Source organism: Enterobacter sp. B79-1 (genome assembly GCF_057444735.1).
Map to the genome: position 1 here is coordinate 230,687 of NZ_JBYAZJ010000002.1, position 114,769 is coordinate 345,455.

At 54.1% G+C, this 114,769-nt stretch carries 105 protein-coding genes, 4 tRNA genes, 2 pseudogenes and 1 other annotated feature (2 of these 112 cut by a window edge); of the genes and pseudogenes, 65 read left to right on the forward strand and 46 right to left on the reverse strand.

All coding sequences use genetic code 11. The features are described from left to right. The 28 genes from gmd to ugd form a co-directional block, all read left to right on the forward strand. Positions 1-61, forward strand: partial view of a GDP-mannose 4,6-dehydratase gene (gene gmd, locus AC2T6E_RS08860; RefSeq protein ID WP_010431938.1) — the final stretch only. 1,061 nt of this gene lie to the left of the window's left edge; only the last 61 of its 1,122 coding nucleotides appear in the window; its start codon lies off the left edge, out of view; the stop codon is at positions 59-61. A 2-nt stretch (positions 62-63) separates the two neighbouring features. After that, positions 64-1,029, forward strand: a complete 966-nt coding sequence (fcl, locus tag AC2T6E_RS08865) for a GDP-L-fucose synthase (protein WP_212473540.1) — start codon at positions 64-66, stop codon at positions 1,027-1,029. A 2-nt stretch (positions 1,030-1,031) separates the two neighbouring features. Next, on the forward strand, positions 1,032-1,511 hold the full coding sequence (locus tag AC2T6E_RS08870) for a GDP-mannose mannosyl hydrolase (protein ID WP_100166191.1): 480 nt from the start codon (positions 1,032-1,034) through the stop codon (positions 1,509-1,511). Next, a complete protein-coding gene (wcaI, locus tag AC2T6E_RS08875; RefSeq protein WP_486691402.1) occupies positions 1,508-2,731 on the forward strand; it encodes a colanic acid biosynthesis fucosyltransferase WcaI in 1,224 nt (407 codons plus the stop codon). The genes AC2T6E_RS08870 and wcaI overlap by 4 nt, the downstream gene beginning before the upstream one ends. A gap of 3 nt (positions 2,732-2,734) precedes the next feature. Further along, positions 2,735-4,171 carry a mannose-1-phosphate guanyltransferase gene (gene cpsB, locus AC2T6E_RS08880; RefSeq protein WP_089598073.1) on the forward strand — a complete coding sequence of 479 codons (1,437 nt, stop codon included), beginning with the start codon at positions 2,735-2,737 and terminating at the stop codon, positions 4,169-4,171. A gap of 110 nt (positions 4,172-4,281) precedes the next feature. Then, entirely contained in the window at positions 4,282-5,652 is a 1,371-nt protein-coding gene (gene cpsG, locus AC2T6E_RS08885) for a phosphomannomutase/phosphoglucomutase (protein ID WP_212473542.1), read from the forward strand. A gap of 114 nt (positions 5,653-5,766) precedes the next feature. Then, positions 5,767-7,161, forward strand: coding sequence for an undecaprenyl-phosphate glucose phosphotransferase (wcaJ, locus tag AC2T6E_RS08890; RefSeq protein ID WP_108418179.1), 1,395 nt, complete (start codon positions 5,767-5,769; stop codon positions 7,159-7,161). 1 nt (position 7,162) lies between these two features. Further along, positions 7,163-8,641: a colanic acid undecaprenyl disphosphate flippase WzxC gene (wzxC, locus tag AC2T6E_RS08895; RefSeq protein ID WP_010431957.1), complete on the forward strand. Its 1,479-nt coding sequence runs from the start codon at positions 7,163-7,165 to the stop codon at positions 8,639-8,641. Positions 8,642-8,656: 15 nt separating this feature from the next. Continuing rightward, on the forward strand, positions 8,657-9,937 hold the full coding sequence (gene wcaK / locus AC2T6E_RS08900) for a colanic acid biosynthesis pyruvyl transferase WcaK (RefSeq protein ID WP_010431960.1): 1,281 nt from the start codon (positions 8,657-8,659) through the stop codon (positions 9,935-9,937). Next, entirely contained in the window at positions 9,934-11,154 is a 1,221-nt protein-coding gene (gene wcaL / locus AC2T6E_RS08905; RefSeq protein WP_010431964.1) for a colanic acid biosynthesis glycosyltransferase WcaL, read from the forward strand. Before wcaK ends, wcaL begins: the two co-directional genes overlap by 4 nt. Positions 11,155-11,166: 12 nt before the next feature. After that, positions 11,167-12,558, forward strand: coding sequence for a colanic acid biosynthesis protein WcaM (gene wcaM, locus AC2T6E_RS08910; RefSeq protein ID WP_148400024.1), 1,392 nt, complete (start codon positions 11,167-11,169; stop codon positions 12,556-12,558). 177 nt (positions 12,559-12,735) lie between these two features. After that, positions 12,736-13,632 carry a GalU regulator GalF gene (gene galF, locus AC2T6E_RS08915; RefSeq protein WP_320743558.1) on the forward strand — a complete coding sequence of 299 codons (897 nt, stop codon included), beginning with the start codon at positions 12,736-12,738 and terminating at the stop codon, positions 13,630-13,632. A gap of 374 nt (positions 13,633-14,006) precedes the next feature. Then, positions 14,007-15,005 (forward strand): UDP-N-acetylglucosamine 4,6-dehydratase (inverting), encoded by a 999-nt coding sequence (pseB, locus tag AC2T6E_RS08920; protein ID WP_047625690.1) that lies wholly within the window; start codon positions 14,007-14,009, stop codon positions 15,003-15,005. Further along, complete coding sequence (gene pseC / locus AC2T6E_RS08925; RefSeq protein WP_458592101.1) at positions 15,005-16,156, forward strand: UDP-4-amino-4,6-dideoxy-N-acetyl-beta-L-altrosamine transaminase; 1,152 nt, start codon at positions 15,005-15,007, stop codon at positions 16,154-16,156. Before pseB ends, pseC begins: the two co-directional genes overlap by 1 nt. Beyond that, on the forward strand, positions 16,157-16,861 hold the full coding sequence (gene pseF, locus AC2T6E_RS08930; RefSeq protein ID WP_458592102.1) for a pseudaminic acid cytidylyltransferase: 705 nt from the start codon (positions 16,157-16,159) through the stop codon (positions 16,859-16,861). Further along, positions 16,845-17,945, forward strand: a complete 1,101-nt coding sequence (gene pseG, locus AC2T6E_RS08935) for a UDP-2,4-diacetamido-2,4,6-trideoxy-beta-L-altropyranose hydrolase (protein ID WP_486691410.1) — start codon at positions 16,845-16,847, stop codon at positions 17,943-17,945. The genes pseF and pseG overlap by 17 nt, the downstream gene beginning before the upstream one ends. A gap of 9 nt (positions 17,946-17,954) precedes the next feature. Beyond that, positions 17,955-18,542 (forward strand): UDP-4-amino-4,6-dideoxy-N-acetyl-beta-L-altrosamine N-acetyltransferase, encoded by a 588-nt coding sequence (gene pseH / locus AC2T6E_RS08940; protein ID WP_486691412.1) that lies wholly within the window; start codon positions 17,955-17,957, stop codon positions 18,540-18,542. A gap of 33 nt (positions 18,543-18,575) precedes the next feature. Further along, complete coding sequence (gene pseI, locus AC2T6E_RS08945; protein WP_458592105.1) at positions 18,576-19,625, forward strand: pseudaminic acid synthase; 1,050 nt, start codon at positions 18,576-18,578, stop codon at positions 19,623-19,625. A gap of 69 nt (positions 19,626-19,694) precedes the next feature. Then, complete coding sequence (locus AC2T6E_RS08950) at positions 19,695-20,945, forward strand: lipopolysaccharide biosynthesis protein (protein ID WP_486691415.1); 1,251 nt, start codon at positions 19,695-19,697, stop codon at positions 20,943-20,945. Further along, positions 20,929-21,954, forward strand: coding sequence for a hypothetical protein (locus tag AC2T6E_RS08955; protein WP_486691417.1), 1,026 nt, complete (start codon positions 20,929-20,931; stop codon positions 21,952-21,954). Before AC2T6E_RS08950 ends, AC2T6E_RS08955 begins: the two co-directional genes overlap by 17 nt. Positions 21,955-21,958: 4 nt before the next feature. Continuing rightward, on the forward strand, positions 21,959-23,059 hold the full coding sequence (locus AC2T6E_RS08960; RefSeq protein ID WP_458592108.1) for an O-antigen ligase family protein: 1,101 nt from the start codon (positions 21,959-21,961) through the stop codon (positions 23,057-23,059). Beyond that, a complete protein-coding gene (locus AC2T6E_RS08965; protein ID WP_458592109.1) occupies positions 23,056-23,820 on the forward strand; it encodes a DUF4422 domain-containing protein in 765 nt (254 codons plus the stop codon). The genes AC2T6E_RS08960 and AC2T6E_RS08965 overlap by 4 nt, the downstream gene beginning before the upstream one ends. Beyond that, entirely contained in the window at positions 23,817-24,962 is a 1,146-nt protein-coding gene (glf, locus tag AC2T6E_RS08970; protein ID WP_458592110.1) for a UDP-galactopyranose mutase, read from the forward strand. The genes AC2T6E_RS08965 and glf overlap by 4 nt, the downstream gene beginning before the upstream one ends. A 14-nt stretch (positions 24,963-24,976) precedes the next feature. Further along, positions 24,977-26,413, forward strand: a complete 1,437-nt coding sequence (locus tag AC2T6E_RS08975; protein WP_458592111.1) for an undecaprenyl-phosphate galactose phosphotransferase — start codon at positions 24,977-24,979, stop codon at positions 26,411-26,413. Positions 26,414-26,563: 150 nt separating this feature from the next. Next, entirely contained in the window at positions 26,564-27,970 is a 1,407-nt protein-coding gene (gndA, locus tag AC2T6E_RS08980; protein ID WP_010432011.1) for an NADP-dependent phosphogluconate dehydrogenase, read from the forward strand. A gap of 94 nt (positions 27,971-28,064) precedes the next feature. Beyond that, entirely contained in the window at positions 28,065-29,153 is a 1,089-nt protein-coding gene (rfbB, locus tag AC2T6E_RS08985; RefSeq protein ID WP_089600464.1) for a dTDP-glucose 4,6-dehydratase, read from the forward strand. Beyond that, positions 29,150-30,031 carry a glucose-1-phosphate thymidylyltransferase RfbA gene (rfbA, locus tag AC2T6E_RS08990; protein ID WP_454539969.1) on the forward strand — a complete coding sequence of 294 codons (882 nt, stop codon included), beginning with the start codon at positions 29,150-29,152 and terminating at the stop codon, positions 30,029-30,031. Before rfbB ends, rfbA begins: the two co-directional genes overlap by 4 nt. 239 nt (positions 30,032-30,270) lie before the next feature. Next, positions 30,271-31,437, forward strand: a complete 1,167-nt coding sequence (gene ugd, locus AC2T6E_RS08995) for a UDP-glucose 6-dehydrogenase (protein WP_421510708.1) — start codon at positions 30,271-30,273, stop codon at positions 31,435-31,437. A 53-nt stretch (positions 31,438-31,490) separates the two neighbouring features. On the opposite strand, the gene AC2T6E_RS09000 is transcribed toward ugd, so the two are convergent. Continuing rightward, positions 31,491-32,495 (reverse strand): NAD-dependent epimerase, encoded by a 1,005-nt coding sequence (locus tag AC2T6E_RS09000; protein ID WP_237844327.1) that lies wholly within the window; start codon positions 32,493-32,495, stop codon positions 31,491-31,493. A 193-nt stretch (positions 32,496-32,688) separates the two neighbouring features. On the opposite strand from AC2T6E_RS09000, the gene wzzB reads away from it, so the two are divergent. Further along, the gene (gene wzzB / locus AC2T6E_RS09005) at positions 32,689-33,669 is read left to right on the forward strand and encodes an LPS O-antigen chain length determinant protein WzzB (protein ID WP_427353175.1); all 981 of its coding nucleotides are present in this window, start codon (positions 32,689-32,691) and stop codon (positions 33,667-33,669) included. Between the two features lie 39 nt (positions 33,670-33,708). Here the strand turns inward: wzzB and hisIE are convergent, their stop codons facing one another. From hisIE to hisL, 9 genes are all read right to left on the reverse strand, one after another. Further along, a complete protein-coding gene (gene hisIE / locus AC2T6E_RS09010; protein ID WP_042716020.1) occupies positions 33,709-34,320 on the reverse strand; it encodes a bifunctional phosphoribosyl-AMP cyclohydrolase/phosphoribosyl-ATP diphosphatase HisIE in 612 nt (203 codons plus the stop codon). Continuing rightward, positions 34,314-35,090, reverse strand: coding sequence for an imidazole glycerol phosphate synthase subunit HisF (gene hisF / locus AC2T6E_RS09015; RefSeq protein WP_447854611.1), 777 nt, complete (start codon positions 35,088-35,090; stop codon positions 34,314-34,316). The genes hisIE and hisF overlap by 7 nt, the downstream gene beginning before the upstream one ends. Further along, on the reverse strand, positions 35,072-35,809 hold the full coding sequence (gene hisA / locus AC2T6E_RS09020; RefSeq protein ID WP_148400017.1) for a 1-(5-phosphoribosyl)-5-[(5-phosphoribosylamino)methylideneamino]imidazole-4-carboxamide isomerase: 738 nt from the start codon (positions 35,807-35,809) through the stop codon (positions 35,072-35,074). Before hisA ends, hisF begins: the two co-directional genes overlap by 19 nt. After that, positions 35,809-36,399 (reverse strand): imidazole glycerol phosphate synthase subunit HisH, encoded by a 591-nt coding sequence (gene hisH / locus AC2T6E_RS09025; protein ID WP_221552518.1) that lies wholly within the window; start codon positions 36,397-36,399, stop codon positions 35,809-35,811. Before hisH ends, hisA begins: the two co-directional genes overlap by 1 nt. Continuing rightward, a complete protein-coding gene (gene hisB, locus AC2T6E_RS09030) occupies positions 36,399-37,466 on the reverse strand; it encodes a bifunctional histidinol-phosphatase/imidazoleglycerol-phosphate dehydratase HisB (RefSeq protein WP_042716027.1) in 1,068 nt (355 codons plus the stop codon). The genes hisH and hisB overlap by 1 nt, the downstream gene beginning before the upstream one ends. After that, positions 37,463-38,524, reverse strand: a complete 1,062-nt coding sequence (hisC, locus tag AC2T6E_RS09035; RefSeq protein WP_460212218.1) for a histidinol-phosphate transaminase — start codon at positions 38,522-38,524, stop codon at positions 37,463-37,465. The genes hisB and hisC overlap by 4 nt, the downstream gene beginning before the upstream one ends. Next, complete coding sequence (gene hisD, locus AC2T6E_RS09040) at positions 38,521-39,825, reverse strand: histidinol dehydrogenase (RefSeq protein ID WP_460212219.1); 1,305 nt, start codon at positions 39,823-39,825, stop codon at positions 38,521-38,523. The genes hisC and hisD overlap by 4 nt, the downstream gene beginning before the upstream one ends. 5 nt (positions 39,826-39,830) lie before the next feature. Beyond that, positions 39,831-40,730 (reverse strand): ATP phosphoribosyltransferase, encoded by a 900-nt coding sequence (gene hisG, locus AC2T6E_RS09045; RefSeq protein ID WP_028018500.1) that lies wholly within the window; start codon positions 40,728-40,730, stop codon positions 39,831-39,833. Between the two features lie 45 nt (positions 40,731-40,775). Then, positions 40,776-40,899: a sequence feature (His leader region), on the reverse strand. Further along, complete coding sequence (gene hisL / locus AC2T6E_RS09050) at positions 40,875-40,925, reverse strand: his operon leader peptide (RefSeq protein ID WP_099516347.1); 51 nt, start codon at positions 40,923-40,925, stop codon at positions 40,875-40,877. (Overlaps the previous feature by 25 nt.) A gap of 173 nt (positions 40,926-41,098) precedes the next feature. Here hisL and AC2T6E_RS09055 point away from each other — a divergent pair, with 173 nt between their 5' ends. The 4 genes from AC2T6E_RS09055 (at position 41,099) to AC2T6E_RS09070 (ending at position 44,524) form a co-directional block, all read left to right on the forward strand. After that, positions 41,099-41,923 (forward strand): SDR family oxidoreductase, encoded by an 825-nt coding sequence (locus AC2T6E_RS09055; RefSeq protein WP_460212220.1) that lies wholly within the window; start codon positions 41,099-41,101, stop codon positions 41,921-41,923. Positions 41,924-41,964: 41 nt separating this feature from the next. Further along, a complete protein-coding gene (locus AC2T6E_RS09060; protein WP_214605612.1) occupies positions 41,965-42,867 on the forward strand; it encodes a LysR substrate-binding domain-containing protein in 903 nt (300 codons plus the stop codon). A gap of 246 nt (positions 42,868-43,113) precedes the next feature. Beyond that, positions 43,114-43,176 (forward strand): membrane protein YoeI, encoded by a 63-nt coding sequence (gene yoeI / locus AC2T6E_RS09065; RefSeq protein ID WP_099458931.1) that lies wholly within the window; start codon positions 43,114-43,116, stop codon positions 43,174-43,176. Then, a complete protein-coding gene (locus AC2T6E_RS09070; RefSeq protein WP_010432055.1) occupies positions 43,166-44,524 on the forward strand; it encodes an APC family permease in 1,359 nt (452 codons plus the stop codon). The genes yoeI and AC2T6E_RS09070 overlap by 11 nt, the downstream gene beginning before the upstream one ends. Positions 44,525-44,632: 108 nt before the next feature. Here the strand turns inward: AC2T6E_RS09070 and sbcB are convergent, their stop codons facing one another. Then, a complete protein-coding gene (sbcB, locus tag AC2T6E_RS09075) occupies positions 44,633-46,069 on the reverse strand; it encodes an exodeoxyribonuclease I (protein ID WP_407043988.1) in 1,437 nt (478 codons plus the stop codon). 192 nt (positions 46,070-46,261) lie between these two features. Here sbcB and dacD point away from each other — a divergent pair, with 192 nt between their 5' ends. From dacD to AC2T6E_RS09095, 4 genes are all read left to right on the forward strand, one after another. Further along, positions 46,262-47,434 (forward strand): serine-type D-Ala-D-Ala carboxypeptidase DacD, encoded by a 1,173-nt coding sequence (gene dacD / locus AC2T6E_RS09080; protein WP_486691583.1) that lies wholly within the window; start codon positions 46,262-46,264, stop codon positions 47,432-47,434. Positions 47,435-47,552: 118 nt separating this feature from the next. Then, a complete protein-coding gene (sbmC, locus tag AC2T6E_RS09085; protein ID WP_120157880.1) occupies positions 47,553-48,026 on the forward strand; it encodes a DNA gyrase inhibitor SbmC in 474 nt (157 codons plus the stop codon). A gap of 91 nt (positions 48,027-48,117) precedes the next feature. Next, positions 48,118-49,176 carry an FUSC family protein gene (locus AC2T6E_RS09090; RefSeq protein ID WP_100165945.1) on the forward strand — a complete coding sequence of 353 codons (1,059 nt, stop codon included), beginning with the start codon at positions 48,118-48,120 and terminating at the stop codon, positions 49,174-49,176. Positions 49,177-49,323: 147 nt separating this feature from the next. Further along, positions 49,324-49,659 carry a DUF496 family protein gene (locus tag AC2T6E_RS09095; RefSeq protein WP_010432067.1) on the forward strand — a complete coding sequence of 112 codons (336 nt, stop codon included), beginning with the start codon at positions 49,324-49,326 and terminating at the stop codon, positions 49,657-49,659. A 49-nt stretch (positions 49,660-49,708) separates the two neighbouring features. Here AC2T6E_RS09095 and AC2T6E_RS09100 read toward each other — a convergent pair whose 3' ends face one another. Together AC2T6E_RS09100 and AC2T6E_RS09105 are read right to left on the reverse strand one after the other, a co-directional pair. Further along, a complete protein-coding gene (locus AC2T6E_RS09100) occupies positions 49,709-50,041 on the reverse strand; it encodes a gamma-glutamylcyclotransferase family protein (RefSeq protein WP_108418167.1) in 333 nt (110 codons plus the stop codon). Between the two features lie 53 nt (positions 50,042-50,094). Continuing rightward, positions 50,095-50,170 (reverse strand) — tRNA-Asn (locus tag AC2T6E_RS09105). A 161-nt stretch (positions 50,171-50,331) separates the two neighbouring features. Between AC2T6E_RS09105 and emmdR the strand changes: the two genes are divergently transcribed. After that, a complete protein-coding gene (emmdR, locus tag AC2T6E_RS09110) occupies positions 50,332-51,786 on the forward strand; it encodes a multidrug efflux MATE transporter EmmdR (RefSeq protein WP_120157882.1) in 1,455 nt (484 codons plus the stop codon). 103 nt (positions 51,787-51,889) lie between these two features. Continuing rightward, positions 51,890-51,965: transfer RNA gene (locus tag AC2T6E_RS09115), tRNA-Asn, on the forward strand. 142 nt (positions 51,966-52,107) lie between these two features. Here AC2T6E_RS09115 and AC2T6E_RS09120 read toward each other — a convergent pair. The 3 genes from AC2T6E_RS09120 to shiA form a co-directional block, all read right to left on the reverse strand. Then, complete coding sequence (locus AC2T6E_RS09120) at positions 52,108-53,874, reverse strand: aminopeptidase P family protein (RefSeq protein ID WP_120157883.1); 1,767 nt, start codon at positions 53,872-53,874, stop codon at positions 52,108-52,110. A gap of 15 nt (positions 53,875-53,889) precedes the next feature. After that, positions 53,890-55,344, reverse strand: coding sequence for an AMP nucleosidase (locus tag AC2T6E_RS09125; protein ID WP_010432073.1), 1,455 nt, complete (start codon positions 55,342-55,344; stop codon positions 53,890-53,892). A gap of 73 nt (positions 55,345-55,417) precedes the next feature. Continuing rightward, a complete protein-coding gene (gene shiA, locus AC2T6E_RS09130; protein WP_010432076.1) occupies positions 55,418-56,734 on the reverse strand; it encodes a shikimate transporter in 1,317 nt (438 codons plus the stop codon). A gap of 256 nt (positions 56,735-56,990) precedes the next feature. On the opposite strand from shiA, the gene pagP reads away from it, so the two are divergent. Then, positions 56,991-57,566 carry a lipid IV(A) palmitoyltransferase PagP gene (pagP, locus tag AC2T6E_RS09135; RefSeq protein ID WP_174339782.1) on the forward strand — a complete coding sequence of 192 codons (576 nt, stop codon included), beginning with the start codon at positions 56,991-56,993 and terminating at the stop codon, positions 57,564-57,566. Here the strand turns inward: pagP and AC2T6E_RS09140 are convergent. From AC2T6E_RS09140 to AC2T6E_RS09150, 3 genes are read right to left on the reverse strand one after another with little or no spacing between them, the layout of a single operon-like run. After that, the gene (locus tag AC2T6E_RS09140) at positions 57,563-58,528 is read right to left on the reverse strand and encodes an acyltransferase (protein ID WP_341494230.1); all 966 of its coding nucleotides are present in this window, start codon (positions 58,526-58,528) and stop codon (positions 57,563-57,565) included. The genes pagP and AC2T6E_RS09140 overlap by 4 nt on opposite strands. Beyond that, entirely contained in the window at positions 58,525-61,587 is a 3,063-nt protein-coding gene (locus AC2T6E_RS09145) for an efflux RND transporter permease subunit (RefSeq protein WP_486691434.1), read from the reverse strand. Before AC2T6E_RS09145 ends, AC2T6E_RS09140 begins: the two co-directional genes overlap by 4 nt. After that, positions 61,587-62,672, reverse strand: coding sequence for an efflux RND transporter periplasmic adaptor subunit (locus AC2T6E_RS09150; protein ID WP_214605607.1), 1,086 nt, complete (start codon positions 62,670-62,672; stop codon positions 61,587-61,589). Before AC2T6E_RS09150 ends, AC2T6E_RS09145 begins: the two co-directional genes overlap by 1 nt. A 397-nt stretch (positions 62,673-63,069) precedes the next feature. On the opposite strand from AC2T6E_RS09150, the gene AC2T6E_RS09155 reads away from it, so the two are divergent. The 3 genes from AC2T6E_RS09155 to ldtA all read left to right on the forward strand — a co-directional run bounded on the left by AC2T6E_RS09155 (position 63,070) and on the right by ldtA (position 67,200). Then, entirely contained in the window at positions 63,070-63,501 is a 432-nt protein-coding gene (locus AC2T6E_RS09155; RefSeq protein ID WP_010432094.1) for a universal stress protein, read from the forward strand. A 47-nt stretch (positions 63,502-63,548) separates the two neighbouring features. After that, the gene (locus tag AC2T6E_RS09160) at positions 63,549-66,242 is read left to right on the forward strand and encodes a cation-transporting P-type ATPase (RefSeq protein ID WP_108418196.1); all 2,694 of its coding nucleotides are present in this window, start codon (positions 63,549-63,551) and stop codon (positions 66,240-66,242) included. 61 nt (positions 66,243-66,303) lie between these two features. Beyond that, the gene (gene ldtA / locus AC2T6E_RS09165) at positions 66,304-67,200 is read left to right on the forward strand and encodes a L,D-transpeptidase (RefSeq protein WP_108418197.1); all 897 of its coding nucleotides are present in this window, start codon (positions 66,304-66,306) and stop codon (positions 67,198-67,200) included. A 134-nt stretch (positions 67,201-67,334) separates the two neighbouring features. Here ldtA and AC2T6E_RS09170 read toward each other — a convergent pair. Next, positions 67,335-67,410 (reverse strand) — tRNA-Asn (locus AC2T6E_RS09170). Between the two features lie 319 nt (positions 67,411-67,729). On the opposite strand from AC2T6E_RS09170, the gene nac reads away from it, so the two are divergent. From nac to AC2T6E_RS09200, 6 genes and pseudogenes are all read left to right on the forward strand, one after another. Then, positions 67,730-68,647 carry a nitrogen assimilation transcriptional regulator NAC gene (gene nac, locus AC2T6E_RS09175; protein WP_010432103.1) on the forward strand — a complete coding sequence of 306 codons (918 nt, stop codon included), beginning with the start codon at positions 67,730-67,732 and terminating at the stop codon, positions 68,645-68,647. A gap of 96 nt (positions 68,648-68,743) precedes the next feature. Continuing rightward, a complete protein-coding gene (gene cbl, locus AC2T6E_RS09180) occupies positions 68,744-69,694 on the forward strand; it encodes an HTH-type transcriptional regulator Cbl (protein ID WP_010432106.1) in 951 nt (316 codons plus the stop codon). A gap of 210 nt (positions 69,695-69,904) precedes the next feature. Continuing rightward, positions 69,905-70,003: pseudogene (locus AC2T6E_RS09185) on the forward strand (RidA family protein); the annotation flags it as partial. A 22-nt stretch (positions 70,004-70,025) separates the two neighbouring features. Then, the gene (locus AC2T6E_RS09190; protein WP_148399955.1) at positions 70,026-70,985 is read left to right on the forward strand and encodes a quinone oxidoreductase family protein; all 960 of its coding nucleotides are present in this window, start codon (positions 70,026-70,028) and stop codon (positions 70,983-70,985) included. 276 nt (positions 70,986-71,261) lie between these two features. After that, on the forward strand, positions 71,262-71,519 hold the full coding sequence (locus AC2T6E_RS09195) for an AbrB/MazE/SpoVT family DNA-binding domain-containing protein (RefSeq protein ID WP_045286302.1): 258 nt from the start codon (positions 71,262-71,264) through the stop codon (positions 71,517-71,519). Then, entirely contained in the window at positions 71,520-71,852 is a 333-nt protein-coding gene (locus AC2T6E_RS09200) for a type II toxin-antitoxin system PemK/MazF family toxin (RefSeq protein WP_089600503.1), read from the forward strand. It abuts the gene before it with no gap. Positions 71,853-71,906: 54 nt separating this feature from the next. Here the strand turns inward: AC2T6E_RS09200 and AC2T6E_RS09205 are convergent. The 6 genes from AC2T6E_RS09205 to AC2T6E_RS09230 all read right to left on the reverse strand — a co-directional run bounded on the left by AC2T6E_RS09205 (position 71,907) and on the right by AC2T6E_RS09230 (position 80,113). Continuing rightward, a tRNA-Asn gene (locus AC2T6E_RS09205) sits at positions 71,907-71,982 on the reverse strand. A gap of 164 nt (positions 71,983-72,146) precedes the next feature. Further along, positions 72,147-74,336, reverse strand: a complete 2,190-nt coding sequence (locus AC2T6E_RS09210) for a TonB-dependent siderophore receptor (RefSeq protein WP_010432111.1) — start codon at positions 74,334-74,336, stop codon at positions 72,147-72,149. Between the two features lie 26 nt (positions 74,337-74,362). Continuing rightward, entirely contained in the window at positions 74,363-75,688 is a 1,326-nt protein-coding gene (locus tag AC2T6E_RS09215; protein WP_348552660.1) for a lysine N(6)-hydroxylase/L-ornithine N(5)-oxygenase family protein, read from the reverse strand. Continuing rightward, positions 75,685-77,427, reverse strand: a complete 1,743-nt coding sequence (gene iucC, locus AC2T6E_RS09220; RefSeq protein ID WP_486691441.1) for an aerobactin synthase IucC — start codon at positions 77,425-77,427, stop codon at positions 75,685-75,687. Before iucC ends, AC2T6E_RS09215 begins: the two co-directional genes overlap by 4 nt. Next, positions 77,424-78,371, reverse strand: coding sequence for a GNAT family N-acetyltransferase (locus AC2T6E_RS09225; RefSeq protein ID WP_148399952.1), 948 nt, complete (start codon positions 78,369-78,371; stop codon positions 77,424-77,426). The genes iucC and AC2T6E_RS09225 overlap by 4 nt, the downstream gene beginning before the upstream one ends. Further along, a complete protein-coding gene (locus tag AC2T6E_RS09230; protein WP_454539962.1) occupies positions 78,371-80,113 on the reverse strand; it encodes an IucA/IucC family protein in 1,743 nt (580 codons plus the stop codon). Before AC2T6E_RS09230 ends, AC2T6E_RS09225 begins: the two co-directional genes overlap by 1 nt. A 138-nt stretch (positions 80,114-80,251) precedes the next feature. Between AC2T6E_RS09230 and AC2T6E_RS09235 the strand changes: the two genes are divergently transcribed. After that, positions 80,252-81,463: an MFS transporter gene (locus AC2T6E_RS09235; protein ID WP_454539961.1), complete on the forward strand. Its 1,212-nt coding sequence runs from the start codon at positions 80,252-80,254 to the stop codon at positions 81,461-81,463. Here the strand turns inward: AC2T6E_RS09235 and mtfA are convergent. Next, positions 81,460-82,257 carry a DgsA anti-repressor MtfA gene (gene mtfA, locus AC2T6E_RS09240; protein ID WP_214605598.1) on the reverse strand — a complete coding sequence of 266 codons (798 nt, stop codon included), beginning with the start codon at positions 82,255-82,257 and terminating at the stop codon, positions 81,460-81,462. The two genes, AC2T6E_RS09235 and mtfA, sit on opposite strands and share 4 nt — an antisense overlap. A 213-nt stretch (positions 82,258-82,470) precedes the next feature. On the opposite strand from mtfA, the gene AC2T6E_RS09245 reads away from it, so the two are divergent. The 4 genes from AC2T6E_RS09245 (at position 82,471) to psrA (ending at position 84,414) form a co-directional block, all read left to right on the forward strand. Continuing rightward, positions 82,471-82,617, forward strand: coding sequence for a DUF2256 domain-containing protein (locus AC2T6E_RS09245; RefSeq protein WP_074147234.1), 147 nt, complete (start codon positions 82,471-82,473; stop codon positions 82,615-82,617). Next, positions 82,614-82,877, forward strand: coding sequence for a cryptochrome/photolyase family protein (locus AC2T6E_RS09250; RefSeq protein WP_278435817.1), 264 nt, complete (start codon positions 82,614-82,616; stop codon positions 82,875-82,877). The genes AC2T6E_RS09245 and AC2T6E_RS09250 overlap by 4 nt, the downstream gene beginning before the upstream one ends. Continuing rightward, positions 82,832-83,422, forward strand: coding sequence for a cryptochrome/photolyase family protein (locus AC2T6E_RS09255; protein WP_278435816.1), 591 nt, complete (start codon positions 82,832-82,834; stop codon positions 83,420-83,422). Before AC2T6E_RS09250 ends, AC2T6E_RS09255 begins: the two co-directional genes overlap by 46 nt. A gap of 92 nt (positions 83,423-83,514) precedes the next feature. Then, a complete protein-coding gene (gene psrA, locus AC2T6E_RS09260; RefSeq protein WP_486691446.1) occupies positions 83,515-84,414 on the forward strand; it encodes an L-proline-binding transcription factor PsrA in 900 nt (299 codons plus the stop codon). Here the strand turns inward: psrA and AC2T6E_RS09265 are convergent. The 3 genes from AC2T6E_RS09265 to AC2T6E_RS09275 form a co-directional block, all read right to left on the reverse strand. Further along, positions 84,389-85,177, reverse strand: coding sequence for a substrate-binding domain-containing protein (locus AC2T6E_RS09265; protein WP_278435814.1), 789 nt, complete (start codon positions 85,175-85,177; stop codon positions 84,389-84,391). The genes psrA and AC2T6E_RS09265 overlap by 26 nt on opposite strands. Positions 85,178-85,192: 15 nt before the next feature. Continuing rightward, positions 85,193-86,488: an MFS transporter gene (gene tcuC, locus AC2T6E_RS09270; RefSeq protein WP_120157903.1), complete on the reverse strand. Its 1,296-nt coding sequence runs from the start codon at positions 86,486-86,488 to the stop codon at positions 85,193-85,195. A gap of 440 nt (positions 86,489-86,928) precedes the next feature. Then, the gene (locus tag AC2T6E_RS09275; RefSeq protein ID WP_447854700.1) at positions 86,929-88,227 is read right to left on the reverse strand and encodes a serine hydrolase domain-containing protein; all 1,299 of its coding nucleotides are present in this window, start codon (positions 88,225-88,227) and stop codon (positions 86,929-86,931) included. 116 nt (positions 88,228-88,343) lie between these two features. Here AC2T6E_RS09275 and AC2T6E_RS09280 point away from each other — a divergent pair, with 116 nt between their 5' ends. After that, a complete protein-coding gene (locus AC2T6E_RS09280) occupies positions 88,344-89,225 on the forward strand; it encodes a LysR family transcriptional regulator (RefSeq protein WP_100165974.1) in 882 nt (293 codons plus the stop codon). Here the strand turns inward: AC2T6E_RS09280 and fumA are convergent. Further along, positions 89,214-90,863, reverse strand: coding sequence for a class I fumarate hydratase FumA (fumA, locus tag AC2T6E_RS09285; RefSeq protein WP_447854699.1), 1,650 nt, complete (start codon positions 90,861-90,863; stop codon positions 89,214-89,216). The two genes, AC2T6E_RS09280 and fumA, sit on opposite strands and share 12 nt — an antisense overlap. A gap of 55 nt (positions 90,864-90,918) precedes the next feature. Beyond that, positions 90,919-92,427, reverse strand: a complete 1,509-nt coding sequence (locus AC2T6E_RS09290) for an anion permease (RefSeq protein WP_108417534.1) — start codon at positions 92,425-92,427, stop codon at positions 90,919-90,921. A gap of 608 nt (positions 92,428-93,035) precedes the next feature. Here AC2T6E_RS09290 and AC2T6E_RS09295 point away from each other — a divergent pair. Then, complete coding sequence (locus AC2T6E_RS09295) at positions 93,036-95,816, forward strand: flavocytochrome c (RefSeq protein WP_486691450.1); 2,781 nt, start codon at positions 93,036-93,038, stop codon at positions 95,814-95,816. A 94-nt stretch (positions 95,817-95,910) separates the two neighbouring features. Next, positions 95,911-96,873 (forward strand): FAD:protein FMN transferase, encoded by a 963-nt coding sequence (locus AC2T6E_RS09300; RefSeq protein ID WP_348552664.1) that lies wholly within the window; start codon positions 95,911-95,913, stop codon positions 96,871-96,873. Here the strand turns inward: AC2T6E_RS09300 and dcuR are convergent. After that, positions 96,854-97,573, reverse strand: coding sequence for a two-component system response regulator DcuR (dcuR, locus tag AC2T6E_RS09305; protein WP_010432304.1), 720 nt, complete (start codon positions 97,571-97,573; stop codon positions 96,854-96,856). The two genes, AC2T6E_RS09300 and dcuR, sit on opposite strands and share 20 nt — an antisense overlap. After that, positions 97,570-99,186 (reverse strand): sensor histidine kinase, encoded by a 1,617-nt coding sequence (locus AC2T6E_RS09310; protein WP_010432306.1) that lies wholly within the window; start codon positions 99,184-99,186, stop codon positions 97,570-97,572. Before AC2T6E_RS09310 ends, dcuR begins: the two co-directional genes overlap by 4 nt. 163 nt (positions 99,187-99,349) lie before the next feature. On the opposite strand from AC2T6E_RS09310, the gene AC2T6E_RS09315 reads away from it, so the two are divergent. Further along, positions 99,350-100,213, forward strand: coding sequence for an N-acetylmuramic acid 6-phosphate etherase (locus tag AC2T6E_RS09315; RefSeq protein WP_486691453.1), 864 nt, complete (start codon positions 99,350-99,352; stop codon positions 100,211-100,213). Positions 100,214-100,269: 56 nt separating this feature from the next. On the opposite strand, the gene ompC is transcribed toward AC2T6E_RS09315, so the two are convergent. Further along, entirely contained in the window at positions 100,270-101,457 is a 1,188-nt protein-coding gene (gene ompC, locus AC2T6E_RS09320) for a porin OmpC (RefSeq protein WP_108417538.1), read from the reverse strand. A 285-nt stretch (positions 101,458-101,742) separates the two neighbouring features. Here ompC and AC2T6E_RS09325 point away from each other — a divergent pair, with 285 nt between their 5' ends. The 3 genes from AC2T6E_RS09325 (at position 101,743) to AC2T6E_RS09335 (ending at position 104,384) form a co-directional block, all read left to right on the forward strand. After that, entirely contained in the window at positions 101,743-102,444 is a 702-nt protein-coding gene (locus AC2T6E_RS09325) for a phosphohydrolase (protein WP_348552791.1), read from the forward strand. A gap of 61 nt (positions 102,445-102,505) precedes the next feature. Continuing rightward, on the forward strand, positions 102,506-103,921 hold the full coding sequence (locus AC2T6E_RS09330) for a DNA cytosine methyltransferase (protein ID WP_427353216.1): 1,416 nt from the start codon (positions 102,506-102,508) through the stop codon (positions 103,919-103,921). Next, positions 103,902-104,384, forward strand: a complete 483-nt coding sequence (locus tag AC2T6E_RS09335; RefSeq protein WP_108417541.1) for a very short patch repair endonuclease — start codon at positions 103,902-103,904, stop codon at positions 104,382-104,384. Before AC2T6E_RS09330 ends, AC2T6E_RS09335 begins: the two co-directional genes overlap by 20 nt. On the opposite strand, the gene yedA is transcribed toward AC2T6E_RS09335, so the two are convergent. Beyond that, positions 104,356-105,270, reverse strand: a complete 915-nt coding sequence (gene yedA, locus AC2T6E_RS09340) for a drug/metabolite exporter YedA (protein WP_108417542.1) — start codon at positions 105,268-105,270, stop codon at positions 104,356-104,358. The genes AC2T6E_RS09335 and yedA overlap by 29 nt on opposite strands. A 178-nt stretch (positions 105,271-105,448) precedes the next feature. Here yedA and AC2T6E_RS09345 point away from each other — a divergent pair, with 178 nt between their 5' ends. The 3 genes from AC2T6E_RS09345 (at position 105,449) to dgcQ (ending at position 108,376) form a co-directional block, all read left to right on the forward strand. After that, the gene (locus tag AC2T6E_RS09345; protein ID WP_010432327.1) at positions 105,449-106,360 is read left to right on the forward strand and encodes a DUF808 domain-containing protein; all 912 of its coding nucleotides are present in this window, start codon (positions 105,449-105,451) and stop codon (positions 106,358-106,360) included. A 78-nt stretch (positions 106,361-106,438) separates the two neighbouring features. Next, positions 106,439-106,621 carry a YodC family protein gene (locus AC2T6E_RS09350; RefSeq protein WP_010432330.1) on the forward strand — a complete coding sequence of 61 codons (183 nt, stop codon included), beginning with the start codon at positions 106,439-106,441 and terminating at the stop codon, positions 106,619-106,621. A 54-nt stretch (positions 106,622-106,675) separates the two neighbouring features. After that, the gene (dgcQ, locus tag AC2T6E_RS09355) at positions 106,676-108,376 is read left to right on the forward strand and encodes a cellulose biosynthesis regulator diguanylate cyclase DgcQ (protein ID WP_108417543.1); all 1,701 of its coding nucleotides are present in this window, start codon (positions 106,676-106,678) and stop codon (positions 108,374-108,376) included. Here dgcQ and AC2T6E_RS09360 read toward each other — a convergent pair. Further along, a complete protein-coding gene (locus AC2T6E_RS09360; protein ID WP_108417544.1) occupies positions 108,361-109,161 on the reverse strand; it encodes a mannosyl-3-phosphoglycerate phosphatase-related protein in 801 nt (266 codons plus the stop codon). The two genes, dgcQ and AC2T6E_RS09360, sit on opposite strands and share 16 nt — an antisense overlap. A gap of 299 nt (positions 109,162-109,460) precedes the next feature. Next, positions 109,461-109,688, reverse strand: coding sequence for a YodD family peroxide/acid resistance protein (yodD, locus tag AC2T6E_RS09365; protein WP_120157917.1), 228 nt, complete (start codon positions 109,686-109,688; stop codon positions 109,461-109,463). Between the two features lie 128 nt (positions 109,689-109,816). Here yodD and dsrB point away from each other — a divergent pair, with 128 nt between their 5' ends. Continuing rightward, positions 109,817-110,005: a protein DsrB gene (dsrB, locus tag AC2T6E_RS09370; RefSeq protein ID WP_010432339.1), complete on the forward strand. Its 189-nt coding sequence runs from the start codon at positions 109,817-109,819 to the stop codon at positions 110,003-110,005. Between the two features lie 105 nt (positions 110,006-110,110). Here dsrB and rcsA read toward each other — a convergent pair whose 3' ends face one another. From rcsA to fliL, 8 genes and pseudogenes are all read right to left on the reverse strand, one after another. Next, the gene (gene rcsA, locus AC2T6E_RS09375; protein WP_010432341.1) at positions 110,111-110,734 is read right to left on the reverse strand and encodes a transcriptional regulator RcsA; all 624 of its coding nucleotides are present in this window, start codon (positions 110,732-110,734) and stop codon (positions 110,111-110,113) included. A gap of 290 nt (positions 110,735-111,024) precedes the next feature. Beyond that, a pseudogene (fliR, locus tag AC2T6E_RS09380) lies at positions 111,025-111,817 on the reverse strand (flagellar biosynthetic protein FliR); the annotation flags it as partial. A gap of 7 nt (positions 111,818-111,824) precedes the next feature. Beyond that, positions 111,825-112,094, reverse strand: a complete 270-nt coding sequence (fliQ, locus tag AC2T6E_RS09385; protein WP_003859587.1) for a flagellar biosynthesis protein FliQ — start codon at positions 112,092-112,094, stop codon at positions 111,825-111,827. 10 nt (positions 112,095-112,104) lie between these two features. After that, on the reverse strand, positions 112,105-112,842 hold the full coding sequence (gene fliP / locus AC2T6E_RS09390; protein WP_108417545.1) for a flagellar type III secretion system pore protein FliP: 738 nt from the start codon (positions 112,840-112,842) through the stop codon (positions 112,105-112,107). Continuing rightward, positions 112,842-113,216: a flagellar biosynthetic protein FliO gene (gene fliO / locus AC2T6E_RS09395; protein WP_029485119.1), complete on the reverse strand. Its 375-nt coding sequence runs from the start codon at positions 113,214-113,216 to the stop codon at positions 112,842-112,844. The genes fliP and fliO overlap by 1 nt, the downstream gene beginning before the upstream one ends. 2 nt (positions 113,217-113,218) lie before the next feature. After that, positions 113,219-113,632, reverse strand: coding sequence for a flagellar motor switch protein FliN (gene fliN, locus AC2T6E_RS09400; protein ID WP_486691460.1), 414 nt, complete (start codon positions 113,630-113,632; stop codon positions 113,219-113,221). Beyond that, positions 113,629-114,633, reverse strand: a complete 1,005-nt coding sequence (gene fliM, locus AC2T6E_RS09405) for a flagellar motor switch protein FliM (protein WP_010432363.1) — start codon at positions 114,631-114,633, stop codon at positions 113,629-113,631. Before fliM ends, fliN begins: the two co-directional genes overlap by 4 nt. Before the next feature lie 4 nt (positions 114,634-114,637). Continuing rightward, positions 114,638-114,769, reverse strand: partial view of a flagellar basal body-associated protein FliL gene (fliL, locus tag AC2T6E_RS09410; protein WP_010432366.1) — the 3' end only. 339 nt of this gene lie beyond the right edge of the window; 132 of the gene's 471 nt are visible here — the last part of the coding sequence; the start codon falls outside the window, past its right edge; it ends in the stop codon at positions 114,638-114,640.

Below are 114,769 nucleotides of genomic sequence, written 5' to 3' on the forward strand. Positions count from 1 at the left end.
GAAAAAACACTCCCTGCTCAAGTCTCATGGCTACGAGGTTGCCATCGCGCTGGAGTCCTGAGAATGACAAAACAACGTATTTTTGTCGCCGGTCATCGCGGAATGGTGGGTTCCGCGATTGTTCGCCAGCTGGAACAGCGCGGTGACGCAGAGGTGATTGTCCGCACGCGCGACGAGCTGAATCTGCTCGATAGCCGTGCGGTGCAGGATTTCTTTGCCAACGAACGTATTGACCAGGTGTATCTGGCGGCGGCGAAAGTGGGCGGCATTGTTGCCAACAACACCTACCCGGCAGATTTCATCTACGAAAACATGATGATTGAGAGCAACATCATTCACGCGGCGCACCTGCACAACGTGAATAAGCTGCTGTTCCTCGGTTCATCCTGTATTTACCCGAAAATGGCGAAGCAGCCGATCGCCGAAAGCGAGCTGCTGCAGGGCACGCTGGAAGCGACCAACGAGCCGTACGCGATTGCCAAAATTGCAGGGATCAAGCTGTGTGAGTCCTACAACCGTCAGTACAACCGCGACTATCGTTCGGTGATGCCGACCAACCTGTACGGACCGCACGACAACTTCCACCCGAGCAATTCGCACGTGATCCCGGCGCTGCTGCGCCGCTTCCACGAGGCGACCGCCGAGAACGCGCCGGACGTGGTGGTGTGGGGGAGCGGTACGCCAATGCGTGAGTTCCTGCACGTGGACGACATGGCTGCGGCCAGCATTCACGTCATGGAGCTGGATCGCGAAGTGTGGCAGGAGAACACCGAGCCGATGCTGTCGCACATCAACGTCGGTACCGGCGTTGACTGCACCATCCGCGAGCTGGCGCAGACTATCGCGCAGGTGGTGGGCTACAAAGGCCGCGTGGTGTTTGACGCCACCAAACCGGACGGCACGCCGCGCAAACTGCTGGACGTGACCCGCCTGCATCAGCTGGGCTGGTATCACGAGGTGTCACTGGAGCAGGGGCTGGCCAGCACCTACCAGTGGTTCCTGGAAAACCAGCACCGCTTCCGGGGGTAATGATGTTTTTAAGTCAGGAAGATTTTGCCACGGTGGTGCGTTCTACTCCGCTGATCTCAATCGATTTGATCGTGGAGAACGAACGCGGCGAGTTCTTGCTGGGGAAACGAACCAATCGTCCTGCACAGGGCTTTTGGTTCGTGCCCGGCGGGCGCGTGCAGAAGGATGAGACGCTGACCGATGCGTTTGAGCGTCTCACTCTGGCGGAGCTGGGCCTGCAGCTGCCGATGGCGGCAGGCCAGTTTTACGGGGTCTGGCAGCACTTCTATGACGATAACTTTTCAGGCACCGGGTTCTCCACGCACTACATCGTGCTGGGGTTCCGCCTGAAGGTGAGTGAGGCAGATCTGCATCTGCCTGATTCTCAGCATGACGACTACCGCTGGCAGACGCCAGAGGCGCTGCTGGCGAGCGATAACGTTCACGATAACAGTCGAGCGTACTTCCTCGCAGAACGTCAGTCCGGGGTGCCGGGTTTATGAAGATCCTTGTGTATGGCATTAACTATTCGCCGGAATTAACCGGCATCGGGAAATACACCGGCGAGATGGTCGAGTGGATGGCGAGCCAGGGACATGACGTGCGGGTCATTACCGCGCCGCCGTACTACCCGGAGTGGAAGGTGGGCGAGCGCTACTCAAGCTGGCGCTATCGCCGCGAAGAGGGCGCAGCGACCGTGTGGCGCTGCCCGCTCTACGTGCCAAAACAGCCTTCGACGCTGAAACGTTTAATTCATCTGGGCAGCTTTGCCCTGAGCAGTTTTTTCCCGCTGATGGCGCAGCGTCGCTGGAAGCCGGATCGCATTATCGGTGTGGTGCCGACGCTGTTTTGCACACCGGGCATGCGCCTGCTGGGCAAACTTTCCGGCGCGCGCACCCTGCTGCACATTCAGGATTATGAAGTGGACGCCATGCTCGGCCTGGGAATGGCGGGCAAGGGCAAGGGCGGCAAGGTGGCGAAGCTCGCCAGCGCCTTTGAGCGCAGCGGGCTGCACAACGTGGATTACGTCTCGACCATCTCGCGCTCGATGATGAACAAGGCGCAGGAGAAGGGCGTCCCGGCGGAGAGAGTCATTTTCTTCCCGAACTGGTCCGAAGTGGCGCGTTTCCGCGACGTGACAGAGCAAGACGCTCATGCGCTCCGCGCGCAGCTCGGATTGCCTGAAGATCAAAAAATCATTCTTTACTCGGGCAACATCGGCGAAAAGCAGGGGCTGGAGAGCGTCATTGAAGCGGCGCAGCAGCTTAGCGAACATCCGTGGACGTTTGTGATTGTCGGGCAGGGCGGTGGAAAAGCGCGGCTGGAAAAAATGGCCCTCGAACGCGGCCTGACCAACGTGAAATTTTTCCCGCTTCAGTCTTACGAGGCGCTGCCTGCCCTGCTGAAGATGGGCGACTGCCATCTGGTCGTGCAAAAGCGCGGCGCGGCGGACGCGGTGCTGCCGTCCAAACTGACCAACATTCTGGCGGTGGGCGGCAACGCGGTGATTACGGCAGAAGCCGAAACAGAATTAGGCCAGCTGTGTAACAGCTATACCGGCATTGCCGTTTGCGTGGAGCCAGAATCCGTTCCCGCGCTGGTAGCCGGTATTGAGCAGGCACTCGCCATGCCAAAAGAGAACACGGTGGCACGTGAATATGCCGAACGCACGCTCGAAAAAGAGAACGTGCTGAGCCAATTTATTGCAAATATACGGGGATAAATCATGAGTCAAACCACGTTGTATCCGGTTGTGATGGCAGGTGGCTCTGGTAGCCGGTTGTGGCCGCTGTCCCGCGTGCTCTATCCAAAACAGTTCCTCTGCCTGAAAGGGGACCTCACCATGCTGCAAACGACGGTCAACCGTCTGCACGGCGTGGAGTGTGAAAGTCCGGTCGTTATTTGTAACGAACAGCACCGTTTTATCGTTGCCGAGCAGCTGCGCCAGCTGAACAAACTCACAGAAAACATCATTCTGGAGCCTGCCGGTCGTAACACTGCCCCTGCTATCGCCCTGGCGGCGCTGGCGGCAAAACGCAGCAGCCCGAACTGCGACCCGCTGATGCTGGTACTGGCGGCTGACCACGTCATTCAGCAGGAAGAGGCGTTTCGCGACGCGGTCCGTGCGGCCATTCCTTACGCGGAAAGCGGCAAGCTGGTGACCTTCGGCATCGTGCCGGACCTGCCGGAAACCGGCTATGGCTACATCCGTCGCGGCAGCGTAACGCCGGGCGAAGGCGACAGCGTGGCGTTTGACGTGGCGCAGTTCGTCGAAAAACCGAATCTGGAAACCGCGCAGGCCTACGTGGCCAGCGGGGAATATTACTGGAACAGCGGCATGTTCCTGTTCCGCGCCGGACGCTACCTGGAAGAGCTGGAAAAATACCGTCCGGACATCCTGAGCGCCTGCGAGAAAGCGATGGCGGTGGTCGATCCTGACCTCGACTTTATTCGTGTGGATGAGCAATCTTTCCTCGCCTGCCCGGAGGAGTCCATTGACTACGCGGTCATGGAGCGCACGGCGGATGCCGTCGTGGTTCCGATGGACGCGGGCTGGAGCGATGTGGGGTCCTGGTCATCCCTGTGGGAGATCAGCGCGCATACCCCGGAGGGTAACGTCCATCACGGTGATGTGATTAGCCACAAAACGGAAAACAGCTACGTTTATGCCGAATCCGGCCTGGTGACCACGGTTGGGGTGAAGGACCTGGTGGTCGTGCAGACCAAAGATGCGGTGCTGATTGCCGACCGTAACGCCGTGCAGGACGTTAAAAAAGTGGTTGAACAAATCAAGGCCGATGGTCGTCACGAGCACCACATTCACCGCGAAGTCTACCGCCCGTGGGGCAAGTATGACTCCATCGACTCCGGCGACCGCTACCAGGTGAAGCGTATTACCGTGAAGCCGGGTGAAGGGCTGTCCGTACAGATGCACCACCATCGCGCCGAGCACTGGGTGGTGGTTGCGGGAACCGCAAAAGTCACCATCGACGGCGAAATCAAACTGCTGGGCGAAAACGAATCCATCTACATTCCGCTGGGGGCCACGCATTGTCTGGAGAACCCGGGGAAAATTCCGCTCGACTTAATTGAAGTGCGCTCCGGTTCGTATCTGGAGGAGGACGATATCGTTCGCTTCCAGGATCGTTACGGACGGGTGTAGCGCCTCTGCTTCCTGCCCGGTGGCGCTGCGCTAACCGGGCCTACGAATGAAAAAAAAGAATTTGGCCATTAATTGGTCAGGGCCAACTGTTGCCTGAAAAAGGGGTCATCATGGAAAAGTTAACCTGTTTTAAAGCCTACGATATTCGCGGCAAGCTGGGCGAAGAGCTGAATGAAGACATTGCGTGGCGCATTGGCCGCGCGTACGGCGAATATTTAAAGCCGCAAACTATCGTGCTGGGCGGCGACGTGCGCCTGACCAGCGAGTCCCTGAAGCTGGCCCTGGCGAAAGGGCTGCAGGATGCGGGCGTGGACGTGCTGGATATCGGCCTTTCCGGTACAGAAGAGATCTATTTTGCCACCTTCTACCTGGGCGTGGACGGCGGTATTGAAGTGACCGCCAGCCACAACCCGATGGACTACAACGGCATGAAGCTGGTGCGCAAGGGCGCGCGTCCGATCAGTGGCGATACCGGCCTGCGCGACGTGCAGCGTCTGGCCGAAGCCAACGACTTCCCGCCGGTGAATGACGCGAAGCGCGGCAGCTACAAGCAGATCAATTTGCAAAAAGAGTACATCGACCACCTGCTGGGCTACATCAACGTGGCAAACCTGAAGCCGCTGAAGCTGGTCATCAACTCCGGTAACGGCGCGGCCGGTCCGGTGGTGGATGCCCTGGAGGCCCGCTTTAAGGCGCTGAACGTGCCGGTCACCTTCATCAAAGTGCATAACACCCCGGACGGCAACTTCCCGAACGGTATTCCTAACCCGCTGTTGCCGGAGTGCCGCGACGACACCCGTAACGCGGTGATTGAGCACGGTGCCGATATGGGGATCGCCTTTGACGGTGACTTCGACCGCTGCTTCCTGTTCGACGAAAAAGGGCAGTTCATCGAGGGCTACTACATCGTCGGCCTGCTGGCGGAAGCCTTCCTCGAGAAAAACCCTGGGGCGAAGATCATTCACGATCCGCGCCTCTCCTGGAACACCGTCGATGTGGTCTCCGCGGCGGGCGGTACGCCGGTGATGTCCAAAACTGGGCACGCCTTTATCAAAGAGCGCATGCGTGAAGAAGACGCCATTTACGGCGGCGAGATGAGCGCTCACCACTACTTCCGTGATTTTGCCTACTGCGACAGCGGGATGATCCCGTGGCTGCTGGTGACCGAGCTGCTGTGCCTGAAAGGGCAGACCCTGGGCGAGCTGGTGCGCGACCGCATGGCGGCGTTCCCGGCGAGCGGGGAGATCAACAGCAAGCTGGCGCAGCCTGCCGACGCGATTGCCCGCGTGGAACAGCACTTTGCCATCCACGCGCTGGAAATTGACCGTACCGACGGCATCAGCATGGCGTTCCCGCAGTGGCGCTTCAACCTGCGCTCGTCCAATACCGAGCCGGTGGTGCGCCTGAACGTGGAATCCCGTGCCGACACGGCGCTGATGGAAGCACGAACGAAGGACATTCTGGCGCTGTTGAATCAGTAACAATTGCCCCTCACCCCAGCCCTCTCCCCACAGGGGAGAGGGTGTTCAAGTTCCCTCTCCCCTGTGGGGAGAGGGGTAGGGTGAGGGGTAAGGTTTTGAACTAAAGGAACAACGATGACGAATCTAAAAAAACGCGAACGAGCGAGAACGAATGCATCGTTAATCTCTATGGTGCAGCGTTTTTCTGATATCACCATCATGGTCGGCGGATTGTGGGCGGTGTGTCGGATTAGCGGGCAACCGTTCTTATATATGCATCTGCTGATGGCATTGATTGCGCTGGTCGTGTTTCAAATGATCGGCGGGATGACCGATTTTTACCGCTCGTGGCGTGGGGTGAAAATCACCACCGAGCTGATGTTGTTGCTGCAAAACTGGACCTTAAGCCTGATTTTCAGCGCCGGGCTGGTGGCATTCAGCCATGATTTTGATAACCGCCTCGTGACCTATCTCTGCTGGTACCTGTTGACCAGCGTGGGCATGGTGGTCTGCCGTTCGCTGATCCGCTTCGGTGCGGGCTGGCTGCGCAATCGGGGTTACAACAGACGCTATGTGGCCGTAGCAGGGGATTTGCCCGTCGGCCAGGTGCTGCTCGACAGCTTCCGCAAAGAGCCGTGGTTAGGTTTTGAAGTGGTGGGGATCTACCACGACGCGAAGCCGGGCGGCGTCCCGTCTGAGTGGGCTGGCAACTACGAGCAGCTTATTGACGACGCGAAAGCAGGGAAGATCCACAACGTCTATATCGCCATGCAGATGAAAGACGAATCCCGCATTAAGAAACTGATGCGCGAGCTGGCGGATACCACCTGCTCGGTGATCCTGATCCCGGATGTCTTTACCTTCAACATCCTCCATTCCCGCATTGAAGAAGTGAACGGCGTACCGGTTGTGCCGCTGTACGATACGCCGCTGTCCGGCATTAACCGCGTGCTCAAGCGCGTGGAAGATATTGTTCTCTCTTCGCTGATCCTGCTGCTGATTTCGCCTGTGCTGTGCTGCATTGCGCTGGCAGTGAAAATCAGTTCACCCGGGCCGATTATTTTCCGCCAGACACGCTACGGCATGGACGGCAAGCCGATCATGGTGTGGAAATTCCGCTCCATGAAGGTGATGGAAAACGACAAGGTGGTGACCCAGGCGACGCAAAACGATCCGCGCGTGACCCGCGTGGGGAACTTCCTGCGCCGGACCTCGCTGGACGAGCTGCCGCAGTTCATTAACGTCTTCACCGGCGGCATGTCGATTGTTGGCCCGCGTCCTCACGCGGTAGCCCATAACGAGCAGTACCGTTCACTGATTGAAGGCTACATGCTGCGCCACAAGGTGAAGCCAGGCATCACCGGCTGGGCGCAGATCAACGGCTGGCGCGGCGAGACCGACACGCTGGAAAAAATGGAAAAACGCATTGAGTTCGATCTGGAGTACATCCGTGAGTGGAGCCTCTGGTTCGATATCAAGATTGTTTTTCTGACCATCTTCAAAGGTTTCGTGAACAAAGCGGCGTACTAAGATGAGCTTACGTGAAAAAACCATCAGCGGCGCCAAGTGGTCGGCTATGGCCACCATCGTCATCATCGGCCTTGGGCTGGTGCAGATGACGGTGCTGGCGCGCATCATCGATAACCACCAGTTCGGCCTGCTGACCGTCTCGCTGGTGATTATCGCGCTGGCCGATACGCTGTCTGACTTCGGTATCGCCAACTCGATTATCCAGCGCAAAGAGATCAGCCATCTGGAGCTGACCACGCTCTACTGGCTGAACGTTGGGCTAGGGATCTTCGTGTTCGTACTGGTGTTCCTGCTGAGCGACACCATCGCCCGCGTGCTGCACAACCCGGATCTGGCTCCGCTGATGCGCACGCTGTCGTTTGCTTTTGTGGTGATCCCACACGGGCAGCAGTTCCGCGCGCTGATGCAAAAAGAGCTGGAGTTCAACAAGATCGGCATGATCGAGACCAGCGCCGTGCTGGCGGGCTTTACCTTCACCGTGGTGAGCGCCCATTTCTGGCCGCTGGCGATGACCGCCATCCTCGGATACCTGGTTAACTCTGCCGTGCGTACGCTGCTGTTCGGCTACTTTGGCCGCAAGATTTATCGTCCGGGGCTGCATTTCTCTCTCGCTTCCGTCTCGTCCAACCTGCGCTTTGGCGCGTGGCTGACGGCGGACAGCATTATCAACTACGTCAATACCAACCTCTCGACGCTGGTGCTGGCGCGCATTCTGGGCGCGAGCGTGGCGGGGGGCTACAACCTGGCCTACAACGTCGCGGTCGTACCGCCGATGAAGCTGAACCCGATTATCACCCGCGTGCTGTTCCCGGCGTTTGCCAAGATTCAGGACGACACCGAAAAGCTGCGCGTTAACTTCTACAAGCTGCTTTCCGTAGTGGGGATTATTAACTTCCCGGTGCTGCTGGGGCTGATGGTGGTCTCCAGCAACTTCGTGCCGCTGGTGTTTGGTGAGAAGTGGAACGGCATCATCCCGATCCTGCAGCTGCTGTGCGTGGTAGGGCTGCTGCGCTCCGTGGGGAATCCGATTGGTTCCCTGCTGATGGCAAAAGCGCGTGTGGACATCAGCTTTAAGTTCAACGTATTCAAAACCTTCCTGTTTATTCCGGCAATTATCGTGGGTGGACACATGGCGGGCGCTATCGGCGTTACGCTCGGGTTCCTGCTGGTGCAAATTATCAACACCGTGCTGAGCTACTTCGTGATGATCAAGCCGGTGCTGGGCTCCAGCTACCGTCAGTACATCCTGAGCCTGTGGCTGCCGTTTTATCTCTCCTTACCCACGCTTGCGGTCAGCTATGGCCTGGGCGTGGTGCTCAGCGGTCATCTGCCGCTGGCGGCGCTGCTGGCGGTTCAGGTCGCCGCGGGCGCGCTGGCGTTCGGCGTGATGATTGTGCTGTCGCGCAACGCGCTGGTGGTGGAGATGAAGCGCCAGTTTTGCCGTAACGAAAAAATGAAAACGCTGCTTCGCGCAGGCTAATTTTAAGAGGCCATTATGAAATTACTTATTCTTGGCAACCATACCTGCGGCAACCGTGGCGACAGCGCCATCCTGCGCGGTTTATTGGATGCAATTAACACCCTTGAGCCTGAGACAGAAGTGGATGTGATGAGCCGTTATCCGGTCAGCTCATCCTGGTTACTGAACCGCCCGGTAATGGGCGACCCGCTCTACAGCCAGATGAAACAGCACAACAACGCCGCGGGCGTGATGGGGCGCGTGAAGAAAGTCCTGCGCCGTCGCTACCAGCATCAGGTGCTGCTTTCCCGCGTGACCGATACCGGCAAGCTGCGCAATATCGCCATTGCCCAGGGCTTTACGGATTTTGTCCGTCTGCTCTCCGGCTATGACGCCATTATTCAGGTCGGCGGTTCGTTCTTCGTCGATCTTTACGGTGTGCCGCAGTTTGAGCATGCGCTCTGCACCTTTATGGCGAAAAAGCCGCTGTTTATGATCGGCCACAGCGTCGGGCCATTCCAGGATCCGCAGTTTAACCAGCTGGCGAACTACGTGTTTGGTCATTGCGACGCGCTGATCCTGCGCGAGTCCGTGAGCCTGGACCTGATGAAGCGTAGCGAGATCGACACGTCAAAAGTTGAGCACGGCGTGGACACCGCCTGGCTGGTGGATCACCAGGTCGACAATTTCCAGCCGAGCTACGCGGTACAGCACTGGCTCGACGTAGCGGCGAAACAGAAAACCGTCGCCATCACCCTGCGCGAGCTCGCGCCATTTGATAAACGTCTTGGCACCACGCAGGCGGCGTATGAGAAAGCCTTCGCCGACGTGGTGAACCGCGTGCTGGACAGCGGATACCAGGTGCTGGCGCTCTCCACCTGTACCGGTATCGACAGCTACAACAAAGATGACCGCATGGTGGCACTTAACCTGAGTCACCTGGTGAACGATCCTTCGCGCTACCACGTGGTGATGGACGAGCTGAATGACCTGGAGATGGGCAAACTGCTCTCCGCCTGCGACCTCACCGTTGGCACGCGCCTGCACTCGGCCATTATCTCCATGAACTTCGGCACGCCAGCGATTGCCATTAACTACGAGCACAAATCAGCGGGCATTATGCAGCAGCTTGGCATGCCGGAAATGGCGGTCGATATTCGTCATCTTCTCGACGGTTCGCTGGGTGCTATGGTCGGCGACACGCTGGGACAGCTGCCTGCGATTAACGAACGCCTGGCCGTGGCGGTGAAAGCCGAGCGCGAAAAAGGGATCGGCATGGTGAAATCGGTGCTCGACCGCGTCGGGGAGGAGAAATGAAGGTTGGTTTCTTCTTACTGAAATTTCCGCTGTCGTCTGAGACCTTTGTACTGAACCAAATCACCGCGTTTATCGATATGGGATATGACGTGGAGATTATCGCCCTGCAAAAGGGGGATACGCAAAACACCCATGCGGCGTACACCCAGTATGGGCTGGAAGCCAAAACCCGCTGGCTGCAGGATGAGCCAGGTGGGCGGCTGAACAAACTGCGCTACCGCGCCAGCCAGACGCTGCGCGGGCTGCACCGTCCCTCGACGTGGCGAGCGCTGAACGTGTCACGCTACGGGGCGGAATCCCGCAATCTGATCCTCTCCGCCATTTGCGGGCAAACGGCGCAGCCGTATCGTGCGGATGTGTTTATCGCCCACTTCGGCCCGGCGGGCGTGACCGCCGCGAAGCTCCGCGAGCTGGGGGTCATTGACGGCAAAATCGCGACCATTTTCCACGGTATCGATATCTCCAGCCGGGAAGTGCTGAACCACTATACCCCGGAGTATCAGCAGCTTTTCCGCCGCGGTGACATGATGCTGCCCATCAGCGAACTGTGGGCCGGTCGGCTGAAAAAGATGGGCTGCCCGAGCGAAAAAATCACCGTTTCGCGGATGGGCGTCGATATGGAGCGCTTCACCCAGCGCCCGGTGAAGGTGCCGGGGAAACCGCTGCAGATTATCTCGGTCGCGCGTTTAACCGAGAAGAAAGGGCTGCACGTCGCGATTGAAGCCTGTCGTCAGCTAAAAGCGCGTGGGGTGGATTTCCACTATCGCATTTTAGGTATCGGCCCCTGGGAGCGCCGACTGCGCACGCTGATTGAACAGTACCAGCTGGAAGGCTGCGTGGAGATGCCGGGCTTCAAGCCAAGCCATGAGGTGAAGGCGATGCTCGACGAGGCGGACGTTTTCCTGCTGCCCTCCGTGACCGGTGCGGACGGTGATATGGAAGGTATTCCGGTCGCGCTGATGGAGGCCATGGCCGTGGGGATTCCTGTCGTGTCGACGCTGCACAGCGGGATCCCGGAACTGATCAGATCGGAGTATTCCGGCTGGCTGGTGCCTGAAAATAATGCTTTCGCCCTGGCCGATCGCTTAGCGGCCTTCAGCGACATCGACCAGCAGGAGCTGGTACCGGTGCTGCAAAATGCCCGACAAAAAGTCGAAACAGAATTTAATCAGCAGGTGATTAATCGCCAGTTAGCGAGCCTGCTGCAAACGCTGTAACGCCGAGGTTGTATGCTGAAAAAGATTACCCGACGCCATTTTGTCTCTTCCTTATCCGTCCTGGCGGCAATGCCGCTGCTGTCGCCGCGCGCCGCGCGGGCAGCCACCGGGAGGACAGTCTCTGTGGAACAGTACAACAACAGCGACTGGATCGCCGCCTTTAAGCAGGCGTTCTCCGAGGCCGACACCGTTGTGGTACCCGCCGATCTCGTCTGCGATAACATCAATACCGGGATTTTTATCCCCGACGGTAAAACGCTCCTGATACGGGGTGGGCTCAAAGGCAACGGGCGCGGGCGCTTTGTACTTCAGGAAGGCAGTAAAGTCATCGGTGAGGGAGAAGGGCGCACGCACAACATCACGCTGGATGTCCGCGGCTCCGATTGCGTCATCAAAGGTCTGGCGATGAGCGGCTTTGGCCCCGTCACGCAGATCTACATCGGCGGCAAAAAGCCGAGGGTGATGCGCAACCTCCTCATCGACAATATCAACGTGAGCCAGGCCAACTACGCCATTTTGCGACAGGGCTTCCATAATCAGGTGGACGGTGCGCGCATTACCAACAGTCGATTTAGCCACCTGCAGGGTGACGCGATTGAGTGGAACGTGGCGATCAACGACCGTAACATTCTGATCTCTGACCATGTGATCGACAACATCAACTGCACCAACGGCAAAATCAACTGGGGGATTGGCATCGGGCTTGCGGGCAGTACCTACGACAATGACTACCCTGAAAAGCAGACCGTGAAGAACTTCGTGGTGGCCAATATAACGGGCAGCAACTGTCGTCAGTTAGTCCATGTCGAAAACGGTAAGCACTTTGTTATTCGCAATATTAAGGCTAAAAACATTACCCCCGACTTCAGCAAAAAAGCGGGAATAGATAACGCCACGGTAGCGATTTACGGCTGTGATAATTTCGTTATTGATAATGTCGACATGGTCAATAGTGCTGGAATGTTAATCGGTTACGGCGTAATTAAAGGCAACTACCTGTCGATACCGCAGAATTTTAAGCTCAACGATATTCGCCTGGATAATCGGCAACTTGCCTATAAGCTGCGCGGAATACAAATTTCATCCGGCAACGCGACCTCGTTTGTCGCCATCACCAACGTTGACATGCAGCGCGCGACGCTTGAGCTGCACAACAAGCCTCAGCATCTTTTCTTGCGTAACATCAACGTGATGCAGGAAGCGGCCGTGGGACCGGCGCTGAAAATCAAATTCGATTTGCGTAAGGACGTGCGGGGCAAGTTTATGGCCAAAGACGAAACGCTGCTGTCGCTGGCAAACATTAAGGCCGTCAATGAAAAGGGGCAAAGCTCGGTGGATATTGACCGGGTTGACCAGCATGTTGTGAATACGGAACGGCTGAATTTTGCGCTGCCGAGTAGATAATCACCCGCGGGTAATTTTTGCGACGATTCCTGGTTGGATAATGTGATCTATTCAGATTACAACTACTGTAATTTGTGGTGCCTGGGCGTAACATGAATCCAGAATTACAGCAAAACGTACTGGCGAAAACAGGTTTAAAAGCTATAATTCGTCAACCATTTTAAGGTGGAAGATATAATGATTAATTTGAAAGCAGTCATTCCGGTAGCGGGTCTGGGCATGCATATGCTGCCAGCCACCAAGGCAATTCCTAAAGAGATGCTGCCGATCGTCGACAAGCCGATGATTCAGTACATCGTCGACGAGATTGTTGCTGCAGGGATCAAAGAAATCGTTCTGGTCACGCACTCCTCGAAGAATGCGGTTGAAAACCACTTCGACACCTCTTACGAACTCGAAGCGTTGCTTGAGCAGCGCGTTAAGCGTCAGCTGTTGGCAGAAGTTCAATCTATCTGCCCACCTGGCGTAACTATCATGAACGTGCGCCAGGCGCAGCCGCTGGGTCTGGGCCACTCGATTCTGTGCGCGCGTCCGGTCGTGGGTGATAACCCGTTCATCGTCGTTCTGCCGGATATCATCATTGATACCGCATCTGCGGACCCGCTGCGTTACAACCTGGCGGCGATGGTGGCGCGTTTCAACGAGACGGGCCGCAGCCAGGTGCTGGCGAAGCGCATGGATGGCGATCTCTCTGAGTACTCTGTCATTCAGACGAAAGAAGCGCTGGAGACGGAAGGGCAGGTGAGCCGCATTGTTGAGTTCATCGAAAAGCCGGATCAGCCTCAGACGCTGGACTCCGACCTGATGGCCGTTGGCCGCTATGTTCTGAACGCGGATATCTGGGCCGAGCTGGAAAAAACGGAGCCAGGCGCCTGGGACCGTATCCAGCTGACCGATGCGATCGCTGAGCTGGCGAAAAAACAGTCCGTAGATGCCATGCTGATGACCGGCGACAGCTACGACTGCGGTAAGAAAATGGGGTATATGCAGGCGTTTGTGAACTACGGCCTGCGTAACCTGAAGGAAGGGGCGAAGTTCAGAAACCGCATTGAGAAGTTGCTGGCAAACGACTGATTCGTCTCTGTCTGTTTGAAAAAGCGGCAGTTATCATTTGGTATGTGTAAACATAACCAAAATGGTAACTGCCGCTTTTTGTTATTAATTCTAGTGATAACATGGAGTTATCTGATTCAAATGTGGACTGATTTGTAACGATTTGTGCTTGTTTCTGAGGTCATTTAGGACGACAATTAACGGCAGTTTTTTGCAGTTGTCCAGCGCCAGTAAGAGTTCGGTGTCGGACTTCAACAAATGGAACATTTAACCTTCGTTCAGTGCACTGGTAGCTGTTAAGCCAGGGGCGGTAGCGTGGGCAAAACCCTTTTAGGTCTGGGTTACAATCTCTTCAATTGTAGCATTCAATAAGTTGTTATTTTCTGGTGAAAAACATGTTTGATAATAAAACGATTCTGGTAACTGGTGGCACGGGTTCTTTTGGTAATAAGTTCGTTCGCATGACCCTTGAAAAATATAATCCCAAAAAGATTATTATTTATTCGCGCGATGAGATGAAACAGTGGGAAATGGCGAAACATTTCAAAGATGAAAGCCGTATCCGCTTCTTCATTGGTGATGTGCGCGATAAAGATCGTCTGTACCGTGCGCTGGATGGTGTTGATTTCGTTGTGCATGCAGCAGCCACTAAAATCGTACCTACTGCTGAATACAACCCATTCGAATGTGTAAAAACCAACATCAATGGCGCGATGAATGTCATTGATGCATGTATTGATAAAGGTATTGAGCGCGTGGTTGCGTTGTCTACAGATAAAGCAAGTAGCCCGGCCAACCTTTACGGTGCGACAAAACTGGCTTCCGACAAATTATTTGTTGCCGGTAACTCCTATTCAGGCGCAACCAAAACCCGCTTCGCCGTCGTTCGTTATGGTAACGTAATGGGTTCCCGCGGTTCCGTTATTCCTTTCTTCCTGTCTATCAAAGACAAGGGCGAATTGCCAATCACAGATGATCGCATGACCCGCTTCATGATCACCCTGGAACAGGGCGTTGAACTGGTGTGGCACGCCTTTAATGATATGGAAGGCGGCGAGATCTACGTCAAGAAAATCCCTTCGATGAAAGTGACTGATGTCGCAACTGCCGTTGCGCCAGATGCGGCTCAGAAAGTGATTGGTATTCGTCCTGGTGAAAAACTGCATGAGCAGATGATCAGTGCTGAAGATGCTCACTACACCTATGAATATCCTGAACACTTCAAAATCCTGCCTGCAATCCACAACTGGTGCGATTCTCCAGAACGTATTAAGGATGGCAAGCGCGTTCCAGAAGGCTTCGTTTACGAGAGTGATAGCAATGCAGAATGGATGAGCATTGAAGAGCTGCGTCAATGGATTGATGATAATCGCGAAAAAGTAGGCAATATCTAATGAAATTTATCCCCTATGGACGGCAGGATATCTCTGATGAAGATATCAATGCAGTAGTGGGCGTACTGAAGTCTGATTTCTTGACTCAGGGGCCATGTGTTCCACAGTTCGAGCAGGCCATCGCTGATTACGTTGGCGTTAAACACGCCGTTGCGGTAAACAGTGCGACGTCTGCACTTCATATTGCATGCCTGGCACTGGGGCTGAAAAAAGGTGACTGGCTGTGGACATCGCCTAACACCTTCGTGGCTTCGGCAAACTGTGGGCTCTATTGCGATGCAAATGTAAGCTTCGTGGATATCGATCCGCAGACTTACAACATGAGCGTTGCAGCGCTGAAAACCAAACTCATTGCGGCGAAAGCGGAAGGCAAGTTGCCTAAAATTGTTGTACCGGTAGCATTTGCTGGGCAGTCATGCGATATGGAAGCAATCCATCAGCTTTCGAAAGAGTATGGTTTTGCCATTATTGAAGATGCATCACATGCCATCGGCGGCAACTACCAGGGGGCCAAAATTGGCAACTCCCGTTTTGCTGATATCACCATTCTGAGCTTCCACCCGGTTAAGATCATCACCACGGCGGAAGGCGGTATGGCGCTGACGAATAATGATGCACTGGCGGAAAGCATGCAGCTTTTCCGTAGCCATGGCATTACGCGTGACGGCGATAAAATGACCAAAGCATCTGAAGGTGGTTGGTACTACCAGCAGGTTGATCTTGGTTTAAACTACCGCATGACCGAACTGCAGGCAGCACTGGGTGTGACCCAGCTTAAGCGTATCGATGGATTTGTGGCGCGCCGTCATGAACTCGCAAAACGTTATCATACTGCGTTTGATGGCATTCCTGTGTCGACACCACTTCAAGCAGAAAGTGGCCACAGCGCATTACATCTTTACCCGTTAACGGTCAACGACCCTGGCATGCGTAAGGCATTATTCGATCACCTGCGTGAAAAAGGGATTGGTGTTAACGTGCACTACATTCCCGTTCACACTCAACCGTACTATGAGCAGTTAGGGCATAAAGCAGGGGATTACCCGGTCGCAGAGGATTACTACGCGCGTGCAATTAGCATTCCTATGTACTCCACGTTGAAAGATGAAGAGCAGGATTACGTCATCCAGTGTATTCGGGAGTTCTTTTAAATGAATGTGGCAATCATTCCTGCGCGTGGTGGCAGTAAACGTATTCCACGCAAAAACATTAAAGAATTTTGTGGGAAACCAATGATTGCCTGGTCCATTGAAGCCGCTCAAAAGAGCGGCGTCTTTGATCGAATCATTGTTTCAACAGATGATGAAGAGATTACTGAAGTAGCGCGTGAGTATGGCGCGGAAGTGCCGTTTATGCGCCCAGCCGAACTGTCGAATGACTATGCGGGTACGATCCCTGTTATTCATCATGCCGCTGACTGGCTTATATCTCAAGGTGCTAAACCAGATTATGTTTGTTGTATATATGCAACCGCGCCTTTTATACAACCTGAAGATTTAGAAAAAGGGTTAGAGCTGATCAAGAAAAAAAATAGCGATTATTGTTTTTCTGTCACGAGCTTTCCTTACCCCATTCAGCGCGCGTTGAAAATCAATGATGATAACCAAATCAGCATGTTTGACCCGGAACAGTTTAACGTCCGATCTCAGGATTTAGTTGAGGCATGGCATGATGCAGGCCAATTCTACTGGGGAAACATTGATGCGTGGTTGACGGAGAAAGCTGTTTTCAAATCACATGCTACGCCACTAATCTTACCCAGAGAACGTGTACAGGACATTGATACGTTGGAAGACTGGCGTTTAGCCGAGTTGATGTTTGAAATTAACAGAGTCGAAGATGAAAATCGCTTTTAGGGTCGATGCCTCTCTTTCCATTGGCTCAGGACATGTTGTTCGTTGCCTTACCCTCGCGGATGCTTTAAGGAAAAAAGGGGCACATTGTGTCTTCATCACCAAAGCACATCCCGGGAATCTAATAGAGCTTATTAAATCACGAACGTTTGACGTGTTTATTATTCCTAAAGAACCTGATTCCAGTGAAGAATATATCCAAAATGAAAAATTTTGGCTCGGTGGAACGCAATGCGATGATGCAATAAAGTCGATCGAGCTTTGTAATTCTAACAACTTTGTTCCGGATGCTTTGATAACGGATCATTATTCCTTAGATGATTCGTGGGAAAAAATTTTCCAATCTCATTTCCCTGAGGCGAAAATCATTGTAATTGATGATTTATGTAACAGGAAACATGAATGTTATCTTTTGATTGATTCGACGCTGAAGAGACAAAGCGCGGAATATAAACCCTTTGTTTCACCTGAATGTATTTTATTAACGGGTACTAACTACGCGTTGCTTAGAGAAGATTTTGCTCAGTTGCGTTCTCTGGCAGTTGAAAAACGCAAAAATATCGCTTCACCCCGGAAGGTGTTAATTACTATGGGTGGCGTTGATATAAATAATATCACTGGCGCACTTCTTAAAAAGATATCTAATAGTATAGATACGCAAATAGATCTGATTACGGTAGTCCTGGGCGTAAGCTGTCCCCATAAAGCTGAAATAAAACGTATCGCTAAAGAGTGTAGGTTTAATGTTGAGGTATTAATAAATGTTAATAACATGCCTCAGATAATGCTTGAAAATGATATCGCAATTGGAGCTTTAGGCAGTACCACCTGGGAAAGAGCTGTTTTAGGTCTGCCTACAATAAACTTAGCCATTGCTGAAAATCAGTTGGTTATAGTTGAAAAACTCATCGATAAAGGCTTCATTGTATTCAGTGATACTGATTTTTCTGAGGAGGACTTATCGTGCGCCTGGCGTAAGTTGCAGGATGAATATCAGGATCTGGTAGCCAGGTCTTTCGCGTTGTGCGACGGAGCAGGATTGCAACGAGTAGTAACGTCTTTATGTAAAATGCAGGTTAATATTTAAGGAAGAACTATGACTAATTCGAACGTTAAAAAATTAAATTTAGTTAATATTGTTCAGGCCTCCAAAGATGTCCAGGAAAGCGTTCGTCTTATCAGGAATGAAGATCAGGTGAGAAAATGGATGTATACCGATCACGTCATTTCGACAGAAGAACATAGCAACTGGCTTACACGTTTGAATACGGATAGTAGAAATATTGTTTTTGTGGTTATCGAAAACGAAGAGTCCGTAGGTGTTGTCAGCGTAAATGCCATTGATAATACTCATCAAAAAGCCGATTGGGCGTACTATCTTACTGCAACTGCGCGGTCAGGTGTTGGTGCAGTGCTTGAATTCTTTGTTATTGATTATGTTTTCAATGAACTTAAACTTAGTAAACTGAACTGTGAAGTTATTGAGCACAATGATGCAGTTGTTCGGTTACATGAGAAGTTTGGTTTTAAAAAAGAAGGTTTCAGAGAATCGAATATCTTAAAAAATGGCGAAAGGCTAGGTGTTCATTATCTGGGGCTGACGAAAGAAGGATGGGAAGCAATCCGTCAAAGTTTGAAAGAAAAGTATTCGAAGATCTTCTCCCAATATGAAGTTATTATTTGAACGTTTTAATTAAAATGTATTTTGAGGTAAAAAATGAGTAGCATTTCTATTGACGGCCGCCAGATTGGGAAAGACTTTCCACCGTATATTATTGCAGAACTTTCTGCGAATCATAATGGTGACATTAATCGCGCATTTAAGATTATGGAAGAGGCAAAAGCTGCAGGTGCAGATGCGATAAAATTACAGACTTATCGCGCGGATACCATCACCATCGATTGTGATACCGAAGACTTCCAGATCCATGGCGGTTTATGGGATGGCCAAACGCTATTTAATTTGTATAAAGGTGCCCAAATGCCATGGGAATGGCATAAGCCCCTGTTTGAAAAAGCGAAAGACCTGGGGATAACCATATTCAGTAGCCCTTTTGATTTTACCGCCGTCGATCTGCTCGAGGAACTGGGTGCTCCAGCGTATAAAATAGCCTCCTTTGAAGCTATTGATATACCGCTGATTAAGTATGTCGCAAAGACAGGCAAGCCGATGATAATTTCCACCGGAATGGCCGATGAACAAGAAATACTTGAAGCGATAACTGCCGCACGAGAAGGGGGCTGTAAAGAGCTAGTCGTTCTGCAGTGTGTTAGTGGTTATCCGGCTCCTGCGGAAGAATATAATCTTGCAACGATACCCGATATGGCAGAACGGTTTGGTGTTATTGCAGGCCTGTCCGATCACACGATAGATAACACGACAGCAGTAGCTTCAGTCGTACTTGGTGCATGTGTGATTGAAAAGCATGTCACTCTCGATCGTAACGGCGGCGGACCTGATGATAGTTTTTCATTAGAACCTGCGGAATTAACAGCGCTGTGCCGAGATGCAAAAACAGCCTGGAAAGCGCTGGGACGCGTTAACTACGAACGTAAAGAGAGTGAAAAAGGAAATGTTAAGTTTCGTCGTTCACTTTATGTAGTGAAGGATGTAAAAAAAGGTGAAAAACTGACCAGCGAAAATGTTAAGAGCATTCGTCCTGGGTTTGGTTTAGCACCAAAGCACTATTTTGATGTATTAGATAAAGCTTTTAAAAATGAAGTGAAATCGGGTACGCCACTTACATTCGATTTAATTGATCTCTAAGTAAGTTTCATTGCACACTGGGGCCTCAAGCCTTGAGGCCCTTTTAGTTGATTACTATGATTTCGGCAAATGCAATTTAAAAACAAATCACTATTTATGCTTGCATTACGTGGTGCAACACTAGCTAGTAAATTTTTATTAATTACATATCTTGCTAAATATTCAACATTTGAGACATTGGCTGAATATTCAATAATTGCAGTAACGGTATCATATTTATTATATGTGCTTGGTTTCGATTTTTATAGTTATTCTTCTCGAGAAATAATTAAAACGACATTTCATAAAAGTGGAGGGTTGCTACTCAACCAATTCTCATTTTATGTAGTCATGTATCTCTTAAGCATACCACTTATCTATCTTTTGAAGTTATATGGCATAATTGATAGTAATATTATATTTATTTTTTATTTTTTATTAATCTCAGAGCATTTAGCACAAGAGTTTATGAGATTGCTTGTTATTAATAATAAAGCATTTCTTGCTAATCTGCAGTTGTTTATAAGATCGGCAGCATGGATATATATATATATATATTATTGTTATGTTAGTGGAAATACATCATTAAAACTCCTTTTGCTGTCTTGGACGGGAGGGAATATTATTGCGATAATATTCGCATTGATGGATTTGAAAAATGTTGAAAAAAAAACCTTAAAAAGATGGCGTGTTGATTTTATATGGATTTTTAAAGGTGTCAAAGTTGCGATACCTTTATTATGTGCAACATTAATGCTTCGTGGTGTTTTTGTTAGCGATCGATATATATTGAAGTTTTTATCATCTACTCAAGAGTTAGCTATTTATTCCTTCTTTAGTAATATGGCTAATTCATTAATAGCTTTTGTAGATGCTGCTGTAATTATGCAGTTTTATCCAAAGTTAATTGCTGCATACCAAGGGGAACAACCAACTATTTATGCACAACAATTAAAAAAATTTAAAACTCGAGTTATCATTGTTGGTGGTTGTGTTTCGCTGATGCTTATTTTTGCCATCCCGTTGCTTTGTATTCACCTCGGGCACAAAGAATATTTAGAAAGCTTATTAATATTCTATATCCTTCTTGCGTCTGTGTTTATTTATAGCTATGGGTTAATATATCATTATGAATTATATTCTCGTGGAAAAGACTCGCTGATATTGTATGCAACCTTCATTTCATTTATTCTTGGAGTTTCCGCACAATATTTGCTTGGAATGTATTTGCAAGGGGTTGGTATTGCAATTGGTGTGTTAATATCATCCTGTATCATTTTAGCTACGAAATTAATGTGTTTGAATAAAGTAAAAAGAGATAAAAATGAAATATATTATTGACAGTGAAGTTCAGGAGGAGATAGATGAAATAATCCCACTCATTCGAGTGGGGAATGATTCTGAAATAATCTTGTGCTGCCCATCCTATGTTAAGAAAGAAAATTTTAAAGAATGTACTGTTCATTCCTATAACTATAGCAAAAATAGATTTATCAATAAGATTAAACAGTTATTAGTCCTGTTTTATTTGGTTGTTGTTTACAAGCCAGATGTGGTTTTTTCAGGTTATCCTTTATTAAAACATAGGCTTGTTAATATATTGTCGTTGGGGCGTGTATGTCATTTCTCGTACATAAGAGGCTTGTTTGCGGATAGCAAAAATTATCGTGGATTTTCTGATCTATTATATGTCAGATTAAGAAAGCATCCATCGCTTATGAAAATTAACAATTTCCAATGTGACAAAATTTATACTGTATCGAAATTAAATGTTGATTTTCTTTATGCCAGAGATGTGCACCCAAATGTTATTGATTTGATACCTCCTCCTTGGCTGCAAAAAATAAAAAATAAACGGCATGCAGAAAGAGAGTATGAAGTTCACCGTGGCTCAATTTATTTTGTAAGCCAGGCCTTTTCTTCACATTCTTCACATGATGCTGCAGAAAGTCAGTTACAATTTGCTGTCAAGTTACGGGAAAGTCTCGCAGTTAGTGGACTGGAACTTATAATCAGGAAACATCCTAGAGATAATACTGATTATACATGTTTGGGTTTTAAAGTGAATTGTATGTCTAGCTATGACTTTATTGAACGACTCAATATAAATGATGTTTTGATATCTCCTTTCTCTACAATGGCATTTGAAGCTGCATATTGCGGAGTAAAGACATTGTTTTATTCGACAGTTGAATTAGACCGTATTTATTCCCGAGTTTATGAAAAACTTAGTCTTCATCCATTCTATAGTGCTAATGATATAGTTAATGAAATAATATCAATCCAAAAAAATCCCACTCATAATGCAAGCTTTAATAATGTGTTTTACGATACCTTAGGGAAGGTATAATTTTATGCCGAGTAGACTGAGAAGTTTCATTTTCTTTCTAATAATAACTTATCCATTTTACTATTTTATTCCTCAGGTGGGTGAGGTTTTAAGTCATTTTTTTGAAATAGTATACTTCTTTTTTATTGATGTTCTTATATTGTTTTATTTGTCTTTTTTCATTACTCGCTTTAGAGTGGCAGGCTTGGCATTTTTTGTTTGCTTTTGTGTGTGGTTGACACAATTTTCCAGTGTTTCCGATATAAGACCCTATTTCTTTATCTTGACTCTTTTTTTGCTATCTATTTATTCTGTGCAGGAAAATGGAGAGTTTAATCATGGCGTATTACGACTTTACCCTGTGATTTTTATTTTCCTATCGGTAGTATCTCTTTTTTTGCCTTGGTCATATATAGATGCAGGTGCCAGGTTTAAAGGCTTTTCCTTAAGCCCTACACATTATTCAGTGTATGGATTGTGTGCGATGATATTTGCTATATACTTCGTGCGAAATACATTATTAAAATGGTTTTGTATAATCGCAATTACATATTTTATTTTTCGATCCGAAACTCGTTTGGCTCTTGCTGTTTTGCTTATGATTTTCTCGTTTGCAATCTTTGATAAAATAACACTGCGGCTTAAAAGCGTAATAGCGTCATTGATCATAATTTTGTTTTCTCTATCTTATATTGTCTATTCACTTATAACGAAGTATACGGATGTCTTTTCTCTGAGGTATTCCGGTGGAGATGATAAATCCTATGAGGCAAGAACAATAATACAAGGGCATGTGCTTGATGATTGGCAAAACTCCACTTTATTTCAATATGTGTTTGGCCATGGCGCAGAATCAGCCAGAAATATGCTAATTGATATATATGGATTTGATATTATGCCTCATAATGATTTTCTTAAGCTCCTATATGACTTCGGGTTGATAGGATTTGTTGTTTTTATATTTGCTGTGTTCAAATGTGGCCGGTTAAATCTGATAACACTGTCTTTACTAGCGGTGTATATAAGTGCGTTTTATCATAATATGGCATATTCTATTTTTGCTATTGCTATTATGATAGTTTTAAATTCGAAGAGAAATAATCAAATTAATACGGAATATAAATGAATTTATTTGTAGTCTCCCATAAAATTTTTACGTTTCCGAATCATATGTCTTTTACACCAATCAAAGTTGGTTCCCAAAGTGTAACTATTTCTGAGAATTCTGTAGATGACTCCACAGGCGACAACATCGCTCACCTGAACCCGTCATTCTGCGAACTCACCGCAGCCTACTGGATCTGGAAAAACGTTCAGGAAGAGGTTGTCGGCCTTGCACACTATCGTCGTTATTTTGCCTCCTCCACGAGCAACCTGACGGTAAAGGGCAAGCGTATTGCGTCTCCAGAAGAGATGGCGGATATGCTCAAAAGTGCTGATATTCTGGTAGCTAAGCCTCGCAACTATTTCATCACCAGTATTAAAAGCCATTATATCCACGCTCACCATGAGTCCGACTATACTCAGCTTCGTGACGAAATTGTTTTGCAGCAGCCTGATTATGTCACCGATTTCGACCATGTCATGGGCGGAACTAAAATCAGTCTTTACAATATGTTCGTCTGTAAAAAAACACTGATAGACGAATATTTCGCCTGGCTCTTCCCGCTGCTGTTCGCGTTGGAACAAAAAATAGATTACCAAAATTATGATACGTACCAAAAACGTGTCTTTGGATTTATGGCAGAAAGACTTTTCAATGTGTGGCTACATCATCAGCGCAATCGACTGAGTATTAAATACATGCCAGTGGTCAATATTGATGGTGAGAACCTGCTTCTAAAGGGTATTGGATTATTAAAACGACATTTTTGGGGAACAAAATGACAGTCGCTATTGTTGGTGCAGGTATCTCTGGGGCAGTTATCGCCAGGCTGTTAGCTGAGCAAGGAATATCATCCGTTGTTTTTGATAAGCGCTCGCATATCGCAGGTAACTGCCATTCTGAACGTGATCCGAAGACGAATGTGATGTTACATGTTTACGGCCCTCATATCTTCCACACGGATGATAAAGAAGTCTGGGATTTCGTAAATGATTATTCAGAATTTATGCCTTACACCAACCGTGTAAAGGCTGTCTACAAAGGCAACGTTTATCTGCTGCCTGTTAACCTGCACACTATTAACCAGTTCTTCAATAAAACGCTGCGTCCGGATGAAGCTCGCGCTTTTATTGAATCTAAAGCGGATAAATCAATTGTCGACCCGCAGAACTTCGAAGAACAGGCAATCAGTATGATTGGCCGGGAGCTTTATGAAGCGTTCTTCCGGGGTTATACGCGTAAGCAGTGGGGCGTTGAACCGACTGAATTGCCGGCAAGCATTCTGAAACGCCTCCCATTGCGTTTTAACTACAATGATAACTACTTCAACCACAAATATCAGGGCATGCCTAAAGAAGGCTATACTGATATGGTCGCAAAAATTCTCGACCATGAACTGATCGAGGTGAGAACAGACACTGAGTTTTCTGCGGATGAAAGCAATGCCTACCAGCACGTATTTTGGTCTGGTGCGCTTGATGGATACTTTAACTTTAGCGAAGGGCGTCTTGGTTATCGTACCCTGGATTTCGAAAAATTCTCTGCTGAAGGCGACTATCAAGGGACGGCAGTTATCAACTACTGTGAAGAAGACGTTCCTTACACCCGCATCACCGAGCATAAGCATTTTTCTCCGTGGGAATCTCACGAAAATACGACGTGCTACCGTGAGTTCAGCCGTTTGTGCACTGAAAACGACGTTCCTTATTACCCAATTCGTATGGTAAAGGAAAAAGAGTTACTCAACCGTTACCTGGATAAAGCTCAGACGCTAAGCAATACCACGTTTGTTGGACGCCTTGGCACATATCGCTATCTGGATATGGACGTTACTATTCGCGAAGCCATTGACGTGGCCAAAAAATATCTCGAATGCCAAAGAAATCAGGAGCCAATGCCTGTATTTAATATTAATCCTCGTTAATTTCAGGTGTTGTCATGGATACGGATAATTTTTTGAATAAATATAACCCGTTGCTATGCAAAGTTTTTCTGGCAGCCTCGGATTTTATTTTCTTTAACGTTTCACTAGCACTATCAATTGGTTGTGTCTATTGGATCTTTAACGATCTCTATCGTTTTATCCCCGATAACCAGCTTGAGATGCGTATCATTTCCCACATCATATTAAGTATAATTTGCGTGGGATGGTTCTGGGTTCGGTTGCGGCATTATTCTTATCGAAAACCCTTTTGGTTTGAATTGAAGGAAATTATCCGGACTATCGTTATTTTTGCTGTTTTTGACTTGGCGCTTGTTGCTTTTTCAAAATGGCAGTTCTCGCGATATGTGTGGGTTTTTTGCTGGACCTTTGCGATAATCCTGCTTCCATTCTTTAGAGCCATGACGAAGCATCTTCTTAATCGTCTTGGGATCTGGAAGAAAAAAACCATCATCATGGGAAGCGGAAGCAATGCTGTTGAAGCTTACTTCGCGTTACAGAGCGAAGAAATGCTCGGTTTCGATGTTGTGGCTTTCTATGATGAAGAGTCGACGGAATCGATGCTCCAGGGACTGCCTGTTTTGCGTGACCCCGAAATTCTTTGGCAAATGAAGAAAACAGGGGATATTCATTTCATTGTCGCCTTTGAAATGGAAAACAGCGATAAGACGCTTAACTGGTTGCGAGAATTGTCTAAGAAAGACTGTCGTTCAGTTACCGTGATACCTTCTTTACGAGGATTACCACTGTATAACACCGATATGTCATTTATCTTCAGCCACGAAGTTATGCTTCTTCGAATCCATAATAATCTGGCGAAGAGGACCTCTCGTTTCCTGAAACGTACATTCGATATTGTTTGTTCGTCACTTATCATCCTGATTGCGTCACCTTTGCTTATTTATCTCTGGTATAAAGTGACTCGTGATGGTGGCCCGGCAATCTATGGGCATATGCGCGTCGGGCGACATGGTAAGCTTTTTCCATGCTATAAGTTCCGCTCTATGGTTCTGAATTCACAGGAAGTTTTGCAAAAGCTTCTTGATTCGGATCCGGCGGCCCGTGAAGAGTGGGATCGTGATTTTAAGTTAAAAAATGACCCCAGGATCACTTCGGTTGGTCGGTTTATTCGGAAAACGAGCCTTGATGAACTGCCCCAGTTATTCAACGTGCTAAAAGGGCAAATGAGTCTGGTTGGACCACGTCCTATTATTTCTGAAGAGCTGCCTCGATATGATGATAATGTCGATTACTATCTGATGGCGAAACCTGGCATGACAGGTTTATGGCAAGTGAGCGGCCGCAATGATGTCGATTACGATACACGCGTCTACTTTGATTCCTGGTATGTAAAAAACTGGTCTCTCTGGAACGATATCGCAATTTTGTTCAAAACTGTCAAGGTCGTTCTTCATCGTGATGGTGCATATTAATGCACCAATTCGCGGGCTTTATGTGATTTAAGACCATTCTAAATAAGACATCTATTGCTACCTTCTGGACGCTAACCTGAGTTAACATGTTCTTCACTTTACCCGCCGGCTCCCTTACGGCGGGGTATCCACACCTGACAGGAGTATGTAATGTCCAAGCAACAGATCGGCGTTGTCGGTATGGCAGTGATGGGGCGCAACCTGGCGCTCAACATCGAAAGCCGTGGTTATACCGTCTCCGTTTTCAACCGCTCCCGTGAAAAAACCGAAGAAGTGATTGCCGAGAATCCGGGTAAGAAACTGGTTCCTTTCTATACGGTTAAAGAGTTTGTTGAGTCTCTCGAAACGCCACGTCGTATCCTGTTAATGGTGAAAGCGGGCGCGGGTACCGATGCTGCTATCGATTCACTGAAACCGTATTTGGATAAAGGCGACATCATTATTGATGGCGGCAATACTTTCTACCATGACACTATCCGTCGTAACCGTGAATTGTCTGCGGAAGGCTTTAACTTCATCGGTACCGGTGTGTCCGGTGGTGAAGAGGGTGCCCTGAAAGGCCCATCTATCATGCCTGGTGGTCAGAAAGAAGCGTATGAGCTGGTCGCACCAATCCTGACTAAAATTGCAGCTGTTGCTGAAGACGGCGAGCCGTGCGTGACATACATCGGTGCTGATGGTGCTGGCCACTACGTGAAGATGGTTCACAACGGTATCGAATACGGCGACATGCAGCTTATTGCAGAAGCGTACTCCCTGCTGAAAGGCGGCCTGAACCTTTCCAATGAAGAGCTGGCTGAGACCTTCACCGAGTGGAATAAAGGCGAACTGAACAGCTACCTGATCGACATCACCAAAGATATCTTCACCAAGAAAGATGAAGAGGGGAAATACCTGGTTGATGTGATTCTGGATGAAGCAGCGAACAAAGGCACCGGTAAATGGACTAGCCAGAGCTCGCTGGATCTGGGCGAGCCTCTGTCTCTGATCACTGAATCCGTATTTGCTCGCTACATCTCCTCTTTGAAAGAGCAGCGCGTTGCGGCATCTAAAGTGCTGTCTGGTCCGCAGGCCAAGCCGGCTGGTGATAAAGCTGAATTCGTTGAGAAAGTTCGTCGTGCTCTGTATCTGGGTAAAATCGTCTCTTATGCACAAGGTTTCTCTCAGCTGCGTGCCGCTTCAGACGAAAACAACTGGGATCTGAACTACGGCGAAATCGCGAAGATCTTCCGTGCTGGCTGCATCATTCGCGCCCAGTTCCTGCAGAAAATCACAGATGCCTACGCTGAAAATGCCGGCATCGCGAATCTGCTGCTGGCACCGTACTTCAAGAAAATCGCGGACGAATACCAGCAGGCGCTGCGTGACGTGGTTGCTTACGCCGTGCAGAACGGTATTCCGGTGCCGACCTTCTCCGCTGCGGTGGCGTACTATGACAGCTACCGTGCCGCCGTACTGCCAGCGAACCTGATTCAGGCACAGCGTGATTACTTTGGTGCGCATACGTATAAACGTACGGATAAAGAAGGTGTTTTCCACACCGAATGGCTGGATTAATCTGATTTAGTTTTGCCATATCATCAAGCCCGGTAGAGATACCGGGCTTTTTTATCACACCCAATCCACTTACTTTATAAACGGACTAGATTGCGTGAAAATTCTTGTTACTGGCGGTGCCGGTTTTATCGGTTCTGCAGTTATCCGACATATCATCAGCAATACTCGGGATAGCGTTGTTAACGTTGATAAATTGACCTATGCCGGTAATCTGGAATCCTTACGTGAGGTAAGCGATAGCGAACGCTATGTCTTTGAGCATGCTGATATATGCGACAAAGCGGCAATGGAGCGTATTTTCGCCATGCATCAGCCTGATGCCGTCATGCATTTGGCAGCGGAGAGCCATGTTGATCGTTCTATTACCGGGCCTGCTGCATTTATTGAAACCAATATTGTGGGCACCTATGTCTTGTTAGAAATCAGTCGCGCTTACTGGTCCTCATTGGATGAGTCGGCAAAATCCGCATTTCGTTTTCACCACATTTCAACAGATGAAGTATATGGCGATTTACCGCATCCTGATGAGCATCAGGACGGAAATCCGTTGCCGCTCTTTACAGAGAAAACGTCATACGCGCCAAGTAGCCCTTATTCAGCCTCAAAAGCATCCAGCGATCACCTGGTTCGCGCGTGGATCCGCACCTACGGCCTGCCAGGGATAGTGACAAACTGTTCAAATAACTACGGCCCTTTCCATTTTCCGGAAAAACTTATCCCGCTTGTCATATTGAATGCACTTGAAAACAAAGCCTTACCCATTTACGGCAAGGGAGATCAAATCCGTGATTGGCTGTATGTGGAAGATCACGCGCGAGCTCTCTATACCGTCCTGACCACTGGTCAGCCCGGCGAAACGTACAATATCGGTGGGCATAATGAGAAGAAAAATATCGACGTTGTACATGCGATTTGCGATCTGCTGGATGAAATTGTCCCTAAGGAAAAATCCTACCGGGAACAGATAACCTATGTGGCTGACCGCCCCGGCCACGATCGCCGTTACGCGATAGATGCTCATAAAATCGGAACAGAGTTAGGCTGGAAGCCAGAGGAAACGTTTGAAAGTGGGATTCGCAAAACGATTGAGTGGTATTTGAACAACGCTGAATGGGTCTCTAATGTTAAAAGTGGTGCCTATAAGGCATGGATTGAGCAGAATTATGGGGAGCGTAAGTCATGACGAAGCGTAAAGGCATCATCCTCGCTGGCGGATCTGGCACGCGTCTTTACCCGGTGACGATGGCGGTGAGTAAGCAGCTGCTGCCGATTTATGATAAGCCAATGATCTACTACCCGCTTTCCACACTGATGCTCGCGGGCATTAGAGATATTCTGATTATCAGTACTCCACAAGATACGCAGCGTTTTGAACAACTGCTTGGCGATGGGAGTCAGTGGGGACTTAACCTACAATACAAAGTACAACCAAGCCCAGACGGTCTGGCGCAGGCTTTTATTCTTGGCGAAGCGTTTATCGGTGGGGACAATTGTGCGCTGGTCCTGGGGGACAACATTTTTTATGGGCATGATCTTCCGAAACTGCTTGAAGGTGCGGCTGGACAGGAAGAGGGCGCGACCGTGTTCGCTTATCATGTCAGCGACCCAGAGCGGTATGGCGTTGTTGAGTTTGACAAAGACGGTACAGCGATTGGCCTTGAGGAGAAACCTCAACACCCCAAAAGTAACTACGCGATTACGGGTCTCTATTTTTACGATAACGATGTCATAGAGATGGCCAAAAGTTTACGTCCATCCGATCGTGGCGAGCTGGAAATCACCGACATCAACCGCCTCTATATGCAGCAGGGGCGGTTATCTGTGGCGATGATGAGACGCGGTTATGCATGGCTGGATACGGGAACCCACCAAAGCATGATTGAGGCAAGTAATTTTATTGCCACCATCGAAGAGCGTCAGGGTCTCAAGGTGTCTTGCCCGGAAGAGATAGCATTCCGCAGAGGCTTTATCGATTCGGATCAACTTCGGCTTTTAGCGGAGCCACTCAAGAAAACGGGTTATGGGCAATATCTACTAAACCTGACCAAGGGATTAGTCTGATTTAAATCTTGCCGTCATTGATCATTTTTGGGCACGTGTAATCGTTGAAAGCGGCATTGATGCTGGTGAGAAGGCAGTTTATCCGTCGTTTTGACGACCTGTGCTTATGAATTTATCCACTGACCAGACAGGGCATGAACCTTGACAGCAAAATGGCATTAGCGATAAAAAACCACCAGTTAACTATTGTGGTGGTATTTTGAATGTCACCAGAAACTCATATTGAAGAAGTCAAGTAAATGAAAATAACAATCTCCGGAACCGGTTATGTTGGTCTCTCAAACGGTATTCTGATCGCACAACACCATGAGGTGGTCGCGCTTGATATCATTCCGGCCAAAGTGGATATGCTTAATCAGAAGAAGTCTCCGATTATCGATAAAGAAATCCAGGACTATCTGTCGAACAAACCTTTAAATTTCCGTGCCACAACGGACAAAGAAGATGCTTACCGCGATGCTGATTATGTCATTATCGCGACCCCAACGGATTACGATCCCAAAACCAACTACTTCAACACCTCAACCGTAGAAGCGGTGATCAAAGATGTTATCGCAATCAACCCAAAAGCGGTGATGATCATCAAATCGACCATTCCTGTAGGCTTCACCAAATCGATTAAAGAAGAGTTGGGTATTGATAATGTCTTCTTCTCGCCAGAGTTTCTGCGCGAGGGCAGGGCGTTATACGATAACCTGCACCCATCCCGTATCGTGATCGGTGAGCGCTCTGAGCGTGCGGAACGTTTTGCCGCACTGCTGCAGGAAGGCGCAATCAAGAAAGATATTCCGGTACTGTTCACTGACTCTACCGAAGCCGAGGCGATCAAGCTCTTCGCCAATACCTATCTGGCAATGCGCGTGGCCTACTTCAACGAGCTTGACAGCTATGCAGAGAGTCTGGGCCTGAACACCCGCCAGATCATCGAAGGCGTGTGCCTCGACCCGCGTATCGGCAACCATTACAACAACCCGTCATTTGGCTACGGCGGTTACTGTCTGCCAAAAGATACCAAGCAGCTGCTGGCAAACTATCAGGCGGTGCCAAACAACCTGATTTCCGCGATTGTGGATGCCAACCGCACGCGTAAAGACTTCATCTCTGATTCCATACTGGCGCGTCAGCCGAAAGTGGTGGGCGTCTATCGTCTGATCATGAAGAGCGGGTCTGATAACTTCCGTGCCTCCTCCATTCAGGGAATCATGAAGCGTATTAAGGCGAAAGGCGTGCAGGTCATTATTTATGAACCTGCGATGCAGGAAGACGAGTTCTTCCACTCCCGCGTGGTCCGCGATCTGGACGCTTTCAAGAAAGAAGCGGATGTGATTATCTCGAATCGTATGGCGGAAGAGCTGGCAGACGTGGCGGATAAGGTTTATACCCGCGATCTGTTTGGTAGCGACTAATCTCCCGTCTACCGCACATAAAAAACCCGGCTCATGCGCCGGGTTTTTTTGTATTAAACCTTATAGAAATTACGGTACCAGTCGACAAAGTTCTTCACTCCGTCTTTTACCGAGGTCTGCGGTTTAAAACCAATCACGTCATATAACGCCTTCGTATCGGCGCTGGTTTCCAGCACGTCACCGGGCTGGATGGGCATCATGTTTTTCTCTGCCACTTTACCTAACGCGTCTTCCAGCGCGGTAATATAATCCATCAGCTCGACAGGCGAGCTGTTGCCGATGTTGTAGACGCGATACGGTGCGGAGCTGGTCGCTGGCGATCCTGTCTCGACGGTCCAGTTCGCATCGGCCTGAGGGATCACATCCTGCAGGCGGATGATCGCTTCAGCGATATCATCGATGTAGGTGAAGTCACGTTTCATCTTGCCGTAGTTGTAGACGTCAATACTCTTGCCTTCAATCATCGCTTTGGTGAACTTAAACAGCGCCATGTCCGGGCGTCCCCACGGACCGTACACCGTAAAGAAGCGAAGCCCGGTTGTCGGCAGGTTGTAGAGATGCGAGTAAGTGTGCGACATCAGCTCATTGGCTTTTTTGGTCGCCGCATACAGTGAAACCGGGTGATCCACTGAATCGTCAGTTGAGAACGGCATCTTACGGTTCAGGCCGTAAACGGAGCTGGAAGAGGCATACAGGAGGTGCTGAACCTTGTTATGACGGCAGCCTTCAAGCACGTTGAGATGGCCAACCAGGTTAGCATCTGCATAGGCGTGTGGGTTTTCCAGCGAGTAGCGTACGCCCGCTTGAGCGGCCAGATGGATCACACGGTCAAATTTCTCGTTGGCGAAAAGCGTGGCCATACCTTCACGGTCGGCCAAATCCAGCTTGTGGAAGGTGAAATTATCGGAGTTGAGCAGATCCAGACGTGCAAGCTTTAGGTTCGGATCATAATAGTCATTCAGATTATCAATCCCAACGACCTGATGACCTGCTTCCAGTAGCCGCTTGCTGACATGCGAACCGATAAAACCTGCTGCGCCAGTAACCAAAAATTTCATATCTTTCCTCGTTAACGCTTCGTTCCTGTTGATGCTCAGCGCATCAGAATATGTCTATGATAACCCGTTGCTCATAAGTTACATAACCCATCTTTCCGATATAACTCATCGTATTCCTATAGAAAAATTGCCAGCAACAGATACACTATGGGAACATGATTTCTTTTGCCCTTTTTGATCTGTTAGGGATTGTATGACGCAAAACAACAATAACCTGGTCACGCGCAGTAACGACCCGGAGCAAATTGATTTACTTGATTTAGTGCTACAGCTGTGGCGTGGGAAGTGGGTAATTGGGGCGTTTATCGCTGTTTTTATCGTATTGGCTGGTGTTTACATCACCATAGCAAAAGAAAAATGGACGTCGTCTGCTATCATTGCCCAGCCCGATGCGGCTCAGATTGCCACTTATGCGAATGCGCTGAATATCCTCTACGGTGGCGCTGCCCCTTCAATGTTGGATATCCAGAATCGTGCGATTGGCCGCTTCAACTCTTCGTTTTCAGCTTTAGCTCAGGCGCTGGAAAACCAGGAGATTTCAGAGAAACTGACCATCGACACTACCGTTAAGGGTCAGGCATTACCATTAACCGTAACCTATCAGGGCGAATCTGCCGAAGCGGCTCAGAAGCAGCTTGCGCAGTACATCCAGCAGGTTGACGAGCAAACCGCAAAAGAGTTGACGCTTGACCTTCGAGACAACATCAAGCAGCAGATCACCACTCTGAATGACTCCCTGGAAAACCAGGAGAAGGTCTCTCAGGAGCAAAAAGATCTGCGTATCAAACAGATCACCGAGGCGCTTAAAAACGCCGAAGCCGCAAAAATCACAACACCTCAGATTCAGCAAACCCAGGATGTAACCCAGGAAACGATGTTCCTGCTGGGAAGCGAAGCGCTGAAGTCAATGATTGATAACGAAGCGTCCCGTCCGTTGGTCTTCTCAGGTGCATACTACCAGACCAAACAAAACTTGCTGGATATTCAGAACCTGAACGTGAACCCGGACACCGTTCACGTTTACCGGTATGTGATGAAACCGAATTTACCTATTCGTCGCGATAGCCCGAAAAAAGCCATCACCCTGATTCTCGCCGTACTGCTGGGCGGGATTATCGGTTCTGGTGTAGTACTGGGCCGCAACGCGCTGCGTAACTACAAGCCAAAAGCCTGATTCGCAGACAAAAAAAGACCGGGTTTCCCCGGTCTTTTTTTATTTATGGCGCTTACGTAAGTTCTCAATCACCGCCGTTAAATCCAGCTCCTGATCCTGCAGCAGTACCAGCAGGTGGTACATCAAATCCGACGCCTCGTTAGTCAGCTCGTCCCGGTCATGCACCGTCGCCGCCAGTGCCGTTTCGACGCCTTCTTCGCCCACTTTCTGCGCTATGCGCTTTGTTCCGCTGGCGTACAGCTTCGCGGTATAGGAACTTTCAGGGTCAGCCGTTTTGCGTTCAGCCAGAAGCTGCTCAAGCTGGTAAAGGAACAGCCACTGGTGGCTCGCCTCACCAAAGCAGCTGCTGGTCCCTTTGTGGCACGTCGGGCCAATCGGATTTGCCAGCACCAGCAGGGTATCGTTATCGCAGTCAGGGGTAATGCTGACCACGTTCAGGAAATGACCGGAGGTTTCGCCTTTGGTCCACAGGCGTTGTTTGGTGCGCGAGAAAAAGGTGACCTTACCGCTGTCGAGCGTTTTTGCCAGCGCGTCCTGGTTCATATACCCCAGCATCAGCACTTCACCTGAAACAGCATGCTGTACAACTACCGGCAATAATCCGTCAGTCTTTTCCCAGTCCAGCTGCGCCTGTTGTTGCTCTGTTAACATACCCTAATCTCCACGCCCTGGTCGGCCAGGTACGTTTTTAACTCACCAATATTGATAATTTGTTTATGGAACACAGACGCGGCCAGCGCGCCGTCAACGTTCGCATCGCGGAAGGCTTCCAGGAAGTGCGCCATGGTGCCTGCGCCGCCGGAGGCGATCAGCGGCACATGGCACACGGCGCGCACTTTTTCCAGCTGCTCCAGGTCGTAGCCGTTACGCACGCCGTCCTGGTTCATCATGTTCAGGACAATCTCGCCCGCGCCGCGCTTCTGCACTTCCTGCACCCAGTCCAGCGTCTCCCATTGGGTAACGCGGGTGCGGCTTTCGTCGCCCGTGTACTGGTTAACGTGGTACTTGCCGGTGGCATCGTCAAACCAGGTGTCGATACCGACCACAATACACTGCACGCCAAAGCGATCGGCCAGTCGGGTGATGAGTTCCGGATCGGCCAGCGCAGGGGAGTTGATGGAAATTTTATCCGCGCCAAACGAGAGAATTTTGGCCGCGTCGTCAGCGGATTTGATTCCGCCCGCCACGCAGAACGGGATGTCGATCACTTCTGCCACGCGTGCGACCCAGCTTTTGTCGACCACGCGTCCATCGCTGGAGGCGGTGATGTCATAAAATACCAGCTCATCGGCACCTTCATCGGCATAGCGTTTCGCCAGCGGAACGATGTCGCCAATGATCTCGTGGTTGCGGAACTGCACGCCTTTCACCACCTGGCCGTCACGTACGTCCAGGCAAGGGATTATCCGTTTTGCCAGCATTGAATCGCCTCCGTCACCGTAAATTTGCCTTCCAGTAAGGCCCGTCCCACAATCACGCCCTGCACACCGGTACCGCGCAGCGCGGCCACGTCGCCAATATCACCGATACCGCCAGAAGACTGGAACGCTACCTGCGGATAGCGCGCGCAGACCTCTTCGTACAGCGAAACGTTAGAGCCGGCCAGCGTGCCATCGCGGGAGATATCCGTGCACAGCACGTGCTTCAGGCCGACGGGAAGATAAATATCGACCAGCTCTTCCAGCGTTACGCCGGAGTTTTCCTGCCAGCCGCTAACGGCAACCTGTTTGTTACCCTGTTCATCAATGCGGACGTCCAGCGCCAGCACAAGCGCATCGGCGCCGAAGCGGCGGAACCAGCCCTTCACCGTATCAGGATCTTTCACGGCGGTAGAACCGACCACCACGCGCGCCACGCCCGCGTCCAGCAGGGCGGCAACATCGTCTTCCGTACGCACGCCGCCGCCAACCTGCACGGGGACAGCCACCCCAGCAACCAGCTTTTTGAGCAGAGGGATCTGGCGTTTCGCCGGATCTTTCGCGCCCGTCAGGTCGACCAGGTGCAGCACCTCAGCACCCTGCGCCGCATAATCCTGCAGGCGCGGCAGCGGGTCGTTACCGTAGTCGCGCTGCTGTCCGTAATCGCCCTGGTGGAGACGAACAACCGTGCCGTCAATTAAATCTAAAGCGGGAATAATCATCACATCTCCAGGAAGTTTTTCAGCAGCTGTGCGCCTGCGGCACCAGAGCGTTCCGGGTGAAACTGCACGCCGTAAAAATTATCTTTCTGTACAGCTGCGGTAAACGCCTCGCCGTAGTTGCACTGGGCAATGGTGTTCGCGTTCACCGGCATGGCGTAGCTGTGCACGAAGTAAAAGTACGCGCCGTCTTCGATCCCCTGGAACAGCCTGTTGCCCGCCTTCGGATAAACGCGGTTCCAGCCCATGTGCGGCAGCGGTAAACCGTGGTCGGTCATTTTCGGCACGTCTTCGTCAATAATGCCCAGCAGGTCGACGCCATTGCTCTCTTCGCTGCGGCGGCCCAGGATCTGCATACCCAGGCAAATGCCGAGCACAGGTTGGGTACAGGCTTTGATCAGATCGACCAGCTCGCGTTCGCGAATCTGATCCATCGCCGCCTGCGCGGTGCCCACGCCGGGTAAAAAGAGTTTGTCGGCGCGCAGCACCACGTCCGGGTCACGGCTCACCACCGGCTCGTAGCCGTGGCGGGCAATCGCCGACTTCACGGAGTTCAGGTTGGCGCATCCGGTATCCAGAATCACCACGTTCATTACAACACTCCTTTCGACGAGGGAAGGGCGTCACCTTCAACGCGGATCGCCTGGCGCAGCGTACGGCCAAAGGCTTTAAACAGGCTCTCCACGCGGTGGTGATCGTTCTTGCCTTTGGTTTTCAGGTGCAGAGTCAGGCCCATAGTGTAGGTGAGCGAACGGAAGAAGTGCTCCACCATTTCGGTGCTGAGATCGCCCACGCGCTGGTAGGTGAAATCGGCTTTATATTCCAGGTGCGGGCGACCCGAGATGTCCATGGCGCAGCGTGCCAGGCACTCGTCCATCGGCAGGACGAAGCCGAAACGGTTGATGCCGCGTTTGTCACCGAGCGCCAGCTTCAGGGCTTCGCCCAGCGCCAGGCCGGTGTCTTCCACGGTGTGGTGATCGTCAATGTAAAGATCGCCTTTTACCGTAATCTCCATGCGGAAACCGCCGTGGGTCGCAATCTGGTCCAGCATATGGTCAAAGAATCCGACGCCGGTGTGGATCTTGCTGCCGCCTTCACGGTCCAGCCAGACCTTCACGTCAATCTGCGTCTCTTTGGTGTTGCGCTCAACGTGTGAGTAACGGTCGCGTTTGGTCAGCTGTTCGCCAATCTTCGCCCAGTTGAGATCGCTGCTGCTGTAACGCAGGCCCGCGATGCCCATGTTTTCGGCGAGGGTGATGTCGGTGGCGCGATCGCCAATCACATAGCTGTTGGCTTTATCGAGCGCTTCTTCCGCCAGATAACGCTCAACCAGCTTCACTTTCGGTTTACGGCAGTCGCACTCGTCGGCTGGCAGGTGCGGGCAAATCAGCACTTCATCAAACGCCACGCCCTGCGAGGTGAGGATCTGCATCATCAGGTTGTGCGGGCCGTCGAAGTCGGCCTGCGGGAAGCTGTCCGTACCCAGCCCGTCCTGATTGGTGATCATCACCAGCTTAAAGCCAGCCTTCTGCAGTTTGAGCAGAACCGGGATTACGTCGGGTTCAAAAGCCAGCTTGTCGAAACGATCGACCTGAAAATCGGTAGGTGGCTCCGAAATGAGGGTGCCGTCACGATCGATAAAGAGATACTTCTGACTCATACTTTCTCCGCTTTCAGGGCGTCAATCACGCGCTGGCTCTCTGCACGGGTGCCGACGGTAATACGCAGGCAGCCGCTTAAGGATGGTTGTTTATTTTGGTCTCGTAAGATAATGCCTTGATCCCATAAAGATTTAAATACGGAGCTTGAAGCAGTAAAACGCACCAGAATGTAGTTGGTTTCAGAGTCAAACACCTGCTCTACGCAGGGGATCGCTTTCAGGGCCGTCACCAGGTACTGACGCTCTTCCAGAATTTGCGCCACGCGTTCACGCATGGCGTTAATACCCTGCGGCGCCAGCGCCTGTGCGGCAATGTCGGCAACCGGCGTGGAGAGCGGGTAAGGCGCAATAACTTTCAGCAGCAGGTCGATGACCTCTTTATTGGCCAGCGTAAAGCCGCAGCGCAGGCCCGCGAGGGCGAAAGCCTTCGACAGCGTACGCAGCACCACCAGGTGCGGGTACTCTTCAATCCAGCCTGCCAGCGTCGCCTGCGGGCAGAATTCAATATAGGCTTCATCCGCCACCACCAGCGCCTTGCCGCGGGTTATTTCCAGCAGGGTACGAATATCCTGCGGGTTGATAATCTGGCCGGTCGGGTTATTTGGGCTGCAGACGAAGACGACCTTCACGCCGTCGAGGTTGTCGGCGATGCCCTGCAGATCGAGCTGCCAGTCTTCGAGGGACAGCACGTTGCGGCACGCCACGCCGAAGGTTTCCGCGCTGACGCTGTACATGCCGTAAGTGGGCTGACAGTACATCACCGCATCTTTACCGGGCTCGCAGAACGCGCGGATCAGCAGTTCAATACCTTCATCCGCGCCGCGGCTGACCAGCACCTGCTCCGGCTTCACGCCCGCGTATTGGGCGTAGTTCTCGATAACCGCTTTCGGCTGGCACTCCGGGTAGCGGTTCAGCGTTTGCTGCGACAGCTCGAACTGCACCGCCGTCGGAAATTCGTTAGCGTTCAGCCAGACATCGCCGTTACCGCCCAGGCGACGGGCAGACTGATACGGAGTCAGTCGTCGGACATTTTCGCGGGCTAATTCTTCAATGTTCATGCTTGCTCCTTCAGGGCGGCAACGCGCAGGGTCACGGCGTTTTTGTGGGCGGTCAGGCGCTCGGCGGCGGCCAGGGTTTCAATGGTGGAAGCCAGTGATGCAAACCCCTCGCGGGAGAGTTCCTGCACGGTCATCCGTTTCTGGAAATCCGCCAGGCCCAGGCTTGAGCAGGTGGAGGTGTAACCATATGTCGGCAGCACGTGGTTGGTGCCGGAGGCGTAATCGCCCGCGGACTCCGGTGACCAGTCTCCGAGGAACACCGAGCCCGCGCTGGAGATGCTGTCGACCAGATCGCGCGCGCTGCGGGTCTGAATGATCAGGTGCTCGGGACCGTACTGGTTAGAGATGGCAATACACTGGTCGAGATCGCGCGCCACAATCAGGCGGCTGGCGGACAACGCCTGGCGTGCGGTTTCGGCACGCGGCAGGTCCGCAAGCTGGCGCTCAACGGCTTCGCCTACGCGTTTCGCCATATCGGCATCCGGCGTCAGCAGGATGACCTGCGAGTCAGGGCCGTGTTCCGCCTGAGATAACAGGTCGGAGGCCACGAAATCCGGCGTCGCGCCGCTGTCAGCGATCACCAGCACTTCAGACGGACCGGCTGGCATGTCAATTGCCGCGCCGTCCAGACGCTGGCTGACCTGGCGCTTGGCTTCGGTCACGTACGCATTGCCCGGGCCAAAAATCTTGTCAACCTTCGGGATGGACTCTGTGCCAAAGGCCAGCGCGGAAATGGCCTGTGCACCGCCCACGTTAAACACCTCCTGCACGCCGCACAGTTTCGCGGCGTAAAGGATCTCGTCGGCAATCGGCGGTGGCGAGCAGAGCACCACTTTCTGACACCCGGCGATACGCGCAGGGGTAGCCAGCATGAGTACGGTGGAAAACAGTGGGGCAGAGCCGCCAGGGATATAAAGGCCGACCGACGCAACCGGGCGCGTCACCTGCTGGCAGCGCACGCCGGGCAGGGTTTCCACATCAACGGTCTGTAATTTCTGCGCGGTGTGGAAGGTATCAATGTTTTTCACCGCGACGGCCATCGCCTGTTTGATCTCGTCACCAAGACGGCTTTCTGCTGCCGCGATTTCCTCTTCGGTGACCCTTAACGCGCCAACCTCGGTTTTATCAAACTTCGCGCTGTATTCACGCAGCGCGTCGTCGCCACGGGTTTTGACGTTGTTGAGGATCTCGGCCACGGTACGGGTAATGCTTTCCGACGCGGAAATCGCCGGACGCATCAGCAGCTCGCGCTGTTGTGCGTCGCTACAGGTATTCCAGTCGATGATTGTGTTAAAGCTCATGGCCATTACTCCATCATCTTCTCAATTGGCAGCACCAGAATTGAGCTTGCGCCCAGTGCCTTCAGCTTTTCCATGGTTTCCCAGAACAGGGTTTCGCTGCTCACCATGTGCATCGCCACGCGCTGCTGATCGCCTGCCAGCGGCAGAATGGTTGGACGCTCCGCACCTGGCAGCAGGGCAATCACTTCGTCCAGGCGCTCGGTCGGAGCGTGCATCATGATGTATTTGGATTCACGCGCCTGAATCACGCCCTGAATACGGGTCAGCAGTTTGTCGATGAGCTGCTGCTTGGCATCGGCCATGTCGCCGTCGCGCTGAATCAGGCAGGCTTTGGAGCGGTAGATAACCTCCACTTCGCGCAGACCGTTCGCTTCCAGCGTCGCGCCGGTAGAGACCAGGTCACAAATGGCGTCAGCCAGACCTGCACGGGGTGCCACTTCAACAGAGCCGTTCAGCAGGCAGGATTTAAACTGCACGCCTTTCTGGTCGAGGTAACGCTTTAACAGGTGAGGGTAAGAGGTGGCGATACGCTTGCCGTTCAGCGCAGCCGGGCCGTCCCACGCTTCATCGACCGGCGTAGCCAGCGACAGGCGGCAGCCGCCGAAGTCCAGACGACGCAGGGTGAAGTAACGCGGGTCTTCGCCCTGCGCGCGGCGGGTCAGCAGCTCTTCTTCCAGCACGTTTTCGCCAATGATGCCGAGATCAACGACGCCATCCATCACCAGGCCAGGAATATCGTCATCACGCACGCGCAGAATATCGATAGGCATATTTTCAGCCAGGGCAATCAGGCGCTGGGTGTGCAGGTTGATTTTAATCCCGCAGCGGGCCAGCAGTTCGCGTGAATCGTCACTCAAACGGCCTGATTTTTGAATAGCTATGCGTAAACGTGAGTTATCTAACATTCTTTATTCCTCGTTAACCTGTTTTAACCTGTCTGAATGCGGTCCAAAAAAAAGCCCCCGGAAGATGATCTTCCGGGGGCTTTCTCTTGCGTTCGCGCACCACTGGAAGATCCAAACGTCTTCCAGCACACATCGCCTGAAAGACTAGTCAGGATGATGGTGGTGATGGTGGTTTTTAAATGGAACGCGTGTCATATAAATTCTCGTTGAATGCTTATGCATCTGATGTCTTTTAACCTAAACCACTTGCCCGGCAGATTGCAAGGGCTTTTTGTGATCATTAATTCATTTCATATTGATGCTATGAATTGTGTGTTCTGGCGGGCTGGCGTAGCCTTAATACAAGCATGTGTAAGCGGAGAGTTTTCATGAAAAAGGTCGCGATTGTCGGTTTAGGATGGTTAGGAATGCCGCTGGCGATGTCATTAGCCGCGAGAGGCTGGCAGGTGACCGGGAGCAAAACCACGTCGGATGGGGTAGAAGCCGCACGCATGTGTGGCATCGAGGGCGTTGAGCTGCGCCTTGAGCCCGAACTGGTTTGTGATGCCGACGATCTGGATGCGCTAATGGATGTCGATGCGCTGGTTATTACCTTACCCGCCCGTCGCAGCGGGCCGGGAGAGTCTTTTTATCTCCAGGCGATGCAGGAGATTGTCGACAGCGCGCTGGCGCATCACATCCCGCGCATCATTTTCACCAGTTCCACCTCAGTCTACGGTGACGTTGAGGGGACGGTGAAGGAGAACAGTGAACGTCGACCGGTAACCGCGAGTGGTCGCGTGCTGAAAGAGCTGGAGGACTGGCTGCATAACCTGCCGGGCACTCAGGTAGATATTCTGCGTCTGGCCGGGCTGGTGGGGCCGGGTCGTCATCCAGGACGGTTCTTTGCCGGAAAATCGGCTCCGGATGGACAACATGGCGTCAATCTCGTCCATCTTGAGGATGTTATTGGGGCAATTGAGCTGCTATTACAGGCTCCGAAGGGTGGGCACATCTATAATATATGTGCACCCTCTCATCCATCGAGAAGTACCTTCTATCCGCTGATGGCTCGTCAATTGGGTCTGGCTCCGCCAGTCTTTGGCGATGCGAAAGGGGAAGGGAAAGGCAAAATTGTTGATGGCAATCGAATTTGTCATGAACTGGGATTTGAGTATCAGTATCCCGATCCGCTGGTGATGCCCATGGAATAATGCCATCAGCGGAGACGATCGCACACCGTAAGGGGGCGAAGATGAAACCGCTGCTGGATGTTCTTATTATTCTGGATGCGCTGGAAAAAGAGGGAAGCTTCGCCGCGGCGTCAGCGAAGCTTTATAAAACGCCTTCGGCGCTCAGCTATACCGTGCATAAACTTGAAAGCGATCTGAACATTGAGCTGCTGGATCGTTCCGGGCATCGCGCGCGTTTTACCCGAACCGGACAGATGCTGCTGGAAAAGGGGCGTGACGTTCTCCATACGGTTCGCGAACTGGAAAAACAGGCCATCAAACTTCATCAGGGCTGGGAAAACGAACTGGTGATCGGCGTGGATGATACCTTTCCCTTTTCTCTCCTGACGCCGCTGATCGAAGCGTTCTATCAGCGCCACAGCGTGACCCGGTTAATCTTCATTAATGGTGTGCTGGGCGGCTCCTGGGATGCCCTGACGCGGGGCAGGGCGGATATCATCGTTGGGGCACTGCATGAGCCCCCCCAGTTGAGCGATTTTGGCTTTGCGCGACTGGGTATACTGGAGCAAATTTTTGCCGTCGCGCCCCATCATCCGCTGGCGAATGAACCGGAGCCCATTAACCGCCGTATTATTAAAAACTACCGTGCCATTGTGGTGGGCGACAGCTCCCGGCCTGAATGTGGCGTCTCTTCGCAGCTGCTTGATGAGCAAGAGGCGATTACCGTGTTTGATTTTAAAACCAAGCTGGAACTGCAAATAAGCGGTCTGGGGTGCGGCTATTTGCCGCGCTATCTGGCGCAGCGCTTTATTGATAGCGGTGCGCTTGTTGAAAAACAGGTACTTGCTCAAAGCAGCAACGAATCGGTTTGGGTGGGCTGGAATGAACAAACTGCCGGGCTTGCCAGCGCATGGTGGCGGGACGAAATTTTAGCAAATAGTGCTATCGCTGCAGTTTACTCTTAGGGCAGTGTCGAGAAATCAGCCAGTTAGAAAAAAGAAAATTGCCCGGTGCGTTGCAAACTATTGCCTTTTGTATCTGATGTGGGGCAAAATGCCGCCGCTGCAAACAAATGAATAATCGACGATATAAAAGGCGTCGGTTATTTTTTTTTGCATGTACGAAACGAAACTAAAAACCAAGAGGCCGGGCTTCGTACCGGATAGATATTTACTAAAATCCGACAGTTGTTGTCGCTGAGGAAGAAAGAAATGGGGCAATTTTTCGCTTACGTGGCGGTTATTACCGTAAAGGAGAATAACTATGTCGCATAATGCAACTCCAAACACCTCTCGCGTGGAATTACGTAAAACGCTTACGTTGATTCCGGTTGTTATGATGGGCCTTGCCTATATGCAACCGATGACGCTGTTCGATACATTCGGTATCGTATCAGGCCTTACTGACGGTCACGTTGCAACGGCGTACGCCTTTGCGCTGGTCGCCATTCTCTTTACAGCGCTGAGCTACGGAAAACTGGTTCGCCGTTTCCCGTCTGCAGGCTCTGCCTACACCTATGCTCAGAAATCCATTAGCCCGGCGGTTGGCTTTATGGTGGGCTGGTCATCTCTGCTGGACTACCTGTTCATGCCGATGATCAACATTCTGCTGGCAAAAATTTACTTCGAAGCGCTGGTACCATCCGTACCGTCGTGGATCTTCGTGGTGGCGCTGGTGGCCTTTATGACCATCTCTAACCTGCGCAGCATCAAGACCGTGGCTAACTTCAACACCCTTATTGTTATTCTGCAGATGGGTATCGTTGCGGTTATCGTGGGTTTGATCATTTACGGTGTGTCCCATGGTGAAGGCGCGGGTACGCTGGCCAGCACCCGTCCGTTCTGGTCTGAAGGCGCGCACGTTGTGCCGATGATCACCGGTGCGACCATCCTGTGCTTCTCGTTCCTGGGCTTCGACGGTATCTCTTCTCTGTCTGAAGAGACCAAAGACGCCGAGCGCGTGATCCCGAGAGCGATTTTCCTGACCGCGCTGATTGGCGGTATGATCTTTATCGGTGCTTCCTACTTCCTGCAGCTGTACTTCCCGGACATCTCTCGCTTTAAAGAGCCGGACGCATCACAGCCTGAAATCATGCTGTATGTTGCAGGGAAAACCTTCCAGTGGGGCGTGCTGATCTTCTCCAGCGTAACCGTACTGGCATCCGGTATGGCGGCACACGCAGGTGTATCTCGCCTGATGTACGTAATGGGTCGTGACGGTGTGTTCCCAACCCGTTTCTTCGGCTACGTTCATCCGAAATGGCGTACCCCGGCGTGGAACGTACTGCTGGTTGGCGCAATCGCACTGATGGCCATTAAGTTTGACCTGGTGACTGCAACTGCGCTGATTAACTTTGGTGCGCTGGTGGCGTTTACCTTTGTTAACCTCTCGGTGATCTCTCAGTTCTGGATCCGCGAGAAGCGTAATAAAACGCTGAAGGACCACTTCAACTATCTGGTGCTGCCAATGTGTGGCGCGCTGACGGTGGGTGCGCTGTGGATTAACCTGGAAGAGAGCTCTATGGTTCTGGGTCTGATCTGGGGTGCTATCGGTCTGATCTATCTGGCTTGCGTAACCAAAAGCTTCCGTAACCCGGTACCTCAGTACGAAGACGTTGCGTAACATAATGTCGGGTGTCCGACCTGTACACCCGTAGGCCCGTGTAAGCGTAGCGCCACCGGGCGAAAAAAAAGCCGGAGACAATGTCTCCGGCTTTTTTGTACCCATCACTCAAACAATCTCTTGCGCATACTGGAACAGGGATTTCAACAGAGCCTGTTTCTCAGCATTCCCTTCATACTGGCCGTAAAGCATTTCCAGCTCTTGCGCATAGCTGTTTAGAAATTCCGGTGTAAACACGTTACGTCGATGCTGCAGCCAGCGTTCCTGCTCCACTTCGTCCAGGGTACCCGGATAGTTTCGCGCCCGGTAATTGAACATCAGCTTTTCAATGCGCTTATCTGAAAAGGTAATATCCAGCGCCGGTAAATTACGCGGCTCGGTTTGCAGGACAATATTCATTGCCGCGCGATCGGCATCGCTGAAGAAACCGTTATAAAGCTGTGCGTCGACGTTCTCAGACGGTACAAACGGCTCGGCTTCCGCAAAGATAGCGACCACTTTTTCCCGTACCTGCGGGTTGTCGCGCAGCACCTTCAGGTTATCCAGACAGTGCTGACGATTAATACCCAGCCTGTCAGCATCTTCCGGGCGCAGCGTATTGGCCTGCGCCAGCACCGGACATTTATTGATGTGAACCAGCTTCACCGGTACCGCAGGCAGATCGCCGAGCTCGTTTTTCGGCGTGTAAAGCCGTTCACGCAGCGTATCGCTGTCCAGCTCCAGCAGCGGGGAGATATCGCCCGCCAAATCCACCATGATAACGGCATTACGGTTGTCGGGATGCCATGCCAGCGGCGCAACCCAGCTGGTATTACCGCGCCAGGCCCCGAACATCCCGGAGATGTGTACCAGCGGCTTCATCTGCGGTACATCAATGAGCGTAGTCAGCTTCTGTTTGCTGCGGTGACTCAACAGATACTCAAACAGACGCGGCTGGGCGGTTTTCACAAGCTTTGCCATGGCAATGGTGGCATAGACGTCTGCCATCGCGTCGTGAGCATTGCTGTGCTCGATGCCGTTGGCGCGCGTCAGGTGTTCAAGCCTGAAACTCGGCAGCCCATCCTCGTTCTCCGGCCAGTTAATGCCTTCAGGACGCAGGGCATAACAGGCGCGCATAATGTCGAGTAAATCCCAGCGAGAATTGCGGTTCTGCCAGCTCCAGGCATAGGGGTCGTAGAAGTTGCGGTAGAAGATATTGCGCGTCACTTCATCGTCGAAACGGATGTTGTTGTAACCGACCACGCAGGTATGGGGAACGGTAAACAGATCGTGGATGCGGCGGGCAAACTCCGCTTCGCTCACGCCTTTTTCCCGTGCTTCCTGCGGTGTAATGCCCGTAACCATCACCGCGCCGGGCTGCGGCAGATAATCATCCGCGGGCCTGCAGTAAAAGACCTCTGGCTCGCCAATGATGTTGAATTCGTCGTCGGTACGGATGGCAGCAAACTGCGCCGGTCTGTCCAGCGCCGGGTGGGTGCCAAAGGTTTCGTAATCATGGAACAAAAAAGTTGGGCGCGCGGCAGAATCAGACACCAGTAATATCATCCTGTAAAAAATTCACGACGCTATGGTAAACGATCGCGCTAAGCAGTCCGAATAAAAAGCGCGGTCATGCGTGAAATTTGCGAGACAGCGTCAGAGAAAAATATGCTCTCTGTCACATTTTTTTGCAATTAAGGCAGGTAACGACAGCGGAACTCCCGTAAAAAGGTCATCGATTTTTAATGACCTGAGGATATACCGTTGAAACGCCGTCTGTTTATTGCTGTTTCTTTACTTGCTTCGAGTATCACATCTGCGCTGGCTGCCGATCCGCTGGATTTCTCCCCGCAGCCACCTGCCATCCAGGCGGGGTCCTGGGTGCTGATGGATTACACTACTGGTCAGATATTAACGGCGGGCAACGAACATCAACAGCGTAATCCGGCAAGCCTGACCAAGCTGATGACGGGCTACGTCGTCGACCGCGCTATCGACAGCCATCGCATCAGCCCGGATGATATCGTCACGGTTGGGCGCGACGCGTGGGCAAAAGATAACCCGGTCTTTGACGGATCGTCTCTGATGTTTCTGAAAGAGGGCGATCGCGTTTCCGTACGCGATCTCAGCCGGGGCCTGATTGTCGACTCCGGTAACGATGCCTGCGTGGCGCTGGCCGATCACGTCGCGGGTGGCCAGCCGCAGTTCGTGAATATGATGAATGACTATGTGCAAAAGCTGAACCTGCGCGACACCCATTTCGAAACCGTTCACGGACTGGATGCGCCTGGGCAGCACAGCTCCGCTTACGATCTGGCCGTTCTCTCCCGCGCGATCATTCACGGTGAGCCAGAATTTTATCATATGTACAGCGAGAAGAGCCTGACCTGGAACGGGATCACCCAGCAGAACCGCAACGGCCTGCTGTGGGATAAAACCATGAACGTGGACGGTCTGAAAACGGGGCATACCTCCGGCGCGGGCTTTAACCTGATTGCCTCCGCGGTGGACGGGCAGCGTCGCTTGATCGCCGTGGTAATGGGCGCAGACAGCCCGAAGGGGCGTGAAGATCAGGCGCGCAAGCTGCTACACTGGGGACAACAGAACTTTGATACGGTGCAGATCCTGCACAGCGGTAAAAAAGTGGGGACCGAGCGGATCTGGTACGGTGATAAAGAACAGGTAAACCTGGGAACCGATCAGGACTTCTGGCTGGCCTTGCCAAAAGCGGAAGCGCCGAACATTAAGGCTAAATACGTGCTGGATACAAAAGAGCTGGAAGCCCCGATTGCCGCCCATCAGCGGGTCGGTGAAATTCAGCTGTACGACCGCGATAAGCTGGTGGCGCACTGGCCGCTGGTCACGCTGGAACGCGTTGATAAAGGCGGTATTTTCTCCCGCCTGAGTGATTATCTGCATCACAACATCTAACCATTTTGAGCAGACTGGCAGGGTTGCGAGTCTGCTCACATAATAAGCACTCCTCGTTTGCCGATAATATTCATTCTGCTTTATAGTGTATAAATATACAGTAATAAACGGAGGCAGCATGGACTACAGCATCAAGCAGCAACAGAAACGTAAAATCGCAGGTTTTCACCTTGTTGGGCCGTGGGAAAAAACCGTTAAGCAGGGCTTTGAACAACTGGTCATGTGGGTGGATGGGCGTCACATTCAGCCGCTGGAGTGGGTAGCGGTTTACTACGATAATCCTGATGAGGTCCCGGCAGAAAAACTGCGCTGTGACACCGCCGTCACGGTACCCGACGACTTTATCATTCCCGATAACAGTGAAGGGGTGATGATGACCGAAATTGTGGCCGGGGATTATGCGGTCGCGACGGCACGTGTTGAAAATTACGACTTTGCGACCCCGTGGTATCAGTTCTTTAATTCCCTCCTGCAGGACAATAAGTACCAGATTGCTCCAAAACCCTGCTTCGAACGCTACCTCAATGATGGTAATACAGATGGCTACTGGGACATTGAGATGTTCGTCGCGGTAGAGCATAAAGCGGGTTAACCCTGTAAAAAGTGGGATTTTTAGCCGGGGGCGATCCACCCGGCTGAAAACACAGTACAATTGTGATTTGCCGTGTAGCTGGAGAGCGGGTGTGCGTCCCGACAAATCATTAACGCCGTTTGAAATTCGGTTGTACAAACATTACCGCGTGGTGCATGGGTGTCGCATCGCGCTGGCGTTCGTGTTGACGTTTGTACTGGTTCGCTTGCTGGATGTTCCGGAGGGGACGTGGCCGCTGATTACGCTGGTGGTCGTGATGGGGCCCATCTCCTTTTGGGGAAACGTTGTTCCGCGCGCGCTTGAGCGAATTGGCGGGACCGTTTTAGGCTCCGCCCTTGGGCTAATCGCCCTGAAACTGGAGCTGATCTCCTTTCCTGTCATGCTGGCATGGTGCGGCGCCGCCATGTTCCTCTGCGGCTGGCTGGCGTTGGGCAAAAGACCGTATCAGGCATTGCTGATTGGGATTACTCTCGCGGTGGTGGTCGGTGCGCCCGCCGGGGATATGACTACGGCGCTGTGGCGAAGCGGGGATGTGGTGCTCGGCTCGTTGCTGGCGATGCTGTTTACGGGGATCTGGCCGCAACGCGCCTTTCTGCACTGGCGCATCCAGATGGCGAATTACGTGACGGCATTTAACCGTGTCTATCAGGCCGGCTTTTCCCCGAATCTGGTTGAACGGCCACGGCTGGAAAAACACCTGCAGAAGATCCTCAATGATGTCGTCAAAATGCGCGGCCTGATCACGCCCGCCAGCAAAGAAACCCATATTCAGAAAGCGATTTTCGAAGCCATCCAGACGGTAAGCCGCAACCTGGTCTGCATGCTTGAGCTGCAGATCAACGCCCACTGGGCCTCGCGTCCCAGCCATCTGCTGATGCTTAATGCGCATACGCTCAAAGAGACCCAGCAGATGACGCAGCAAACGCTGCTGACCATCGCCCATGCGCTCTATGAAGGCAACCCGCAGCCGATACTGGCCAACAGCGAGCGACTGAATGAGATCGTCGCGGAGCTGAAGCAGCTAATCAATGAACGCCAGAGCGATAACGTGGCGGAAACGCCCATTCATGGCTACGTCTGGCTGAGTATGGAGCTGGCGCGGCAGCTAGAGCTCTTATCGCATCTTATTTGCCGGGCGCTGCGCAAATAAAAGGCGTATGTGACGCCTGCTGCTTCGATTCAGCAGCAATTGGGGTTATGATAGATTTAAACGATATACTCATTGTCATTCGCAGCCGCTGTCTGTTACAACGGTTGCCTTAACGAATCCGAATCTCACATTATCAGGGGTGTAAAAATGGAAACTACCAAGCCTTCGTTCCAGGATGTTCTGGAATTCGTCCGCCTGTTCCGCCGCAAAAACAAACTGCAGCGTGAAATCCAGGACGTTGAGAAGAAGATCCGTGACAACCAGAAACGTGTTCTGCTGCTCGACAACCTGAGCGACTACATCAAGCCAGGCATGAGCGTTGAAGCTATTCAGGGTATCATCGCCAGCATGAAGAGCGATTACGAAGACCGCGTTGATGACTACATCATCAAAAATGCTGAGCTGTCCAAAGAGCGTCGCGACATCTCCAAGAAGCTGAAAGTGATGGGCGAAATCAAAAACGCTGAAGCAAAAAGCGAGTAATCGCTGCTCATTGTGAAAAAGGCTCTCTGGTGACAGAGAGCCTTTTTTATTACGCAGAGCGCGGCTGTAGCTGATAAATCCAGGCCTTAACCTGTTTACCCTCAAGGGTAGTCACCGTGACCTCAACCCGATCGTAGCCGTCTTCAAATTCATCCAGCATTTGCCAGTATGCGGCAAGGTTATCAGAGATAAACAAATAGCCTTCGACGCGGGGGCCGTCCGGGTGAAGCACAATCCCCGGGAAATCCGCTGCAGCGCCCCAGCCGCGTTCGTAAAACGTGCCTGATACGAAGCCAGCGAGCCATTCACCGCCAATGTTTTCAAGAATATGCGCGTTAGAGTGACCGGGGCGTAGTGTGCCGTAAACAAACAGTGCGTCCATTTATCCTCACCGGAAAAGCAAAAAGCCCGCTCGAAAGCAGGCTTTTCTAAATGTGGCTCCTCTGACTGGACTCGAACCAGTGACATACGGATTAACAGTCCGCCGTTCTACCGACTGAACTACAGAGGAATCGTTGTGGAGGCTTATCTTAGCGGCGAAAAAAGTTTTGTCAAACCTGATCTTAGGGAAAATCGACTGACTGCTGATTCTGTCGTCAGTTTGTTGTAAATCCAAACATCTTTTTTATGGAAATACTTTGCAGGATAGCCATTTCTCCCCCATCATTTGAAATGGAGTTTCAACTTTTCTCGCTAAGGTCCATTTTGAACGTCACTGCCCCCTTACGCCAGGCGATCATGCGCACGCCCTGGTATGCAAAACGTAAAAGTTATCGTGTTCTGTTCTGGCGTGAAATCACCCCCCTTGCCGTGCCTATTTTCCTGGAGAATACCTGCGTACTGCTGATGGGCGTGCTAAGTACGTTCCTGGTCAGTTGGTTGGGCAAAGAAGCGATGGCAGGGGTAGGGCTGGCGGACAGCTTTAACATGGTGGTGATGTCTTTCTTTGCCGCCATCGATCTGGGTACAACGGTCGTCGTTGCCTTTAGTCTGGGGAAACTTGATCCGAAGCGCGCGCGCGAGGCGGCACGCCAGTCGCTGATGATCATGACCCTCTTTTCGATCGTTCTGGCGGCGGTTATCCATTACTACGGCAAAGAGATTATTGATATTGTCGCGGGTGAGGCGACCAGTGAGGTAAAAGACCTTGCGCTGACATACCTGGAAATGACGGTGTTAAGCTATCCGGCGGCGGCTATTGCCCTGATTGGTAGCGGTGCGCTGCGCGGGGCGGGCAATACCAAAATTCCGCTGCTGATCAACGGCGGGATGAATATCCTGAACATTATCATCAGTAGTGTACTGATTTACGGGGTCTTTTCCTGGGACGGTCTGGGGTTTGTTGGTGCTGGCCTTGGCCTGACTATTTCACGTTACATTGGCGCGGCAGCGATTATCGGCGTGCTGATGACGGGGATCACCCCGTCGCTGCGCCTCACGCTGAAAAGCTATTTCAGGCCGTTTAACTTTGCCATTATCTGGGAAGTGATGGGCATCGGTATTCCGGCCAGCATAGAGTCGGTGTTGTTCAACGGCGGCAAGCTGCTCACGCAGATGTTTGTGGCCGGTATGGGAACGGATGTTATCGCCGGTAACTTTATCGCCTTCTCCATCGCCTCGCTGATTAACCTGCCGGGCAACGCCCTTGGTTCCGCCTCCACGATTATCACCGGCAAACGGCTCGGGAAAGGGCAGATAGGGCAGGCGGAGCGTCAGCTCCGGCATGTCTTCTGGCTATCGACCATTGGGCTGACAATGATAGCCTGGGGAACCGCGCCTTTTGCCGGGTTGATGGCCTCGTTTTACACCCACGAAAACGATGTTAAAGAGGTGGTTAAGATCCTGATTTGGCTCAACGCCGCGTTTATGCCGATCTGGGCCGCGTCCTGGGTGTTGCCCGCTGGCTTAAAGGGCGCGCGCGATGCCCGGTTTGCCATGTGGGTATCCATGCTCGGGATGTGGGGTTGCCGCGTGGTGGCGGGTTATACGCTGGGTATTATGCTGGGAATGGGCGTTGTAGGGGTCTGGCTGGGTATGTTCCTGGACTGGGCCGTGCGCGGTGCACTGTTCTACTGGCGCATGGTAAGTGGGCGTTGGTTATGGAAATATCCACGGAAGAATGCCTGACAAATGCGCGAAATGGAGAATAAATCGGCAAACGAACGGAAATCTGCATTCTGCCTTTGACATCATCGGGGAGCATCGATAATATGCGCCCCGTTCACACGATTCCTCTGTAGTTCAGTCGGTAGAACGGCGGACTGTTAATCCGTATGTCACTGGTTCGAGTCCAGTCAGAGGAGCCAAATTTGAAAAGCCTGCTTTTAAAGCAGGCTTTTTGCTTTTCTGCAGCGGGTAAAATTGTCGGGTGGCGGCTTCGCCTTACCCGACCTACGGGATAGATAGGCCCGGTAAGCGCAGCGCCACCGGGCATCAGACCGCACGATGTTAGATACTCATCGGGGCGGTCGCTTCTTCCAGCCACGCTCGCGCATCGCTGTTCACCAGAGGTAACAGCGCCTCCCGGACCTGCTGGTGATACGCATCCAGCCACTGCTTTTCCTGCTCGCTCAACAGATGCAATTCCACCTGGCTTAGGTCAATCGGGATCAGCGTCAGCGAGGCAAACGTGCAGAACCCCGGGCGGCTTTCCACAATCTCCACCTGGTTTTCAATGCGAATGCCGTGGCTATCGCCCAGATAGTAGCCCGGTTCGATGGTCATGATATTCCCCGCCACCAGCGGCCACGGGTTGACCTTTTTGGCGATGCGATGTGGGTTTTCATGGATCAGCAGCTGATGCCCCACGCCGTGCCCGGTGCCGTGATCGTAATCCAACCCCATCTCCCACAGCGGACGACGGGCGAAGGCATCCAGTTGATGTCCCTGAGTCCCTGAAGGGAACTGCAGGGTAATGAGCGACAGGAAGCCTCTCAGCACGGCGGTATAGTGCAGGCGCTGCTGCGGATCGACTTTACCCCACGCCAGCGTGCGCGTGGCATCGGTGGTGCCGTTGTGGTACTGACCACCGGAATCATTCAGATAAAAATGGTCATGGCCGATGGGCTTATTACTGGCTTCGCTTGAGTGGTAATGGCACATTGCCGCATTGCTCGACGACGCGGAAATGGTCGCAAAACTCTGCTCAATAAAACCGGGCTGTTGCCTGCGGAACGCCAGCTGTTGTGCCTGGACCTCCAGTTCGGTCAACGGTTTCCCTGCCGCCTCGCGTCGTGGAACTTCCCGACTCAGCCAGGCAAGAAAATTAACCCACGCGGCACCGTCCTGATGATGGCATTCGCGATAGCCCGCCAGCTCCATCGGGTTTTTCGTGGCTTTCATCAGGGTGATGGGATCGGTCTGCCAGACGATCTCTCCCTGCGGCTCGATGGCAAAGCGCAATGCAACAGGCGCAGAATCGGCATCGACCAGCACCCGTTTGCCCGCAGCCTGCTGCTGGCAGCGTTCAATAAACGCCCTCTGCGGTGAGAGAATGAAAGCATTACGCACGGCATTCGGCAACGCGGTGAGCTTCGCATCGTCAACAAACCACTCCACGCTACCATCACGGCTGAGCAGGGCGAAGGAGAGAGGAACCGGGCTAAAGGGGATATCTGATCCACGCACGTTCAGCAGCCAGGCGATATTGTCCGGCAGCGTCACGGCGAGGAAATCAGCATTGTGTTCTGCCAGCACGGCGGCAACACGCTGACGTTTTTCTGCGCTGCTTTCACCGCTGACCTCAACGGGCATTTCGCGGATAATCCCCGCAGGCGCCGCCGGGCGGTCAGTCCACAGCGTGTCAAACGGCGAGGCCTTCAGAGGCACCAGCTCGCACGGCGTGGCAGACAGCTGCTCAAACTCTGAATTTGTCATCAGCATCGCGTCAAAGCCAATGCGCGTCCCTGCCTCTACGTTTTTCGCCAGCCACTCAGCCAGCGGTTCGTTGTGAAGATGGTGGATCTCAATCTCGTCCATATTGACCTGAACGCGGGCCTGAACCTGATAACGTCCATCGACGAAGAGTAGCGCTTTGTCTTTCAGCACCAGAGCCAGACCGGCCGAGCCGTCAAAGCCCGTCAGCCAGGCCAGCTTTTCGTCGTATGGGGCGCAGTATTCGCTCTGCCAGGCATCCGCTCGCGGAACAATCATCCCGTCGAGATGACGGGCTTCAAGCCAGTGGCGCAGGGCAGAGAGCGGTGATGTGGTGTGCATGGTTTTTCCTTGTTATTAGCGGAACGGCGGCTCGTTGAAGGTGCGCAGCTTGCGTGAATGCAGCTTGTCGCCTTCCGCGCGAAGTAAATCAATCGCACGAATACCGATCTGCAGATGCTCAGAGATAGCCCCTTCGTAGAAACGGTTGGCCTGGCCCGGCAGCTTAATCTCGCCGTGCAGCGGCTTATCGGAGACGCACAGCAGCGTGCCGTAAGGGACGCGGAATCGATATCCCTGCGCGGCAATGGTGGCGCTCTCCATATCAATCGCCACCGCGCGGCTCAGGTTGAACCGCAGCGCGGAGGCGGAGTAGCGCAGCTCCCAGTTGCGGTCATCCGTCGTCACTACCGTGCCGGTACGCAGGCGCTGCTTAACCTCTTCACCCGGCATACCGCTGACCTCTTTGGTGGCGTCATAGAGCGCGCGCTGTACTTCGGCGATGCTCGGGATCGGGATGTCCGGCGGCAGTACCGCGTCCAGCACGTGGTCATCACGCAGATAGGCGTGGGCCAGCACGTAATCGCCAATCAGCTGGCTTTCGCGCAGGCCGCCGCAGTGGCCAATCATCAGCCATACGTCCGGACGCAGGACCGCCAGATGGTCGCAGATGGTTTTGGCGTTTGACGGGCCCACGCCGATGTTGATCAGCGTAATGCCCTGTCCGTCGGCGGTGATCAGGTGCCACGCGGGCATCTGGTGTTTTTTCCACGCCAGGTCGGAGATAGCCTGCTCGGGCGCTTCGGTCTCCGCGGTGATCCAGATCCCGCCCGCGCAGGAAAGGGCGATGTAAGGGCTGTCCGGATCGAGAATTTGGCTACAGCCCCAGCGGACAAACTCATCCACGTAGCGGGTGTAGTTGGTGAACAGCACAAACGGCTGGAAGTGCTCCGCAGGCGTGCCGGTGTAGTGACGCAGGCGCGCCAGCGAGAAGTCCACGCGGCGCGCATCAAAGTGCGACAGGGGAGAAAATTCAGCCGGGTGATAGATGCCGTCAGCCGTCTCATCGCCAATCTGGGAAAGCTCGGTGGTCGGGAAGTGGCGCGTCAGCCCCGCGCTCATGGAGCGATCCAGCGTCAGCGCCGAGCCGTCTATCACGTACGGATAAGGGATTTCGTGCAGCGAAGGTTCCACAGAAATGTGCGCGCCGTAATCCTGATACAGCAGCGTCAGCTGTTCCTCAAGATAGGGGCGAAACAGCGCAGGGCGGGTGACGGTGGTGCTGTAACAGCCGGAGTGGGTAAAGCGCGCGTAGGCCCGGGTTTTGGGATTACTGCTGGCACTGCCGTCCCAGGTAACAGAGAGCGACGGATAAACAAAAAGGCCCTGAGTTCTGGCCTTTTCATCGGGAAGTTTCCCTGATTCGATGTACTCACTGATGGCGCTGCGCAGCGCGTTGACGGACTGTTCATACAGCGCGTCGAGTTTTTCCAGCGCCTGAGCCGGGGTCAGGCTGGAGCCCTTATTATTCATCTCTGTCTCCTTGTTCCACAGGTGTGTGACTCTACCCGATAGTATGTCACACGCCCGTGAAACAAAAGTGAGATCAGGTGTGGCGCGGCTCTTTCATAAACAGCGCCGTGGCGGCAGAGAGCAGGCAACCGGCCAGCAGATAAATCGCCACGCTGTGCCAGTTTCCGCCAGAGAAAGTCACCAGCGCGGCGGCAATAAACGGCGTAAAGCCGCCACCGACTACGCTTGCCACCTGATAGCCCACGCCCGCGCCGCTGTAGCGGTAGCTTGCGCCAAACAGCTCGGTGAACATCGGCTGCTGCACGCACACCACCATGTCGTGAGCGATGTTGGCGAGCATGATGGCGAAGAAGACAATCCAGAAGATCGACTGGGCCTCCAGCGCCATAAAGAACGGCCAGGCGCTGAGGGTGCCAATCAGCGCCCCGGTAATATAGACGCGACGGCGACCAAACCGGTCCGCCAGCCAGGCGAAGCAGGGGATAGTCAGGCAGCTTATCCCGCCGACCAGCAGGCCGATATTGAGGAACAGCTCGCGGGGAAGTCCGAGGTTCTGCGTCGAGTAGTTCAGCGCAAACGCGGTGACGATATACATCGTCAGCAGTTCACAGAGGCGCAGGGCGATAATTTTCAGAAAAGCGCCAGGATGCTGAACCAGCGCTTCCATCACCGGCAGCCGTTTTTTAGCGACCGGTTTTTCCCGCTGCTGCTGTTCGAATTCCGCGGACTCTTCCATCCCGTTGCGGATCCACAGCGCGGCGATGACCAGCACAATGCTGAAGATGAACGGAATGCGCCAGCCCCAGCTCAGGAACTGCTCGTCGGTGGTGAGCTGGCTGATTAAGGAGACCAGCCCGGTGGAGAGCAGCAGGCCGACGCCATAACCCACCTGCACGCCGCTGCTGTAAAAGGCTTTCCTGTGCTTCGGCGCGCTCTCGACGGACAGCAACGCCGCGCCGCCCCATTCACCGCCTACGGCGAAGCCCTGGATGGCGCGCAGGGTGACCAGCAGTACCGGTGCCCACCAGCCGATGGAGGCAAACGAGGGGAGAATACCGATAAGCGCAGTGGCGATCCCCATCATCCAGACGGTGAGCATCAGCATGCGCTTGCGGCCGAGGCGGTCGCCAAAGTGGCCGAAAATCACCCCGCCCAGCGGGCGAAACAGAAAGCCGACGCCGAAGGTGGCAAACGCCGCGAGCGTGCCCATCGCGGGGCTGACCTGGGGAAAAAATTCGCGGTTAAACACCAGGGCGGCAGTGATGCCGTAGAGCAGAAAATCATACCAGTCGACGACGGCACCCGCGAAGCTGCCTAAGGCTGCGCGGCGGGCACGGTTGAGCGAAGGTGTCTCCTCGTTGGGACGTTCGGAGATGAGGGTGGAGTCCATAGTTGTCCTGTCTGTACTGATTTTTAATTATTGGTATAAGAAAAGGTCACTCACATTGCGTCCGTCATATAAACGGAACCTATGAGACTACCGCGACAAAACGCCTGAGAAAACGTTTTTATCTTTCCGGAAGGCGCTGAATAAATAAATTTCATCTTCCCCTGCCTTGAGATAAATCAGTCTGTTTGGCTCCGGTTAGTGCTGAATGGATTACAGTAATAGAAACTGCTGCGTGACTTAAGCTGAGGGAAAAACGATGCAACGCACCTTTTCGGCCATATGGATTGTCCTGTTTTTATTCGCCGCACCGCTTCATGCCGAGCAGAAAGTCTATGGAGAACAGCGAATTAGCGGCTGGTGGAATACGCTGACGGAGGATATCTCCCAGACCTGGGAAGAGCCTCAACGTTACGATTTGTACCTGCCGTTCCTGAGCTGGCATGCTCGCTTTATGTACGACAAAGAAAAAACGGACAATTACAATGAAATGCCGTGGGGCGGCGGGCTGGGCGTTTCCCGCTATAACGAAGAGGGCAACTGGAGCGCACTCTTCGCGATGATGTTCAAGGACTCCCACAACGAATGGCAGCCCGCGATGGGCTATGGCTGGGAGAAGGGCTGGTATCTGGATAATGCGAAGGATTTCCGCCTGGGGCTTGGTGCTGCAGCGGGCATCACGGCGCGAGATGATTTTGCCAACTACGTGCCGCTACCGTTCATCTTTCCGCTGTTTTCGGCCGGGTATAAGCGCGTTACCGTTCAGTTCACCTATATTCCCGGGACGTATAACAACGGCAACGTGCTCTTTGCCTGGCTGCGCTTAGGCTTTTAAAGGGTAATCACCTTTTTTGCCACGGCGTTAGACAATACCAGCATGGAGAAGAGAACAGAGGTGACGAACGTGAGCACAATCAGCGAAAGCTTTATACCGAGGGAGGTCACCGGTATCAGCGCCGTCAGCAGGTGAAACACCGAGTAGTGCACAATATACACGCCGGTCATCGTTTTGCTGATGGCGGCCAGAACCGACTCTTTGAATTCGGCGTTGCGACGAAAGCGCACGCCGTTCGCCGCAATCACCAGCGCGATGATCAAAATGTAAATTTGAGAGCCGGTGAGAATAAAGGCGTTTCTGTCCGCCTTGAACAGCGCGAAGAAGAAGTGGCGCTCGTAAAACCAGGTGAAGAGATAGATAAACGGGATGGCGACAACCGCCGCCCTGACGACATTTTTGCGGCTAATCCACTCGGCGATTTTCGGGTCGCAGAAGAGTTGCCCCGTCAGATAAAACAGCAGCCATGTCCACAGGCGATACTGCGGTGACAGGGAAAGGACGTGCGTTTCAGGATAAAGCGCCGATAGCAGATCGTATCCGTAGGAAAAGAGCAGCAGGGCGGCAATCGCCCCGCAGAATAGCGCTCGCCGCTGGCTGAGCCACTCCACCGCCGGGTGGAAGGTGTAAATCACGACAAAGGCGAACACGAACCAGGGCTGGATTAAATACCCGCGCTGATAGGGCTCCCACAGGTAGTAGATCGTTATCCAGAACAGAAAAACAATCACCAGACTTTTAATTTTACCCAGCTGCCAGCGGGTGCCGTGCCGGGATTGTCCATCGAGATAGCCCGAAACCACAAAAAACAGCGGCGTGGCGATGGTCGAGATAAAGGTTAAAAACCCCAGGATCCAGTGATAGTCATAATCATAATGATCCCAGGTGTTGTAGATGGTGAAGAAGGTGACCGCCGTCATGCAGCCCAGCGTCTTGATAATGTTCAGCCCTGTCGCATTCATTGTTGTTTGGCTTCGTCCTTACGATGGAAACACGCATAGATCACGGGGAGTACCAGCAGCGTCAGGATTGTAGCAAACCCCAGTCCAAACATAATCACAACGGCCATGCTCTGGAAGAAAACGTCCAGCAGTAGCGGAGCCAGGCCAAGCACTGTCGTAAACGCGGTGAGCAGGATGGGGCGCAGGCGCGAGGTGGCGGCGTACACGATCGCGCTGTGCTGATCCTTTTGCGTTTTCTGCTGTTCAATCTCTTCCACCAGCACGATGCCGTTGCGGATGAGCATTCCGCTCAGGCTCAGCAGGCCAATCAGCGCCATAAAGCCAAAGGGAATGCCGGTAATTAAAAATCCCGGCGTCACGCCGATCAGAGCCAGCGGTACGGTCAGCCAGATGGCGACGGCATTTTTTACCGAGCTGAACATCAGCACCGTAATGACAAACATCACCAGATACCCGAGAGGTAGCGTAGTGAACAGCCCTTGCTGCGCTTCACTGGAGTTTTCCGCGTCGCCCCCCCATTCAATGCTGTAGCCGTGTGGCAGGGGAAGGGCATCAATCTGCGGCTTCACGCGGGCGAGAATGTCCCCGGAGGTTTGCTGGCTCAGCGGGTCTGGATCCGTTTGCACCGTCAGTACCCGCGAGCGGTCGCGTCGAAGGATGAGCGGATCCTCCCACTCCAGCGAGAAGCGGCTGACGACGTTACTCAGCGGGATATACTGCTGCCGCGTCTGGCTCCACACCAGCACGTTGTTCAGGTGATTGGCATCCAGCCGTTCGCTCTCAGGCGGGCGCACCACCACGGGCAGCAGGTCGCTGCCTTCCCGGTATAGCCCCGCCCGGCTGCCGGAGAAGTTCATCTCCAGCGCGTTGTCGACGTCCTGTTTATCTACGCCAAGCTCACGGCCCAGGGCGGCAACGTACTGTGGGCGGATCACCTTGCTGCGGTTTTGCCAGTCGTTCCTGACGCTGCCCGTGGCCGGGTCGCGGGTGAGGATGTCGTCCACCTGGCTGGCAATCAGGCGCAGCCGGTCAGGATCGGGACCTTTAATGCGCACCTCAATGGCGCTGTCGCCGGAGGGGCCAAACATTACGCGTTTGGTGCTGGCGTTGACCTGCGGATAGTTTCGCGCGATGTACTCGTCCATGTGGCACGTCAGGGCGGAGATGTTGCGCTGGTCGTCCATGCGCACCATGATCTGCGCATAGTTGCTGTACTGACGCTGTCCGCTGTAGGTCAGAATAAACCGCATGCTGCCCTGACCAATGGTCGAGACGGTGGTTTCCACGCCCGGCTGGCCGTTAATGGTTTTTTCGATATCGCCGGTCATTTTCTCGGTCCATTTAATATCGGTGCCGTAGGGTAGCCAGAGGTCGACAAAGAAAATCGGCGTATTAGACGACGGGAAAAAGTTTTGCCGTACGGCGCCAAAACCCCAGACAGACGCTGCCAGCAGCGCAGCCATCACAATGAGCGTCGGTGCCTTATGGTGCAGCAGCGTGTTAAGCAGGCGCTGGTAGACGCGGTAGAGTCGTTTGTCGTAAGGATCTGACTCATCGGTTTTATCGGGGGTGTCGTCGTTTTTAAACAACCACCACTTGATCAGCACCGGGGTGAGGGTGAGCGCCGAGAACCAGCTCAACATCAGGGAAATCAGCAGCACCTGGAACAGGGATTTACAGTATTCCCCGGTGGAATCCTGCGACAGCCCGATAGGGGCAAACGCCAGGATGGCAATCACCGTCGCCCCCAGCAGCGGCAGGGCGGAGCGGCGGATGATGTAGTTCACGGCGGTTAACAGCGGGGAGCCCTGCTGTCGGGCGATCAACACCCCTTCGACAATCACGATGGCGTTATCCACCAGCATGCTGAGGGCGATAATCAGCGCCCCGAGCGAGATGCGCTGCAGCTCAATGCCCCACAGATACATAATCAGCAGCGTGCCGAGCACGTTGAGCGCGAGAGAAAACGCAATGATGATCCCGCTGCGTACGCCCATAAAGATCAGCAGCACACCGATGACAATCGCCAGCGCCATCAGGAAGTTAATAATAAAACCGTTAACGGAGTGGCCCACTTCGGCTGCCTGATCGTAAAACAGGTCTATCTGTATGCCTGCCGGTTTTTCCGCCGACATCTGGCTTAGCTTCGCCTCCAGCGCGTGGCCCACGTCGATCACGTTCACGCCGGGAATAAACGAGACGCCCATGGTGACGGCTTTTTTGCCGTTGGCATGGTAAATGCTGGCTGGCGATTCGTTCAGCCCGCGCGACAGCGTGGCGATATCCCGCAGACGCGTCGCCGCCCCGGTGCCGGAAGGCGTGATGATGATATCCGCCAGTTCATCAAGATTTTCGAACTCACCGGTCGGGTGCAGGCGAATGGATTCGGTGCCGGAGGTGATTTCTCCGGCGCTGGAAACGACGTTAAGTCTGTTGAGCAGGGCGGAAAGCTGGTTCAGCGTAATGCCGCGCGCGGCCATTTTGGTCAGGGAGATATCGATGTTGACCTGTTGGCTAATGGCCCCGCCGATGGCAACCTTCGCGACGCCGGGGATCAGAATCAACTCCCGGCGCAGCTGCTCCGCATATCTCACCAGTTCAGGATTACTGAATTCATCTCCGGAAATGGCGAAGAAGAAGCCGAACACGTCGCCGAAATCGTCATTCACAAAGGGCGTGATGACGCCGGGCGGGAACTGACGCGAGGCATCGCCCACGCGGCGGCGAAGTTCATCCCAAATCTGCGGCAGTTCGTTCGAGTGATAGCGTGAAGCGATGTTAACGGTGATTTGCGACAGACCGTTTGACGAGATGGAGCTCACGTTGTCCAGATAAGGCAGCTGCTGCAGGGCATTCTCCAGCGGAAGCGTTACCTCCTCTTCAACCTGCTGAGCGGATGCGCCGGGGTAGTGGGTGACCACCACTGCGGTTTTGATGGTAAAGGCGGGATCTTCCAGCCTGCCGATATTCAACAGGGCGAAAATCCCCCCGACGCCCAGCAGCAGGATCGTTAGCCAGACGCGAACAGGGTTATTAATAAATTGACGAGAGATATCCATTACAGTCCCCGTTCACGCGTCCAGATACGCACCGGCTGGTTAGCATGCAGTTCCCCAACGCCTGCGGCCACCACGCGCTCGCCCGCCTTCAGCCCGCTGGTGATTACCACGCCTTCGGTACTCACTTGCCCCACGCTGACCTTGCGGTCTTCCAGATGGAGGGTGTCGCCTTCTCCCGTTACGACCCAGACGTGCGGCTCATTGCGCGGGCTGTTGTCCGGGTTAAAGACTGCCTCAACCGGTACGACGAGCGCCTGAGCACCCGCACCGGCCGGGAGGTTGGTTAAATTGATGGTCACCGTACCGCTTACGCCACCGACGGCGGGAAAATCATCGGGTCGCGGCATGGTGAGTATCACCTGCCAGGTCAGGGTATTGCTGTCGCTGCTGCCCGAGTGCTCTTTGTAGACGGCGGTAAATTCCCGATCCGGAAGGGCGTTAATTTTCACCACGGGGCGATACTGCGCGTTGCGGATATCAAAGGTCTTAAACAGGTTTTCAGGGATGCTGAACACCACGTCCAGCAGATCGGTACGGGTTAACGTCGCGATGGGCTGACCGGCGGACACCACCTGATGGTTTCGCACGTGCACGCTGGCCGCCGTCCCGCTAAAGGGTGCAACGAGCGTCATCTGATTTAGCTCTTCCCGGGCAATCTGCAGCGCCGCATTCGCCGAATCGCGGTTCGCACGCTGCACGTCCATCTCGGCTTTTGAAATGGCCTGTCGTCCTGCCAGCGTCTGGAAGCGGTCGAACTGCCTCTGGGCCAGCGTCGCCGCCGTTTGTCTGTCGTTAACCCGCTGCTGGGCTTCGCGGGCGTTCAGTCTGGCAAGCTGTTGCCCCTGTTTGATGGCAGCACCCTGGCGTACATCGAGCGCTTCAATTTGCCCTGCGCGCTTGAAGGAAAGGTCTGTGGCATCGCCCGATTCAATGCGGGCGGGGAAAACGCGCTGCTGGGCGTGGCCGGGAACCGTCACCTCCGCCACTTTTACCATCCTGGGCAGGGGGGAGGCTTGGTTCGGTTTCGGGTCGCACGCCGTGAGCGTTAACAAAACGAACGGTAAAAGAGAGAGGTAGCGGTTCACTGTATTCCCCTAATAAATAACTGTTTTATTTATTCCATAACCTGGACAGGGGGTGACACTATTCTGCCAGAACAGTGACGACCATATAGGTAAATAAACCAATCGCCGTACTGGCGATAATGGCGAGTGCAATAAACATACCCAGGCGGATCAGGCTTAAACCATACATACATTCCTCCATGAGCCGGAAGCGGTGGCTGACTATGAGCATAGTCGGCGAAAACATAAATGTTAAATAACCATTATCAGTGGGGAAGCGTTAAACCTGATATTCCTGTGCTACGTTTAATATTATTCATCTCTTTTTACCGTAACTGGCATTAAGGGCAACCCCCTGCATTTAATGCGTTTTTTTGCTTCACTCACTCTCGTGTTGGTTATAAAAAGGATGCTCGATATGTATAAAAACATTCTCGTTCCGGTGGATGTCTACGAGACAAGCCTGGCGGATAAAGCGTTGCAGCATGCACAGTTTCTGGCGCAAAGCGCATCGGGTGACATTCATTTGCTGCACGTCATGCCCAAATTTTCAGCCGAACTGACGCGTGGTTTTATTTCAGATGCGCGCAAAATGGATGAATATATGATTAATAATTCGAAAGAAAAGCTGTCTGACCTGGTCAAAAAATTGAATCTGCCTGAAGCGCGTGTTCATCTCCATGTCCGTAGCGGGAACGTTCGTGATGAGGTTATTAAGCTGGCGGATGAACTGGCTGTCGGCGCGATTATTGTTGGCTCGCGAAATCCCAATATTCAAACCCATTTGTTAGGATCAGAGGCGGCAAGTATTGTTCGTTACGCACATGTTCCTGTTTTCGTTATTCGTTAATTACAGAGAAGCAAGGTGATTTCTGAATAGAACCTGAGGAAGGAACGATGAAAACAGGAAAACCTGAACGTCCGTATTATCAACAAACCGTTGACGAAACCCTGTCGAATATCCACTCCACCCTGGAAGGCCTTAGCGGCACTGAGGCATCAGCCCGACTTCAGCAGCACGGTGAGAATGCGTTACCGCAAAAAAAGGGCAAACCCGCCTGGCTGCGCTTCCTGGCGCACTTTAACGATGTGTTGATTTACGTGCTGCTGGTGGCCGCGTTGCTTAAGCTCTTTATGGGCCACTGGGTAGACATGTTTGTGATCCTTGGTGTTGCCATCATTAACGCGCTGATTGGCCATATCCAGGAGAGCAATGCTGAAAAATCGTTGCAGAGCATTCGCAATATGCTCTCCAGCGAAGCCGTGGTGGTACGACAGGGGAATCATGAAACGATCCCCACCACGGCGCTGGTCCCGGGTGATATCGTGGTGATCCGCGCCGGGGACCGTATCCCTGCGGACCTGCGCGTGATTGAAGCACATAACCTGCGCGTGGAGGAGGCCATCCTGACCGGCGAATCCACCGTTGTTGAGAAAAACAGCGATGCGTTAAGCGGGGAACTGCCTTTAGGTGACCGGTATAATCTGCTCTACTCAGGCACCACCGTCAGCTCCGGCGGCGGTAAAGGCGTGGTGGTGGCAACCGGGGGCGAGACCGAGCTGGGCCACATCAATCAGATGATGTCCGACATTGAAAAACACCGCACGCCGCTGATGGTGCAGATGGATAAGCTCGGTAAGACTATCTTCATCACTATCCTGGTGATGATGGTGGCGCTGTTTGTCTTTAGTCTCCTGTTCCGGGATATGCCGGTTTCTGAACTGGTGCTGTCGCTTATCAGCCTTGCCGTTGCCGCCGTGCCGGAAGGCCTGCCGGCCATCATTTCCATCATCCTTTCGCTTGGCGTACAGGCCATGGCGCGTCGCAAGGCCATCATTCGCAAGCTGCCTACGGTGGAAACGCTGGGCGCAATGACGGTCATCTGCTCGGATAAAACCGGCACCCTGACGATGAATGAAATGACGGTCAAAGCGGTGATTACCGCTGACACGACCTATCGCGTGGAGGGCGACAGCTACGAACCGGTGGGGAATATTCACCCCGTAGATGACCCAACGCCCGTTAGCGTGACGCAGGGTTCCCTGCTGGAACGCTACCTGCGCACCATTGACCTCTGTAATGACAGCCAGCTGATCAAAGACGAGCAGGGGCTGTGGAAAATCACCGGGGGCCCAACCGAGGGCGCGCTGAAGGTGCTGGCGGCGAAAATCCCGCTCCCACCGCTCGATACCGAAATGCGCAGTAAAATCCCGTTTGATTCGCAGTATAAATACATGTCCACGCTGTACCGGCTGGGCGATGAAGAGGTGATTTTAATCACTGGCGCGCCGGACGTCCTGTTCCGCCTCTGCCAGTACCAGCAGACGAATGACGGACTGCAGCCGTTCGATCAGCCTTACTGGGAAGGGAAGATTGAAGAGTATGCCCGGGAAGGGTTGCGCATGGTGGCCGCGGCCTGGAAACCTGCCCGCGAGGGACAGCGCGAGCTGGATCACCCGGACCTGCATGATGGCGTGATCCTGCTGGGTATTGCAGGAATGATGGATCCGCCGCGTCCGGAGGCCATTACCGCCATTGCCGACTGTCTGCAGGCCGGGATCCGCGTGAAAATGATTACCGGGGACCACCCGCAAACGGCAATGAGCATTGGGCAAATGTTGGGGATAGGTAACGCCGCAAGCGCTATCACCGGACGTGAGCTGGAGGCGATGGACGATCGTCAGCTGAGCGACGCCGCCCAGCAGTACGACATTTTCGCCCGCACCAGCCCGGAGGATAAATTCCGCCTTGTGCAGGCTCTGCAAAGTAAACAGGAAGTCGTGGGCATGACCGGGGATGGCGTAAATGATGCTCCAGCGCTCAAGCGGGCGGATGTGGGTATCGCCATGGGGATTAAGGGGACGGAAGTCACCAAGGAAGCCGCCGACATGGTGTTAACGGATGACAACTTTGCCACCATTGCCCGCGCGGTGCACGAGGGACGTCGGGTTTACGATAACCTGAAAAAGACCATTCTGTTCGTTATCCCGAGCAACATCGCGCAGGCTCTGCTGATCATCATCGCGCTGCTGGCGGGGAACCTGATCCCGCTCACGCCGGTCCTGATCCTGTGGATGAACATGGCGACATCGGCCACGCTGTCGTTTGGCCTGGCGTTTGAAGCGGGTGAGAAGGACATCATGAACCGGCCGCCGCGAAAAGCGAATCTCCACGTGATGGACGGCTACGCCATCTGGCGCGTGGTGTTTGTCGGTCTGATGATTGCCATTAGCGCCTTCGTGCTGGAAGCCTGGCTACAGCCGCGCGGCTATTCGGCGGAATTTATCCGCACCGTACTGCTGCAAACCCTGGTAACGGCGCAGTGGTTCTACATGCTCAACTGTCGCGTAAATGACGGCTTCTCGCTGAGCAAAGGCCTGCTGGCGAACAAAGGGATTTGGATCGTCAGCGGCGTGCTGCTGGCGCTACAGCTTCTTATTATTTACGCACCCTTCATGCAGATGCTGTTTGGCACCGAGGCGCTGCCGTTCCGCTACTGGGTCATCACCCTGCTGATTGGTTTTGTGATGTTCCTTATTGTCGAGGCGGAAAAAGTACTGACGCGCCGGTGGCGCAAAACCGAGGCGTGATAGCGTAAACTGAGAAAGCCTGCCTGAGTCCAGGCTTTCTCTTTTTTGAGCACAGGAAACTATGATTCGACTTACCTGGTTCGTCCTTACGCTGTGTGCCGTTGCCCCCGGTGCGTTTGCCGTAACCTATACGCTACCGCCGGAAGGCAGTCGTCTGGTGGGAACCCCGATTATCATCACCGTTCCCGAAGGCAACACGCTTCCTCTGGAAGCCTTTGCCGCGCAGTACGGGCAGGGGCTGAGCAACCTGCTGGAAGCAAACCCGGGCGTGGATCCTTTTTTGCCTAAATCCGGCACCCGTCTGGTAATACCTCAGCAGCTGATTTTGCCTGACACCGTCCGCGAGGGGATCATCGTAAATGCGGCGGAAATGCGCCTCTACTACTATCCGCCTATCGGCAACACCGTTGAAGTGCTGCCCATCGGCATCGGTCAGGCCGGACGCGAAACCCCGCGTAACTGGGTGACGGCCGTTGAGCGTAAGCAGGAGGGGCCAACCTGGTCTCCGACGCCGAACACGCGCCGCGCCTATGCGGCAGAGGGGAAAACGCTTCCGGCGTTCGTGCCCGCCGGGCCGGATAACCCGATGGGGCTGTATGCGATTTATATCGGCAGGCTCTATGCCATTCACGGCACAAACTCGAATTTCGGCATCGGGCTGCGGGTGAGCCAGGGCTGTATTCGTCTGCGTAATAACGACATCAAATACCTTTTCGATAATGTCCCCGTAGGAACCCGCGTGCAGCTTATCGACAGGCCCGTTAAAAGCACCACCGAGCCGGACGGCAGCCGCTGGGTTGAGGTTCATGAGCCATTATCACGTAACCGCGCGGAATTTGAGTCAACACGGAAAGTGCCTCTGCCCATTTCAGCCGCACAGCGGACGCAGCTGATAAACGAGGGGGCGGGGGCAGAACTGGAGCGGCGGTCGGGGATGCCGGTGAAGCTCAGCCATTGAGTTCGTTTCGCCCGGTGGCGCTGCGCTTACCGGGCCTACAGTCCCGTAGGTCGGGTAAGGCGAAGCCGCCACCCGACAATTTTACCCGCCGCAGAAAAGCAAAAAGCCTGCTTTAAAAGCAGGCTTTTCAAATTTGGCTCCTCTGACTGGACTCGAACCAGTGACATACGGATTAACAGTCCGCCGTTCTACCGACTGAACTACAGAGGAATCGTGTGAACGGGGCGCATATTATCGACCTGCGTTCGCCTTGTCAAAGGATGGATCAACACCTTTTGATCGTTTGCTGACAAAATCAGCAAAGTGACGCTTTTGCCAACGTAATGCACCGTCATGGTGCAAACATACCTCTAATGGGGCAGATCATAAACCGCTGTTTCAGTCATTAAACCCCCATCCATGATTAGCTTTCCTTATTTTCAGCCGCTTAGCAACAAATCAGACCTCTTCGCAAAACTGGCATTCATATTGCAAAACCTCTTCAACAACGACAGCCGGTTCCGGCACAGTTTTTTGAACAGGGGGCAAAATGAACTTAAGACGACTGAAATACTTCGTAAAAATCGTCGATATCGGCAGCCTGACTCAAGCGGCAGAAGTGCTGCATATCGCGCAGCCTGCGCTGAGCCAGCAGGTGGCTACGCTGGAAGGCGAGATGGACCAGCAATTACTGATCCGCACCAAGCGCGGCGTAACGCCAACAGAAGCAGGCAAAATTTTGTATACCCATGCCCGCACTATTCTGCGTCAGTGTGAACAGGCGCAGCTGGCGGTGAACAATGTCGGCCAGACCCTGAGCGGCCACGTTTCCATTGGTTTAGCGCCAGGAACCGCGGCATCGTCTATCACCATGCCACTGCTGCAGGCCGTTCGCGCTGAGCTGCCTGAAGTGCTGGTCTACCTGCACGAAAACAGCGGTTCCGTTCTGAATGACAAACTGCTCAACGGCCAGCTGGATATGGCCGTCCTTTACGATCGCTCTCCCGTCGCCGGGATCACCAGCCAGCCGCTGCTGAAAGAAGATCTTTATCTGGTCGGCACCCGCGACTGCCCGGGTCAGAGCGTTGATTTAACCGCCGTGGCCGAGATGAATCTCTTCCTGCCGCGCGATTACAGCGCGGTGCGCGTGCGCGTGGATGAAGCGTTCTCCCTGCGTCGCCTGACGGCCAAAATTATTGGCGAAATTGATTCTATTTCCACGCTGACGGCAGCGATTGCCAGCGGAATGGGCGTAACAGTCCTGCCGGAGTCCGCCGCCCGCTCGCTTTGCAGTGCGGCAAACGGCTGGATGGCGCGCATCACCACGCCTTCAATGAGCCTGCCGCTGTCGCTGAACATGTCCGCACGCGGATCGCTGTCGCCGCAGGCGCAGGCGGTAAAAGAGATTTTGATGTCGCTGGTCAGCAAGCCGTCGCTTGAGAACCGTGAACTCCAGCTCGTGAGTTGATATTCCATAAAAGCATAAGATGCTGGTTTTTATTATTTGTTCTGCAGCTCAGCTGACTCTAACAATAGAGCTATGTCAGATGCGCCGGAGTGAATCGTGAATTTCCAGCAACTTAAAATTATCCGTGAGGCGGCCAGGCGGGACTACAACCTGACCGAAGTCGCTAACATGCTTTATACATCCCAGTCTGGCGTCAGCCGCCATATTCGCGAGCTGGAAGAGGAACTGGGGATAGAGATTTTTATCCGTCGCGGCAAGCGTCTGCTTGGGATGACGGAGCCGGGCAAGGCATTGCTGACCATCGCTGAGCGGATCCTCAACGAGGCCAGCAACGTGCGTCGTCTGGCGGATCTCTTCACCAATGACGCCTCGGGCGTGCTCACCATCGCCACTACCCACACCCAGGCGCGCTACAGCCTGCCGCCGGTGATTAAAGCCTTCCGCGAACTTTTCCCAGATGTCCGTCTGGAGCTTATTCAGGGCACGCCGCAGGAAATTGAAGTGCTGCTGCAAAACGGCGGGGCAGATATCGGCATCGCCAGCGAGCGTCTGAGCAACGATCCGCTGCTGGTGGCCTTCCCGTGGTTCCGCTGGTACCACAGTTTATTACTCCCAGTCGATCATCCGCTGAATCAGGTCTCTCCCCTGACGCTGGAAGACATTGCGAAATGGCCGCTGATCACTTACCGCCAGGGCATTACCGGACGCTCGCGTATTGATGAAGCCTTCAACCGCAAAGGGCTCACGCCGGACGTGGTGCTGAGCGCGCAGGACTCCGATGTGATCAAAACTTACGTCGAGCTGGGTCTGGGCATTGGCCTGGTGGCGGAACAGTCCAGCGGGGAACGCGAAGACGGGAACCTCGTGCGTCTTGATACGCGTCACCTGTTTGACGCCAATACCGTCTGGCTTGGGCTGAAGCGCGGACAGCTGCAGCGCAACTATGTCTGGCGCTTTATCGAGCTATGCAATGCCGGGCTGTCTGTGGACGAGATTAAACGTCAGGTAATGGAGCCGGAAGAAGTGGCGATTGATTACCAGATCTAGCTACTGGCTTGCCCGTTAGCGCTGCGCTGGCCGGGCTTGTCGCTCAGTTGAAAGGATAGTTTTTAGAGAGGGAATAGCACGATGGGAAGAACCCTTGAGCAGCTTATAAAGAATGATGGAAAACGTCGCTGGTTTATCCGCCCGATCTGGCACCTGTAAAGTGTCTTTGTGTTCACCGGACAGATTTCGCCCCATTACAAAGGTACAAACATGACAACACGCGAAGCCGTTTTCCCCTTCGGACGGCAGGCGCTCTATGATCGTAATCGGTACTCACCTGCCATCAAATCTAGCGGTTTCCTACGGGTCTTGATATGACAGAGGAAAATTAATGAAAGCAGCGGTTTATGACGTGGAAGGCGCTCCCGACGTCCTGCAATACATTGATGTCCCGGATCCGGTCGCAGGGCCTGATGACGTCCTGATTTCTGTCGAGGCAATCTCGATTGAAGGGGGAGATCTGATCAACCGGCGTTCAACTCCGCCGCCTCTTCCTTCGTGGATCGTTGGCTACGCGGCCGCGGGCACAGTGGTTGCCGTCGGTTCGAAAGTCCGTCATCGCAGGGTTGGAGACAGAGTGACTGCGTTTAGCATGCAGGGATCGCATGCGGAACGTTGGGCTGTGCCTGCGGAACGAACCTGGCTTATACCGGATGGGGTGGATGCAGCAGACGCGGCGGTGGTACCGATTTCTTTTGGAACCGCGCATCATTGCCTTTTCACTCGAGGCATGCTCCGGCATGGAGAAACCGTCCTGATTCAGGCAGCAGCAGGGGGCGTGGGGCTCGCGGCCGTTCAGCTTGCCTCACAAGCAGGCGCGACGGTTATCGCTGTGGCAAGCGGGACGCAGCGAAGAAGTCGGTTGCTTGAATTGGGTGCCGATTATGTCGTGGATCGTGTAGAGGACAACATCGTTGACAGTGTCCGAGAGTGCACCCGTGGCGCCGGTGTTGACCTCGTCATCGATCCGGTAGGGACGACGTTGCCTGTTTCGCTTTCTGCACTCGCTCCGCAAGGACGTCTCGTCTTCGTCGGTAATGCGGGCGGTGGCAGTCTGACTGTCGACTTGTGGCCGCCAATGCAATCTAACCAGACACTCATGGGGGTATTCATGGGGCCCCTTTTTGAAAGGCCCGGCGTTCGGACAAGCGTGGACGACATCTTGCAGGCTGTGGCAGAAGGGCGCATCAGGGTTGTCATTGACCGCATCTTCCCCCTGGCTAACGCCGCCGCGGCCCATGAATACGCTGAGACAGCGAAACCGCTTGGCCGCATCGTTATGAAGCCGTGAGAGAGGGGGACCTCAACCTGGCCCCCACACAGCAGCGATCCGGAAGCCGCCTCGCATTTCGATTATCCTATCCGCCAAAATCCTTTGAACCGCAAAAACAGTTTTCTATTATCTACCTTCTTAGTGACGCACTTCGTTCCCACCTGCACTGCCCTTCGATAGATAACGGCTTTCTGCCCACTTCATTACGAAAAGGAAATCACCATGAATCTGATGAATAATTGCGCACCTCCCGTCCTGAATGTTATATTAAAATATAATATTCGGAGGTGCGCTATGTATACAACTCGCCTGAAAAAGGTCGGCGGATCCATCATGCTGGCGGTTCCTCCCGCCGTACTGAAAACGCTGGAGCTCTCGACGGACAGCGAAGTCGGCATGACCATTAATAATGGCTGCCTGATTATCGAACCCCAGAAACGGCCTCATTATTCACTTGAGGAGCTGCTGGCGCAGTGCGATCCGCACGCTGAAATGAGCGAAGAGGAGCGGGAATGGATTGATGCGCCTGCGGTAGGCAAGGAGATCCTGTAAATGGACAGAGGGGAAATCTGGCTTGTTTCACTGGATCCGATTGCTGGCCACGAGCAAAGTGGAAAACGTCCGGTGCTTATCGTATCGAAGGCGTCGTTTAACAAGCTGACCCGGCTACCGGTAGTGGTTCCCGTCACCAGCGGCGGAAACTTTGCTCGTACAGCAGGTTTCACCGTTTCACTGGAAGGGGCGGGGACAAAAACAACGGGCGTTATTCGCTGCGACCAGCCCAGAACCATTGATATGGCTGCCCGGAACGGCATGCGGCTGGAACGTATACCTGACGCCGTTGTAAATGAAGTACTTGCCAGGCTGGATGCGATTCTGAATTAACATCAGAGACGCAGAAAAGCAAAAAGCCTGCTTCAAAAGCAGGCTTCTTAAATTTGGCTCCTCTGACTGGACTCGAACCAGTGACATACGGATTAACAGTCCGCCGTTCTACCGACTGAACTACAGAGGAATCGTGTGAACGGGGCGAATATTATCGACCTGCGTTCCCCTTGTCAAAGGGGGAAAGTAAACTTTTCGTTCGTTTGCCGACAATTTCAGCAAATCGCTGATTTTATAGCAAATTCGCGTTGAAATTACACAGCAATATGCGCCGCCCGCAGGCGGCGCGCAGGATCAGAACAGTACGGAGTAGTTCAGACCAAAGGTGCGTCCGCGACCTTTATAGGTATACAGGCCCGGTGCGCCGTAGGTTGGGCTATACAGCCCCGGCGCGCGCTGGCCCCAGGCGGTGGTGTAGTCTTTGTCCAGCAGGTTTTCCACGCTGAAGCTGACCTTGCCCACCGGCAGGGCGTAGCTGCCCAGGAAATCAATGGTATTATAGCCATCAATCTTCTTACCGTCGGCGTCAGACACGTCAAAGGTCTGCGTGCTCTGCACGCGCAGCGCCCAGTCGCCCGGTGCCCAGTTAACCCATGCGCTGGCCTTCGACGGGCTGGCGCTGTCGACCGTCAGCTTCTCCCATTTTCCGTTTTCACGCGTCTCAGACTTAATGGCGTTAAAGTTCGCGCCTGTGCTCCAGTCGCTGTCGGTGAAGAAGTAGTCTACCTGGCCTTCGACCCCGTAAATACGACGTTTATCGTCTTCGAGGTTGATGGTCATGTCACTCTTGTTGATGGTGATGGTTTTATCGGAAAGCGAGTAGTACGCCGCGACCTGCGTGCGCAGGTTGTCGCCGGTGAAACGCCAGCCCAGCTCGTAGGCGTTGACCTTGATCCCGTCCAGCGTCGAGTCGTTCACGTTCACGCTGTTCAGCAGGCGATAGTGGCCGTCGACGAGCTGGTAGGTGCCAGAGCCGTAGTATTTCGCCAGGTCAGGGATTTCAAAGCCTTGCGAGAAGTTAAACCACAGCTGCTGCTGTTCGGTCAGGCGACCGAGTATCCCGGCGTTAAACAGGAAGTTGTTGTAATCCGTTTTCCCACCCGGCACCGCGTCGGCGGAGGTGGCTTTCCCGTTAGCGATGGCCTGCTGCTGGGCGTAACCAACAAAGTCATCCACCTTGTTTTCAGTGTACTGGTAGCGCACGCCACCGCTCAGGGTGATGGCATCAATGTCATAGCTGGCCTGCAGGAACGGGGCAAGGTTGGTAATGCTGTAACCCGGATAACGGCCCACGTTGTAGGCATTTTCCAGATCCATGCCGCCGCTTGCCGCCGCTTTACTCAGATCGAAGAACTGCTGGTTGGCATCGAAGGTTTCATGGTCGGCATCGACACCCCAGGTGAGGGTCAAATCATCCACCGGCTTGCTGTTCAGCGTCAGCTTGCCGCCGTAAAAGTCGGTTTTCTGCTGGGATGCGCCAATGCTGGTCACCGCACCTTTGCTCAGCGTCGGGAACGGGTAGTAGGTCAGGCTCTCATCGCGATAGTAAATCTGCGCGACCAGGTCCTGGCCCCAGAAATCGGTATTCGAGTACTGCAGGTTAATCAGGTGACGCTCGGTACCGGGGATACGATCGGAGTTGAGGTTGTCTTTGTTGTAGGCTTTTGCATCGCCCGTCACCGCCGAGAAGTTCTCGCCGAGGAACAAACCGTGCTTCCCGTCGGACTCGCTCTTGTAGTACTGCGTGGTGAGCTGCAGCTGCTGATGATCGTCAATGTTGATGGTGCCCGTGCCCATCACGTCAATACGGTCGGAATACTGCAGGCCGGTCTGGGTGTTATCGATAATCACCTCGTCGCCGTTGCCGTCATACCAGCCGCCGTAGCGCTGATACGACACCGACAGACGACCGGAGGCCTTATCGTTGCCGCCGCTGACGGCTGCCGACACGTTCTCATCGTGATCGTTGTGGCTGTTAAACCCGCTCTTTGTCCCGGTCTGGAACTCCACTTCGGTATCCGGCTGGCCCTTTTTGGTGACGATGTTCACCAGGCCGCCGGTGCTGCCGCCGCCGTAGAGCGAGGTGGCACCGGAGATCACTTCAATACGATCGATATTGAACGGATCGATAGAGTCGAGCTGGCGGCTGTCGCTGCGTGACGAGTTCAGACGCACGCCGTCCACCATCACCATCATCGAACGACCGCGCAGGTTCATGCCGTAGTTGGTGCGCCCCTGGCTGCTGACGTCCATGCCCGGGATCAGCTGGGCCAGCACTTCTTTAATCTCTTTTCCGCCCTGAACCTGCTGCTCAATTTCAGCCCGTTCAATGACCCAGGTGGTCTGCGCCATTTCAGCTACGCTGCGGTGAGCACGGCTGGCAGAGACCACGATATCTTCTTCCTTTTGTTCTTCCGCCCACGCAGAGGTAGAAAGCATTGCAAGCAAGCAAGGATTTAAAACCCAAAGATGAGAACGTTTCATTGTTATGTTGATCCTGAATGTGTGTGTCAGTACTCGGTCGTTTTTGCTAAAGATTTAAAAACCTGGCTACTTTCCGGGCTGGCGGTGCTTCGCCAGTGGATAACGCCAGGGGTAGTAGCCAGTTCAAACGGCTCGTCATCGTGCGCGCGATTCAGAATGCGCGCCGCGCGCCAGGCCATCAGGCTGAGCTGGGGTTCGGCAATGCCGAGACGGTGCATCCCGGCGTTTACGGCAAACAGGCGGTTGCTCTGCGGACCGTCCCATTCAAGGGTGAAATCGTTGTTGATGCAGAAGGCTTCGTCCGTATCAAGATGCAGGCGATGAGACAGCGGTGCGAGGAACGCAGGCTGCACGGCGCGGTAGCCGGTGGCGAAAATCACCACGTCGCTCTCCAGCTGTTCCTGACCGCCATCGAGATGATGCTGAATGCTCAGGCGATGTCCGTTTTCCTGGCGCGTGAGGGCCGTCACCGAGCGGGATGGCAGGAGGTGAGCCCAGGGTTTTTCACGCAGCACTTCAAAGCGGTGGTACATGGCGCGGTAAATCGCCAGCAGCGATTCCGTGGTAATACCGTCAGAGGTCATCTTCTGCTCGTGCAGCATCTGACGACGGGCCTCTTCACCGAGCGTGGAGAAGCTGTCCACGTACTCCGGCGTGAAGTACTCGTTAGCAAAGGCAGCTTCATCCAGCGCGTTGTAGTTGTTGCGGCGCGATACCCAGTTCAGGCTCCGCGGCTGGCCCCATTCACCGCGGAAGATGTTCAGGAACAGGTCGGCACCGCTCTGGCCACCGCCGATCACGGTGACGCGCTTGCCCGCGAGATCCGGCGTGCGCAGCATCATCTCGCTGGCGTGGAAGCAGGTATCGTCCTGCATCGTGACGCAGTCAGGCAGGTTGATCTGTTTGCCAATCCCCACGCAGACGTGGCGCGCCAGGAAGCGATCCCGCTGGGTCACCACCTCAAACAGGCCGCTTGTCTCATCAAAGCTCACCTGCTGTACCTGCTGGCTGAAGGCGAGGTTGGTGAGGTTTTCCGCCGCCCAGCACAGGTAGTCCGCAAACTCCTCGCGGGAGACGGTGCGCTGCTCGGTGGTCAGGAAGCGGTAGAACTTTTTACGCTGCACCAGGTAGTTCAGGAAGCTGTGGCGGTTGGTCGGCTCCACGGCGCTGACCAGATCCTTCAGAAAGCTGGTCTGCATGTGGCAGTCCGGCACCATCATCCCCGGGTGCCAGGAAAAATGCGGCTTACGCTCAAGGAACAGCGAGCTAAAGCCGTCCAGCCCTTCCGCCAGAGCGGCGATGCTGAGGTTAAACGGGCCAATACCAATGCCGATGAAATCATAGGTTTTCATTGCGCTGACTCCCGGGAGGCGAGAAAAAGAGGGTTATCAAGGTCGGTAACGTAGTTCGGCAGCATGCGGCTGCCGCCGTCGTGTTCGGAGAAGGTCAGTTTGACCGGGTTGAGGATCACGCGAATAATCTGCGGCTTGAAGAGATCGAATTTGGCGAAGCGTTCTGCCAGATCCGGGTGTGCGGCCATATAGCCACGTAATACCTCGGCCAGAATCTGGTAGAAGCGCGTTTCGCTGACGCCGCATTGCAGGGTGAGGTGCGAGATAAAACGCAGCACCGTCACAAAGTTGCCGGTTTGCAGGTCGTGAATGATGTAATCCGCGCTGAGGCGCGCCGTGACGGCCTTCACCTGCTCCGGCAGGCTCTGTGCCTGAGGGAAGTCTTCATCCACCAGGCGCATATCGCCCTGGAAATCTTTCAGCAGGATGCGCTGCGGGACGTAGTCCTTCATCACCAGCGTCACGTTCTGGCCGTGGGCGATCAGCGCTACGCCGTAGCGGCAGAGCAGGTGGTAGAACGGGATCACCGTTGCTTCAAACAGCTTTTCCAGCCACGCGTCGGCGCTTAACCCCGAGTGTTTAATCCATGCGTCGATAAGCGGGCGCCCGGCGTTATCGGTTTCCATCAGCGCCGCCATCAGCACCGCCTGTTCACCGTCCTCTAAATAACAGGACGGGTTCTCGCGCCAGATCACCCCCAGCATCTCCTGATAGCGGTAGGGCGCTTTCGGCAACGCGGCATAGCCCGGATGCGACAGATATCCGGCGGCGGGTTCGCCAAGCACCTGCGCGCCAGAGCGGGCAAGCGTGGCGTCGGTGGCAAACTGCTGTTGCAGCCAGCGCGAGGCCAGCGGCCCGGCGGCAATGTATTTGCCCGGAATGCCGCGATAGCAGGAGGTGTTGTAGATGGTCAGCGGCAGCTTGATGTCATACGGCGCGCGACGGCTGGCGTTGGTGAGCGTGCGCAGGGACTGCTGAGCCAGATACTCATCGCCAAACTCGCCCAGCTCGACCATCTCTCCGCGCGCCAGCTGCGCCAGGAAATGAATGGCGATCTTCTGCTGCCACTGCCACGGGTGCAGCGGCACCGGCAGCCAGCCGTCGTTGAGACCCAACGCCTGCCAGCGGGCGTCAAAGCGTGCGCGTTCGGCGTTGTCCATGGCGCTCGCCAGCAGAGCGTTGATCTCGCAATCGGCATCGCTACTCCAGACCAGATGCTCCCGCTGAACGGCAACCCAGTGCAGACGAAAACGTCCGCGATACTCAGGCGCGTACTGACGCAGCGCGTCCAGCCCCCAGCCGCGGCGGCCTTTGTTGAAAATAAACTTCGGGTGACCGCTCATCAGACACTGTAATTCGTCCGGGTCGAGGTGGATCAGCGCGTCCGCGTCCAGCGCTTCACGCGCCTGCAGCAGCTGCATATCGCCGCGCAGCGTGGCGTAGAGATCTTCCATGTGCTCTGCCGTTTGCGCGTCGCTCATCTCCAGCACTTTCGCCAACTGCAGCAGCGCGCTCTCCGCTTCGACGGCTTCGCCGCTGGCGGTGGTCAGGCTGTCCGGGTCGACGTGCAGCCAGCCCCAGATCCCGCGCGCGGCGCGAAACTGCCAGGACTCGCTGCCCATGGTGATGCGCCAGCCGTCCGACGAAACCGGCTCAGCGCGCAGGGTGCGTTCGTATTCCAGCTCGGCGAGGATCTTCGCCACCATCTCGCGGTTCACTTTCTGCCAGAGCGCGTTCACAGTTCCACCTCGCTGAAGAAGCGGTGACGCTCGCTCATGATCAGGCGCGAGCGCTTGTGCGGGAAGTCGAACTCTTTCATCGTCTCAAAACCGGCGGATGCCAGATGGCGGAACAGGCGCTGGTTGTCGAAGCGCGGCTCGGCGACGATGCGCGCGGTGCGCGGTTCATTGAGATACAGATAGTGGCTCAGGCCGCGCAGCCAGCTACGGATGTACTGCGCGCCGCGCCAGTTCTCTTCACCCACCAGCATGTGCAGCCCGCGGTCAAACGGCTGCCAGCGGTAGTGGCGGCCGATGCGGTCTTCCGCCGCCCAGTAAAGCTCAAAATAGCCGAACGGCTGGTCGTCGAAGCAGCCGATAACCGGGTAGCAGTAGGTCGAGTCAAGCTGGCGACGCAGGTAGCTTTCCTGCTCGGCCTGCGGGCCCGCCATCTCCCAAAAGGCGTTCACGCGCGGGTTGTTCATCCATTGGGTAAAACGCTCGCCGTCCAGCGCCACGTCGGCCACGCGGAAGCTCAGGGTGTGCTTAATTTGCGGATCGTAACGGCGGTACACTTCGCCCTGCGGGCGGCGAGGACGCAGCGGGAAGTACAGCTGACGGCTCTCATCAAACTGCATCCCGCCGCTGGACTGCGGCTGTTCGCCTTTTAGCCACAGCGGCAGCTGCCAGAAGGTTTCACGCGCCAGATAATCCCCGCTTGCCAGACGAAACAGCGCCTGCGCCTGCGGTTCATCCTGCCAGGTTGCCCAGGGCAGGGTGATGCCGGTCAGCGTGGGTGCGGCAACAAACAGCTGATCCAGCGCCTCGGCCAGCCAGCCGTCCGGGATCCCGTTCAGACGCTCCAGCACCGCGCTGCCGTCAAGACCCAGCGTCAGCGGCAGGTTTTTTTCCGTGGCTGTGCAGCGAAAGCCGTAGCCGGAATGGACGATATTCGCAATGGCCATCACGCCTTCTCCTTGTAAAACGGGTTGCTAAAGTCGAAATAGATCACCGCCGGATCGACGATGGTGTTTTCATTGCGATCGTGCAGGTAGCAGAAGAAGTTGCCTTTGCAGTTCCAGGTCGGGCTGTCGAGCACGTAGTCGAGGCAGCGGGTCTGCGCTGCCGTCTTGCGCAGTTCGGCCAGCGCGTCGCGCACCCGGGACATCAGGCTCTCCTCGCTGTCAAAACCGGCGGCGGCAAGGGCGGCGGTGACGGCAAGGGTAGAGTTCAGCAGCAGGTAGTACGGGAAGTAGCGCAGCAGCTGACTGTCGCCGAAGCGGTTTTCCACCTCCGTTTCACCCGCCTCTTTCAGCCACGCGTCGGCCCCTTCGGTCCATGCACTGCCCTGGCAGTCGCGGTAGATAAGCCCGACGGGGAAATCCTGCTGCATTTCAACGAGGATATTCTGCTGGTGTGCCAGCAGGACAAGGCCGTAGTCCGCCTCGGCGCTGAACAGCGGGAGTAACACGCGGTCGCAATAGGCGTCGAGCCAGCAGCGGGCGGCCCGGTCGAGCGGTAATTCCAGACGCTGGCTGAGACGGCGCACCGCCGCGGCCAGCAGGCTATCACCGCCGTCCGGCGCGGCCTGGGTCAGGCTCACCAGCACGTTGGTCTGGGTGTCTGGCGTATCGAACAGCAGGTTGACGCGCAGGGCCATCAGGCTCTCTTCCTGAACGATGCCGTTTTCGTCACGTAGCCCCGCCCAGCCGTCTTCCTGCATCACGCGCATGGTCGGGTAGCGTGCCTGTAAATCTTGCCAGCGTTCCGTTTTCGCCAGGCGCGCCAGGCGCATCCCGCGCTTAACTTCTTTCACCGACAGCGTGCGCACGGAGTTGGTCAGGCGCACGCTGAGGGAGAACTTAATCATGTCGCTGTTGGTTTCGCTGTACAGCGAGCGTGACGAGCTGGTGGGCAGCCACTGCGCGCCCGCTTCGCCCAGATCCTGCAATGAACCTTTTTCCGCCAGACGCTGGCACCACGCCTGCTCCAGCAGATAGTCGGCCTGCCACGGATGCATCGGCAGCAGCCAGCGGGCATCGGTGAAGTGGCCGAGCAGCTCAGGCGCGCTCTGTGCGGCGAAGCGCAGCAGACGTTCGCGCAGGGAGACGTTCAGGCTATCGCCGGCAATAAGCGTGCTCTCAACGGCAAACCAGCGCAGCGGGAAGCGGGAGGCGAAATCAGGCAGATAGCGCCGCGCCTCGGTTTCGTTGAACGGCTCGTGGGATTTTGGCGCAGGGTGAAACGCGTGGCCGACCAGCAGCGCCTGTTCCGCCTCGGCAAACGTCAGCGGTTTATCGCGCAAGGTTGCCCAGCTGTGGCGCAGATCGATTGCCTGCCAGGTGTGCGCATGGCTCTCAAGGACGCGCTGTTTAAAGCGTGCCAGCGTTTCGCTATCCAGTGAGCCTTTTACGGAGGTTTTTTCAAGAATTAAATCAACCAATTGCGTAAAGGTGACGGCGTCACCGCTATCGCTGTCGGCGTGGAGCAGCGTTGCCGGAAAACGATACTGGTGATGCTGGGTGGGCGAAAAATAGCGTACTGGAACCCGAATAGCCTGGGTCTGGGAAAGCGGGATATGAATCTGCGATAACTCATCCGCAGCGGTAGCGGGGTGATAGCGCCAGTCCTTCGTTTCGCGCAGCAGCGCGTTCAAAAAACACTGGGCCGCAACGTCTGTACCGGCGGAGCGGGGCAGAGCACGCATAAAAGTACCTCATTCCATGACTGATAATAATTCTCGTTATGATATTCATTCTGTTTACAGTCGCAACTATTTTTGCAATATTTGTTTTCATAAACTTCATAATTTCCACATATTTATTGACACTATCTTCACAATTCTATGCGCCCAACCTCTGAAACTCTGATGGACAACGTCACCCCGAAAGCGAACTGGCCCCTGGCGCTGTGCGCCGGTTTATTAGGTATCGGGCAAAATGGTTTGCTGGTCATGCTGCCGCAGCTGGTCAGCCTGACCGGACTCACACTCTCCGTCTGGGCGGGGCTACTGATGTTTGGCTCAATGCTCTTTTTACCCGCCTCTCCCTGGTGGGGACGACAGAGCGAGCGGCACGGCTGCAAGGTGGTCATGATCGCCTCCCTCGGTGGTTATCTGGCCAGTTTCCTGGTGATGGCGCTGGTGGTCTGGGCGATGAGCAACGGCGTGTTAAATGCTTTGTGGGGGCTGGCGGGGCTTGTTCTCTCGCGCACGCTGTACGGCCTGACGGTCTCCGGGCTGGTGCCCGCCGCGCAGACGTGGGCCATTCAGCGCGCGGGTCTGGAGAAGAGAATGGCGGCGCTGGCGACCATTAGCTCGGGTCTCAGCTGCGGACGTCTGCTGGGGCCGCCGCTGGCGGCGCTGATGCTTAGCGTTAACCCGGTGGCGCCGCTCTGGCTAATGGCAATAGCACCTTTCATCGCGCTGCTGCTGGTGCTGCGGGAAGTGGCCGATCCGCCGCTGCCGCCGGTGGCACACCAGTCGACGCGGCTGAAGGTATCGATGCTACCGTTTCTGGGGCTGGCACTGCTGCTGGCGGCGCTGGTGAGCCTGATGCAGCTTGGCCTGTCACCGCATCTGCATCCGTTGCTCCAGGGCGACCCGGTGCAAATCAGCCATCATGTTGCGATGCTGCTGAGCCTGGCCGCACTGGCCACGCTCGCGGCGCAGTTTCTGGTGGTCCGCCCGCAGCATTTCAGCCCGATGACGCTGCTCTGCATCGCGGCGGTGTTAATGGTGGCAGGACTTGGGCTGATGTGTCTCGCGGATGTGGCGCTGTTCTATGTGGGGATCGTCATCACGTCGCTGGGGGCGGCCATGGCGACGCCGGGATATCAGCTTCTGCTAAACGACAGGCTGACGACAGGGAAAGGGGCGGGCGTTATTGCCACCAGCCATACGTTAGGATACGGGGTGAGTGCGATGCTGGTGCCTGTCGTAACCCGCTTTTACGGTGAGTCGTTTTTAATTGCTGCCGCATGGGGAATGGCGCTGCTGTTTTTGCTGGTGAGCATAGGGGTGCGCTGCTCCGCGCGTCCCCCTGCTGAAAAAGCTTAATGGACCTGGCGGGATGAATGACCGGCAGGGTCTTCATTTTGTCGCAGACGTTGCAACGGATCCTGCTGGTAAAACTGGCAAAAACGCTGCCACAGCGCCGGGAATCGCGGCGCAAAGAGTTCCGGTGCGCTAAAGAAATACTCTGACAGCACCGCAAAACACTCGGCAGGATCGGTTGCGGCATAGGCATCAATACTGGCCGCGCTTTCCCCCACCAGGTCTATCTCATCCTGGATATTCTCCATCGCCGCATGCAGGTCGTGCTCCCATCCGGCCACTTCACGCAGCGGGATCAGCGGCACGCCGCTGGCGCGATCGCCGTTGCGGGTATCCAGCTTGTGCGCCACTTCATGAATAATCAGGTTGAAGCCTGAGGCATCAAACGAGTCCTGAATATCCAGCCAGTTAAGGATGATCGGCCCTTGCTGCCAGCTCTGACCGGACTGCACCACGCGCTGGTTGTGCACCAGCCCGATGTCATCCTCCCACTCATCATCGACGATAAAGGGGGCCGGGTAGATCAGCACTTCGTGGAAGCCATCCAGCCACTCAATGCCGAGCTCCAGCACCGGCAGACAGAAAAGCAGGGCGATACGGGTATTTTTCAGCGGATCCAGCTCGAACCCCTGTAGCGGAACCAGGCGTTTTTGCTGCAAAAAACGATCCGCCATCTGAACCAGTTTCGATTGTTCATCCGGCTTAAGATTAGCCAGAACAGGGATCGCCAGCGCGTCATCCCACGGCAGCGCCATATCCCGGCCAGCCTCATTCGTTTTCCAGGGCCACTTAATCATCGCTTTGCTCGCAAACTCGTCACTTGAACAAAAAGGGAAAGTCAGGTTCAGTTAAGATGCCAGAAAATCGCTCACTGCGACAATTCCAGCCTGAATAAACTATCATTCGTACGTAGCAGTGGGTAGCGGTTTGCGGGCATCACCTTCATTTTGTGAAGTCTGTCGTAGCCTTAGCCCACAGGTTCAGTGAAGAAATCAGTACGGTATTGAAAAATGAGCGATTTCAAAGGTAACAAGCAGGATCTGCCCAGCCGAGCATGCGTGCACTGCCAGCGGCCTATGACGTGGCGAAAGAAATGGGCGAAATGCTGGGATGAGGTCAAATACTGTTCTGAGCGTTGTCGCAGGAGCCACCGTTGACCGAACTGCGCCTGATTCTGGGCGATCAGCTTAATCCACACCACGGCTGGTTTTATGACTGCAATCCGAATGTCATTTACGTGATGCTGGAACTGCGGGCAGAAACCGCGTATGTGCTTCACCACGCCCAGAAAGTTATCGCCATCTTCGCGGCCATGCGCCGCTGCCTGCCGTTGAAGGGTTTATCCGACAGATTCTCGGCTGGCGGGAGTACGTGCGCGGGATTTACTGGTCGCAAATGCCGGGCTATCGGGAGCTGAATGCCTTAGACCAGCACACCCCGCTGCCGGACTGGTTCTGGACGGGCAAGACGCAGATGCGCTGCCTGGCGCATGCCGTTGGACAGTCGCTCACCGAGGCTTACGCCCACCATATCCAGCGCCTGATGGTCATCGGGAACTTTAGCCTGCTCAGCGGCCTGTCGCTGCAGGCGGTTCATGAATGGTATCTGGGGGTCTACATTGATGCTTTTGAATGGGTGGAGCTGCCCAATACCCTCGGCATGAGCCAGTTTGGCGATGGCGGGTTACTGGCCAGCAAGCCCTACGTCTCAAGCGCGTCATATATTCATAAGATGAGTAACTACTGTCAGGGCTGCCGGTATCAGCACAATCAGCGTACCGGAGAGCTGGCGTGTCCCTTCAATGCCCTTTACTGGGATTTCTTTGCGCGCAATCAGGCGCGTCTGGGTAACAATCCCCGCCTGGGCATCGTCTTTAAACAGCTTGCGAACATGAAGGAAGAGGAGCGGCAGGCCCTTGCCGATCGCGCCGGGTATGTTCGCCTGCATCTCAACGACCTCTGACGTATTTCAACACCGCACCGGTTGCGGTAGGTCAATAAGAGGCTATTATTTTTGACTTTGTTGCGTATTCCCTGACAGGACATCCAGACGCTATGCCCGTGAATTTTGACCTTAACGATCTTTATGCTTTCAGAGCGTTAGTGGAATACGGTAACTTCCGTGTCGCTGCTGAATCTATCTGCTTATCCCAGTCGGCGCTGAGCCGCAGGATTGAAAAGCTGGAAGCCGCGCTGGGAAACCGGCTGTTCGATCGTACCACCCGCCGCGTGGCCTTAACGTTATACGGGCAAAACTTTGCTGAACGCTCCGCGCAGCTGCTCGACAACGTTGAGTCAATGCTCGCGGATGTTGATAAAGTCAGTGAAGAGCGGACGGGGCTGATTACGGTTGCCACGGTACCTTCCGCCGCCTGTTACTTTATGCCTGATGTGATCCGTCGTTTTCAGTCCCGCTATCCGCGCGTTCGCATTAAGATCATCGACAGCAGCGCGGGGAATGTGATTGACGCCGTGGCCCGAAGCCAGGCGGATTTTGGCATCTCCTTCGCAGGAAACTTACCGTCGGAAATTGAATTTTTCCCGCTGGTGGAGGATGTCTATGTTGCGGCGTGCAGAAAGGATCACCCGCTGGCGCAGAAGAGTCATCTGACGTGGAAGGCATTTTATCAGCAGGATAATATCTCCCTCGATAAAACGTCAGGCAACCGTAACCTGCTCGACAGGATGCTGGGGAATATCGTTCCCGAGCGTCCCAGCGTCTGTGAAACGCGCCACGTTACCACGATGCTGGGGATGGTGGAGGCGGGGATTGGCATTGCGGCCGTCCCCGCCATGTCGATGCCGACGTCAGCGCACACGTTGCTGACGCATCTGCCGCTGGTGGCACCGGAAGTGAAACGTACCGTGGGGCTTATCCGGCGCCGGGGGCGCATCCAGTCTTACATTGCGGCTGAACTGGAAAAGCAGATCACCGCGCAGTACCGCCGGACGTAACGGGGATCATCCCCGTCTTCTCGATGACGGTCCTGGAGGGCGGTGAGGCGAGATAGGTCAGCAGCGCTTTCCCCTCCGTGGGATGCTCTGCATGGCGGGTGACCGCACCCGCAAAGCGCGTGATGTATTGCAGACTATCAGGAATTTTCCCGATAAAGGTGACGCCCTGAACCGGCAGCAGCTCGCTGACCTGCTGGAAACCCACGGCGTATTTTCCTTTCGCCACTTCTGAGGCGACCGGAATACGTTCGACCATTGTCGCTTTGCCCGCCACTTCCTTTTCAATCCCCAGCTTTTTGAACAACGCCTGGCTGACATACCTGCCGCTGGCGCTGTCAGAGTAGGCGATGGAGCTGGCCTGTAGCAGCGCGTTACGCAGAGTCGCCTCGCTACTGATATCAGGGACATCCGCACCTTTTTTCACCACCATGCCAACGGGGGAATCTGCGAGTTCAGTTCGCGAGCCCGGCAGGGTCTGGCTGGTTTTTTCAAGCTTCTCCAGCGCATCACCGACCATAATCACCACGTCTGCTTTTTCACCGCGCGCCAGGCGGTTAGGGATGGCCTGCGGCGTAGTGCCCATTGAGGGGCCGGGGATAATCACAATTTTATCCCCGGTGCGGTGTTCATACTCTGGCGCGAGCTTTTCCAGGGCGGCTTTAAAACCGCCCGAGATCATGACGGTCACCTCCTGGGCCAGCGCCGCTGCGCTGGTTGCCAGCAATACCAGCCCGGTCAGTCCTGTACGTATAAATGTGTGCATATCATCCTCTCCAGATTAACGGGCTGTTTGCAGATGCAGCGCGCTGCGACGGTAGAGATAGAGCGTTGCCAGCATGGCACAGACTGCCGCGAAGCTCATCCAGTAGCCCGGAGAGGCTTTATCGCCGGTGTACTCAATCAGGGCCGTTGAAATGACCGGCGTAAACCCGCCGAAGACGGCGGTAGCCAGGCTGTACGCCAGTGAGAAACCGGCCACTCGCACCTCAACGGGCATGATCTCCGTTAGCGCCGGGATCATCGCGCCGTTATACAGGCCGTACAGGAAAGAGAGCCACAGCAGCACGCTCAGCATCATGGAGAAGCTTGGGGCCTGCGCCAGCAGCGTTAGCGCCGGGTAGCTGGTCGCCAGCGCCAGAAGCGTCATGGCAATCAGTACCGGTTTGCGTCCGAAGCGGTCCGACAGCGCGCCGCCTACCGGCAGCCAGATAAAGTTAGAGATCGCCACCAGCAGCGTGACCAGCAGGCTGTCAGAGGCGCTCAGCATCAACACCTTTTTGCCGAAGGTCGGCGCGTAGACGGTGATCAGATAGAACGCAGTGGTGGTCATCGCCACCATCAGCATGCCCGCAACCACAACCGGCCAGTTCGCCAGCAGGGTAGTAAAGACCTGACGCATCGCCAGCGTGTGGCGGCGCGCGCGAAACTCTTCCGTCTCTTCAAGCTTACGGCGCAGGAAAAAGATAAACGGCACGATTAAGCAGCCAAACAGGAAAGGAATGCGCCAGCCCCATTCGCGGATGGCGCTCTCTTCCATCAGCGCGTTCAGGGCAAAGCCCATTGCCGCCGCCACCATAATCGCCACCTGCTGGCTGCCGGACTGCCAGCTGGTATAAAAGCCCTTGCGGCCCGGCGTGGCGATTTCCGCCAGATAGACCGACACCCCGCCAAGCTCCGCTCCGGCGGAAAAACCCTGCAGCAAGCGCCCCATCAACACCAGCAGCGGCGCCCACAGGCCGATGCTCTCATAGGAGGGGATCAGCACGATCAGGAAGGTTCCCGCCGCCATAATCGACAGCGTGACGATCAGTCCTTTGCGGCGGCCAACTTTGTCGATATAAGCCCCGAGGACGATGGCGCCGACAGGGCGCATCAGGAAACCTGCGCCAAAGACGGCGAAGGTCATCATCAGCGAGGCAAATTCACTGCTCGCCGGGAAGAAGGTGTGCGCGATGTAGGTGGCATAGAACCCGAACAGGAAGAAGTCGAATTGCTCAAGGAAGTTGCCGGAGGTGACGCGAAGTATCGCGCCCGCTCTTGCACGAACGGTTGCAGGTGGGGTCGAGGAAATCATGATTGTCTCCAGTTTTATCGTGACGTTATGCTCGTCTGTTTCTGAAAACTGGCTCAATAAAGGGAATTTAATAAGCGCAAATCGCGCATGAACTGATGCGTGCCGTGCATCAATGACAGGGCGTTGACCAGGATTTACAGTTCTAACAATAACTTAACAATTCATTGATTTCTCATTCACCATATTCCACTAAGTGGCTGATATCGCTGTTTTGTGACATCGCGCAGAAGAGAAGCCAGGCAGGGCCTGGCCGAGATGGATGGCTAACCCGCTATCAACAATTTAGCCGCCTTATTGTCGGGTGGCGCTACGCTTACCCGACCTACAAAACCCGTAGGCCCGTGCAAGCGTAGCGGCGCCGGGCGAAACGCGCAGAGTGCTCGTGATCAACAACTTAGCCGCCTTCTACGAGCGGCAGTAATATCAATAAAGTGCACTATTCAGCGCAGCGCCTGAGCTATCGCGCTAAACATCAGCGATGCTTCCAGCGGCTGGGCGCTGAATGACGGTTCCGCCTGCGGCCAGGTTGACCACTGGACGATGACCAGGTTTTCCTTTTGATTCACCATAATCATCTGGCCAAAGATTCCCAGCGCCCAGAGTGAATCTTTCAGCGAATCCTGCACCGCGGGCTTAACCTCCATGGCCGTGGCGGGCACTTCATTATTCCACCACTGATAGCCGTATAACCCTTTCGGATGCGCCTTCGACACCGATCCCGTTGCCTGCGTCCAGTCTGCGGACTGCTTCACCCAGCCTGCGGGCAGGATCGACTTCCCGTTCGGCAATGTGCCGTTATGAAGGATGAATAGACCGAAGCGGCCCCAGTCTTCCAGCGTGGCGTTAAAGCCGTGGGCACCGACGTCGTGCTGGCCTTTGCGGTAGGCATGCCATACGCCATCGCTCGCCATACCGTAAGGCTGCCAAATGCTTTTCTCCAGATACGCCGCGAGCGTCATGCCGGTGGCGCGTTCAAGCACGTCCCCCAGCAGCCATGCGCCGCCCGAGGAGTAGGACCAGCTTTCGCCCGCGGGATGCTCGCGGTGTAACCCCTTCACCAGCGTTCGCACGCAGTCGTAGGTGCCCGGCTTCGCTTCACACTCGGTAAGCTGCGCGAAGTCTGATTTTGGGTTGGTGTAGTCTTCGTTCCACGCCACGCCGGAGGTATGGGTGATGAGCTGTTTCAGCGTTACGCCGTCCCAGGCGGTGCCTTTTAAATCCGGTTCATATTGGGTGATGAGATCGTCCAGGGAATGGATTTGCCCCTCCTTGAGCGCCACCCCCACCAGCGCGGAGACCACCGATTTGCCCACGGAACGCGAGGTCCAGAGCGTGGAGTCGGTATTGCCTTCACCCAGATATTTATAGGCCACTTTGCCGTTCTTCAGCACCAGCATACCGCTGACGTTCTGGCGTTTCAGGTAATCCTGAAAGTTCCAGGTCTTGCCGTTAACCCGGTAACGGGCATCGGTGAGCGGTTTGTCTGCCGCCAGCAGCGGCGTAGCGTTGCCGTGGCGGAACACGTCTCCCGCATAGTTGCGGTAGTCATTACGAAAGCCCACGACGCGGTCGGTCTGGCTCCAGGTCAGCATAGCATGCGCATCCGGCAGTTTCGCATCATACGGGGCAGGACAGGCCGTCAGCTCGCTGCCGTGACAGGCAGCCATGACGGCGGGGGAGAACAGGCTGCTGAAAACCAGACCGGCAAGCAGAGTGAGTTTTAAGGTTTTGTTTTTCATGTTGATCTCGTTTGGTCAGGAAGGGCTTCAGTTTACGAACACGCGGTCTATAATAAAAAACGCGTTATGGGGGAAAATCCCCCATAAATTAATGGGAGTCAGGTGTGGCGACATTGATGTATTCGTTTGCCCAGCTGGAGGCGTTCACCGCCGTGGCTGAGCACGGCAGCCTGATGAAGGCGGCCAGCAAGCTCGGAAAAGATCGCACCACCTTGCGCGATCTGATCGATTTTCTGGAAGACGGTCTGGGCTACGCGCTGTTCGTGCGCGAGGGACGCCACCTGCAATTAACGCCGGAAGGGGAGCAGCTTCAGCGTCAGGCCCATCTGCTGATGCGGCAGGTGAGGGCCTTCGAGGCGTTTGCCAGAGCGGTGCCGGACAGCGCGATGCAGGACATTTCCCTCGTCTACGATCCGTTCACGCCAAGGGCTTTTTTGCAGGCGCTGCTGGCGAAAATGGCGACGCGCAACGTTCGTTTGAGTTTGACCTGCGCCTCGCGCGACGACGCGGAAGCGATGCTGGCGCGCGGTGCGGCCGATCTGGGCATCTGCCAGGCGCGCAATCGTAGCGTCGGTAACGAGATGGAGTGGCGGGCGCTCGGCGCCATTGATATGGATTTTTACGCCTCGAAAGTGCTTTTCAGGGAGAATGCATCGCCGGTGTCGCTCCTCGACCTCTCCCTTGTGCCGCAGGTGGTTATGCACCCTGCGTCTGACGAGCCGGTCGCGCGTCGCCTGCAAATCTCCGGCCATACGATTTTTACCAACGAGCTGGAGATGCTGCGCGGCCTGCTGGAGAAAGGGTGCGGCTGGGGATTTTTGCCGACGCATCTTCAGGCGGCGCGATGGCAAAACGTAAAAAGGCTGCACACCGAAGTGGGCAGCCAGGGGATCGGTCAGACGATGGTGACGATCTGGAAACCGGGCAGCGACAAGCGTGGGTTAATTAATGAAACGCTGTCGCTGCTGCCGGCATTGTGGAAAGACTCAGCGCTGTGAGCACCCTTTACACTGCGCGTTCTGGATCTGCTGGAAGAAATCGTTGCCTTTGTCATCCACCAGGATAAAGGCCGGGAAGTTCTCTACTTCAATTTTCCAGATGGCTTCCATACCCAGCTCCGGATACGCGACGCACTCCAGGCTCTTGATGCTGTTTTGCGCCAGTACCGCTGCCGGGCCGCCGATGCTGCCGAGGTAGAAGCCGCCGTGTTTATGGCAGGCGTCCGTCACCTGCTGGCTGCGGTTACCTTTCGCCAGCATGATCATGCTCGCGCCGTGGGATTGCAGTAAGTCCACATAGGAGTCCATACGTCCCGCAGTGGTCGGTCCGAGTGAGCCAGACGCGTAACCTTCTGGCGTTTTCGCCGGGCCTGCGTAGTAAATCGGGTGATCTTTAACGTACTGCGGCAGTTCTTCCCCGTTGTCGAGCAGCTCTTTCAGCTTCGCGTGGGCGATATCGCGCGCCACGATGATGGTGCCGTTCAGCGACAGGCGGGTGGAGACCGGGTGCGCGGAAAGCTGCGCCAGGATCTCATTCATCGGCTTGTCGAGATTGATGCTCACCACGTCGCCTTCACCCTGTTGACGCAGGGACTCAGGAATATACTGGCCCGGATTGTGTTCCAGCTTCTCAACCCAGATCCCGTCGCGGTTGATTTTCGCTTTGATATTACGGTCAGCGGAGCAGGAGACGCCCATGCCGATTGGGCAGGAGGCACCGTGGCGCGGCAGGCGGATCACGCGAATGTCGTGGGCAAAGTATTTGCCGCCAAACTGCGCGCCCAGACCGAGGTTCTGCGCTTCCTGGAGCAGTTCCTGTTCGAGCTGAACATCACGGAACGCCTGACCGTGTTCGTTGCCTTCGGTTGGCAGCGCATCGTAGTAGCGGGTGGAAGCCAGCTTAACGGTTTTCAGCGTGGCTTCCGCCGAGGTTCCGCCGATAACAAAGGCAATGTGGTACGGCGGGCAGGCTGCGGTACCCAGGGTGCGCATCTTCTCAACCAGGTAGTTTTTCAGCTTCGCCGGAGTGATCAGCGCTTTGGTTTCCTGGTAGAGATAGGTTTTGTTGGCAGAACCGCCGCCTTTCGCCATGCACAGGAATTTATACTCGTCGCCGTCTACGCTGTAGAGGTCAATCTGCGCGGGCAGGTTGGTGCCGGTATTCACCTCTTTATACATATCCAGCGCCGCATTCTGCGAGTAGCGCAGGTTATCTTCAATGTAGGTGTTATAGACGCCCTGGCTCAGGGCCGCTTCATCACCGCCGCCGGTCCAGACGCGCTGGCCTTTTTTGCCCATGATGATCGCGGTGCCGGTATCCTGACAGGTTGGCAGCACGCCTTTGGCGGCAATTTCAGAGTTACGCAGGAACTGCAGGGCAACGTATTTGTCGTTCTGGCTGGCTTCCGGGTCGTTGAGAATAGCGGCAACCTGCTTCTGGTGGGAAGGGCGCAGCATAAACGCGGCATCGTGGAAGGCCTGCTGTGCCAGCAGGGTCAGGGCTTCCGGCTCCACTTTCAGCACTTCCTGGCCGTCGAACTCGGCAACGGAAACGTGCTCTTTGGTCAGCAGATAGTATTCGGTGTCATCGTGCGCGAGAGGGAAGGGGTTCTGGTAGATAAACGGTTTGTTTGACATAGCGTATTGCTCCACAAAAATAAAACCGCCGGAGGAGAAGTCCGGCGGTCAGGAATCAGAACATCATGGACATCCACGGATAACCAATCAGCAGCAGGGCCGCCAGGAAGATGGCACCGAAGATGGTGCCGAGGCGCCAGTAGTCTTTGGTTGGCAGGTAGCCGCTACCGTAGTAAATCGGGCTTGGGCCAGTACCGTACGGGGTGATGATCCCCATCACGCCCAGCGAGGTCACCATCAGCAGAACGAACACTTCCATATTCATGCCCGGGATGGTGGAGGCGATGGTCAGCATCGCTGGCAGCAGCGCTGTAGTGTGCGCGGTGGTGCTGGCAAACAGGTAGTGCAGCAGGTAGAACGCCAGCAGCAGGACGATGGTGGCCACACCCGGCGAGATACCGCTCATTAACAGACCGCCTTCTTTACCCAGCCAGCTGATAAAGCCGGTGGAGGAGAGGCCATCTGCCAGCGCTACCAGCGTGGCGAACCAGACGAAGGTGTTCCATGCGGCTTTGTTACCGGTGATATCGTTCCACTCCAGTACGCCGGTCCACAGCATCAGACCTACGATAAGCAGGGCAGCCATTGCCGGTTCAATCCATGCGGCAGCGAAGATCCACATCAGCAGCGCACAGCACACGAACACCAGCAGCAGGATTTCGTTGCGGGACAGTTTGCCCAGTTTTTCGAGTTCACGGGTCGCCCACAGCGGGACTTCGTCGTTCACTTTAACTTCAGGTGGATAGAACCAGTAAGCCAGCAGCGGCATGGTCAGAATCAGCAGCACGCCCAGCGGCAGGAAGGCGATGAACCAGGTGCCCCAGGAGATGTTGATCCCGACAGTGCTTTTCACCAGCGCCAGCGCCAGCAGGTTAGGAGCCAGAGCAGAAAGGAACATCGAGCTGGTGATACAGGCCGCGGTGATCGCCACCCACATCAGGTACGAACCAATCTTACGCGCGCTTGGGTCATTAGGTTTTGAACCGTACAGCGGCGGCAGGTTAGCGATGATTGGGTAGATAGTCCCGCCGCTGCGCGCGGTGTTGGACGGGGTAAACGGTGCCAGCAGCAGGTCCGCGAAGGTGATAGCGTAACCGAGCGTCAGGCTGCGACGGCCCAGGTACTTCACCAGAATCAGCGCCAGACGGCGGCCGAAGCGGGTTTTGTCATAGCCTGCGGCAAACATGAAGGCACCGAAGATCAGCCAGACGGTTGAGTTACCAAAACCGCTCACCGCCCACTTAAAGGAGGCACCTGCCAGCTTGAATTTCGGGTCAGCCAGCTGTTCCGGGCTGAAGAGTACCCACTGGCTGCAGAGGGCAATGGCGACCACACCGGTCAGACCGATCACCGCACCCGGCAGCGGTTCGAAGATCAACCCCACGATCACGCCAACAAAGATAGCGAAGTAGTGCCATGCGTAAGGCGGCAACCCTTCAGGAACGGGAACAAACAGCAGCAGTACGGCGACAACGATGGGCAGCGCCATCATAAGCAGTCGTTTTGCTTGTCCATTTGATGCCTGATTCGCCACAGGAGGCGTTACAGCAGTTTTTGTATTCATAGTTTCACGTCTTAAGTTGTTAAGAATGCTTTTTATACTGAAAGGACAAATTCGCTTTCTTTAGTTTCTTTTGCTTTATTTAGTTATTTAAGGTGCGTCTTTGTCGTTTCTGAAATAATGGTTTAACGCATATTGGAGTGCGCTAAATTAAAAAATATGATGTTTATATATTGCGCCTTTGGATGCCATAACTATTGATCGCGATCAAAAAAACAGAATTGCCGTCTTATTTTTATTCTTTTTTTAATAACCACTCAGGCGTATGTGGGTATTATGCTTTTTTAAGATTAAATTTATCAACCTGATAACATGATAAAAGTGTGGTTCAATTTAACTTGTTGATATTATTCGTTTTATATTGTTATTGGCTCTATGGTAAGACCATTGTTATTTTAACGAATTTTAAATTATTGTGAACGGGTGAATTATTGTTGCTAACACCAATGTGTTATTAATGTTATCGAAGGGATTAAATAGTTTTTTAACTAACGTAATAACTTTAGAAGCTAAAAAAATCATTATATTACTATCATGACATCGGCATAAAAACGCGAAATAAAACTGAGCCCGATAACGAATTCTTAATTTTTAAAGTTTGGAGTTTTATTATGAGCACTAACGAACGTATTCTAAGCCCCTTCACATTACCGAATGGCACTGAACTGAAAAACCGTTTGTTAATGGCACCCATGACAACCTGCACGGGCTACTATGATGGCACGGTCACCAGCGAGCTGGTGGAGTACTATCGGGCGCGTTCTGGCAGCATCGGGACCATTATTGTCGAGTGCTGTTTTGTTGACGATCTCGGCCTTGCCTTCCCGGGCGCAATCGGCATCGATAACGACGAAAAAATCGCCGGGCTGGCGAAAATCGCGGAGGCGATTAAATCTAAAGGCTCTAAAGCCCTGCTGCAGATCTACCACGGCGGCCGCATGGTCGACCCAAAACTGATCGGTGGCCGCACGCCGGTTGGCCCAAGCGCCGTTGCCGCGCCGCGTGAAGGTGCCGCAACGCCGGTTGCCCTGACCGCTGCAGAAGTGGAAGGCATGATCGGTAAGTTTGGTGAAGCCGTGCGCCGCGCCATTCAGGCTGGTTTCGACGGTGTGGAGATCCACGGGGCAAACACCTATCTGATTCAGCAGTTCTACTCACCGAATTCAAACCAGCGCGACGACGAGTGGGGCGGCAGCCGCGATAACCGCGCGAAATTCCCGCTGGCGATTCTGGATATCACCCACAAAATGGTGCGCCAGTACGCGGACGACGCGTTCATTATTGGCTATCGCTTCTCGCCGGAAGAGATGGAAGTCCCCGGCATTCGCTTTGACGACACCATGTACCTGCTGGAAAAACTGGCGGCGCGCGGCGTGGATTATCTGCACTTCTCCGTCGGCGCGACCCTGCGTCCTTCCATTGTCGACACCCAGGACCCAACGCCGCTTATCGAAAAATACTGCGCGATGCGTTCTGACACGCTGGCGCAGGTTCCGGTCATGGGCGTGGGCGGCGTGGTGAATGCCGCTGACGTCAATGAAGCGCTTGACCATGGTTACGATCTGATTGCCGTTGGTCGTGCGACCATTGCGTACCCTGACTGGACCGACCGCATCGCAGCGGGCGAAAGCCTTGAGCTGTTTATGGACAGCACCCAGCGCGAGGCGCTGAGCATCCCTGAACCGCTGTGGCGCTTCTCGCTGGTGGAAGCGATGATCCGCGACATGAGCATGGGCGAATCTAAATTCAAACCGGGCACCTTCACTGAGAAAGTGCAGGACGACGCCAGCGAGCTGGTGATTAACGTCAGCCTCGAAACCGACCGCATTGCAGACATCGAGCTCGCGTCTGGCCCGAGTGAAGACGTTGAGTTTGTGACCAGCTTTGAAGAGATCCGTACCCGCATTCTGGACGCTAACACTCCGCACGTGGATGCCATCACCGGCGCAACCAGCCAGAGCGAAGCGGTGAAGAAAGCCGTATCCAAAGCGATGCTGAAATCCAGCAAAGCGCTGGCGGCAGAAGAGGGCGTTGACCCGAACGAAAGTAAATGTGTGGACGTGGTGGTGATCGGTAGCGGCGGCGCAGGTCTGGCGGCAGCGATTCAGGCTCACGACGAAGGCGCAAGCGTACTGATCGTCGAGAAAATGCCCACCATCGGCGGGAACACCATCAAAGCCTCTGCCGGGATGAACGCCGCTGAAACCCGTTTCCAGCGCGTGAAAGGCATTCAGGACAGCAAAGAGCTGTTCTACCAGGAAAGCCTGAAAGGCGGCGGTAACAAGAACAATCCGGAACTGCTGCGTCGCTTTGTGGAAAATGCGCCAGAAGCCATCGAGTGGCTGGCAACGCGCGGCATTATGCTTAACGACATCACCACCACCGGCGGGATGAGCATCGACCGTACGCACCGTCCAAAAGACGGCTCTGCGGTCGGGGGTTACCTGATCAGCGGCCTGGTGCGTAACGTCAACAAACGCAACATCGACGTGATGCTGGATACCTCCGTCAGCGACATTATCTTCGAGAACGGTGAAGTGACCGGCGTGCGCCTGACTACCGAAGAGAACGAAACGCTCACCGTAGCCACCAAAAGCGTGATTGTGGCGACGGGCGGTTTCAGCGCCAACAGCCAGATGGTTGTGAAATACCGTCCGGATCTGGAAGGGTTCGTCACCACCAACCATAAAGGGGCAACGGGTGGCGGCATCGCGCTGCTGGAACGTATCGGTGCAGGCACCGTGGATATGGGCGAAATTCAGATCCACCCAACCGTTGAGCAGAAAACGTCGTACCTGATTTCTGAATCTATTCGCGGCGGCGGGGCGATTCTGGTGAACCAGAAAGGGGAGCGCTTCTACAACGAAATGTCGACCCGCGATAAAGTCTCGGCGTCAATCATCGCCCTGCCGGAGAAATATGCCTACATCGTCTTTGATGAGCATGTCCGCACGAAAAATAAAGCGGCGGATGAGTACATCGCGAAAGGTTTCGTGACCAGCGCCAGCTCGCCAAAAGCCCTGGCCGAGGCGCTGGGCATGGATCACCACGCTTTCCTGGCGACCCTGGAACGTTACAACGGTTTCGTTGAAAAACAGCACGATGATGATTTTGGCCGTACCACCGCGCTGCGTGCGCCAATCAATGAAGGGCCGTTCTACGCCATTCAGATTGCGCCGGGCGTGCACCACACCATGGGCGGCGTGACCATTAACACCGAAACCTGCGTACTGGACAGCAACCACAACGTGCTGCCAGGGGCGTTTGCGGCCGGTGAAGTGGTCGGCGGGATCCACGGCGGTAACCGTATCGGCGGTAACGCAGTGGCAGATATCATTATTTTTGGTACGCTTGCAGGACATCAGGCGGCTATGCGTTCGAAAAAGCAGTAAGACCCCTGTGTTGTATGCCGGATACGCGCAGCGTTATCCGGCATTTTCCCCGGCGGCGCGGTGCTTGCCGGGGCTACATCTGAGGACTCATGCTATGCCTGATGACCATCGCGTTTACAGTTATTCCGCCGTCCTGATGGGATCGCCCATCCTCCTCAAACTCTTTTCCCATGACGAAGTCCTCGCGTCCCGCGTATTTCGCCTGATCAAACAGTACGAAGACCTGCTTACCGTTAACCGTGCGCATTCGCAGGTGATGGATATCAACCATGCGGCCGGTCAGCATCCGGTTGCCGTCAGCCGTCCGGTGTTTGAGCTGATTCGCTGTGCGAAAGCGGCAAGCGTGCTTAAAGACAGCGCGTTTAACCTGGCCATCGGCCCGCTGGTGAAACGCTGGAAAATTGGCTTTCAGGGCGATAGCGTTCCGCCTGCCGATGAAATTTCGGCACTGCTGGGCATAACCGATCCTGCGGATGTGGTGCTGAATGAACCGGACAGCAGCGTCTTTCTGCTGAAAGCGGGAATGGAGATCGACCTGGGGGCCATTGCGAAAGGCTATATCGCCGACAGGGTACGGGATTATCTGCACAAAGAGGGCGCCGGGCTGGGGCTGATCAACCTCGGCGGAAACATCCAGACGTTAGGCTCACCGGAAGGGGGCTGGAGCGTCGGGTTGAAAAAACCGTTCGCCGGTGATGCGCTGATTGGCGCGATGGCGGTAGAGAACCGATCCGTCGTGACCTCGGGAACGTACGAGCGCTACTTCGAACAAAACGGCAGGCGCTATCACCATATTCTCGACCCGCGTACCGGGTATCCGCTGGATAACGAGCTGGATAGCGTCACCATCGTGTCGAAAGATTCCATTGACGGCGATATCTGGACCACGCTGATGTACGGCATGGGCGTTGAAAAGGGCTGCGCTGCGCTGCGCGCTCGTCCTGATATTGAAGCGATTTTTGTGACCAAAACAAAAGAAGTGGTGATCTCCTCGATGCACCACTTCCGCTTCACGCTGATGGATAACGGCTATCGCGTTACTGACAATACTGTTTGAGTAACCCCGTTTGCTCCGGCTGCAGCCGGTAGCGATACACCGGACGCCCGGTCGCGCCGTAGTGAATGCTGGTGAACAGAATGTTGATTTGCGCCAGCCAGATTAAATACTTACGGCAAGACACCCGCGAAATATTGACCGCGTTCGCCAGGTCATCGGTGGAAAACTCCATCTCCGGGTGTGCGTCGATCCACTGGCAAATCGTGCGCAGCGTTTGCGGCGTTAACCCTTTCGGCAATTTCTTGCTGTCGGCGAGTTCCGGCGCACCGCCGTGGATCAGTCTGTCCACGTCCGCCTGCTCATAATACTGGTGGGATCCCATCAGGCTGTGCTTTGCCTTCCAGCCGTTCAGCGCCTCTTCAAAACGCGGGAACTGGAAGGGTTTGATCAGGTAATCCACAACCCCGTAATGCATGGAGGTCTGGATAGTGGTCGCATCGGACGCTGACGAGATCATAATCACATCAATCGGACGGCCTGACGCACGGATGATCGGCAGGAGATCGAGCCCGTTATCCTGCTGCATGTAGACATCCAGCAGCACCAGATCGACGGGCTGGTTCGGGTTATTGATAATGGCCTCGGCCTGGTTGAGCGTGGAGGCGACGCCGCAGCAGCTAAAGCCTTCAACACGGTTAACGTACAGACGGTTGAGGTCGGCTACCATGGCGTCATCATCGACAATTAATACATTTATCACGCGATATTCCTCTCGCTATCCCAGGGGATGTGAACAAAAAATTGGGTAAATACGCCAGGCTCAGATTCGACGGTGATATCGCCGCCCAGATTCTGGATTTGCTGACGCGCAAGGAACAGCCCAACGCCCCGGTTTTCACCTTTTGTTGAGAAGCCCTTCGTAAAAATAGCCTCCAGCTGAACCGGATCGATACCGGGGCCATCGTCGCTGACTTCACAGCTGAGCCAGCCATTTTGATAGTGTAACAGCAGAGTGATTTCGCCTTCCGGCTGGCCTTCCATTGCGTCCAGTGCGTTTTCAATTAAATTACCGAGCACGGTGACCAGCACCGCAACCTGCTCTTCATTGGCGGTATCCGGTATCTGGCACTCATCTGCCAGCGTGAGCGTGATGCCCGCTTCTTTGGCACGGTGAATTTTACCCAGCAAAAAGCCTGCGATAACCGGTGATTTGACTTTGCTCTGGATGGTGCCAATGTCCGTCTGGTAATTATGCGCCGTCTGGAGGATGTACTCCTCCAGTTTGTCATAGCGCTTAATATTCAGCAGGCCCAGGATCACGTGCAGTTTATTCATAAATTCATGGGTGTGGGCGCGCAGGGCATCAACGTAGTTGACCATCCCATCGATGCGCTGCATCAGCTGGCTGATTTCCGTTTTATCGCGGAAGGTGCTGATCGCCCCGATCACCCGATTCTGACTTTTAACGGGCACCATATTACAGAGCAGCAACCGTCCGTTGCAGCTGATCTCCTGATCCTGACGCGCCACCCCGGTTTTCGACACGTCGCGCAGGCTGGCCAGCAGCGGTTCGCTGGCGTTTTCGGTCTGTTTGCCCGACGGCAGGAGCAAAATCTCTCTGGCAGCGTGGTTAATCATCGTCACGCGGCCGTGAATGTCGACCGCCAGAACCCCTTCCCGGAGCGACTGCAGCATCGCCTGACGTTGTTCAAACAGCGCGGAGATCTCGTACGGCTCCAGCCCAAACAGGATGCGTTTGAGCACGCGGACAAGGCCCCAGATCGCCAGCGAGCTCATTAAGATGCTGAATAACACGGTCCAGAGGGCGTTAAGCCGCCCGCGGGTGATTTGCTCTTCAACTTTTTTAAGGGAGATGCCGACCACCACCACGCCGATCTGCTCTTGCTGCGCGTCATAGACGGGCGTAAAGACGCGCAGCGCTTCGGCGAGCGCGCCCCGGTTGACGGAGACATTCTCTTTACCTTCCAGCGCGGGTGTTAAATCGTCACCGATAAAATGCAGCCCCAGCAGCGCTTCGTTCGGGTGAGAGTAGCGGATCCCACGCATGTCAGTGACCACGGTAAATAGCAGATCGTTACGTTTTGTCACCGCCTGGGCGAGGGGCTGAATAATATCCGCCTGGGGCGCTTGCATCAGGCCGCGTTTGACTTCAGGGCTGTCCGCAAGGGTGCGGGCAATGCCGAGCGCGGTGTCTTTGACATCATCGCGGGTCGCACGGGTGATTTGCACAGAATAGAGCGCAAAGACCAGCAGCAGCACGGAACCGATAATCGCGCACACCATCAACGTGACGAGGGTGTTCAGTTTCATAGGGCGCTTGCGCGTCAGGGGGAAGGGCTGCAAATCGCTCATCAACACTCCGCGATGATTATAAAGAGGTAATTATCGCTGATGACGCGCTTTTCTTAAAGCCATGTAAAAGCATGTGTTTGGTCCTCTTTTCGTGACCCTCCTCTCATGTGACCTATATAAAACACTTTATAGTGTGTGGGTACTCATAATAAGGAGGCTGTTTATGAGCATTATGTTTACCGGTTCGGTCAAGGAAAGACGGCACGCCAGCACGATGAATATCGACAGATTGTCCACGCTGGACATGCTGAACGTCATTCACCAGGATGATGCACAAATCTCTTCTGCTATTACCCCTTTCTTAACAACGATTGCGCGCGTGGTGGATAACGCTGCGGCGACGCTCAGTCATGGCGGGCGGCTGGTGCTCGTCGGCGCGGGGCCTTCAGGACGTATAGCAAGGCAGGCGGCTGATGAGTACGCGCCGGGTAAACATCCCGTTATCGCCATTACGACGGACGCTGAAGCGGCAAGCTACGAGCGCGGCGTTGCCGACCTGCAGGCGCTTAAGTTTGGCGAGCACGACATGATGCTGGCGGTAACCGTCAGCGGAAAAACACCGTGGGTATGGGGGGCCATGCGACATGCATGGTCGCTGGGTTCACCGGTCGCGGTGATGACAGGTGATGCGCAAAGCGAGGCGGCACAGTTAGCGAGTATGGTGATTGCGCCTGAACTGGGGCCTGACGTGGTGGCGGGACACGCCAATGCCAAAGCGGGGATTGCGCAAAAAATGATCCTCAATATGGTGACCACAGGGCTGGCGGTGAGGTCCGGGCGCGTCTACAGCAACCTGCGCGTGGATCTGGAGGCAACCAGCACCAAATGGTCTGAGCGGCAAATCGCGATAGTGATGGAAGCGGGCGGATGCACCCGGGCTGAAGCGAAGGCGGCGCTGGAGAGCTGTAACCACAACTGCAAAACGGCGGTGTTGATGGTACTGACGGGGCTGGATGCCTGGAAGGCGCATGAACTGCTGGCGCAGAATAACGGGTTTATTCGCGTGGCGTTGCAGGAAGCGCCATAGCATTTCACCGTTGCATAAAAAAAGCCCGCGAATGCGGGCTTGAGTATTTCTGGGGATTAGAACTGGTAGGTCATGCCTACGCCAACGATGTCGTCGGTCGCGATGCCGTTGTCGTTGTAGAACGCGTCATCTTCGTCCAGCAGGTTGATTTTATAATCAACATAGGTGGAGAAGTTTTTGTTGAAGGTGTAGGTCATGCCCAGGTCGATGTAGTTAACCAGATCCTGGTCAACATAATCATAGCCATTGCCAGGGTGATAGTCGTTACCACCCAGATCAACGCCCTTAGAGTATACCCATGCCAGGGATGGACGCAGGCCGAAGTCGAACTGGTACTGTGCTACGGCTTCAAAGTTCTGAGTTTTGTTGGCGATACCGTCACTGCCGTATGGCGTCATGTTACGGGTTTCGGCATACATCATCGCCAGGTAAACATCATTAGCATCGTATTTCGCGCCGATGGTCCAGGCTTCCGCACGTTCGCCGCCAGCATATTTGCTGAAGCGGTTGTAGCTGCCTGCGCCATAAGCAACCTGCTCGTTGGTGCGGTCAGAGGAAGAGTATGCAGCACCCAGACTCAGACCAAAGTCGAAGTCATAGGAGGTGGACATACCGAAGCCGTCGCCGTTCTGGAAACGTACATCTTCATGACCGTTTTTGGTGCCTTCCTGAACATCGATATTATTACCATTTTGATCTTCGTGTGGACCGCCTTCATTATTGCCCTGATACTGCAGCGCAAAATTCAGACCATCAACCAGGCCGAAGAAACCTGAATTACGGTAGGTTGCCAGACCGTTAGCGCGGCCATTCATAAAGTTATCGGTCCAGGTGTAAGAATCGCCACCGAATACTGGCAGCATATCGGTCCAGGCTTCAACGTCATACACGACGCCGTAATTACGGCCGTAATCAAATGAACCGAATTCAGCGTATTTCAGGCCAGCGTAAGCCAGACGGTTAAATGATTTATCACCAGCGCCTTCGGTATCGTTAGCGTAGGTTTTATATTCCCACTGGCCATAACCCGTCAGGTCGTTGGTAATCTGTGATTCGCCTTTGAAACCAATCTGCACGTAGGTTTCATCGCCGTCGTCGCCAGCGTGGTCAGAGAAGGTATGACGTGCATCGACTTTACCGTACAGATCGACTTTGTTGCCGTCTTTGTTGTACATCTCAGCTGCGTTTGCTGCGCCAGACATTAATAATGCGGGTACAAGAATTGCCAGAACTTTTCTTTTCATTATATATTCCCTTTAAAGATAATTTATATGAATATATGTAATCACCCTCCGTAATTACGTGTTTGATACTATTCTATGGCCAGGTAATTTGGTTCAAAAATAAATGTAATTAAATTAGTAAAAATATTGCAAAATATTTCTTTTAATCTCTTTATTTTTCATGTGAATTAATTTATTGAAAATATAGCTGGTAATTATTATTAAGTATTTCGAATATCTATTTTTCAATTAATTAAATTTGGCTATGTTATAATACACCTTTAATTTTAATAACAGGAAAGGATGATGGAACTCACTCAGTGGCAACAGCGCTTCGAATCCTGGCTTGATCAACATCACGCATGCGACGACGCCGCGCATGATATTTCACACTTTCGTCGCGTCTGGATGACGGCGCAGAAAATCATGCCTCATCACAACGCTGACCCGCTGGTGGTAATGACGGCCTGCTACTTTCACGACATTGTTAGCCTGCCGAAAAATGATCCCGAACGCAGCCAGTCCTCACGGCTGGCTGCGCGTAAAACGCGTGATATTTTGCAGCGCGATTTCCCGGATTTTCCGCCAGACAGGTATGCCGCGGTTGAACACGCCATTGAAGCACACAGCTTCAGCGCCGGGATTGCGCCACAAAGTCCCGAGGCAAAAATAGTCCAGGATGCCGACCGGCTGGAAGCCTTAGGCGCTATCGGTCTGGCGCGCGTTTTTGCCGTATCCGGTGCGCTGGGTGTCGCACTGTTTGATGCGCGCGATCCGTTTGCGGATTCCCGTGATGTAGACGACAAAGCCTTCGCCCTCGATCACTTCCAGACGAAGCTGCTGCGCCTACCTGAGACGATGCAAACCGACGTGGGGCGTGAGCTTGCCCGACATAATGCCGATTTTCTGATCCAGTTTATGGCGAAACTGAGCGCTGAACTGCAGGGCGACTGCCTGGGGCTGGATGACCAGGTATTGAGCCGCTTCCGTCGGAGTGTGAGCCGGTAAACTGTGGTAATCTGTCCCCAGTCTTTATTGCCCGGTTAAGAGAATGCAGGAAATACGATCAGTGATTGAGCCCGCGCCAGCGCAGGCTGAGAAATCAACGGCAGCCGTGCAGGCATTACTGCGGCAGCTGCTGGATATCTATGATGTTAAGACCCTTGCCAACCAGCTGGTAGCCCATGGAGAGAGTCACTGGAGCCCGGCAATACTCAAAAGACTGCTGATAAGCGACAGGGCAGGGCAGCGCATGAGCGACGGCGAGTTCCGCTATCTGCAAAATCTGCTGCCGCGTCCTCCCGCCGCGCATCCAGACTATGCGTTCCGCTTTATCGATCTGTTTGCCGGTATTGGCGGCATCCGCCACGGTTTTGAAGCCATTGGCGGGCAGTGCGTGTTTACCAGCGAGTGGAATAAACACGCGGTGCGTACCTATAAGGCCAACTGGTATTGCGATCCTGATGAACACCATTTCAACGCTGACATCCGCGATGTGACCCTGAGCCACAAAAGCGGCGTCAGCGACAAAGAGGCCGCAGAGCATATTCGGCAAACCGTTCCTGAGCACGACGTGCTGCTGGCGGGCTTCCCGTGCCAGCCTTTTTCGCTCGCCGGGGTGTCGAAAAAAAATGCCCTGGGACGCGCCCACGGGTTTGCCTGTGATACGCAGGGCACGCTGTTTTTTGACGTAGTCCGCATTATCGATGCCCGCCGACCGGCCATATTTGTGCTGGAAAACGTTAAAAACTTAAAAAGCCATGATGGCGGGAAAACCTTCCGCATCATTATGCAAACGCTGGATGAACTGGGCTACGACGTGGCCGATGCGCAGGACATGGGCGCAGACGATCCGAAAATCATCGACGGTAAATATTTCCTGCCGCAGCATCGCGAACGTATCGTGCTGGTAGGTTTCCGCCGGGACCTAAATCTGAAAGGCGATTTCACCCTGCGGGATATCCCGTCGCTGTATCCGGCGCGCCGAACGAGCGTGGCCGATCTGCTGGAGCCAGCCGTTGACGCCAAATTTATCCTGACGCCGGTACTGTGGAAATACCTCTACCGCTATGCCAAAAAGCACCAGGCCAAAGGCAATGGGTTCGGTTTTGGCATGGTGAACCCAACAAATCCAGACAGCGTGACCCGCACCTTGTCGGCGCGTTATTACAAAGATGGCGCAGAGATCCTCATCGACAGAGGCTGGGATAAAGCGCTGGGTGAAAAAGACTTTGACGATCCGCAGAACCAGCGTCATCGCCCACGTCGCTTAACCCCGCGTGAGTGTGCGCGGCTGATGGGGTTTGAGTCGCCGCAGGGCTACAGTTTCCGTATTCCGGTGTCAGACACCCAGGCTTACCGTCAGTTTGGTAACTCGGTGGTCGTGCCCGCGTTTGCGGCGGTGGCGAAACTGCTGGCCTCACGCATTAAACAGGCTGTGGCGCTGCGTCAGAGCGAGGCCGTCAATGACGGACGTACACAGTAAAGCAACGCGCAGTAAAAACATGCGTGCCATCGGTACGCGTGATACCGCCATCGAAAAACGGCTGGCGGAATTACTGACGCAGGCCGGTTTTGATTTTCGCGTCCAGGATGCCTCGCTCGCCGGGCGTCCCGATTTTATCCTCGACGCGTATCAGTGCATTATCTTTACCCACGGCTGTTTCTGGCACCATCACAACTGTTACCTGTTCAAGGTTCCCGCAACGCGAACCGATTTCTGGCTGGAGAAGATCGGCAAGAATGTAGAGCGGGATAAACGCGATATTGCGACGCTGCTTTCTCAGGGCTGGCGGGTATTAGTCGTGTGGGAGTGCGCCCTGCGCGGCAGGCTAAAATTGAGCGACCTGGACCTGACAGAGCGGCTGGAAGAGTGGATCTGCGGCGGCGCGGAGGCCGCGCAGATCGATACGCAGGGGATTAAGGTTTCTCCACCTCGCACGGCGTGACGACCGGTTTCGCAGGCAGCAAATATTTGCCCAATGTTACCAGCACCACCGCAAAAACAATCACACCCAGCGCCAGCCATTCAACCGTCGATAACACTTCTCCCGCGAAACCGGTACCGAGCAGGACGGCGACCACCGGGTTCACGTAGGCGTAGCTGGTGGCGACGGCCGGGGAGACATTGCGGATCAGGAACATATAGGCGTTAATGGCAATAATGGAGCCAAAGAGCGCCAGATACCCCACGGCCAGGAAGCCAGACAGGTCCGGCATCGTTGTCAGCTTCTCACCCATCAGCGTCGAGGCAATCAGCAGCACGATACCCGCTGCGAGCATCTCAATCGCGCCTGCCATCATGCCGGAAGGCAGTTCAATCCTTGAGCCGTAGACGGAGCCAAACGCCCAGCTCATGGAGCCGACCATGATCAGCAGCGCACCCCATGGGTTTCCGCTCAGATTGCCACCGCTGTTGAGCAGGATGATCCCCGCCAGCCCGATGCCGATCCCCAGCCATTCCAGCTTGCGGGTGCGGATACCGAACAGGCGGCTAAAGCAGAGGGTAAACAGCGGGACGGTGGCGACCACCACGGCGGCGATCCCGGACGGTACATTCTGGTGCTCCGCCACGGTCACGGCACCATTCCCAACGGCCAGCAACAGAAAGCCAATCAGTGCTGCGTTGAGCAGCGGACGGAGTGGGGGAAGCTTGTGGCCGCGCAGCAGCAGAAACGTTATCAACAATACGCCCGCAGAGAAGAAGCGGATCCCTGCCATCATCAACGGGGGCCAGCTTTCCACACCGATTCGAATGACAAAATAGGTGGATCCCCAGATGATATACAGCGAAAAAAGTGCTCCAATGAGCGGTAATAGTTGCCGGAAACGCATAGTCCCTCACGTCGAAATAAAAAGTTCGCTCATAGTAAACGCCAAAACTATCGGCCTGGCGAGTGCTTTAATTGTGGTCTGGATGTGAATTTTTTGTTGACGTCAGCTGCCTGTTTCCGGGTGTCCGGTTTTGTTCCATACTATTCACTTAATTAGCAAAAAAAGAAGGATAGAGATTTTGGCAGGAAGTAGCTTATTAACATTACTGGACGACATTGCCACCTTGCTGGATGACATTTCGGTCATGGGAAAACTGGCGGCCAAAAAGACCGCCGGTGTACTGGGGGATGATTTATCGCTGAACGCGCAGCAGGTCACCGGCGTAAAGGCTAACCGGGAGTTGCCGGTGGTATGGAGCGTGGCGAAGGGGTCCTTTATCAATAAGGTGATCCTCGTTCCGCTCGCGTTGTTGATCAGCGCCTTTATCCCCTGGGCCATCACGCCGCTGCTGATGATTGGCGGCGCGTTTTTGTGCTTCGAGGGGGTCGAGAAAGTCCTGCACTCTTTTGCCTCGCGTAAGGAGAGCGACACGCCAGAGGTGCGCCAGCAGCGGCTGGAAGCCCTGGCCGCTCAGGATCCTTTGGCGTTCGAACGAGATAAGGTGAAAGGGGCCGTCCGCACTGACTTTATTCTCTCGGCCGAAATCGTGGCGATTACGCTGGGGATTGTGTCAGAAGCGCCGCTGGTCAATCAGGTTATGGTGCTTTCCGGCATTGCGATTCTGGTGACCGTGGGCGTTTACGGCCTGGTGGGGCTTATCGTCAAGCTGGATGATATCGGCTACTGGCTGGAGGAGAAATCGAGCGCGGTAGCACGCGGTATCGGTAAAAGCCTGCTGACGCTGGCCCCCTGGCTGATGAAAAGTTTATCGGTCGTGGGTACGCTGGCCATGTTCCTCGTCGGCGGCGGGATTGTCGTGCACGGTATTGCGCCGCTGCACCATGCGATTGAGCATTTTGCCTCGGCGCAGGGGGCGGTTGTCGCCGCTATTTTGCCGACGCTGTTGAATCTGGTGCTGGGCTTTATCATTGGCGCTATCGTGGTCGCTGCCGTAAAAGCAGTCGAAAAAATGCGTGGAGCCTCGCACTAATTGCTACCCGAACAGGGATGCAAAAAGACCATTCCTCGTCTAAATTGAAAAAGTTTCACCCTGATACAGGAGGCGGGTATGGTCTTTTTGGTCAGTGATGAAGTTAAGCCGAAGAACGGTGGTCCGCGTATGATTGTCACAGGTTATTCCAGTGGTATGGTGGAGTGCCGGTGGCATGATGGTTATGGCATCAAGCGGGAAGCGTTTCGTGAAGACGAGCTTCAGCCGGGGGACGGACGGCAACATCGCGAGAAGGCTTAATCACTCTAACGCCCGGTTCGCCGGGCGTTTTTATGTGACATTCAGGGAGTGTGTGTGCAGCGCGATACCTATGTTGTAAAACGATCTCTTCAGCAATGGCTGCATCAGCGTAGCAATCCCGGCCTGATTGTTAATCTCTGTTTTATTATTGTCCTGGTCTTTTCCACGCTCCTCACCTGGCGTGAAGTGGTGGTACTGGAAGATGCCTATATCTCCAGCCAGCGTAACCATCTGGAAACGGTCGCAAATGGCCTGGACAGGCAGTTGCAGTACAACGTCGATAAACTGCTTTTCTTCCGTCACAGCATGCGCGATGCGCTGCAAACACCGCTGGCATTCGGTGTGCTGCACAATGCGGTGACGCGTTTTAATACCCTGCGGAACACCACAAACTGGCAAATCGCGGTGGACGAAAATCGCACGTTACCCATCAACGGGGTGTCCGATGCGTTCGTTGAAAAAACCACGCTGCTCAACCGTGATAACGATCGCCTGGCAAACGAACTCTCTGCTGCCCTCGAAGTCGGGTACCTCCTGCGTCTGGCGTCATCGCACAGCAGTAACGTGGAGCGGGTGCTGTATGTTTCCCGCGCAGGGTTCTTTATCGCGACCGATACGCCTGCACAACCGAGAGATATTTCTCCCCGCTATTATCAGCTGGTCACGCAGCCCTGGTTTTCACAGCAGTCTGAGCGTGAAAACCGCGCACGTGCCGTTCGCTGGTTTATTTCGCCTCCGTCGCCATTTATCGGGAACAAGCGGCTTATTACCGCCAGCGTGCCGATCTATTACGACCATTTCTGGTATGGCGTGGTGGCGATGGATATCAGCGTTGATACGATGAAACAGCTGCTGGTGGAGGCCATGGACAACCATACAGAAGGCGAATACCAGCTTTACGACACGCGCCTCAATATGATTGCGACCTCAGAATCACCTGAAAGCCAGGTTAACCACTTCGATGCAAGCGAGCTGGCGCAGATAGCTCACGCTATCGAGTCCGACACGGAGGGTGGGATTCGTCTGGGTAGCCGCTTTATCAGTTGGGAACGGCTCGATCATTTTGAGGGCGTTGTCCTGCGCGTGCATACGCTACATGAAGGGGTTCGCGGGGATTTCGGCAGCATCAGTATTGTGCTGGCGTTACTCTGGGCGCTTTTCACCGCCATGCTGCTGATCTCCTGGCTCGTGATCCGGCGCATGGTCAGCAATATGTATACGCTTCAACACTCGCTTCAGTGGCAGGCCTGGCACGATCCGCTGACCCGCCTGAATAATCGCGGGGCGCTGTTTGAACGGGCGAATGCCCTTGCGAAGCAATGCCAGCAGCAGTCCCTGCCGTTGTCTGTCATCCAGATCGATCTGGACCATTTCAAGGGTATCAATGACCGCTTCGGGCATCAGGCAGGGGATAAAGTGTTGTCGCACGCCGGAGGATTGATTGCGAGTGCGCTGCGCGCCAATGACGTGGGCGGCCGTGTGGGTGGCGAGGAGTTCTGTGTCGTGCTCCCTGGCCTGACGCTCGAGGAAGCGGCAAATGTTGCTGAGCGGATCCGCGCACGGATCGACAGCAAAGAGATTCTGGTTAAGAAGAGCGTCACTCTGCGCATCAGTGCCTCACTGGGCGTCAGCAGCGCGCAGGAGAAGGGTAACTATAATTTTGAGCAGCTGCAGTCCATTGCCGATGCGCGGTTGTATGAAGCAAAGCAGGGGGGACGCAACTGCGTCGTCTGGCGCGATCACAACAAGAAGTGATCGAGCCCTTCGCGCCAGCCCGCGGGGCCGGGATGCTGCGTGTGATAAACCCGTTCTGGGCTATCGTTCTGCAGCGAAATGCCCTGGCGGTTAATGCCTTTGATCACCACCGCAAAGTCGACGCTGTCTAACAGCGGAGCGTCGTTGGGACCATCGCCCAGCCCAAGGGATGTCCACGCAACACGCTCCTGCAGAGAATACTGTTCAGTCAGCCATTTTACCGCCACATCCTTGCCGCAGCGCGCGTCCAGGACGTGCCAGAATCTCGCCCCCTGTACAAACTGCAGGCCATGCGGTTCCAGCGCCTCTTCAAAGCGCGTCATTTGCGCATCGCTGTCGCGCCAGATTAACGTCAGGGACGCTTCATGCCTGCGCGCAAGCAGCGAACGGGAAGGCGTCAGTCCGGTCCATTCACTGATTACCCGTTCATTCACGTCATCAAAGGTGGTGAATTTAACGTGCGTTTGCAGTCTGATCTGCTCGATGATGTGACGAATCGTAGGGTGCGACATCCCCGTGATGCGCCGGGCAGGGGGATCCCAGCGAACATCAGGCTGAATGACCGCCCCGTTTTCCGCTATGAATGGCAGGCCTTCCAGGCCTAACTCCTGCTGGATGTCGAGCATCTCAGCCGCCGTCTTGCTGCTGCAAAGGATAACGGGGACCTGTTTATCCCGTAGCCGCTCCAGCCATGCGGCGGCAGGCTGCCAGTCATAGGTATGAATATCCAGCAGTGTCCCATCCAGATCGGTGAAAATCAGCAGTGGATTCTGAAGCGAAGGCATAACGGCTCCTGATGACTGACGCGCGCTTATCTAAGATTATTCCTAAAAAATGACAGTGCCGGGAGAGCGGTTTGACGGAATCGTTCCTGCGTAACCCACACGCGGCGCATGTTGCTGCTCATAACTAAAATTCACATGTATAAAATATTATATTCACCAGGAGAATATATGCTTGTCAGACAAATCCGTTGGGGATAGTGTTGTTTCTACATCAGATTTCCTGGTGTAACGAATTTTCAAGTGCTTCTTGCATAAGCAAGTTTGATCCCGGCCATCCCCATGACCGGGATTTTTTTATCTTACCGATTCGCTTCAGACACGCTGAAGTCATGAATATCAAGCTCGAAGGCTTCGGCCAGCTCGCGGTAAGTGTGATAGTCCCTTCCGTTTACAATCACTTTGTCTGACTCATCGTCTGAGCGGCGAACTTCGGACTCACTGATCTCATTGATAGCGGCCAGCAGGGCATCGACATCCACCTCCACCTCACGCTTGATGGTGTCGCTGTACTCTTTATCGGTCTTCATTACGGGGTCCTCATGCAACCGTGTCCATCCATAAGTATAGACCGCACACAAAAACACCATTCGCGCCGGGGGTCGGTGCCAGTTAATGCGTTTTGTTCTACACTGGCTCAAAACCACAGGAGGAATGTATGAAGGTCAACGATCGGGTAACCGTTAAAACGGACGGTGGACCGCGCCGCCCGGGTGTGGTGCTGGCGATAGAAGAGTTTAGCGAAGGTGTAATGTACCTGGTTTCTCTGGAAGACTACCCGCTCGGTATCTGGTTCTTTAACGAACTGGGACATGAGGATGGTATTTTTGTGGAAGCAGCAGAATAGCGTGGTGTCGGGCGGCGTTCCCGTCCCCGGCCCATGCGGCTGAAAATGCAAAAATCTCTGGCCAGGCCAGAGATCGCAGGTAGGGTACAGAAGGTCTTGCGCGGATCAGCGCATATTAACGAAAATTCCGTTTGTGACATTATCGGTCAGGCGAACGACGTGGTAGATCACTTGCTTATTATGCGTTTTAATTTTCCTTTTAATATTTCCTTTGTGTGACGAAACCGTTTTTGCCTTGATATTCATCTGGTCCGAGATCTGAATTGTCCCTTGTCCAGCCATCCACATTCTGAGCATACTTGATTCAGTTCTGCTTAATGATAGGGTGGGTAAGTTAACCGCTCCTACATTCTTAACTTCTTTATTCAAATAATCACCCAAAATGTCATCCAGCGACTCGGGTTTAATCGATTTAGAACTGATCAATAAATTTTTACGGACCAACAAGTATTCGTCGAAATGAATATTGGCGATCGCCATAAAAACAATAAACAACGTTTTAGGATGCTGATTAATGATTTGCTTAATGTGCTGACTGTTGGCTGGATCGTGAATGAAACAGTCCTCATTAATAAACACCACGCCGGGCTTGTGTGCTTCACAAGCGGCTTCGAGTTCGTCAACGGTGTGTGCATCGTTGATGTCTCTCTTTCTTACCCCTCTGCTTGCCAGATACCCGGTTAACCCTAGCCGGGTGTAGCTGCATAAATCCATAATGATCGTTGACATGGCATACCCTCACTCAATGCGTAACGATAATTCACCATCTGCCTGAGAGCTCATAAACAGCCATACGGGATGGAAAAAACCAAATAAAACCTGTGAGCATGACAAAGACTTTCAGGCGAACTCACTATCCCGTAAAGTTACTTATAATTTGCCAGGAATCTTCTTAAAGTAAAGTAAATATTAAGTATTGTGAGATGGTTAGAAACATTTAAACCGCGTCAGATATATCCTGGAAGATGTTTTTCGCGTTTTATTTTAGGAATATCCTCAGAAAGACAATATGGAGTGTGAGGACTATTATTTGCGGGGCAGTTCGCTGACAATATCCGCTAACAGGTTGAATATCTCGCTGAATAAATGTTCACAGAAGGGGGCGATAAGCGGCATTAGCAATGACATTAATAAAAGACCGACCGTCAGCGTCACGGGAAAACCAATGACAAACACGGAAAGCTGCGGCGCCATTCTGTTCAGCAGACCTAATGCCAGGTTAACGGTCAGCAGCAGGGTGATGATCGGTAGCGCCAGCATCAGCCCGTTGAGAAAAATCAGCCCGGCGGCACGCACCAGCGCCAGAAACGCGTTACTGTTAACCGGATTTTCGCCAATCGGCAGCGTGTGGAAGGTGTCCACCAGCATTGAGATGAGCCATAAGTGGCCGTTAAACGACAGGAACAGCAGCATCGCCAGCAGATCGATGATACGCGCCAGCACCGGCATGTTGAGGTGGCTGCCGGGGTCGACGAAGGTGGCGAAGGATAACCCCATTTGCAGGCCGATCAGCTCACCCGCAGTACGCACTGCCGCAAAGGCGAGCTGCATGGTAAACCCAACGGCGACGCCGATCATCACCTGCTGAAGCGCCACCCATACGGCGTTAGCGGAAAATACAAGGATATCAACCGGCGGCAGGGACGGGGCGACAATAATCGTGATGACGATCCCCAGCCCCACTTTGATGCGCTTGGGTATCGATTTCTCGCTGAGAATAGGGGCGGTTGAGATGAGCGCCATAATGCGCAGCATCGGCCAGAAGTAGACGCCCAGCCACTGGACGTATTGATCGCTGGTGAAGTGCAGCATCCTGATATCAGCCGATGATGTACGGCAGATTGGTGAACAGGTTGCGCATATAGTCCAGCAGCAGGTTCAGCATCCACGGCCCGGCGACGATAATCGCCACGAACACGGCAATGATTTTCGGGATAAACGACAGCGTCATTTCGTTAATCTGCGTGGCGGCCTGCAGGATACTGATGATCAGACCGGTCACGAGGGCAACAAGCAGCAGCGGGGCGGCAACGGCAATCGCGACTTTCATCGCTTCCGTGCCCATCATCATGACCGATTCTGGCGTCATTGCGCGCTCCTCAACTGTAGAAACTCTGCGCCAGCGAACTGACCAGCAGCTGCCAGCCATCGACCAGCACAAAGAGCATGATCTTAAAGGGCAGAGCGATGGTCGCAGGCGGTACCATCATCATCCCGAGCGCCATCAGCACGCTGGCAATCACCAGGTCGATAATCAGGAACGGAATGAAAATAGTGAAGCCAATCTGGAACGCGGTTTTTAGCTCGCTGGTGACATAGGCTGGCAGCAAAATGCGCATCGGCACCGCTTCCGGTCCCTGAAGCTCGCCGGTGTTGGCGAGGCGGGCAAAGAGCGCTAAGTCCGCTTCACGCGTCTGGCGCAGCATAAATTCACGCAGCGGCTGCGCGCCTTTCTCCAGCGCAACTTCCATCGAGATTTTATCTTCGCTAAACGGCTGGTAGGCGTCGGTGTAAATCTTGTCGATCACCGGCGACATAATGAAAAAAGTCAAAAACAGGGCCAGACCCAGCAGCACCTGGTTGGGCGGCGCGGAAGGGGTTCCCAGGGCGTTTCGCAGCAGGCCAAAAACAATGATGATGCGGGTAAAGCTGGTCATCATCAGCAGAATGGCCGGAATAAAGGTCAGCGAGGTGATGAACACCAGCGTCTGAACCGAAAGCGACCAGCTTTGACCGCCTCCGGCAAGCGGGGTCGAGACCAGACCGGGCAGTTGCGCATAGACCGCGGGAGCAAACAGGCCAACACCCGCAAGCGTAAGGGATAACAAACGGCGCATCAGGATCTCCCGGAACGCTTAAGCAAACTCTTCATAACGGACTGGAAATCCGCTGGGGCTTCTGCGCGCTCGTCACCCGTGACGGGGGCGGGCGGCAGTTTATGCAATACATTGATGTTTGAGGCGGTGATCCCCAGTACCAGACGCGCATCTTCCACGTCGACGATGACCACGCGCTCGCGTGGTCCCAGCGTGGTACTGGCGCTGACCTTCAGGCCGCGCGTTCCGGCGGTTTTACCCGCCAGACCAAAACGCTTTGCCAGCCAGGCCGCAATAAGAATGAAGGCAATAATACCGAACAGGGCACCGCTCACCTGGAGCAGCGGTGAGCCAGGTACCGCGGAGGGTTGGGACATTGTTGCCTGGGTTTTCATGCTTAACGGCTCAGACGACGCATACGTTCGGATGGCGTAATGATGTCGGTGATGCGCACGCCGTACTTATCAGCAACCACCACCACTTCACCCTGAGCAATCAGATAACCGTTGATCAGAATATCCAGCGGTTCACCGGCCAGGCCGTCAAGGGCGACCACGGAACCCTGCGTCAGGCGCAGCAGCTCTTTAATGGTCATGCGGGTGCGGCCCAGCTCAACCGTCAGCTTAACCGGGATATCCATGATCAGGTCGATATCCTGCAGCGTGCCGCTGACGTCGCCGCCGCTCAGCTGCTGGAATACCGCGTCCGCCGCGCTTTTCGTCGGGGTCGTCTTTTGCTCGTTTAACGCGTCAGCCCACAGATCGTCCAGTGCTCCGCTGTTCTCATCGGACGGATTGTTCATGTCACTCATTTGGGCTGTTCCTCATTCAGCGAATTCAATATCGGGTTGATCAAGTGCTCAACGCGTAACGCATACTGGCCGTTAATTGTGCCGTACTGACTGGTCAGCACGGGGACACCATCCACATGGGCAATAATGCGGTCGGGTTTTTCTATCGGCAAAACGTCGCCGGGTTGTAATTTCAGGATCTGAGATAACCGCAGCGGAATATCGGCAAAGCTCGCTACCAGCTCCAGCTGCGAATGCTGAACCTGGCGAACCAGGTTTTCACGCCAGTTCTGATCTTCGTGGCGCGAGTTCTCCAGCGGCGGGTTCACCAGCAGCTCGCGCAGCGGTTCAATCATGCTGAACGGCAGGCAGATGTTGAACTCACCGGTCAGGTTGCCGATTTCAACATGGAACGGCGTGTTAACGACGATATCGTTCGGCGAGGTGGTGATATTGGTGAACTTCACCTGCATCTCGGAACGGACGTACTCCACTTCCAGCGGGTTAATCGCCTTCCACGCGTCGCTGTAAGATTCCAGCGCCAGCTTCAGCATGCGGTTAATGACGCGCTGTTCGGTGTGGGTGAACTCACGACCTTCTACTTTGGTCGGGAAACGCCCGTCGCCGCCGAACAGGTTATCCACCGCAATGAACACCAGGCTTGGCGAAAACACCACCAGACCGGTGCCGCGCAGCGGCTTCAGATGGATCAGGTTAAGGTTGGTTGGCACCGGCAGGTTGCGGGCAAACTCATGATACGGCTGAATGCGGATCGCGCCGACGGTGATGTCCGGGCTACGACGCAGCAGGTTAAACAGCCCCATACGGAACTGACGCGCAAAACGTTCGTTGATGATCTCCAGCGCCTGCAGACGTTCACGTACCACGCGACGCTGGGTATTCGGGTCATAGGGGCGAATATTGTCGTCGCCGCTCAAACCCGGTTGCGGATCATCACTCTTATCGCTGTCGCCGTTGAGCAGCGCATCGATTTCTGCCTGAGAAAGAATACTGTCGCCCATGTCGTTACCGCAGAATGAAGGCTGTATACAGAACGTCGGTGACTTCCTGCTTCGGTTGGCCGTTTACCAGCGGGGTCGACAGCGTCTGTTTGATGGCGTCGACCAGTTTTTGCTTACCGTCATCGGTAGCGAGCGT

Coding starts and splice junctions, on each gene's coding strand:
- fcl (WP_212473540.1), top strand. CDS start 64: ATGACAAAACAACGTATTTTTGTCGCCGGTCATCGCGGAATGGTGGGT.
- AC2T6E_RS08870 (WP_100166191.1), top strand. CDS start 1,032: ATGTTTTTAAGTCAGGAAGATTTTGCCACGGTGGTGCGTTCTACTCCG.
- wcaI (WP_486691402.1), top strand. CDS start 1,508: ATGAAGATCCTTGTGTATGGCATTAACTATTCGCCGGAATTAACCGGC.
- cpsB (WP_089598073.1), top strand. CDS start 2,735: ATGAGTCAAACCACGTTGTATCCGGTTGTGATGGCAGGTGGCTCTGGT.
- cpsG (WP_212473542.1), top strand. CDS start 4,282: ATGGAAAAGTTAACCTGTTTTAAAGCCTACGATATTCGCGGCAAGCTG.
- wcaJ (WP_108418179.1), top strand. CDS start 5,767: ATGACGAATCTAAAAAAACGCGAACGAGCGAGAACGAATGCATCGTTA.
- wzxC (WP_010431957.1), top strand. CDS start 7,163: ATGAGCTTACGTGAAAAAACCATCAGCGGCGCCAAGTGGTCGGCTATG.
- wcaK (WP_010431960.1), top strand. CDS start 8,657: ATGAAATTACTTATTCTTGGCAACCATACCTGCGGCAACCGTGGCGAC.
- wcaL (WP_010431964.1), top strand. CDS start 9,934: ATGAAGGTTGGTTTCTTCTTACTGAAATTTCCGCTGTCGTCTGAGACC.
- wcaM (WP_148400024.1), top strand. CDS start 11,167: ATGCTGAAAAAGATTACCCGACGCCATTTTGTCTCTTCCTTATCCGTC.
- galF (WP_320743558.1), top strand. CDS start 12,736: ATGATTAATTTGAAAGCAGTCATTCCGGTAGCGGGTCTGGGCATGCAT.
- pseB (WP_047625690.1), top strand. CDS start 14,007: ATGTTTGATAATAAAACGATTCTGGTAACTGGTGGCACGGGTTCTTTT.
- pseC (WP_458592101.1), top strand. CDS start 15,005: ATGAAATTTATCCCCTATGGACGGCAGGATATCTCTGATGAAGATATC.
- pseF (WP_458592102.1), top strand. CDS start 16,157: ATGAATGTGGCAATCATTCCTGCGCGTGGTGGCAGTAAACGTATTCCA.
- pseG (WP_486691410.1), top strand. CDS start 16,845: ATGAAAATCGCTTTTAGGGTCGATGCCTCTCTTTCCATTGGCTCAGGA.
- pseH (WP_486691412.1), top strand. CDS start 17,955: ATGACTAATTCGAACGTTAAAAAATTAAATTTAGTTAATATTGTTCAG.
- pseI (WP_458592105.1), top strand. CDS start 18,576: ATGAGTAGCATTTCTATTGACGGCCGCCAGATTGGGAAAGACTTTCCA.
- AC2T6E_RS08950 (WP_486691415.1), top strand. CDS start 19,695: ATGCAATTTAAAAACAAATCACTATTTATGCTTGCATTACGTGGTGCA.
- AC2T6E_RS08955 (WP_486691417.1), top strand. CDS start 20,929: ATGAAATATATTATTGACAGTGAAGTTCAGGAGGAGATAGATGAAATA.
- AC2T6E_RS08960 (WP_458592108.1), top strand. CDS start 21,959: ATGCCGAGTAGACTGAGAAGTTTCATTTTCTTTCTAATAATAACTTAT.
- AC2T6E_RS08965 (WP_458592109.1), top strand. CDS start 23,056: ATGAATTTATTTGTAGTCTCCCATAAAATTTTTACGTTTCCGAATCAT.
- glf (WP_458592110.1), top strand. CDS start 23,817: ATGACAGTCGCTATTGTTGGTGCAGGTATCTCTGGGGCAGTTATCGCC.
- AC2T6E_RS08975 (WP_458592111.1), top strand. CDS start 24,977: ATGGATACGGATAATTTTTTGAATAAATATAACCCGTTGCTATGCAAA.
- gndA (WP_010432011.1), top strand. CDS start 26,564: ATGTCCAAGCAACAGATCGGCGTTGTCGGTATGGCAGTGATGGGGCGC.
- rfbA (WP_454539969.1), top strand. CDS start 29,150: ATGACGAAGCGTAAAGGCATCATCCTCGCTGGCGGATCTGGCACGCGT.
- ugd (WP_421510708.1), top strand. CDS start 30,271: ATGAAAATAACAATCTCCGGAACCGGTTATGTTGGTCTCTCAAACGGT.
- AC2T6E_RS09000 (WP_237844327.1), bottom strand. CDS start 32,495: ATGAAATTTTTGGTTACTGGCGCAGCAGGTTTTATCGGTTCGCATGTC.
- wzzB (WP_427353175.1), top strand. CDS start 32,689: ATGACGCAAAACAACAATAACCTGGTCACGCGCAGTAACGACCCGGAG.
- hisIE (WP_042716020.1), bottom strand. CDS start 34,320: ATGTTAACAGAGCAACAACAGGCGCAGCTGGACTGGGAAAAGACTGAC.
- hisF (WP_447854611.1), bottom strand. CDS start 35,090: ATGCTGGCAAAACGGATAATCCCTTGCCTGGACGTACGTGACGGCCAG.
- hisA (WP_148400017.1), bottom strand. CDS start 35,809: ATGATTATTCCCGCTTTAGATTTAATTGACGGCACGGTTGTTCGTCTC.
- hisH (WP_221552518.1), bottom strand. CDS start 36,399: ATGAACGTGGTGATTCTGGATACCGGATGCGCCAACCTGAACTCCGTG.
- hisB (WP_042716027.1), bottom strand. CDS start 37,466: ATGAGTCAGAAGTATCTCTTTATCGATCGTGACGGCACCCTCATTTCG.
- hisC (WP_460212218.1), bottom strand. CDS start 38,524: ATGAACATTGAAGAATTAGCCCGCGAAAATGTCCGACGACTGACTCCG.
- hisD (WP_460212219.1), bottom strand. CDS start 39,825: ATGAGCTTTAACACAATCATCGACTGGAATACCTGTAGCGACGCACAA.
- hisG (WP_028018500.1), bottom strand. CDS start 40,730: ATGTTAGATAACTCACGTTTACGCATAGCTATTCAAAAATCAGGCCGT.
- AC2T6E_RS09055 (WP_460212220.1), top strand. CDS start 41,099: ATGAAAAAGGTCGCGATTGTCGGTTTAGGATGGTTAGGAATGCCGCTG.
- AC2T6E_RS09060 (WP_214605612.1), top strand. CDS start 41,965: ATGAAACCGCTGCTGGATGTTCTTATTATTCTGGATGCGCTGGAAAAA.
- AC2T6E_RS09070 (WP_010432055.1), top strand. CDS start 43,166: ATGTCGCATAATGCAACTCCAAACACCTCTCGCGTGGAATTACGTAAA.
- sbcB (WP_407043988.1), bottom strand. CDS start 46,069: ATGATATTACTGGTGTCTGATTCTGCCGCGCGCCCAACTTTTTTGTTC.
- sbmC (WP_120157880.1), top strand. CDS start 47,553: ATGGACTACAGCATCAAGCAGCAACAGAAACGTAAAATCGCAGGTTTT.
- AC2T6E_RS09095 (WP_010432067.1), top strand. CDS start 49,324: ATGGAAACTACCAAGCCTTCGTTCCAGGATGTTCTGGAATTCGTCCGC.
- AC2T6E_RS09100 (WP_108418167.1), bottom strand. CDS start 50,041: ATGGACGCACTGTTTGTTTACGGCACACTACGCCCCGGTCACTCTAAC.
- emmdR (WP_120157882.1), top strand. CDS start 50,332: ATGGAGTTTCAACTTTTCTCGCTAAGGTCCATTTTGAACGTCACTGCC.
- AC2T6E_RS09120 (WP_120157883.1), bottom strand. CDS start 53,874: ATGCACACCACATCACCGCTCTCTGCCCTGCGCCACTGGCTTGAAGCC.
- AC2T6E_RS09125 (WP_010432073.1), bottom strand. CDS start 55,344: ATGAATAATAAGGGCTCCAGCCTGACCCCGGCTCAGGCGCTGGAAAAA.
- shiA (WP_010432076.1), bottom strand. CDS start 56,734: ATGGACTCCACCCTCATCTCCGAACGTCCCAACGAGGAGACACCTTCG.
- pagP (WP_174339782.1), top strand. CDS start 56,991: ATGCAACGCACCTTTTCGGCCATATGGATTGTCCTGTTTTTATTCGCC.
- AC2T6E_RS09140 (WP_341494230.1), bottom strand. CDS start 58,528: ATGAATGCGACAGGGCTGAACATTATCAAGACGCTGGGCTGCATGACG.
- AC2T6E_RS09145 (WP_486691434.1), bottom strand. CDS start 61,587: ATGGATATCTCTCGTCAATTTATTAATAACCCTGTTCGCGTCTGGCTA.
- AC2T6E_RS09155 (WP_010432094.1), top strand. CDS start 63,070: ATGTATAAAAACATTCTCGTTCCGGTGGATGTCTACGAGACAAGCCTG.
- AC2T6E_RS09160 (WP_108418196.1), top strand. CDS start 63,549: ATGAAAACAGGAAAACCTGAACGTCCGTATTATCAACAAACCGTTGAC.
- ldtA (WP_108418197.1), top strand. CDS start 66,304: ATGATTCGACTTACCTGGTTCGTCCTTACGCTGTGTGCCGTTGCCCCC.
- nac (WP_010432103.1), top strand. CDS start 67,730: ATGAACTTAAGACGACTGAAATACTTCGTAAAAATCGTCGATATCGGC.
- AC2T6E_RS09190 (WP_148399955.1), top strand. CDS start 70,026: ATGAAAGCAGCGGTTTATGACGTGGAAGGCGCTCCCGACGTCCTGCAA.
- AC2T6E_RS09195 (WP_045286302.1), top strand. CDS start 71,262: ATGTATACAACTCGCCTGAAAAAGGTCGGCGGATCCATCATGCTGGCG.
- AC2T6E_RS09200 (WP_089600503.1), top strand. CDS start 71,520: ATGGACAGAGGGGAAATCTGGCTTGTTTCACTGGATCCGATTGCTGGC.
- AC2T6E_RS09210 (WP_010432111.1), bottom strand. CDS start 74,336: ATGAAACGTTCTCATCTTTGGGTTTTAAATCCTTGCTTGCTTGCAATG.
- AC2T6E_RS09215 (WP_348552660.1), bottom strand. CDS start 75,688: ATGAAAACCTATGATTTCATCGGCATTGGTATTGGCCCGTTTAACCTC.
- AC2T6E_RS09225 (WP_148399952.1), bottom strand. CDS start 78,371: ATGGCCATTGCGAATATCGTCCATTCCGGCTACGGCTTTCGCTGCACA.
- AC2T6E_RS09230 (WP_454539962.1), bottom strand. CDS start 80,113: ATGCGTGCTCTGCCCCGCTCCGCCGGTACAGACGTTGCGGCCCAGTGT.
- AC2T6E_RS09235 (WP_454539961.1), top strand. CDS start 80,252: ATGCGCCCAACCTCTGAAACTCTGATGGACAACGTCACCCCGAAAGCG.
- mtfA (WP_214605598.1), bottom strand. CDS start 82,257: ATGATTAAGTGGCCCTGGAAAACGAATGAGGCTGGCCGGGATATGGCG.
- AC2T6E_RS09245 (WP_074147234.1), top strand. CDS start 82,471: ATGAGCGATTTCAAAGGTAACAAGCAGGATCTGCCCAGCCGAGCATGC.
- psrA (WP_486691446.1), top strand. CDS start 83,515: ATGCCCGTGAATTTTGACCTTAACGATCTTTATGCTTTCAGAGCGTTA.
- AC2T6E_RS09265 (WP_278435814.1), bottom strand. CDS start 85,177: ATGCACACATTTATACGTACAGGACTGACCGGGCTGGTATTGCTGGCA.
- tcuC (WP_120157903.1), bottom strand. CDS start 86,488: ATGATTTCCTCGACCCCACCTGCAACCGTTCGTGCAAGAGCGGGCGCG.
- AC2T6E_RS09275 (WP_447854700.1), bottom strand. CDS start 88,227: ATGAAAAACAAAACCTTAAAACTCACTCTGCTTGCCGGTCTGGTTTTC.
- AC2T6E_RS09280 (WP_100165974.1), top strand. CDS start 88,344: ATGTATTCGTTTGCCCAGCTGGAGGCGTTCACCGCCGTGGCTGAGCAC.
- fumA (WP_447854699.1), bottom strand. CDS start 90,863: ATGTCAAACAAACCGTTTATCTACCAGAACCCCTTCCCTCTCGCGCAC.
- AC2T6E_RS09290 (WP_108417534.1), bottom strand. CDS start 92,427: ATGAATACAAAAACTGCTGTAACGCCTCCTGTGGCGAATCAGGCATCA.
- AC2T6E_RS09295 (WP_486691450.1), top strand. CDS start 93,036: ATGAGCACTAACGAACGTATTCTAAGCCCCTTCACATTACCGAATGGC.
- AC2T6E_RS09300 (WP_348552664.1), top strand. CDS start 95,911: ATGCCTGATGACCATCGCGTTTACAGTTATTCCGCCGTCCTGATGGGA.
- AC2T6E_RS09310 (WP_010432306.1), bottom strand. CDS start 99,186: ATGAGCGATTTGCAGCCCTTCCCCCTGACGCGCAAGCGCCCTATGAAA.
- AC2T6E_RS09315 (WP_486691453.1), top strand. CDS start 99,350: ATGAGCATTATGTTTACCGGTTCGGTCAAGGAAAGACGGCACGCCAGC.
- ompC (WP_108417538.1), bottom strand. CDS start 101,457: ATGAAAAGAAAAGTTCTGGCAATTCTTGTACCCGCATTATTAATGTCT.
- AC2T6E_RS09325 (WP_348552791.1), top strand. CDS start 101,743: ATGGAACTCACTCAGTGGCAACAGCGCTTCGAATCCTGGCTTGATCAA.
- AC2T6E_RS09335 (WP_108417541.1), top strand. CDS start 103,902: ATGACGGACGTACACAGTAAAGCAACGCGCAGTAAAAACATGCGTGCC.
- yedA (WP_108417542.1), bottom strand. CDS start 105,270: ATGCGTTTCCGGCAACTATTACCGCTCATTGGAGCACTTTTTTCGCTG.
- AC2T6E_RS09350 (WP_010432330.1), top strand. CDS start 106,439: ATGGTCTTTTTGGTCAGTGATGAAGTTAAGCCGAAGAACGGTGGTCCG.
- AC2T6E_RS09360 (WP_108417544.1), bottom strand. CDS start 109,161: ATGCCTTCGCTTCAGAATCCACTGCTGATTTTCACCGATCTGGATGGG.
- yodD (WP_120157917.1), bottom strand. CDS start 109,688: ATGAAGACCGATAAAGAGTACAGCGACACCATCAAGCGTGAGGTGGAG.
- dsrB (WP_010432339.1), top strand. CDS start 109,817: ATGAAGGTCAACGATCGGGTAACCGTTAAAACGGACGGTGGACCGCGC.
- rcsA (WP_010432341.1), bottom strand. CDS start 110,734: ATGTCAACGATCATTATGGATTTATGCAGCTACACCCGGCTAGGGTTA.
- fliQ (WP_003859587.1), bottom strand. CDS start 112,094: ATGACGCCAGAATCGGTCATGATGATGGGCACGGAAGCGATGAAAGTC.
- fliP (WP_108417545.1), bottom strand. CDS start 112,842: ATGCGCCGTTTGTTATCCCTTACGCTTGCGGGTGTTGGCCTGTTTGCT.
- fliO (WP_029485119.1), bottom strand. CDS start 113,216: ATGAAAACCCAGGCAACAATGTCCCAACCCTCCGCGGTACCTGGCTCA.
- fliN (WP_486691460.1), bottom strand. CDS start 113,632: ATGAGTGACATGAACAATCCGTCCGATGAGAACAGCGGAGCACTGGAC.
- fliM (WP_010432363.1), bottom strand. CDS start 114,633: ATGGGCGACAGTATTCTTTCTCAGGCAGAAATCGATGCGCTGCTCAAC.